Origin of the sequence: Paenibacillus alginolyticus DSM 5050 = NBRC 15375 (assembly GCF_000422905.1) — a bacterium.
Classification (GTDB): Bacteria; Bacillota; Bacilli; order Paenibacillales; family NBRC-103111; genus Paenibacillus_E; species Paenibacillus_E alginolyticus.
In genome coordinates, this window is sequence record NZ_AUGY01000004.1 from 57,672 (window position 1) to 173,014 (window position 115,343).

Genomic DNA, 115,343 nt, shown 5'->3' on the forward strand with positions numbered 1-115,343 from the left:
GAGCTGGAGATTTCGCGGTCGTATGTGTCGCGGATTGAGAAAAGGGCGCTCATGAAGCTTTATCATGAGTTTTATGGGCGAGGAAACGATTAAAGCATTAGATGATGTCTCGTTAGATATTGATCAGGGAGAGTTCGTGGCCATCATGGGGCCGTCAGGTTCCAGCAAATCAACGCTGATGAACATCATCAGGTGTTTGGATGTTGCAGATAAAGGTATCTATGACCTGGATGGTCAAGGAATAAACGTGCTTAAGGATTCTGGCCTTGCTGAGATTCGTAATCAGAAGATTGGTTTTGTTTTTCACATTTTAAAGAGATTAAATGCACAAGGTCGGACAATTGTTTTGATTACGCATGACTTATTGATTGCGCAGCAGGCGAAGCGGATTGTTAGATTTCGGGATGGGCGGTTGAATGAAGTTGGATAGACGGATATAAGACCTGGACTCCTTAATAAGGAGTCCAGGTTTGTTTTATTTTTTTGCGAAGATGAACGTTCGGACACACCATTTTTGGTGATACCATACCATATTTATTTGTCCACGGGTGGAGGACGCAGCCCAAGCGGGGGCTTTGCTATGAGATATGGAACGACACCGCTTGCTTGCGGAATTCGCTAGGTGTGACACCGGAAAACTTCTTAAACATTCTGTTGAACGAATTCATATTTTGATAACCCGCCTTGCGGGCTACATCCTGAATGCGGGAACCCGGTTGGAGCAGCATTTCCTTCGCTTTACGGATCCGCAGATTGTTCAAATAATCGATGAAGTTGATCCCGGTCTTGTCCTTGAAATAAGTGGACAGGTAGCCGCTCGAAATATTAAGCTTATCCGCAACGAGCTCCAGTGTAATATCGCCGCTGTAATTATTTTCTAAATATTCCATCGCGAAAGCGGTAATTGGATCAGATTCTTCCTTCTTCCGTTTGACCAGCTCCAACGCTGAAGTAAGGAACTCGACTAAGTATGAAGCAAGCTGCTCGTAGGTATGGCAGTCGATGATCTGCTCCCGAAGTCGAGCTTGATCCCCCAGATGGGTGTAATCTGCCTGCAATGCGGTCAGCGTTTTGAGCGTTTTATGAATGATTTCATCGGCAAAATGATAGAACTGAAGAGACGTTACCGCTCTCTTGTTCATTTGAGCCAGGAACCTGTTCACGATCTGGAGTGTTTCGGTTTCATTGCCGGCCTGCAGATTGATGGCGAATTCGTGCTCCTGCTGCTGCGTCAGGAACATTGTTACTAGATCTAGTGCCTGATAGCAGTCAATAATTTGCGTTTCGTCGTTCAAACAGCGCCTTTTACTAAGATGGAGCGCTTCGTCATAAGCTTCGGTCATCTGCGCAGCACTAGAGTAGAAGGAGCTGACCGCCATAGTCACATAGACCTCTTCCTTATTTAAATCAAAGATCTGTTTCATTTGGAAGAGCAGGTCTTTTAAGGCCGGATAGTCGGTTTCTTCCATGAAGGCGAAGCTCAGAATCCTGGTCGATTCGATCTGGAAGGTAACCGATTCCGGATATTGTTTCTTGAATTCGAAATCGATCAATTCTTTCTTGTTGTAAGACCAATTTTGCTCGACTCTTGTTTGGTCCTGGCTACGTTTCTTATAGGTCAATTCAAAGATGACGATCACGTACGGCCTGTCGATGAAATCCATCTCGAGGTTGCTGCGGATTTTCTTAACGCTGCTCATGTAGGCAAAGCTTTGCAGCTGTGAATTTTTGCGGCTTAAATCCTCGTGGATAAGCTTGATCTGACTGCCGAGTTGATTGAATTCATTAATGCGGCTTTGAACCGGTATTAACGGGTTGTACTGCTTAAACGAAGCGACCATCCGACGAATCGGTTGATTGAAGCCGAAGCTGAACAACAGTGACGCCATGATACTGATCCCGAGCGTAACAATCAGCAGAGAGATGAGGGATACGTTTAATTTTACCTGGGAGGCAATAAAAGCGTCGGGAATGACGTTCACGTAAATAAGTCCAGAAACAGCACCTTTGCAGTAAAAATAATAATAGTTGTCCTTCTTGGTGTATACCTTCGAATAGTCGTAGGTCGGCGGCGCTCCTAACTTCTCATCGGTTGATGAGGTGAACAACTGCTTACCGTCGGCGTCTAGAATAAAGAAATTATCGTTGATGGACAAATGAAAGGCTCGGAACATTTTCTGCATATCGAGAAAAGCAGCCATATAGAAGTCTTGGGACCAATTGTTTTTTACTAAAACGGGGAAGGCCTGGCCTAAGGAATTGTAATCATTTTTAAAGGGAATGTCGTAAAAATTAGAAGGAGCATAAACGCGGAAATTCGTACTATTTTGGAATTGTGCTTGCCAGAACGCAAGCGGATACTCCTTGCTGGAGTAAAATTTATTGAAGAACGTTCTGTCAGAGGTCATGGAGTTTTTGTCCAGCACAAGCGAAGGTTTTCTGTAATAAAGGATCAGGTTATCCAAATACAGAAGCGAGTTCATCGTAATTTGACGAATGTCCTGCATGGTTTTGGCGGCGATCTCATAATTGATGGTGCTACCATTGAAATACATGAGCTGCACATTCTCATTAAAATATAAATTGAGTAGTTGGTTCTTAATCAGCTCGAATTCCTTTTCGTAGTTATCTGTTGTCGACTTCAAGTTCGAGGTGTTGTAATTGATGATCTCGTCCCGAACTTTATTCTTGGAGAACGTTAAGGAGAAATAATTGAAGGAAACGAGGATGACGACAACGATGAGGAAGCTGGCGAACAGCCTGATAAACAAGGAATTTGCAGTTGCTCGGAGCTTGAGATTCGAGAGCAGCATGGACAAGGCACCTTCCTTTTATGAAGCTGATTACAACATTTACAAATAAATTATAACTGATAACGAGGTGTTTGGGAATCTAACAAATAATTGTGGTCATCTACCACTTTTTCGAATCCTTCACTGTTTTGCAGATTTATGAAATAGGGTGAAGAAGATGAAATAGCGGGGATAGGCAGCCAGCGTACAGCCGTATACAATCAAGGCACAGCACCAACACCTGTGAGAGGGGGAATACGATGCTGCGGGTAGTTATCATTGGGGCAGGGAAAATCGCAGGCAGTCATTTAAAAGCAATTGAGCAGATGAACCGTCTGCGTGCAATCGCCATCGCCGATGTGCAGGAAGCCAGAGCACTTGAAACGGCAAGCCGTTATGGACTTGTTGCATACACCGACTATAGAAAGATGCTCGAGCAAGAGAGAGCGGATATTGCGATTGTTGCACTGCCGCATTTTCTTCATAAGCAGGCTGCGTTCGATTGCGCTGACGTAGGCTGCCATATCTTAATGGAAAAGCCGATGGCGCTTAACGTCGCCGAATGCGACGAAATGATTGCCGCTGCCGAGAGAAACTGTGTTCAACTGATGGTCGGCTTAACCCAACATTATTTTCGTGAGAACAAGATGGCCAAGCAAATCATAGAGCGAGGTGATCTAGGCAAGCTGATCATGATAAACGATACAAGACACCAGCATTATTTTATGGACACCAGACCGGATTGGTTTCTGTCTAAAGAGAAGGCCGGGGGCGGTATCATAACGAATCTAGGCGCGCATTCGGTGGACAAAATCCAGTGGTTACTGGACAGCCGAATTCATACCGTCAGGGCGAAGCTTACTCATTACGCGGACCGTGGGGACGTCGAAGGAAGCGGCTGCATCTACGCGATGACGGATGCTGGAATTCCAGCTACGATCGTGCAATCCGGCTATAAGGGAGTTCCAATAAATGATACCCATCTGATATTTACGGAAGGCATGCTGAAGCTCGTTACCGGCAGGGGCATATGGATTAGTGATAACGGCAGCTATCGTGAGGTGCCGCTACCTGAATCGGCAAACCCTTACATCCTGCAGCTGCAGGAGTTCATCGACGCTATCGACGGGGCTCGGCCGCTGGAATGTTCAGGCGAATATGCCAGAACGGTTAACGAAGTACTGGAAGGCATTTACCGTTCCCATACAACTGGGAAGGAAGAGGTTGTGTAAGCCAATTTTGATACGAGGTGATTGAAATGTCGAAAATCCGATTTGCCATCGTTGGAGCGGGAGTGATCTCGCCTTTTCATGCCAGAGCTATCTCCCATCATCCGGAAGCGGAGCTTGTTGCTATATCTGATGTAGTAACCGATAAGGCACGCTCTATGGCAGACGAGTATGGAATACACAATGTTTATACCCAGTATGAGGAAATGCTCAAGCGGGACGATATTGACGTTGTTTCCGTCTGTGTACCAAGCGGCATGCATGCTGAAGTGGCCCTAGCGGCGGCTCGAGCAGGCAAAAACATCCTCTGTGAGAAGCCTCTGGACATTACCTCTGACAAAATGTCGCAGATGATCGCTGCCGTCCGCGAGAACAACGTAAAGCTCGGCTGCGTCTTTCAGCGGCGCGTGATGCCGTCGGTCATTGCGGCGCGTCAAGCGATTGCAGACGGTAAGCTTGGCAAGCTGGTGCTGGGTGACGCCTATCTGAAATATTATAGAAGCCCGGAATATTACATGAGTGCTGGCTGGCGCGGTACATGGCAATGGGACGGCGGCGGCGCATTGATGAATCAAGGGGTGCACGGCGTTGACGTCATCCAATATTTGATGGGCGGTGTTGATTCCGTATTCGCTTATGCGGCGCCTCTCCTTCGCGATATTGAAGTTGAGGATACAGCAGTAGCGGTCCTGAAGTACAAGAATGGGGCCTTCGGTGTGATCCAGGGTACGACTTCGGTCTATCCGAACCAGGAGACACGCTTTGAACTGCATGGAGCGAAGGGGACGATCATTGTAGCCGACAGCGGCATCAAGCAGTGGAAGATGCTAGACTCCGACGAAGAGGCGCCGCAGGTGGGGGCGCTTTCCACCGTGAGCTCGACGAAGCCCGAGGATATGTTATCGGACGGTCATTATATTTTTGTAGACGATATCTTACATGCAGTGAAGGAAAACAAGGAACCCATGGTGAACGGTGAGGAAGCGAGAAAATCAGTTGATCTGATCTTGGCGATTTACGAATCAGCGAGAACGGGCAAAGAAGTGCACTTGAACTAATGGAAGGAGTGTTCTAGGTGGAACCGTTGTTGAAAATTGGCATGATTGGGCTAGATACTTCGCATGTCTCCGCTTTTGCGAAGCTGCTGAATGATAAGACGCAGGAATACCATGTGCCGGGAGGGCGAATTGTCGTCGCTTACCCTGGGGGCTCGCCGGATTTTGAGTTGAGTTGGTCGCGTCTGCCTGGCTTCCGGAAGGAACTTGAAGACAATTACAGCGTGAGCATCGCCGCCTCCCCGGAGGAGGTAGCTGACCAATGCGATGCAGTGCTGCTGCTGTCCGTGGACGGTCGCGTGCATTTGCAGCAGCTCAGGGCTATCGCTCCTTTCCGTAAACCGGTGTTCGTCGATAAGCCATTTGCGGTGCGTTGGGAGGATGCTCGTGATATGGCCACGCTGGGTAAGGAATACGGCTTCTCAATGATGAGCTGCTCTGCGCTACGGTATTCGGAGGCGCTGACTGAAGCGCTCCAGGATGAGGAGCAAGGCGCCGTGATCGGGGCTGATTATTACGGGCCGCTGGACATCCAGCCGACTCAACCGGGCTTCTTCTGGTATGGCATTCATACTGCAGAAATGCTTTTCCGCACGATGGGCACTGGCTGCCATTACGTGAAAACAACGACGAATGAGGATCACGATCAGGTGGTGGGCGTGTGGGCAGACGGCCGAGTCGGAACGATTCGCGGCAATCGCCGGGGGAATAAGACGTTTGGCGGATTGATACATCGTGAAAAAAATACGCAGTTCGTGAACACGAGCGCTTTCGCCAAGCCTTATTACGCCAGCCTGCTCGAGCGCGTAATGGCAATGTTTGCGAGTGGCAAGCCCGATATTGAAATAGGAGAAACGATAGAAATCATTCGTTTCCTAGAGGCTGCCAATGAGAGCCGTGAGACGGGAATGACGGTGAGGCTATGAGCCGTTTTCGCTTAGGGATTTTGACGGATGAGGTGTCTCAAGATTTGCGGGAAGCAATCGCATTCGCTCAGCAATTTGGGCTTCAGGCTCTGGAGCTTCGATCCGTAGATAACAGGCTGCTGCATCAAATGGAGGAAGAGGCGATCTAAGGCATTCGGTTGATGGTCGATCAGAGCGGGCTATCCATATGCGGCTTGTCAGCGCCGATTTTCAAATGCGAGTTGGACCAGAAGGAAGAGGTGGCAAGCCATATCGCTATCGCGCAGCGGTACATAGCCATTGCACAGCGATTAAACGTATCGCTCATTCGCGGATTCAGTTTCTGGGCAAGAGCTGCGTTCGAGGAGGCGCTGCCGAGGATTGTCTCGCAGATTAAGCGGATAGCTCCCTATTTTGAGCAGGCGGGTATTACGTTTGTGCTGGAGTTCGATCCCAGCGTCTACGCAAGTAACGCCCGCAAGGTCGCACGCATCGTTGATGAGGTCGCCTCACCTTGGGTGAAAGCACTTTACGATCCAGGTAACGATATGTGGAATCCCGACGGCGAGCTTCCATTTCCGGACGGCTATAATTATTTGCAGGGCCGCATTCGTCATATTCATTTGAAAGATGCGGTCAAGACCGATGCTGGAATTGAGGCGGTGGCCATTGGAAGCGGGCGCGTCGACTATAGAGGGCTTTTTCAAAGGCTGTTGGATAATGGATATGATGATTATCTCGTGGTGGAAACCCACTATAGGCTTCACACAGCATTGACCGAGGAACAGTTGAAGCGCCCAATGGGCGCATCGTTCTCGGACGGCGGTAAGGAAGCATCCGAGCAGTGCGTACGCAGTCTAAAGGATTTGCTTCGAGAGCTCGGTGCTTAGCTTAGGAAACTTGAATCGAGGAGGTAGAAGATAATGAAGCTGCAGGATCAGCCGGTTTTATCAAAGGTTGTGAATGATTTGGAAGTTCAAGTTTATTCCAATCGCCAGTCGCTGGGAGCAGCGGCTGCATCGCATACGGCGGCAGCCATCAAGAAGCTGCTTGAAGAACAAGCAGACCTGGTCATGGTGTTCGCAGCGGCTCCTTCACAGAATGAATTTCTAGAAACACTCATTCGTGAGGAAGGGATCGAATGGCAGCACATTACCGCCTTTCATATGGATGAGTACATCGGGCTTCCGCTTGACGCGCCGCAATCGTTCAGCAGCTTTCTGACGGAGCGATTATTCTCCAAAGTGCCGTTCGCCGCCGTGCACAGGATCGACAGCGCCAATGACATTGAAGCGGAATGCGCCAGGTATGAAGCGCTGCTTAAGGCCAAACCAGTCGATATCGTATGCCTCGGCATCGGTGAGAACGGGCATTTCGCATTTAACGATCCTTCTGTCGCCGATTTCAATGACAAGGTTTTGGTCAAGCCAGTGGAGCTCGATGAAGCCTGCCGCAGGCAGCAGGTCAATGACGGCTGCTTCACTGAGCTGAAGAACGTTCCTACCCACGCGCTAACGCTGACGATTCCAGCGCTCACTGCCGGCAAACACCTTTTCTGCATGGTGCCCGGACCGACCAAGCGCGAGGCTGTGCGCAGAACACTGAACGATCCCGTAACGACAGCTTGCCCGGCCTCGATCCTACGTTTTCATCCGTCGTGTACACTATATGTTGATACGGACTCCTATTGGGAGGTGCCAGACGAAAGAGGGGATGAGCATGGAGTCGGTTAACGTTTCCATTGAACCTGAAGTGGAAGTGCCTCTAAGTGTGCCGTCGAACAAGCGGTCTGCCTTCCTCAAGCAGTTGAATCGCAGCAAGTACTTGCTAATCCTATTCCTGCCTTGTTTCATCTATTATGTGCTGTTCAAGTACTTGCCCATGTTCGGCCTGGTCATCTCTTTCAAGGATTACAACCTATTCAAGGGCGTATGGGAAAGTAATTGGGTCGGCCTCAAGTATTACAAGATGTTCTTCGAAAGCCCAGATTTCCTGAAGCTTTTCCGCAATACATTCCTGCTTGGCGTATCCAATCTACTTTTCGGCTTCCCAGTGCCGATCATCCTTGCGCTCTGCCTCAATGAAGTCAAAAACCTGTTCTTTAAACGATTTGTTCAGACCGTTAGCTACCTCCCGCATTTTATCTCCAATGTCGTCGTCATCGGGATGGTTGTCATGTTCTTGTCCCCTACGACAGGTATCGTTGCCCACTTCGTCAAGCTGCTCGGCTGGCAGCCTATCAACCTCCTTGTTCAGCCAGATTGGTTTCGGCCGATTTATGTGCTTGCAGACATCTGGCAGCACGCCGGTTGGGGCTCGATCATCTATCTGGCGGCGCTTACGGGCATCGACCCGCAGCTGTATGAGGCGGCGGCCATTGACGGAGCGAGTCGCTGGAAGCAGCTTTGGAATGTAACGATACCAGGCATTATGCCGGCGATGGTGATCATGCTGATTCTGAGTACCGGTCACATCATCGACATCGGCTTCGAAAAAGTGTTCCTGTTGATGAATCCGGCGACCTATGACACTGGTGATATTTTCAGCACCTTCGTATACCGGATGGGGCTTACGCTCGGCAATTACAGCTACGGCACCGCTGTTGATTTGTTTACCGGTATCATCAGCCTAATCTTCATTTACACAGCAAACTATATCGGACGCAAGGTCAGCGAAACGAGTTTATGGTAAAAAGGAGGATGCCTAGTGAAGCCTAAATGGTCTTTGTCTCGTCTTCTGATCGGCTTATTCCTATTGGCCGTCGCAGTTGCCACGCTTTATCCTTTTCTGTATATGATTTCTGTGTCCCTTAGCAGCGATGTGCATGTGATTAAAAATGAAATCAGTTTGCTGCCTAAAGGCTTGAATTTCAACGCGTATCAGGTGGTATTGCACGATGACCGAATATGGACCTCTTACCGCAATACGATCCTGTATGTCGCTGTAGGGGCGCCTCTTTCCCTGCTCATCACGGCTGCGGGCGCGTATGCGCTATCGAAGAAAGAGATGATGTTTCACAAGCCGTTAACACTGATGATCGTGTTCACGATGTTTTTCAACGGTGGTATGATTCCCACTTTCCTCGTCGTTAAGAGCTTAGGCCTCGTCGACTCATTCTGGTCCATGATCTTGCCCTCAGCTATCAGCACATGGAACCTAATCATCATGCGCACCTTCTTTCTGGGTCTCCCCAAGGAGCTGGAGGAATCCGGCAAGCTGGATGGGTTGACTGAGATCGGTATCTTCACCCGCATCGTACTGCCGCTGTCCACGGCTTCACTTGCCACAATCGGTCTCTTTTATGCGGTAGGCATCTGGAATAACTTCTATTCTGCACTGCTGTATCTTCGCAACGACCAGCTCTATCCGCTGCAGGTAGTACTCCGCAATATTGTCATGGCTTCGCAGATGGTCTTGAATGGCGGAAGCAACGTCGGTGACAACCAGGTGCTCGATGAGCCGCTTAAGTATGCTACGATCATTGTATCCACAGTTCCTATTCTCTTAATTTATCCATTTCTCCAGAAGTATTTTGTCAAGGGAGCTCTTATCGGATCGGTAAAAGGTTAGTCAAATATACCAATGAAAAGGGAGATTGATTGCTATGAGAAAAACCCTGAATTGGGCGCTCACCGCAGCGCTGACTGTAGCTGTTGTTTCGGGCTGCTCCAACCAAACGGGTGGAGCGGTTACACCATCCAAAGACGTTGCCGCTCCTGCCGAAAAGACTACGACCGCACCGCTGAAAGAGAATACGTTCACATTCCTCGATTACTCCAACGCCAGTTGGCCGTATAACAAAGATTGGCCGGTCTGGAAGTACATCAAAGAGAAAACGGGTGTCACCCTGAACGTCTCGTTTCCGCCGGACGCGCTGCTGGACAATGCCTTGAATTTGACCGTTGCTTCGGGGAATATGCCAGATCTGCTGTATACGCAAAGCAAGAAGACGGCAGATAAATTCGGCCAACAGGGTGCTCTAGTCAATATTCTCGATCACATCAACGAAATGCCGAATCTGAAAAAATGGATGGTACAATTCCCGGCCGATACGCAGAACGCAATCTCCGCTGATGGCAAAATGTACGTGTTTCCGAACCACGGTATCGGGGAAACGAACCGCATGAACTGGATGTACCGGGAGGATGTGTTTAAAAAGAACGGGTTAAAAACGCCTGCCAACTGGGATGAGCTGTACACCGTACTTAAGACGTTGAAGCAGGCGTATCCGGACAGCTATCCGATGGCATGGCGACAAGGGCTTCTGTATTTGCGCAACTTTGCACCAGCCTTCAGCACCGGCAGTGACGACAGCGCCAACGACGTCTACTTCGATTCTGACAAGAAGGAATGGCGCTACGGACCCATCGAGGATAACTTTAAGAAGATGATTACGTACTTGAATAAATTTTACAAAGAAGGCTTAATACCGCCAGATTTCCTGACGATCGACACGAAACAATGGCAGGATCTAATGTCTACTGATCGCTCCTTCGTGACAGCGGACTACATCAGCCGGGTTGATTTCTACAACTTGCCAATGCGCAAGCAGAACCCGTCGTACAATTTGCTGTTTATGCCTACTCCGGCAGGCTGGCCGGGAGGTCCGCAGAAGAATGCCTATACCCAGTTCTTGGAAAACGGTCTCATGGTGACGTCGACCTCTAAGAATATTAAAGACATCATGCACTTTATGGATTTCTTTTATACCAAGGAAGGGCTCGATCTTGTCAGCTGGGGCAAGCAAGGCGAAACGTACAGCGAAGAGAACGGCAAAAAGAAATTCATAGGCAACTACGCCGACGTGTCCGATATGCGCAAGAAAACTGGTCTCTCGACGGATGGCACGTACACTTGGTTCGACTATGACGCCCATTTGTCGTTGTCATCTCCAGAGCTGCAGGATGCTTACAAGCAAGCTGTCAACTACGACAGCCAGCAGCAGCCTCGTCCTGCTTTGACTCAACAGGAGCTTGAGGTCATTTCCACGACAGGTCAGACGCTGCTGAAAACCCGCGATCAGGCCTTGGCTAAATTCATTACCGGGCAGCGAGATTTAAACGAATGGAACAGCTACGTTGATGAACTGAAGAAAATTGGCGTCGACAAGGTCGTTAACGTTTACAAAGCAGCGTACGACCGCTCTCAGGTTGCCAAGAAATAAGGGCGAAAGCCGACCCAGCGCTTCCGCGCTGGGTCGGCTTTCGGAGCATAGGAAAGGAGCCGGATTGGCGTGGAAAACGAACAAATATGGGCGGCGAAACCATTCGGGCATTAGATGATATTACGTTAGATATCTCACAAGGCGAATTTGTCGCTATTATGGGGCCGTCTGGCTCTGGTAAGTCCACACTCATGAACATTATTGGGTGTCTGGACGTTTCGGATGAAGGGTTATATGTTCTGGATGGGAAACAGATTGATTCCCTTAAGGATTCACAATTGGCGGAGATTCGGAATCGGTAGATTTACTAAATCGCAGAAAGCATTTCCCTTGCGAGCTATCCGGCGGGCAGCAGCAGCGTGTTGCTATTGCGCGAACACTGGCAGGAGATCCGTCGATTATATTGGCAGATGAGCCGACTGGAGCGCTGGATTCCAAGACCGGTGGAAATTATGGATATTTTCAGGCGGTTGAATGGGCAGGGCAAGACGATTATTGTGATTACGCATGATCGGCAGGTAGCCGAGCAGGCGAAGCGGATTGTACAGTTTTGGGATGGACGACTGAGAGGATAAATGGAAAATGAAGACCGGTATTCCGAAAGGGGTATCGGTTTTTGATTAATTGAATGCAAAGTAGGTGTGGGAGAGGGCGAACTTTGTTACTTTACCTGAGCTAACGAAAACTACGGTGGTCAACATGGTCTTTCATGTGGCAGAAAAACGATTCCCGTAGCGCATTGTCCCAGCAGTTTCCTCGTCTAGGCATGGATTGACCTAGACCCTTTTGCTTTAAAAGTTCTTGATATTTGGGACTCGCGTAATAACTCCCTTGATCCGAATGGATAAATGCATCCTTGTGCAGCTTAAGCCTTCTTTGCTTTACGAGTGCGTCAATTGTGTCAGTTGCAATGTCCAATGTGAGGCGGTTGGACAGGTTATAGGAGAGGATTCCTCCCGTTGAAGCATCTAGAATGGTCGACAAATAAGCCGTCTCGGAGCTGCCATATGGGAGGTAGGTAAGGTTGGTGAGTAAGGCAAGCCCAGGATCACCTTTTCTAAAATCCCGCTCTAAGCTGTTGGGAAGCGTTCGATGTTATTGTGGTTCTCTTTCGTATTATTAGGTTAGCCAGAAATATCTGGTTGGCCTTTTTTTAGGTTCGGTATAAGATGGCGGTAGCCGGGAGAACGAGCAGCTCTTAGGGGGAAAACCCCGTCACAAAAACTGTTCTCCCACTGCCACCCAATAACCATGTTTGAGCTGGTAGAGACCTAGATCTCGTATCACAAGCGAAGCTATGGCACTGGAGCTATCGTGGGAATGCCGGCGAAATTTAAAGGAATGGTGAAATGGAACCTGTTGTAGGATTAGATGTGTCTAAAGGAACAAGCATAACGCAAGCATTCACCGCGCGAAACGAAACGGTTGGAAAATCGAGATGTATCACCCATACAGAGGAAGGATTTGAGGAGTTTGGAGTATGGCTTGGAGATCTACGTCAGAAAACGGGAAGAGAACCGGTGGTGGTACTAGAAGCAACGGGGCATTATCATCGGGGACTCGTAGCGTACATGGAACGAAGTGGGTTCCGCTACATGGTAATTAACCCGCTACAATCTAAACGGGCAAAAGGCATACAATTGCGAAAGGGAAAAACAGATGCCGCTGATGCATGGCACTTAGCAGAGATGTACTACCGTGGCGATGTAAAGCCTCATCGTAAAGGGGACGAACAGCTTCTAGAGCTACAGCATCTCACAAGACAGCACGAGTTTGTAACAGCAATGTACGTGCAGGCTAAGCTGAATATGCGGGCGTTGCTTGACCAAGTGTTTCCTGCCTACGAAGGTGTGTTTTATGATCTGTATTCCCAAACAGCAATGCGCTTTTTGCAGGAATATTTAAGTGGTGTGGTGATCACAGAGGAAATAATTCGGGAAACCGTACAAAGGTCACACGGTCAAATCTGGATCCGGGAGAAGCTGGCACAACTTCAGAGCATTGCCCCAAGCAAAGGACGAAGCCCGGCACAAACGATAGCTTTGCAAAGTATGTTAGGCTTGTTGCTTGCATTCCAAGAGCAACTGGAGCATTTGGAGCAGCAGATTGAGGTAACGGTCGCGGTGATCCCAGAAGTGGCCCTTCTTAAAACGATCCCAGGCGTAGGTGATAAATTGGCTGCCGCACTGGTCGCCGAGATCGGTGATGCTACTCAGTTTGGGCATGCCAAACACCTCGTCGCTTACGCAGGACTCGACCCTAGTGTATTTAGTTCAGGAAAGTTTACGGCTTCAAGCAGTAAGATCACTAAACGGGGTTCTAAGCGTTTAAGGCGTGCGTTATATATAGCAGTGCAATGTGGTTTGCGCAAAGGAAAAAATGAGCGGATCAAGGCCTATTATGACAAGAAAAAGAAAGAGGGCAAGCCATACAAGGTGGCCGGGATCGCTTGCGCCAACAAGCTTCTCCATCACGTCTATGCCATCCTTACCCGAGGCGAGCCCTATCGCACATAACCAAAAAATCCCATAAACGTCCACGCTAATGGAGGTTTATTTGTCATTTCAATAAACATTATAACAAGAATTGTTTTAGGTACCAAGACAGAGATGCTTGACAAACATTAGCTGGTTTTTGTGTTTATGCAAGCTTATTCTCGTACACTCGCCAAAGGCTGGAAATGAGAGTAGACCAATCATCTCGCTCATGGGTTTCGAAAAAGGACCAAGTGTAAAGTTTATTTTCTTCACCTGATATCAATTACTTCAATTTAAACTTAGCTGTTACTTGCAGCAATTGAACTGAAATATGGGATAGTGAAGTGGTGGATGCACTCATTTCTTCCATTGCGGTGAGTTGGTCCATGGAGATGGATGCCACTTGCTGTGTGTTTTCGAATGACTGTCTAGAAAGTTCTGCCATTTCCGTAACCGAAGCGGACACTTCTTCACCGCTGGCATGCATTTGCTCAGAAGCAGCGGCTACCTCTTGAATCTGTTCGGACAAATGTTCTGCCGACAGTACGATCTGTCCGAAGTTGGCCCCTGCTTCTTGTATAGAACGGCTTCCCTCATGGATTTCATTGATGCCTAATGTCATCATGCTTACGGCTTGCTCGGAATCCGATTGAATCGCATGAATCAGTTCGGAAATTTGGGAAGCTGATTGGTTGGATTGTTCCGCTAATTTCTTGACTTCGTTCGCTACAACAGCAAAGCCTCTTCCATATTCGCCGGCCCTAGCAGCCTCAATGGAAGCATTGAGCGCGAGTAGACTGGTTTGAGAGGCGATATCACGAATAATCGTAACAATCCCTCCGATTTCAGTCGATCGTTCGTTTAAACGGTTTAACTGTACAGCGCTTTGTTCAACCGACTTGTTTAAAGCGTTCATTTTATGGATGGCTTGCTGAATCTTAGCGTTACCTTGTTCTGCTTGGCGTGTTGTTTCGACTGCAAGCTCCGATACTTGTCCTGATGTTTCGGCAATACGCTGAATCCCATGGGACATATCCTCCATGGCTCTGCTTGTTTGTTCGGAACTTTGCATTTGATGTTCAGCTCGGGCTGCGACTTCCTGCATAGAGACGGATACTTGATTGGCCGCAAGCGATGTTTCTGCTGATCCTGCGGTCAACTGCTGAGAAGAAACGGCTACCTGTACGGAAGCATCCTGAATATGATTTACGATTTCTCCAAAGTTTCGAATCAAGGTCTGAAGAGAATGGACTAAATCCCCGATTTCATCCCGATTTTTGATGTTCGGCACTTGGATGCTCAAGTCGCCCGCAGCAGCTTGTTCCATGGCTTTGGAAACCAATCGAACCGGTTTGGAAATATGGATGGAAAGAAGGAAGGCAAGGCCCATGGCCACCAATGCTGCAATTAATACGTACACGATAGAAGAAATGACGTTGCTTATATATAGCTTATCAGCTTCATTACTTGCGTTCTGAGCTCCATCATGATTCATTTTCACTAGCTTAACCATATCTTGCTTCATGCTTGTGAATAGTTGTTGAGATTCTTGAATCAGTTTAATAATTGGAGGACCGTCTTTGCCGGCGCCCTTGATGATATCTGCTTTTGTTGCGTACTGTACCATTTGAGTGTGAAGAGAGATATAGTCGCTCCAGGCTGTCTTGACCTTTACTAATAGGTCCAATTCCTCAGGGGAGTTGCTCCTTTTTTCATAGAGCTCGAATTCTTGATCGATTTTTTTAATGGTTTGACTGATTTCTTCGTTGATGAAGTCGGAAGTGGAAGTATCTGCTTCAATCATGTTTTGAAATTCAAGAGCTAATACGTGTTCAGTCAAATAATTGATATGATTGATGATTTCAACGCCGCTCATCCAGTTGCCTGTGATGTTCTTTGTTTTTTGGTTGATGTTTTTTAATCCAGAAGTCGTGAACCAGGCAAGAACACACATCATAATCAGGATAATAGTGAAGCTTGCATACAATTTTCTTCCGACGGTTACAGAAATCGATGGAATCCGTTTCTTCATCGTATAGGTAGCTCCTTTTCTTCTCAGCACGATACACTGTTCACTATATATGAACAATGTTTGCTATGTATGAATTCATTGGGATTTTAGCATTGATTTCCAGAAAATGCAATAAAGAAAAAAGCGGCGTTCCGAAAACTCGGAGCGCCGCTTTTATTAAAAGGAGTATACGAAGAAACGAAAGACTTTATTTTCCTCGATAGCCCAATTGAGCAGAAATTTCTTTGGTGGTGGCCACAGCTTGCTGGATCAATGTATCCAGTACAGGAAGGACGCGGTCGGTCGGTCCGATAATACTGATGGAAGCATTCACCGCTCCGCTTGCTTCAAATATCGGCGCTGCGATGCCGGTTACTCCAACGTTACGCCGGTTAGAGCTGACTTCAAATCCTCGCTGCTGTATGGACTTTAGGAGTTCTTTTATTTCCTCAGGCTCTTTTAAGGAATAGGGCGTGTAGGTTCGTATTTCACCTAACAAAATGTCTTCAATAAATGTATGGTCTTGAAAGGCGAGAATCGCCCTAGAAGCCGATGTTGCATAGAGGGGGAATCGTCGATAGGCTTCAACGTTAAAACGGATGGGGTGCTGAGAGTCTTCTATTTTATCTACATAGATAGCATCCCGCTCATCTCGAACACAGAGACATACAAGTTCTTCGGTTGTCTTAGCAAGCTTTTGCAGAAAGGGTTTGGAGAAGTCCGTCAAATTATGATTTCGGAGAACCTTGTTTCCTAGCTCTAAAAGGGTATATCCTAAGGAGTACTGTTTGTTCGCTGGATTTTGCTTAATAAAACCTTCGCTCTCCAGCGTCATAAGCAGTTTGTGTACGGCGCCTTTAGAAAGCCCGAGCTGTCGACTCAACTCGCTGACGCCCATTTCCTTATGGGAATCCAGGAACGTTTTTAACAGTCTGCTGCTGTTTTTAACGGATGAAAGGTGATTTTCCATTCTAATTTCATGCTCCTTATTGGACGAGGCCAAGTGACAGATTTGGTTGATAGTTTACCATAAACGCGTATTTTTTCCTAGATGTAGTGCAAGAGAGCACGGTGACAGCTAAATTAAATGGACCTAAAATAAATAATTGCATAATTCGACGAAGTCATGGTAAAATTTTTATAATATTCACATATAGTAAACGTTGTTCACGCATAGTGAACGATTTAAACGAAAAAGGGAGGATTTATATGAAAACATGGGGAACAATTCTATCTATTACAGCATTATCGGGTGCTCTGCTTTCAGGATGCGCATCAAGTACCGATAAACCGGCCGGGGGTGCTGCTACGCCTGCGGATAAAGCTCCTGCAAAAACGGCGGCAGTGTTAGTTCCAGAGAAACAACTTGTTGTAGCAGGTAATGGTTCTACGGTAGAACAACTAATGAAGGATGAAATTTTCAAAAAGTTCAATCAAAAATATCCCGACGTGAAACTGACCTATGTTTCTGGGGTTTCTACTGAAATAGTGGCTAAAGTCAAAGCGCAAAAAGCATCACCTCAAATCGACGTCACTGTGATTGAAGGCGGTGAGCAGGAGGGAGGCCGTGTAGAAGGTCTCTGGGAGCCACTATCTGATCAGTCGATACCTAATATGAAAAAAGTCAATGCTGATCTTAAGGTGAAAGATAATAGCGGTGTGGCCGTTAACTATACACCCATGGGGATTTCCTACAATGCTGAGATTGTAAAAGCCAAAGGCTTGCCGATTCCGACGTCGTGGAATGACTTGGCGAAGCCTGAAATGAAGGGCAATCTTACTATAGCTGAGATTTCTAGTAACTTTGGCCGTTCTGCACTCATCATGCTCGCTTACGCAAATGGCGGTTCGGAGAACAGCATGGACCCAGGTTTTGAAAAGTTCAAAACGATGGCAGGCTATATGCCTACTTTTGCGAAAAGCTCCGCTCAACTGCAGCAGGATCTGCAAAATAAGACCGCGGCTTATACCACTTGGACGCAAGCAAGAAGCTTGGTTCAAAAAGATGCTGGACTGAATCTAGAATTCGTAGTTCCAAAGGAAGGCACGAACCTTGTTCCTAACGTTGCAACAATCGTGAAGGGCGCCAAAGATCCTAACGCAGCTCAACTGTTCATCGATTTCCTCTTGTCTGATGAAGTACAAGTCTTATACGGTCAGAAACTCTACTACAATCCTGCCGTGCCGGTTACTCTTCCGAAAGATATTGCCGACAAGTTGAACTTTGATCGCAGCAAGGTTGTGAAACTTGATCTAGAAGCTGTTGGTAAAAACACATCGCAGTGGCTTGACCGTTTCAACAAAGAAGTAGCTCCTAAAGTCGGAAAATAGGTGAGGCTCGTGAAGAACAATATGGATGTAGAACTGATTAACATACAAAAGAAATTTGGTCCGAACATAGTTGTCGACAATTTCAATCTGCAAATCGAGCAAGGAGAGTGCGTCTCCTTCCTCGGCCCTTCTGGGTGCGGCAAGACGACGACGCTCAATATGATTGCCGGCTTTCTGGAGCCTGATCAAGGTGATTTGATCATTAAAGGCAAGCGGATGAATGGTGTGCCTTCCAACAAGCGCGATTTGGGAATGGTTTTTCAAACGTATTCGCTTTTTCCGCACATGACGATATTTGAGAATGTCGCATACGGTCTGAAGCTCCGCAAAGTGTCAAAGGAAGATATCCTGAAGCGGGTCAGCAAGGTGCTCGAGCTTGTGAAACTGCCAAATGTAGCCGACCGCTATCCCAAGCAGTTGTCCGGTGGACAGAGGCAGCGGATTGCGATAGCTAGGGCGCTTGTAACGGAGCCTACTTTATTGCTGCTCGACGAGCCGCTTAGCAATCTGGATGCCAAGCTTCGGGAAGAGCTTCGGGATGAGATGAAACGGCTTCAGCAGGAGATTGGGGTCACAACCATCTTTGTTACTCACGATCAAGAAGAGGCGCTCTATTTATCCAATCGTATTGTCGTTCTTGATCATGGTAAAGTGGAACAAATTGGGAAGCCGTGGGACATCTACAATCGCCCCGCATCGGAGTTCGTGCATACGTTTATCGGGAAATCAAACCGAATGACGGGAATTGTGGCGCAGGTACAAAAGCAAGGCCTTTCGCTTAAGTCTGATGCCGGATTTTCGTTAACAGCCATGCATCGGGATCAGGTTTTCACAGAGGGGGAGCAGGTGTCTATTTATGTTCGCCCTGAGAAAATCAATCTTTGTATTCAGGAACAAGAGGCGATAGGCACCAACGTTGTGAAAGGAGTTGTGAAACTGACTTCTTTCTTGGGGGCCTACACGGAATGTGAAGTTGAAATTGGACATGTCAGCGTGACGGTTCGCATCCAGAGCGCCCAGCAACAGCTTTCACATGGACAGACGGTATTTCTAGAGTGGAAACCAGAGGATGTATTCGTCTTTCCAGGAAAGGGGAACACCCGATGAGCGAGGATCGTAGACGTAAGTTGCGAACCGCCGCTTTCTTGTTGGCGCCTGCGATCGCGGTGCTGCTTGGCGTATTTTTACTGCCGATGTTTTACATTCTGCTAATTAGTTTTCAAAACAGTGACGAGCAATTCTCATTTGAGAATTACTTATTGTTCATCCATGACCCTTATTATGTCCAAATCCTGTGGAGGACGATCAAGTTAAGTCTGCTTACCGTGATCACTTGCTTTGTTTTAGGTTATCCGGTGGCGATGTACATGGCCAAGGCGACAAGCAGAATGCGCGGAATCATTACATTCTTAATTATTGCTCCGCATCTCGTAAGCGTCGTTATTCGAAACTTCGGTTGGGTGATTATGCTCGGGGAAAAGGGGCTTATTAATAATACGTTGCTCAAAATAGGTCTGATCGACAAGCCATTGAAGCTTATGTATAACGAACTTGGTGTCATTATTGGTTTGACAGATTCTTTAATCGTGTACATGATCCTGGCAATCGCGACAAGCTTGTATCAAATTGACGGCTCTTTGTACAAAGCGGCGAATATTCTTGGCGCAAGCAGGATCCGTACTTTCTTCAGTGTGGATGTGCCATTAACGCTCCCAGGTATGCTTGCAGGATCAACGCTCGTGTTCAGCTTATCGATGAGCTCGTTCGTCACGCCAGCCTTAATGGGGGGAACCTCCGTGAAGGTGCTTCCGGTTATTGCCTATGAGAAAATTATGACACAACTGAATTGGCAGTTGGGTGCGGCGATATCGTTTCTATTGCTGATCTCGACAGTCGCTTTGGTGACTTTGTTTACTCGGTTGGTCGAAACCAAACGTTATAAAGAGGTGTTCTCCTCATGACTCGAAAAATTTCGCCACTGGGCATCATTACATTTATCGTTGTGCTGTTTGTGATCTCACCGCTTTTGGTGGTCATTCCGACCTCTTTCACTTCGGTTAAATATCTTTCATTTCCTCCGGTCGGCTTTTCTTTTCAATGGTATACGAAAATATTTGACCGCCCCGAGTTCGTGGATTCGTTCATCTTCAGTCTCGAGCTTGCTGCTCTGACAGCGATCATTTCTACGATAATCGGCACACTGGCGGGACTTGCTTTGCACAAGTACAAATTCCGCGGCAGTGGTTTCATGAACGGGCTGCTGCTGTCGCCTTTGACGGTCCCGGCCCTTATTATTGGGATTGCGATATTGTTGTTTTTCACTCGGATCGGGATTGCCGGCACTTTTCTTGGACTTCTGCTGGCGCATGTTCTGATCTCCATTCCTTATGTGGTGAGACTTGTGCTGACAGGGCTCAGCTCTTTTGATTATACGCTGGAGCGGGCTGCATACATTATGGGGGCCAAACCTTTCCATGTGTTTCGGGACATTACGCTGCCCCTATTGAAACCGGCCATTATGTCGGGCATGATCTTTGCTTTTCTGACTTCGTTCGATAATGTAACCGTGTCACTGTTCATGGTATCCCCATCGACGACGACGCTCCCACTAGCTATTTTTAGTCATATGCAGGAGTCATTAGATCCTTTGGTTGCTTCGATTTCATCGGTCGTTATTTTGTTAAGTCTTGTATTTATCATCATTTTGGAACGCGTATATGGTTTGGACCGCTTGTTCGGATCCAATTCGCAATCCCACTAACTGGAGCCTTACATCATGTCATTATCTATCACAGAACGAATACAATCCTATCTGCCGGAACTGTTGAAGCTGCTTCAGGAAAGCGTGGATATGGACTCACCATCCCGAAGCAAAGAGCAGAACGACTTGATGGCGGACTGGTATGCTCAGCAATTTACGCACATTACCGGTGGAACGGTAGAACGCATTTCACATCCCACTGCAGGAGATCGTCTTCTGTGTCATGTGGGCAGCGGTCCTAAACAAATCTTACTGCTTGGCCACTATGACACGGTTTGGCCGCTTGGCGAAGCCAAACGGCGGCCTTTCCGTATAGAAAACGGCAAGGCTTACGGGCCTGGCGTCTATGATATGAAGGCTGGCTTACTGCAGGCTATGTTTGCAATCAAGGTACTGCAGGATATGGGTCGTTTGCCGGAGGATAAGCAGGTTTGTATGTTGTTTAACAGCGATGAGGAAATCGGCAGTCCAACTTCCAGAGAGCTCATCGAAGACGTCGCTCGGCAATCTGCGGCCGTCTTCGTTCTTGAACCGCCTATGGAGCCGAACGGTGCGCTCAAAACATCCCGTAAAGGAAGCGGACGCTATAAACTGACTGTTAAAGGAATATCCGCCCATGCCGGTGTCAATCCGCAAATGGGAGTTTCCGCCATAGAGGAACTGGCGTTCCAAATTCAACGGCTACATGAATGGACGGACTATTCTCTAGGTACGACCGTCAATGTGGGCCTTGTTCAAGGAGGCATCGGAAGCAATGTTGTGGCGGAGCATGCGGAGGCAGAGATCGATGTTCGCGTTGCAACAATTGAGGAAGCAAGGCGACTTGAAGCTCAATTCGCTGCGCTTAAGGCGAATCATCCGGATGCCGAACTGATGGCTATCGGGTGTATGACCCGACCTCCTATGGAACGGACTGCGTCCATAGCTTCACTATACGAACTTGCCCGTGAACTAGCTTATACCGAATTTGCTATAGCACTCGAAGAAACTGCGACCGGAGGCGTCAGCGACGGTAATTTCACGGCGGCTGCGGGTACGCCGACCCTAGACGGTCTAGGTGCGCGAGGCGATCATGCGCATTCTCCGCTCGAGTACGTTCAAATTGATGAAATCCCATTTCGAACGGCTCTCTTAGCGAGGTTGATTGAGAATTGTTGATGGAGTTGCCATAATTGGAATGAACGCAATTGGCTTCATAAGGGAAGGACCTTATGGAGCCAATTATTTTTCGTTCCTTGTATTTTGGATACAACCCAATCTTGCGATAAGAATCGGGATGATCTTTCCAGAGTAATTGGAATGGTCATCCAGTATGTATAGTCGGGATTACTTTTGGTAAGCTAGAGAACGGAAATATAACGCAACTCGATTTATTTGAGGACGTGACGAAGTTGCGTCAACTCGATCGTATCATGGATAGCATAAAGGACTGTTATGGAAATACGGCAATAACTCGAGCTTCTAGTCTGACGAAAGCCGGTCTAGCAGCAGACAGGGCTGGTAAAATTGGTGGCCAAGCCCTCGGCAAATGCGTAATGCTCGCTGCATGTTCACAATGGGTGAAGTGAAATAGGCATCAATAGTAACAATAGTTTAATTTCGATAGGGCTGCCAAGAGGTAACTCTTTGTTCCGGTAGCGGGCATTTGTAGAATGAATTTACGTTGCTTCGTGTTCACAATCCCAAAAAATTCGATAACACAGTGGAAGATTTGGAGGATTTGATCTCGATCGGCACCATTGGTCTGATCAAAGCAATCGAGTCGTTTTCGCCGAACAAAGGGACCAAGCTCGCGACGTTCGCTGCTCGCTGTATTGAGAACGAGATCCTTATGCATCTGCGTTCATTGAAGAAAATACGCAAGGATGTGTCCTTGCATGATCCCATCGGAACGGACAAAGAGGGGAATGAAATTACTTTGATCGACATCCTCGGCACGGAAGCCGATGACGTCGTGGATAAGGTGCAGCTTAAGATAGAGAAGAGTAAAATATATCGGAACTTGGAAATCTTGGACGATCGCGAGAAGGAAGTTGTCGTTGGCCGGTTTGGTCTGGGACTTGGCGGGGAACCTTCTTAAGGATACTCAACTTGCTGAGATCCGCAATCAGAAGATTGGATTTGTTTTTCAGAGTTTTAACCTACTCCCAAGATTAAGTGCCTATGAGAATGTGGAGTTGCCTTTGATTTATCGGGAGATGGGCAAAAAAGAAAGAGACCCACTTGTTTTACATGCATTGAAAGAGGTGGACTTGCTGGATCGCAAGAAGCATTTTCCATCAGAGTTATCCGGTGGGCAGCAGCAGCGGGTTGCTTTGCTAGAACGTTGGCAGGAGATCCTCCGATAATCTTGGCGGATGAACCTACGGGAGCGTTAGATTTGAAGACAGGTGTGGAGATTTTAAACATTTTAAAGAGATTAAATGCACAAGGTCTGCTGAAGTGTTAAGACATATTCATCAAACCAGAATACAACAACAGAGTGCTGCTTAAGAAAATCAACAGCTATTAACGTAAAGGAGCAAGAATCGGCATCCACCCCTTGAGAGGTAGAACGAAGGAATAAGGGCATAGACCCAGCGTGCCATGGGAGGGTAAACCCCAAGGTTGAATGTGGAGATCCACTGTGCGATCATATCCAATTATCCACAGTTTTGGAATCCAAACTATCCTAAGCTCTGTTCCCGCCTACGTCTTTACAGAAAATGATGTAGAGTCTACATTCTCCACTACTACCAAACAAGGTGTCAAAGTTGTAATACTGAGAATAAGCGAGAAAACGGGAGAAAACATTACTTTATAGTGGGAGTTCCGGTTTGTTTATTTTTTGATTATGAAAAATTTCGAAAATGGGCAGACTTGTGAAAATGCACGTATATAGGAGCTGATTATGTTCGCAAAGGAACGGACGATTTTCCTTGCAGACTGCCAATCGTGCTACGCAAGCGTTGAAAAGGCTACTCATCCTGGTTTAGAAAATCTCTCAGTTGTTGTCGCAGGTGATTCTACACGCGCTCAGGTATTATTTTGGCGGCATGCCCAATCGCTAAAAGCTTTGGAGTTAGTACAGATCAGCGGCTTGGTGAAGCGCTCCAATTGTGTCCAAACGCTATCGTAATGCGTCCACACATGCAACGATATATACTGAATGGTATTTTCACACTTCAGACATACAGGCTGAGGTGAACAATACCGAGTTGAAGACTGCACGGTTCAACACTTTTGTTTTAGGAATTCACAATTTGCGAAAAGGGGTTATCTATCCATTCTCTTTACAAATGAATGGTCAACTAGTGTTTTCTTAGGGACGGTGGTTCGATCCCACTGCATTTGCATCAAATTTACTGCATTTATTCCCATCTCTTCTTCGTTTTGACGAATAAAGCTGAACAAAGGTTCTTCAAATAGATCGTCCGGAGAGTCGAAACAAACTATTTCGTATTTCGTGAGTAATCCTAGTTTAATTAATACTTGTCGTAAATGGATAGCTAATAAATATTCACCTACCACGAACGCTGTGATTTGCGGATTTCTCATAATGAAATGAGATATTATTTCACGGTCTTCCATAATGTTGGAGTCCTTGTTCAATTGATTTGGAAGTGTAGCACTTAAATTTGTAATAAAATATTGCTGATCTATCCCAATCCCTCGGTGCAGTAATGCATCTGTGTACCCATGAATTCTTTCTTCAATTGTAGATGTGTTTTCTGGAGGAGTAGAAACAAAAGCAATATGTTTATGGTGTTTATCTAGTAAATAATCTGTAAGTTCTTGCGCTGCTTTTTTATTGTTTGTACATACCGAACAGGCATTAATTCCCTTTAAATAGCGATCGAGTAGGACAAGCGGGAATTCATTTAAGACAAGCTTCAAAAGCTCTCCATTGTAATGCTCTCCGTGAATGGGATAAACAATTAATCCATCAATCCCCATATTTACAAGTGTACGAATCGCGATTTCCTCTTCTTCCCTTAGATCATGGGTTAGTTTTAAAATCATCCGAATACGAAGCTTAGAGCATTGACGTTCAATCGCGCGTAGCAATTTTGTTCCATAGGATTCTGAGAAATCCGGCAAAATAACCGCAATTAAGCGCCAGTCGTCAGAGGTAGGATTTTCCATATCGACCATATCTTCTGTCACTGCTAAGGAATATAGCTCTGGTAAATTACTACTTACATAGGATCCCCTGCCGCGATGCCGTTCAATTAAACCGTCTTTTGCTAAAATTTCCAAAGATTTTTTAGTTGTTATGCGGCTGACGTGGAATCGATCCGCTAGTTCTAGCTCGGTAGGGATACGATCCCCTTCTTTTAGTACTCCGCTTTTTATTTCATGCAATATATGTTGGTAAATTTTTTCGTAGAGTGGGATTGCCATAATAATCATCCTTCATTTATTTAATGATATACCTAATATACTATTTATTTTTTGTGAATGCAAACCAATTGTGCTATTTATATAGTTATGTCCGACATAACATGTATTTAAATTAATATATTGACATAATATTAATATTAATAATATACTATTTATATGAAATGAGTATAGAAAATGTCATACTAACTAACAACGAGGCGAGTGATTACATGTATTCATCTATTCAAAACAGAATTCACATGATTGAGCAGAAGTTTTTATCGACATCTCCTAAATTAGTCAGTATGTTCAAACAATGTTATCCAAACACACTGGAAACAACAGTTGAGCTTTTGGCAGATGAAACGACGTTTATCATTACGGGTGATATTCCAGCTATGTGGCTCAGAGATTCGTCAGCACAGGTAAGACCCTACATTAGTGGATGTGCGGGGGATAAAGATTTACAGCGTCTGATTCGTGGATTGATCCATCGGCAAGCCAATAACATTTTAATTGATCCTTATGCAAACGCCTTCAATAAAGAAGCTGATGGTTCTGGACATCAATCGGACCTGACGCAAATGGGTCCCTTTATTTGGGAGAGAAAGTTTGAATTAGATTCTCTATGCTACCCAGTCCAGCTTTGTAAGGAATATTGGGATGCTACACAAGACACGGAGCTTTTTAACGATTCTCTGCATCAGGCCTTGCGAATCATTGTGGATACGATGCGAATTGAACAGAATCATGATCATTATTCTTCCTATACATTTGAACGAAGTGAAGAACTTTGTGTACTGCCTTCGGATACGATTCCCAATAGAGGAAAGGGGACTCGAACGAATTATACGGGTATGGTATGGTCGGGTTTTAGACCAAGTGATGATGCTTGCAAGTTCGGTTTCTTAATTCCCTCCAATATGTTTGCAGTAGTCATTCTAGGTCACATTATTGAGTTTGCAGAAAATGCGTTTCAGGATCATGCTCTTGCTGTCACTGCTCATGACCTTAGGGCAGAAATTGAGTTCGGTATTCAAACCTATGGAGTGTACCAACATCTCAAGCATGGCCCAATCTACGCTTATGAAACAGATGGTTTTGGAAATTACAATTTAATGGATGATGCAAATGTCCCAAGCTTACTATCCATCCCCTACTTGGGTTATCGTTCGATGGATGATGCCATTTATCAAAATACACGTGCCTTTGTTCTGAGTAAAGATAATCCCTATTATTATGAAGGCATGTATGCGAAAGGAATCGGTAGCCCTCATACGCCACACGGGTACGTTTGGCATATTGGCTTAATTATGCAAGGGCTTACATCGAGGGATAACAAGGAGCAGGATGCGATTATTCAAATGCTGCTTCATACTAACGCGGAAACAGGATTTATGCATGAAAGCTTTCATCCGGATCGTCCTGAGCAATATACGCGAAGTTGGTTTGCGTGGGCGAATAGCTTATTCGGGGAATTTGTATGGAAATGGGCTGAACAAAGGGACTTGATAAAGGAGGTACATAATTGAACACAATAGTGAAAAAAAGGAAAATAAAAGCCTTGATCATCGGTTATTTATTCATTTTACCTTCTATTATTGGCTTTAGTGTGTTTGTTGCCTATCCATTAATTACCTCATTTTATTATGCTTTAACAGAGTGGGATGGTTTTGGTAAACCGAAATTTGTCGGATTTGAAAATTACAAATATATGTTTACGGTGGATCCTTCTTTCTGGACTTCCATCAAAGTAACTTTTTACTTTGTAATTCTAAGCGTTCCTGCTTCATTAGCACTGGGTCTACTTTTAGCATTGTTATTAAACAAAAATCTTCCGGGTATTAAGTATTTTCGCACTTTTTATTATTTACCCACCGTCTTACCAATAATTGCATCACTTACCCTATGGAAGTTTATTTATCAACCCCAATATGGTCTTGCTAATCAATTTTTAAATTTGCTCGGGCTCCCTCAGGGAACGTGGTTGACGGATGAAAAATCAGCTTTGATTTCAGTTATTATTAATGGCTTATGGCAGGTTGGAGGCACTATGATTATCTTTTTAAGCGGTCTCCAATCTGTCCCACAAGACTTTTATGAAGCTGCACAAGTGGACGGGTCCTCAGAGTGGACCAGTTTTTTAAAGATCACCATCCCGATGATTACTCCCATTCTTTTTCTTCAACTCATCTTAGGCATTATTGGAGCTTTCCAAGGGTTTACTCAGGTTCTCGTATTAACGAATGGAGGACCCAATTTTTCTACAATGCTTCTTAATTTTAAAATATTTCAGGACGCCTTCAATGGCAAGATGTTTGGCTATGCGATTTCTGAAGTAAGTATCCTGTTTGCCATCATCATGATATTTACAGTGGTTACTTATAAATTTTCCAATCGATTTGTATATTACGAAAATGACAATAGGTAAGAGGTGAGGTAGTATGAGAAATTCTGGATTTCAAATGTTTCGATTTATTATTCTATTAGTTGGATCAATCTCGATGTTATATCCCTTATTTTGGATGATCATTATAGCTTTAAAGGGAAACGATGATGTATTCAGTCTTCCACCAGATTGGTATCCTAAAGAATTCAACTGGGAAAACTTCATAATTGGAACTGCACAAATTCATTTTTGGAAAGCGTTTTCAAACTCAATGATAATTGCAGTAATTTGTACAATCGGACAAATCACCAGCTCTATTCTTGTGGGGTATGGTCTGGGTCGTTTGAGATTCCCTGGACGTAAAATGTGGTTTTCTTTATTTATTGGAAGTCTGATGTTACCAGGTTTTATTGGTTTGATACCGCTATTTCACTTATACACATCACTGGGTTGGTATAACACTTGGCTTCCTATTATCGTTCCTGCATATTTTGGAAATGCGTCCTTTACATTTTTGTTTATCCAATTTTCAAGTACCATTCCAAAATCCTTTGATGAAGCCGCGAAAATTGATGGTGCGAATGATCTTCGTCTACTATGGAGTGTTATTGTGCCGATGTCTATGCCAATTATTATTACTATGATGATCTTTTCCTTTCAGGGCTCTTGGAACCAGTATCTTGAACCCGTTATATATTTGGTAGATCAAGCAAAATGGCCATTAGCAGTTTCCATGGCTTCTTACGCATCCACGTGGACAACGCAATGGAATTATTTTATGGCTGCTGATCTTCTTTATATGCTTCCTATGTTGATTATCTTTTTTGTAGGCCAAAAGTATTTCATGCAGGGGCTTGGATCGGTCAATTCCGCCGGTTTGAAATAATCTCGACTCATTGAGAGGGGGGATGAAAACCAATGTGTTTGGGTTGTGATATTTTCTTGAAGTAAGAGTGTTTTTATAAAAATTGGGAGGTAATACAAAAATGAAGAAAATACAGGCAAGTGTAAGTTTATTATCAACAGTCGTTCTGGTAAGTATATTCGCTTTGTCAGCTTGCAGTTCTACAGATAATACGCCAACTTCAAGCGCTTTAGCCTCAGCTAATACTAAAGCTTCTCCTTCGGCTGCTATTAAGGAACCTACAAAAGCGATTGAAGTCACTATCATGACTTGGGAATCACCATCCATGAATGACAAGATTATGGCATCTATGAAAAAATTCGAAGCAGCAAATCCAGGGATAACTGTGAAATTGATCCCAGCGCCATTATCCGATTATGGTCTTAAAATCAATCAAATGATCGCAGCCAATCAGGGTCCCGATATATTCATGACTGGTAATGATATGGTTATTGCAAACGGTGCGGAAGGAAGATTGTATGACTGGAGCGCCAAGGCAGCTGGAGATAAAGAATTCATGGATAGCTTTTATAATGGTGTATTAGACGCTTGGAAACAAGATGGCGGCAAATTATATGGGTTACCGGGTCTATTAAATACGTATGGTTATTTCTATAACAAGAAACTCTTCAAGGATGCGGGATTAACCGAGCCCAAAGCTGGTTGGACTTATGATGAAATGTTTGCAGATGCACTTAAGCTTACTTCTAAAAAGGGAGGCGTGCAGCAATACGGATTGTACGCAACAGTGGATCCGTTCAAATTATCCTTATATTCTGTTTCTGCCGGCGGCGCGCCATTTGCAGATGGAATTGTGAAACCTACGAAGGTCGAAATCAGTCCACAGTTTATTGAAGGTTTAGAGAAATATAAAGTTGCAATCGCTAATGGTTCGATGATCCCGCCAACCTTTGATCAAACCAACGTCATGAGCAATTTTAAAGCAGGTACAGTGGCGATGACTCAACAAGGTCAATGGATTGCGGATGATCTGATCAGAACTGCACCTAATTTAGATTGGGGCTTTGTTCCAGGTCCTGTAGTAAGCTCACAAACGGAAATTTATGATGCAGTAGGGTGGAGTAGCCCATCCAATATTAAAAATCCAGATGCTATCTGGAAAGTACTTAAATATATGGATTCGACGATGTATGCAGAAGTGTTGCCGCAAAATCCCGTTGCACCTGCCGCACAAAAGGATGCAGCAAAAGCTTACTTCGACTTTTTGACTTCTTCAAACCATGCTGATGTTGCCAATGGTGTGAATCACATTCTTCAATCAAAAAATGTTCAACCCGTTCGATTCCTAACCACGTGGGCTGGTAAAGCAAATCCATTTATAGATGCTGCATGGAATAATATTTTGACAGGGAAAGCTCCAGTTAGCAGTCTTAACGATATGGTTGACAAAATTACAAAGGTTATTAAATAGTGTAGGCTAATTTTGATACAAAAGGGAGGTAATGTTTATGGGCTTGCGAACAGGTAAAATAATTAAATTCTTAGCGTTAACTTTGGTGTTTTCCTTAAGTTTTACTTCATTGTCTGCCGTTAGAAGCACAAAAGCATATGCACTTGCTTCGTCAAATGAAGATACTGCCAAGAAAGCAATAAATGCAAAGTCAAATGCAGACACGGCCATAGAGGCATTCAACGCAAAATTTTGGGATAGCAATGCAAAGTATTATTGGACGAACTCTAATCACGGCGGTGAGTATCAAGGCTTTTGGGTCGAGGCTGAACTTTGGGAAATGGTCATGGATGCATATGTTCATACATCCAATGCTGAACTGAAAGCAAAGCTTCGAACTCAGATTGATGATATATTTGATGGTACGGTAGCAAAATACGGAACAGACTGGACTAATAATCATTTTAATGATGACATCATGTGGTGGGCGATGGCAAGCGCAAGGGCATACGAAATCACGAAAGAACAAAGATATTTGGATAAGGCAAAGTATTATTTTGACTTTGTATATAATACGCAGTGGGATGACAGCTTTGCAAATGGAGGTATCTGGTGGATGAATAGCGAGCATACCACCAAGAATGCTTGCATCAATTTTCCGGCAGCTGAAGCAGCCGTTTATCTTTATAACATGACTAAAGATAATCACTATCTGGATGCAACTGCTCGTATATATAGATGGGGTAAAACGATGCTTACAGATGGCAATGGAAAAGTTTTTGACCGTATAGAACTTGAAAAAGGTACTGTCCCGGATGCAACGCATTACAATCAGGGTACTTTCATTGGCGCTGCAGTAGGACTGTACAAAATAACCGGAAATACCGTATATCTTGATGATGCGGTGAAAGCAGCGAAATTTACCCAAACTCATTTGGTAGATGTAAATCATTTGTTGAATTATGAAGGACCAAATGGGGACTTAAAGGGTGGGAAAACAATTTTAGTTCGCAATTTGGCTTATCTTCAAAAGACATTAAACGGCAAGGACGGAAAAACCTACAAGCCGTTTAGCAAAGACTTTAATTACTGGCTTGCTTTCAATACTCAAATGGCCTGGAATCATAGAAATGCAGATCATATTGTGGATGGAAATTGGGCAGGTCAACTGCTTTCCGGAACTTATGAATCCTGGTCATCAGCCGCTGCTGTTGAAGCCTTAGCTGTTTTATCACAGGACGAATCCAAGGATGTTGTTTTAAACTTTGCAGCTAAAAATCCTTTCAATAAAATAGAAGCAGAAAGCTATAATATCGGTACTGGATTTATTATGGAAGGCAGTATAGAAGGAACGCTGCAATTGGGTGGAATTCAGCCTGGACACTATGCAGCATATAAAAATGTAGATTTTGGATCCACTGGTGCAGCAGGGTTTATTGCTAGAGCAGCAAGCGGAACAGGCGGGGGGAACATAGAAGTCAGATTGGATTCATTAAATGGTGCAAAAGTCGGTACCTTAAACGTAACAGGAACGGGCGGTTGGAATAACTATTCAGATGCTGTTACAGTTCTTAAGGATGATCAGGGAAATCCGAGCACTGTTACAGGAATCCATGATCTATATCTCGTCTTCACCAAAACGCAAGATCAATATTTATTTAATTTAAATTGGTTTAAATTCACCACAACGGATCCAACCAAAACAGATGCATATACAAGGCTGAAAGCCGGTAATTATGATAGCAGTTCAGGTCTTAGTAAAAATGCGGACTGGGGATTTGTAGACGGCATTAAAAATAACGCTTACGCATCCTACAAAGGAATTGACTTTGGAACAGGTGCTGCAGGAGTTACTGCTCACGTAACAAGCGGCAATCAAGGCGGCACGATTGAAGTGAAGTTAGACAGTTTGGACGGTCCAACCGCAGGTGTTATTGAAATTCCGGCATTAGGTAGTTGGGATAACTGGGTTGACATTATGGCGACTATAGATGATACCAAAGCAGTAGGTGTTCATGATGTTTATCTGGTGTTTCATGGAACAAATGGAAGTGACTCACCCTGCAATTTGGATTGGTTCTCTTTTACAACAGTAAAGGGCAAAGCAAGAGATGCGTATGGAAAATTAGAGGCTGAAAACTATACCAGTGGTGTAGGCTTCGGTAGCGAAAATGGTGGAGGTCAAACGTACTTAGCTGGAATATACGGTCCCAATAACCCTTATGCGATGTACAACTATATAGACTTTGGAAGTATAAGCCCATCTAAATTCTATGTCAATGCTGCAAGCGACACAAGCGGAGGAACTATAGAGGTAAGATTAGATAGCATGAATGGCCCCGTTGTAGTAACAGATGCCGTGTATGGAACTGGCGGTTGGCAGAATTTCAAGGTGTTCTCGGCGGATGTAACAACTCCTGTAACCGGAAAGCATATCGTATTCATGTTATTTAAAGGAGGAGATTGGCTATATAACTTTGATAAATTCACTTTCGGTGACCCAGCTGTATTTACAGCGCCAACTACACCACCTGTGCCTGTGAAAGACAATGTGCCTCCGGGAGAGGTAGAAAATGTTCTGGTGATTAAAGGAAATGACAAAATGGAATTGTATTGGGATGGTCCATATGATATTGATGGTCAAAAGGTGCAAATCACTCTATTAAACAATGGACAACAGGTTGGAAGCGTAATAGAAGTTAATCGAGGAATACAAACTGCTGTTATATCAGGAATTGAAAAGGATAATAAGCACTATAAAATCTTAATAAAGACAGTAGATACGTCAGGAAATGTATCAAAAGGAATAACTGTAAATAGTAATAAATTCCCTTTTGATAAAAGTGGAAATTCTGAAATAGAGTTGGAAAATTAGGAGATAAGTCGGCAATAAAACCGTTAAAGATAAGCCTAAGCGATTCTGAATACTGCTGCTGAATCGCTAATAAATGACTGGCAGAAAACCAGCTCAAAATAGAATAAATCTTATTATTTAACCTCACAGTTTAAACTGTGAGGTTAAATTCGTCAGACACGATAAGATTGAACCAGAAATAGAAAGTTTGCCATCTACAAGTCGGTAACGACCATCTATATAATGGACAACAAACACATGGCAGAGGTGGGGGATATCTCTCTTAGAGCAAACCGTTCGTCATTCGGCTGTGGAACCACCTTAAGATGCCCTCTGCATGTTGCTTGATCGTCTTGGCCAAATGTAACATGGGCACAAGCTTCGAACGGGTCGCCCAGCCGATCCATTCCCGCAGATAAACATCCGCTAAAATATGCGGAGTCGTCCACAGATCTTGCAGAGCCAGTCTAAGACGGTACGCCCGCCCTGTCTGCAGGTTGCTGTCCCTCAGGCGCAGCAAGGTTTCCTTTTGCTCGGCATTGAGATTGGTTTCGTTCTTTAACCAGATATATTTCGTACGCTTCAGTTCAGGTTCTTGTTTTTGCTCCCCAATTCGCACTACATCCACGCTTCGCCGACTAGCTTCATCACATGGAATTTATCAAACGTAATCTCGTCGTCAGGAAAGTACTTTTCAACACCGCTGATAAAGCAGGCGACATAACGCAGCAAACTTCTTTAATCTGCTTTACAGCGGCGCCTTTTGCGATGATATGCATCTTGAAACGTTCGAGCGTGTCCATCCCTTTGCCTTCGGTGGCAAACAGGACTGTTTTACGATCCACGTCTACGAACAGGGTAATGTAGCGATGTCGGGAGCGGGAGGACTTGTCAGAGAAATAGCACCAAGTTATTTTGCCAATGGAGATTTTACTGGAAGCTTCTTCTATATTGACGTGAATGAAACACCGCTTAAAGTCAAAAATCTATATGCCTCAAAAGCTTATGAGCAGTATGTAAATAAAACAAGAGAATGGTACAAAATAGGCTGCTTGAAGGACAGCTCTTTTTCTTTTTTTTATAACTGCCTCCATTTTGAGCTCATAAAAAGATTATTACTACAGTAAATAGAAATGTGCCCTCATTGTTGGTACCTCTCACTAAAACCTATAATTAACACAGAAGACAAATAGATAGTGTAGGTGAGAGCATATGAAATCCGCTACTCTGAATGAGTCGGTTGTAGAGCGGTCAAGCATCGAATTGAAGAAGAAAGGTTGGAAGAGGTATATCATACAGCACAGGGCTTTTTATATTATGCTGATTCCTGGGCTGCTGTATTTCCTCGTGTTTAAGTATTTGCCTTTAGCGGCGAGCTTCATTGCTTTTCAGGATTACAACATCTTTAAAGGTTTTACAGGTAGTGAATGGGTGGGTTTCAAATGGTTCGAGCAGCTGTTCACGTATGATAAATTCGGACGACTTCTCCGAAATACGCTGTTAATCAGTTTATACCAAATCGTTTTTGCTTTCCCTCTTCCTATCCTTTTGGCAGTCATGTTAAATGAAGTACGCACGATGGCGTTCAAACGAATCACACAAACGGTGCTGTATTTACCTCACTTTTTGTCATGGACCATCGTTTTCGGATTAACGTATATGATGCTTTCCCCGACACAGGGTTTAGTAAACCATATCATTTCCTCGTTTAACGGTGAAACGATCGCGTATCTTCAGAAGCCGGCATACTTCCGTTCTATCATTATCGTATCAGGTATCTGGAAGGAAATGGGCTGGAACGCTATCATTTTCATCGCAGCGCTTGCTGGAATTAACCCGTCGTTATATGAAGCTGCGAAAATGGATGGGGCCAATCGTTGGAAGCAGTTTTTACATATCTCGGTGCCAGGACTGCTACCGGCCATCATGATCCTGTTGATGCTGAAAACCGGACACATCATGGATTCGGGCTTTGAACAAATTTATCAGTTCCTAAATCCGGCTACGTTTGAGACAGGTGATGTGTTGGATACCTACACGTATCGGGCGGGAATCCTGCAAGGTCAATACAGCATTACGACGGCAATCGGATTATTTAAATCCGTCATTGGTTTTCTCTTATTAATCATTGCGAACCGTGTGAGTAAATGGACAACCGGTGAAGGGCTATATTAAAGGGGCGATACGACTATGAAAATCAAACGAACACCGGGTGAAATCGCATTTGATACGGTGAATGCACTACTCTTACTGCTCTTTTGCGCAGCTGTTGCAATCCCGTTAATGAATGTCATTGCGGGCTCACTTAGCTCAAATGAAGCCATTATTCATGCCAAGGTGGCACTTTGGCCAGTAGGCTTTAATCTGCACAACTACGACTTTGTCATCCGCAATGCTGTGTTTTGGAAGTCGTTTGGGGTTACGATTCAAATTGTCGTGATTGGGACAGCGATTAATATGATCCTCACGATCCTCACGTCCTATCCGCTATCCAAAGGATGGCTAGGCGGTCGAAAGGTCATTCTTCTCTTTATCATTTTCACGATGATCTTTCAGGCTCCGATGGTCCCGATGTATATCCTTGTCAAAAGCCTTGGCTTGCTAAATAGTATCTGGTCACTCATTATCCCGGGTGCACTCAGCGCCTTCAATATGATGCTGTGCATCACCTTCATGAGATCCCTTCCGGAAGAGCTATTTGAAGCAGCAAGAGTGGATGGGATGTCTGAATACCGCATCGTTTGGCGCATTGTTGCTCCTTTATCGATGCCGATCAATGTTACGCTCATTTTATTTTATGCTGTGGGGCATTGGAATAACTACCTAGGACCCCTCCTGTATATCACAGATCGCAATCTACAGCCCCTGCAATTGTATCTGTACAAGCTCATTTCGCAATTCGACATGGATTCTGCTGGGGGTCAATCGGTGTTGGAACTCTCAACGTCCATTACGCCTCAAGGGTTGCAAATGGCTACGATTGTGATCGCAACGATCCCGATTATTGTCATTTATCCATTTTTACAAAAGCATTTCATCAAAGGGGCACTCTTGGGTTCGGTTAAGGAATAAGAAAGTTGTTGTCGAATTGGAAACGAGATTCCATTGGGAGGTGGATCAATTTATATCCCAAATTAGACCAGATGATAAGTAAGAAAGAACTATTTTATAATGTAGATAACTAGGGAGGTTTTATTCGATGAAAGTTTCATTTACCAAATTGGTTACGTTAGTATGCGTTGTATGTCTAGCGGGTGCAACAGCAGCCTGCTCCTCAGGTAAGAGCTCCACAACACAAACCTCTACGACGCCTGCTGCTAGTCAAAGCGCGACACCGGCAGCACCGGAGAAGATTAACTTATTCGTCTCGAATAACGCGCAACAGATTCCAGCCGGTAAGTCCATGGATCTGGCGACAGTTAAATATCTCGCACAAAAAACAAATACAGATCTGAATATCACCTTTTTACCTCATGAAAATTACATGGACCAGCTCAAACTGAAGTTTGCTTCTGGGGACATTCCTGACGTTCATATGGTCTGGGGCATTGAGACCTCTGATCTTGTCATCAATGGTTTAGCACTGGATTTGAAGCCGTTAATCGATAAATACGGTCCGAATTTGAAGAAAAACATCCCACAATCAGCATGGGACGCTGTTACTCTTAACGGTAAAATTCTGGCTATTCCACAATTGGCGCAAGGGAATGCACCTGCTGAGCGAGTGATATATGTGCGTAAGGATTGGATGGATAAGCTTGGAATCAAGGAGCCGAAGACGTCTGATGAGTTTTTAGATATGCTGCGTGCTTTCCGGGATAAGGATCCGAACGGGAACGGCAAGAAGGATGAAGTTCCATTTGCTTCCCGCGAGAAATTTGAGTGGGCCGATAATATTTTCGGGATGTATGGGGTCAATCTGGATTCCAACACGCTGTACAATAATGAGGTTATGCCTGGTTATGTGAGTCCGAATATGAAGAAAGCCTTGGGCATGCTCAGAACCATGTACGCCGAGAAGCTGATCGACAATGAATTTCTTACTAATACGCGGGCTATTTGGGATCAAAAAATCAAGTCCGATCTTGTTGGCTCATGGAACCATGTCGTATTTGGGATCTGGGATCCTTGGCAAAAAGAGCTTAGCAAATTGCTCCCTGATAAAAAACCAAACGTAGTCGCAATCACGACACCAAGAGGCGTAGGTTATGATGGTCAATTAGGACGTGTTGAGAGGCCTGTATTAAAAACGTTTGTCGTAAATAAAGACATGAAGCATCCGGAAGCTGTTGTTAAAATGTTCGATTGGCTCGTTTCGGATGAAGGCCAGATGTTTACCGAGCTTGGGATTGAAGGGCAATCCTTCACGAAAGATGGCAGCGCCATTAAGTATAGTGCAGACAAGGACCCTGATGTGAAATGGCGTTCTGCTGTGTTCCAAATGCACGGCTTTAATGAACAAGCACAGAAGGTATTAATCAGTAACGATGAAGCCTACAACAAACTCATTACAACGATTGAAACATCCCGTAAAGAAGGTATTACGAATCCAACCGCAGGGATGCCGCCTTCCGAAACATTGACGAAGAATGCGGATCTTGGCTATAAAGGTTCCTTCCAAGAGGCAGCAGCCAAAATTATTCTGGGCGAAAAACCGCTCGACTACTTTGATGAATACGTAGCTTCCTGGAAAAAGCAAGGTGGAGACAAAGCGATTAAGGAACTAACAGACTGGTACAACGCGAACCGTAAGAAGTAAGTTAGTCGCTAGATTCACGCCCATCTGAAGCAAAGCTTTCTCGCGCTCAGGTGGGCACTCTTTTAGGTTAGTTCGAAGGAAGGATGAGGAAAGTGAAGATGAAAATGGGTAGATTACTCTCTCTCCTGTTGATTGGTGCGTTGCTGATTGTACCGTTCCAATCTCATATCGCTCTAGCGCAAGCGCTGACGGAAGAACAGTTAGGTCAACTGTCTGGCAGTGAAGTGCTCATATCGGATATCAAAAAGCAGGGAGCAGCACTCAATTCAGAGGCGCCGGCTTATGGTACCGTTGAAACGAAAGTGGTTACTGGCCAATCATTTACAGAAGCTTTGCGTTTTGCGACGAATGTAGAGCCATCGGGTACTTATCTTTTGCAATATGTTCTCCCGATTGCGGCACGAATTGAGAAAGATGATGTCATCCTTGCTACCTTCTATGCCAGGACAATTAGCTCGACGGTGGAAACGGCAGAGGGTAAAGCTTCTTTAGTTATGGAAAAAACAGGGACATGGGAAAAGTCGGTTAATGAGACGATAGCGATCCCGTCGGTATGGAAGAAGTTCTTTGTACCAATTAAAGCTGCACTGTTGATGGAAGAGAACACACCGCAAGTTACGTTCCGGCTTGGCTACAAGCCACAGGTTATTGAGATTGCCGATTTAAAAGTCGTTAATTATAAGAAAGCGGTTACAATAGATAATTTACCAAGCACTCCTGTTTACTATGCAGGTATGGAGGAGGATGCGCCTTGGCGAGCGGAAGCCAATCAACGTATTGAGCAAATCCGTAAAGGTGATCTAAAAGTCGAAGTTAAGGATGCGGATGGACATCCGATCCAGGACGCCGATGTGCATGTCAAGATGACGAAGCATGATTTCAAATTTGGTACAGCTGTGAATAGCACAATGATCTTTGGTACCGATCAGAATGCGGCAACTTACCGAACGAAGCTCAAAGAAAATTTCAATTCCGTTGTCATGGAAAATGAAATGAAATGGCCTTGGTGGGAGGCGGATAAAAGTAGAACAGTTAAGTTGTACAACTGGTTAGGCGAAAATAATTTTGACATCCGAGGTCATGCACTGCTCTGGGATGGCTCAACCCGATTGCCGGCAGATATTCCTGATCTCCTGAGCGATAAGACTACATTGGAAAAGAGGATCCAAGATCACTTTCACGAGCTTGCAGGCTTCTTCCGAGGAAGATTGTATAACTGGGACGTGCTGAACGAGCCCGTATTGAACAGCATGATTCGCAGTACCTACGAAGACCAAGGCTCCGTCATGGCGAAGTGGTTCAAGTCAGCCAAAGAAGCTGATCCTTCGGCTAAATTATATGTAAACGAAACGCAGATTCTTGGTGTAGATGCTCCTGTTATCCAGAATTTCTCCAACATATTGCAATCTATGAAAGATCATGGTGCGCCCATTAATGGGATCGGTATCCAGGCGCATTTCGGCAGTACGCCAGTTAGTCCAATGGCCTTCTATGATCAAATTACACATTTTACACAGTATGCCCCAGAAATTGCAATTACTGAGTATGATATGAATACCTCGAGGGAAGATGTGCAAGGGAATTTCACACGAGATATGCTGATGGCTACATTTAGCCATCCGAATGTGAAATCGTTTACGATGTGGGGTTTCTGGGACGGCGCTCACTGGCAGAACAATGCACCTCTGTTCCGTAATGACTGGTCCTTGAAGCCTTCTGGGGAGCAGTGGCACAAGCTGATCTACGAAACATGGTGGACGGATGTTACGGGTAAGACAGATGCATCTGGACAGTACGGCACACGTGGTTTTTATGGTGATTATGATATCACAGTAACTCGGAATGGCAACAGTCAGATGGTGAAGACATCCTTACTACAAGGGAAAGATAATAAAGTTTCTATCGTCTGGGGAGAGCCGTCGCAGGGCGGTGGGAATCCTAGCTTTTTTCCGCTGCCGATTCCAACGCAGACTGCGGACATTACCGCGCCAGTATGGCCATATGGCAGTACCTTTGGAGTTTCAGAGGCCTCGCCTACTTCAGTCACTTTAAACTGGCCTCATGCACAAGATAACCAGAAGGTTGATGGGTATCTCATTTATAAGGACGGCGATCTGCTAACGCAGACAACAGCGAATGTCACGAGCTATGACGTTACGGGATTAATACCAGGTCGATCCTATACACTACATGTTGAGGCTTTGGACCAAGCGGGCAATCGTTCGCTTCCTAGTTCAGACATACAAGCAACGGCAACGTCAGGAACGGACCAGGCTCGTCCTGGTTGGACGAAGGGCTCTTATATTAACGTCGCTGATTTGGGCCAAACGGGAGCCTCACTTTCTTGGCCTTCCGGCGTCGATAATGACGGAGCAGCGGGCTACCGAATTTATGTGAATGGGCAAATTGCTGGTGATACGATTATCCCCAATTTCACGTTGACAGGTTTAATTGAGAATAGTCAGTATACCGTTCGTGTTGAGGCGAAAGATGGAGAGGGGAATTTATCCGCAGGAGGCCCAATTGTTACTTTCAGGACACTTGGTGTGGCAGATACAACGCCTCCAGCTTGGGCATCATCTTCCCTGCTCAATGAGACGGATACGACTGCGAACAGCGTGAAGTTAGATTGGAGCGCTGCACAGGATGCGCATGGAGTGACTGCCTATCGTGTGTTTCAAGGCAATCAGGAGCTGGTGACATTGCCAGCCACAACGAAAGACTTCCTTGTGAATGGATTATCACCAAACACAAGCTTTACCTTTAAGGTTGAAGCTGGAGACGGCAGCAATAATTGGTCACAGTCAGGGCCAACTATAACGTTGAAAACGAACATAGGCCCAGATGCATCAGCACCGCAGTGGCCAGTGGTCAGGATGCTGACGTATAGTGCTTTAACCGATCATTTGGTCACCTTAAATTGGACGCCAGCTAAGGATAACATCGGTGTTTCAGGTTATAGGGTATATCAAAATAATACGGTTATTGCGGATGTGTATGGGGATGTGCAGAGCTATGCGGTAACTAATCTGGCTGCTGGCCAGCCCTATACGTTCCGTGTCGAAGCCCGTGATGCAGCTGGGAATTGGACTTCAAATGGGCCGGTAGTTACTGCAACCACCGTACCTGGAGTCACAAGAACACAGCAAGAACTGTATCCAAGTGATGATGCCTTTATCCAAGCTCCGGCAACACTTGGAGGGGCAGGTACGACGAATAATATCGCTTATCTTAGATACAAGAATGCGGCAGGTGTGACACCGAGTGATACCAACAAAAACACGGGAAATAACAGAAGAGCTTATTTGAAATTTCCTTTAACCACGGTTACGGGGAATGTGTATGATGCGTCTCTAAATCTCTATGTATTTGCCGTTCAAACACCAAATAAAGATATTAATATGGATCTATATCAGACGGGTGATAACTGGTCAGAGTCAGGATCGACATCAGTGAATTGGCTGAACAAACCTGTCGATGGGTCCAAAATAGCCTCTACCATCATAAGAAATGCGGGCTATTGGAAGAAATTCACGGTCACGGATCAGGTCTCAACGGAAGTAAATGGAGACAGAACGATCTCCTTCAAGCTTCAGGACGATGCCTGGCTAGATCAGAATGTCGATATTCATTCGAAAGAGGCTACCGGAGCTAATGTTATTTATAGGCCGTACTTATCTGTCGGGACTGAACAATTGCCAATCGATACTACACCGCCGTCATGGACCAGCAGCACACTGAATATGTCTCATGTACAACCGCAGGCAGTAACCCTAACCTGGTCGAGTGCACAAGATCAGAGGGGAATTAATGGCTATACCGTCTATCAAAATGGAACAGCTATCGCTACAGTAGGTTCCGATGTATACAGCTATGCAGTAACTGACTTAATGCCATTGACAGCCTATACGTTCAAGGTCGAAGCGCGGGATGCAGGCTTGGTATCGTCTACGGGACCAACAGTCAGTTTAACGACACCGAGCGCTGATATCCTTGCACCAACCTGGTCGCCAACTGCCTCATTAACGGCGCAGGATTTATCTCGCTTTGCGGTCACTTTACAGTGGCAAGCGGCAACAGATCAATACGGTGTGGCAGCGTACGATATTTATAATGGGAATACGGTTATGGCTTCCGTGTATGGCAATCTCCTTTCCTATCACGCAACTGGACTTACTGCCGGAACGGAATATGATTACCATGTAACGGCGCGTGATGCAGCCGGTAATCTAACTGCTGGACCTACCCTGCATGTAAAGACACTCGCACCGGATTCAACGAAACCTAACTGGAGCGGGGGAAGCCTACTTACAGCATCTGTAGTCACCTCAACTGGTTACGAATTAAATTGGCCAACCGCCGCAGACGAAACGGGTATTCATCACTATCTCATTAAGCAGGATGATTCAGTAGTTGCTGAGGTTTCTAAGGATGTAAGAAGCTACTATGTGAATGGAATGAACGAGGATACGAGGTATCCACTCCAAGTTGTCGCTGTGGACGATGCGGGTAATCGTTCACAACCCCTTGAGCTTGCTGTGCGCACGCTGAAAGAAGACACCATTACGCCACAATGGCCAACAGGGTCCCGTATCACTGCAACACCTGAGTCAGATCGAGAAATCCTTACTTGGGACGCAGCGCAAGATAATGTGGCGATTAAGCAATATGTCCTCTATCGCGACGGTGTTCAAGCGGCTGTCGTAGATGGAAGCCTCACAAGTTACACCATCTTGGGAACCCCCGGCGCTACTGGAATTTATAAAGTAGAAGCGCAGGATCTTGTGGGCAATGCGACTGTTTTTGGTCCAAGTACAAATGATCCAATAATCCCAGTTCCAAGTGATACAACCCCGCCTGGATGGCCTTCAGGTAGCAAGCTAAACCAAGGCGCAGTCTCAACAACATCGATACAGCTCTCATGGAGCGAAGCGATTGACCGCATGGGTGTGACACAATATAAGCTGCTGAAGAGTGGAATTGTGGTAGCTACAACATCGAGAACATCTTGGTTGGTCAACGGTTTGACCCCGGATACGGCATATGACTTCAAGGTAGAAGCGGCAGATGAGGCAAACAACTGGTCTAACACGGGTCCGAGCATAATGGTCAGAACGTTAACTGCTCCATCACCAGTTGTTGATCCACCTGTAACAACGCTACCTGATCCGAAACAGCCAATCATCGATGTAAACAACGGAGAAGCGCGAATTACGATCCCTTCACAAGGCTTGACGGCTCAAGCTGGCAAAGTAAGTGCAGTACTAGATAAAGCAACACTAGACGCGGCCTTCAAGAAAGTTGAGGGGCAAGCAACAGGAACTCAGAACGTGTCTATTCAGCTGTCCCCTGTTGCGGGTACCCAATCTTATACGCTGCAGATTCCTACGGACTATCTGACAAAGCAAGATGGGCTGCATGGTTTGGAGGTTTCGACGGAATTAGGTGCGTTATTCCTTCCGAGCAACCTATTTGCCAATAACGCAGAGGCTACCGGGCATGCGAACATTAGGGTAAATATCTCGTTAACGGAACTTCCGAAGCAAACGAATGTTGGCGGCAAGACAAAGAGTGTTGTAGATATACATTTCGAAGTAGCTGGACAACCGCTGAAATTTGAGAGCAAGGATATTCACGTTCAAGTTCGTCTTCCTAATGTACTCACAACAGAAGAAAGAAACCATATGGAGTTTCTGAATGTCTGGTACGTGAACGCACAGGGAGAAGCTAAGCTAGTACCAACAGGTCACTATGATCCTTCTTCTGGCGACATGCAATTCCGTACGAACCATTTCAGTACGTATGCTGTTTCTTATGGAAAGCCTACATTCGAGGACTTGACTTCCACGCCGTGGGCACAGAAATCCATCGAAGCACTTGCTTCTAAAGGCATCATACAAGGTGTGAGTGATCGAGCGTTCAACCCGACCGCTACAATCACCCGAGCAGATTTCACGAAATTGCTGGTCGAAACCTTTGGTTTACAAGCGACGGCCGAGACCCATTTCGAAGACGTTCAGAAGGGTGCGTACTATGAACGAGCGGTTGGTATCGCGAATAAACTCGGTATCATCAATGGATTAGACGATCACAACTTTAACCCGCAGGATGCTATCACGCGCCAAGACATGTTCGTAATGATTGCGAGAACTTTGGCTCAAGTGAACAAGCCACTGCCAACGGTGAATAACACAAGTAAAGTACCTTTTGTGGACGGAGCCGATATCGCATCTTATGCGGTCCAGGACATTAACGCCCTCGTCCAAAAAGGTTTGGTAGAAGGCAACGCCGGCAAAGTGAATCCTTTGGGGAATACGACCAGAGCCGAAACTTCCGTTATGTTGTACAGATTATTCCAATATTTGTACCAATAGCCTATATGCTAAGAACCGTGCCTATCCGTAGGCGCGTTTTTTGCCGTATTTTATATAAAAACGTACGATACCTGCAGTGAATCAAACGCTTACCTCATTGATCATGAGCGCAATTAGGTCTATTATTTAAATACTAGACTTTAATTCCGTAGGCTGATTAAATGAAGGATAGACACATCTGCGTTGTTACAGGAGGAAGGACGACTTGTTCAACTATATGGTCAAGAGCGTAAAGCGTTCTCTAAAATGGAAGCTTATATCTATCATCGTGACGATTCTGATTTTTACAGTGTCTACGATTGGTATTTCGAGCTATATCCAGACGAAGAGTTCCGTTCGGAAGGATATTGACCATCTCAGTATGCAGGTATTGAAGCAAGCGAACATGAACCTCAACCGTTATTATTCGGAATACGAGTTGGCCTTTCTTATGCTAAGCAATAGCCTAGAGGTCCGGGATTGGATGCGTGTTTCGTCACCTACCGTTTCCTCTGAGCTCATTCGAAATTACGAAAGAATCAAGGACAATTATTTGAATCGCTTATTTTTGCAATATCCAGAGATATTATCGGCTACTTTGTATAATCCAAGTGGGTATGAGCAGCATTTTGTTAATACATATGCCCTTCCCTTAAACTATTCCATTAAAAATGAACCATACTTCTCGCAAAGCGGAAACTTTGAGAAGATTAAATTTATTACAGGCATTTCAGAAAATTATATGGATGCTGCGAATCAGAAAATAAAGATCCCAGTCCTCACCTTGTTCAAGCAGAGTAATAATGGCTATCTCAAAATCGATATCTCATTGACCCCTTCCCAGAAGGTTATGGATCAAATTAATATAGCTAATTCGGGCGTTGCAGTCGTTATGGACCAGTCAGGTACGGTTATTCACCATTCTCATGCGCAAGAGGTCATGGGTCATATGGATGACCATATTGTACAAGCGGTTAAGGACCAACAGGAGGGTTCAGTTTTCGACAAGACGGGGAAAGAACTGATTATTTTCCAAACGATCCAGATGACCGGCTGGAAGATAGTTGCTATCTTACCGTATCAGGAAATAGCCAAAAGCATTAACTACACCCGTAACATGACGATTATTATTGCGATTTCTGCCTTAATTATTTCGGTTTTGCTCACTTATTTTGCAGCCTCCTCCATCACGGGGCGAATTCTAGGCTTGCGTAAAATGATGAAAGCAATGCAGCTGACGAGTTCCTTCCATTTGCGGGCCGAGGTGGAGGGGATTGATGAAGTAGCTGATTTAAGCATCTCTTTTAATAATTTGCTCGGTCATTTGGAGCAATCCATCCATGATCACGCGGAGACGCGGGTTCTACAGCATCGCGCTGTGATATCTGCGCTTCAATCGCAAATTAACTCGCATTTTTTATATAACACGCTCGAAACGATTAACTCTATGGCTGTCATTTCCAAGCAATCGCATATTGGTCATGTCGCAGTCAACCTATCTAATATGCTACGGTACACGTCGGATTTCAAAAATATGCAGGTCATCCTGAAAGAAGAGATCAAGCACTTGGAAAATTATTTGACGATCATGAAAGTCAGATTCAAAGATGAAGTTACTTATAGCATTGAGGTGCCCGAGGAGCTTTTACATGCGGTATGCACGAAAGCTCTCTTGCAGCCCTTGGTGGAAAACAGCATTAAACATGGCAGGGAAACGACAGGGGAATCCGTACATATTCGCGTAAGCGGGGAAGTTGTGGAAGGAGATAAGCTTCTCCTGACGGTTACGGATAATGGACCTGGCTTCACAGCGGAAACGCTTGTCAGATTAACGCAGGAGCAAGCGGACTCGCATGCCCATCAGTATCGGCACAATCAAGTTGGGTTGTCCAATCTGATCTACCGTTTGCATATGTTTTATTCGGGGGAAGCTAAGATCACCTTCTTTAATGATCCCGTTTCAGGTGGAGCAGTTGTTGAAGTCTTTTTACCATTACAAGATAGTTTGGATAAATAGAAAGGGGATCGCAGACAGATGAATAGACTTATGATCGTAGATGATGAGGATTTAATTCGAGAGAGTCTTGCTATTCAAGTATCTGAAATGGATGCGATCACGGTATCGGCGACTCTTCCCAATGGTCGGAAAGCGCTGGATTGGCTCAAGGATCATTATGCGGATATTTGCATGACAGATGTTCGGATGCCCCTGGTTGACGGCTTGCAATTAATGAAAGAGATCAATGAGCTCTATCCGTGGATGATCTGTATTGTGATTTCAAGCTATGATGATTTTCATTATGCCAAAAAAAGTATAGAACTGGGTGCCATTGATTATGTGCTGAAGCCGATGGATAGCACTCTTCTTCAGGAGGCTGTGCAAAAGGCTTGCAGCAGAATTCGCAGTTCTCGCCGCAATGAGGCTAATCAGCTTTTGCTGCACAAGCTGCCCGTGTATAAGCCAATGCTGGACCGCTGGTTGGAGATGGTATTGTCCGTTTATTTGCATGGTCAGCCGCTGTTAATCGTAGATACACTAGCGATGCTGGAAATGTGGGTTGCCGGTCGCTATGAAATTCTAAACGAGCTGTCTATGGCGTGGACTTCGCTTGTCATCGAAGAGCTAAAGAAGCAGGACATCCACGTGAACTACGAGGAAGGTGAGGACTTCGAGCTTGGCGAGCATAGTCTGAAGTACTCCGATGTACGGCAGTATTTCCGTTTATGTGCGGTAAGGCGGCTGGAGCAGGCAGCGAATATCCTGATGGATCGCGCACGAAAGGCGAAGAACCTTCAGAAGGAGAGCGTTGTCGACCAAGTCAAACGGTATATCGAGGTGCATTACGCGGAGAGCTGGGGGCTGCAGGAGTTAGCGGACCACGTAGCGATGAGCCGTTCGTATTTAGCGAAGCTTTTTAAAGAGCAGGCAGGGATGACGATCTGGACGTATTGCGTCAACGTTAGAATGCGAAAAGCAAGGGACTTACTGCTCACTTCTTCTTTGAAAAGCTACGAAATTGCCCTTCAGGTCGGGTATGAGAACAGCATTCATTTCTCGCGTATTTTCAAACAGTATCATGGCTTGAACCCTATGGAGTATAAGGATCGGTTTGGAGGTAATTAAGGCACGGTGGGGGCATTTTCGTCGCATTCGTGCAGTAAATAACCTTTTTACCTCAGTGTTTTGGAAGCGTTTTCGGTCTATCTTAGAGGGAGGTCAGAACAGGCCAATTTGAGAAAAAGAGGTGCATGCAGGATGATTTCACAAAGAAGGAAGGTTTATGGTGTAATTGGATTGGCAATTTCAATGTTGGTGAGCGTAGCTCCCCCGGCTTTGGCAGCAAGCACGGTGACTCTGTACAAGGACACGACGTATCAGACGATTTGGGGATTCGGGGCGGCAGCCAATCACCCGGTGAATGAGTTGAAAACGAATTTCAACGCCGCCACACAAGGACAAATTCTCGATACACTGTTCCGAACGGATGCCTCGAATGCGGGTTTATCAATCGTCAGGATGGAGATTAACCCGTATACGGCTGCGCAGGATGCTGTGCAAACGACTTTCATGCCTTCCTCTGGTGTTGTGGATTGGAACACGGATCTGCATCAACGATGGTTCGCCCAAGAGGCGGAGAATCGCGGAATGAACCAGTTCTATGCGGTGCCTTGGAGTCCTCCTGGCTGGATGAAAACGAATGGTTCTCCCAACAATGGGGGGCATTTGAGCACCTCGCAATACGACAATTTCGCCAATTACATGAAAACGTATGTAGATCATTATCGAAATGTGTTCGGATTTAATATCAAATGGGTTAGTGTGCAAAATGAACCGGATTTATCTACGCCTTATGCGTCCGCGCAATATACGACTAGTGAATTGGATCAAGTCTCGGCGAAGGTGGCTGATGCCGTTCACAGCTTGAATCAGGGCGTGTTGGTTGGGGCGCCAGAGGGCTCCAATCGAACAGCTTCGAACAACTACATGGTCAATTTTAGTACAACGACCCGGGATAAACTGGATTTTGTCTCGGTGCATGATTACAGCACGTATACAGATGTGAACCATTTCGGAAAGCCGCTGATCGCTACGGAGGTTAGTGATTTCCAGAATGCTAACGATCCATCTATCACGGATGGATTGAAATGGGCGAATATGATAGCTGCCGATTTGAAGCGCGGCGAGAGGGGCTGGCTCTACTGGTGGGCTGTGAATCCTGCTTCGAGTGGTACAGGAGAGGGACTCATCAATTTAGGAGCTAATAATACGTATACCGTAAATAAAAGGCTTTACGTTATGGGTCAATTCAGCCGTTACTTGCGGCCGGATGATATCCGCATCCTCGCAGCTACAAACGATAGCAACCTCGTTGCCATCGGAGGGAAGAATGGCACAGGCAGAGCATCCGTCGTGATAATAAACAATAGCTCCTCAGCGATCACAACAACCATCAGCGGCCTGACCATGGCTAATGTGTCCGCAAGACGAACAAGCGCGACTGAGGAACTGACCAAGTTAACGGACGTCCCTGTAACTAGTGGTGCAATCACCGTCACACTGCCTGGCAATTCTGTGACGAGCTATGTGGAGTATTAAGGGCGCAGCATTGTTTATTGGCTGCTAGTTTGGGGCATCTTTCTACTAGAATGGTAGACTTTAGTGAAGAAATGGTGTGAGACGATGGCCTTTGCGGAGGCGATCATTAACAGCTACAGCATTCATGAGATGTGTGACGATGTGCAACTTATACTTTAGGTAATGGCGTCTATCCCTAACAAGGATAGGCGTTTTCTTTTAGGGTTATGGTGCAAGAATTAAATAAAAAGATACTACCCGACATATTGTAAATTGGCTATACCACTAACCTAAATAATTTGTTGATCCATTCAACAGCAGTAAGGACAGACGAAGTTTCGACCTACCCTTTTTTTATCATATGCATAGCTTCGATTCCCTTTAACGTCTGATCTGCAGTTTGGAACGTTTTGAACCCAAGCATCTGTTTTGTAATTTGCTTTATAAATCTATGATCTTGCTCCACGATATTGTTCAGATACTTAGTCTGTCTAATCAAGGTTTCTTTTGGCATGGATTTCTCGCTCATTAATTCTTGTATGACTGGTGGGTACGCTGGGTTTTTATCCAAAGTGATAACACGTGGGTTTTGATTATGTGGGGAGGACCAAGCCTTTTAAAAAAAGCGCTTGGCTGCCGCCACATCTCGATTTTCAGATAACATAAAATCAATTGTTTTCCCCATAGAATCAACAGCCCTATATAAATACTTCCATTGACCTTTGACTTTGATGTACGTTTCGTCCGTTCTCCTTGAATCGTTTGTAGGTTTCAAATAGGGGCGGATTCGTTTATCAATTTCTGGTCCGAACTCATGGACCCATCTCATAATAGTCGTATGAGAAATCTTTAATCCTCGCTCACCCATCATTTCTACGATATCTCTATAGCTTAAACTATATTTCAAATACCATCCCACGGTTAGTAAAATAATTGTTGATTCATAATGCTTCCAATTAAATAAATCTAATTGCGTTTCCAAAGTAAGTTTCTCCATCCCATGACTTCAATTTCAGTTACGTTATCACGAATTAAAGCTTTGCACCACAACCCTATTTTAACTACCCACCCCTGGTATGTCCGACTTGCCACTATCTATGTTTAACTTAAACCCTGACCACACAATTATACTTTTTTTGCTGTATGGGATAGGAGAGATTCACTTGAATGTAGCCCAGCCGATTCGTGACAAAACAAGATTGAATAAATCAAAGAACATCTACGCCACCAGTCCGTTCGTGACGAATTTCTTTTCACACTAGGCATTAACAGGGGGTTACGAATTTCCGATCTATTACCTCTAGGTGTCATAGATTTTAAGGATAGGACTCATATCACGATCAAAGAGAAGTGTTTTAAGATCAACAGCAACCTTCGTATCATTATTGATGAATAATATCAAGTGTATGGAGGAAGATGACTGTTTGCTTCTAAAAAACAGGTTTACCAACGAGCAGATGTATGTTGGAATTTCAAAGTATGTGGTAAAGTAGAAGATTATCTCAAACAACTTTCATGCGCAAGGATGTATCCTTGCATGATCCCATCGGAACGGACAAAGAGGGGAATGAAATTACGCTCATCGACATTCTCGGTACGGAAGCGGATGACGTAGTGGATAAGGTGCAGCTCAAGATAGAGAAGAGCAAAATCTATCGTAACTTAGAGATTTTGGATGATCGCGAGAAGGAAGTCGTCGTCGGGCGGTTTGGGTTGGAGTTAGGCGGGGAAGAGCGGACGCAGCGGGAGATTGCGAAGGAGCTAGGCATTAGCCGCTCCTATGTGTCGCGGATTGAGAAGCGGGCGCTGATGAAGCTGTATCATGAATTTTATAAGGCGAAGCGGTAAGATTACGAATCGTATACTTCATTTATTTGGACTTAGTGCAAGTAATGGAGGTGAAGGTTATGACGTTAATCCATATCGAGAATGCCAGTAAATACTATACGATGGGCGAGGAAACAATTAAAGCGTTAGATAATGTCTCTTTAGATATTGATCATGGTGAGTTCGTGGCAATCATGGGACCGTCAGGTTCCGGCAAATCCACGCTGATGAACATTATCGGGTGTTTGGATATAGTAGATAAAGGTATTTATGACCTAGATGGTCAAGCAATAAACGTGCTTAAGGATTCTGGGCTCGCTGAGATTCGCAACCAGAAGATTGGCTTTGTTTTTCAAAGCTTCAACTTGCTGCCGAGATTAAGTGCCTATGAGAATGTGGAGTTGCCTTTGATCTATCGGGGGATGAGCAAAAAGGAAAGAGAGCCGCTCATTTTGCATGCACTAGATTCGGTGGACTTGCTGGATCGTAAGAAGCATTTTCCATCAGAGTTATCTGGCGGGCAGCAGCAACGTGTTGCTATTGCTCGAACGTTGGCAGGAGATCCAGCCATCATTTTGGCGGATGAACACCTACGGGAGCGTTAGATTCGAAGACTGGTGTGGAGATTTTAAACATTTTAAAGAGATTAAATGATTACACATGACTTATTGATTGCGCAGCAGGCGAAGCGGATTGTGCGGTTTCGGGATGGGCGGTTGAATGAAGTTGTTTAGTGTTTATAAGACCGGGACTCCGAGTTTGGGGGTGCCGGTTTATTTTGTTTGTATGCTGAGCCAAATGAATATAAAATTTATGTCAACCGGTTGACATAAGGTGTGGAAACCGGTTAACATAAATTTGATAGCGCATTCAAAACAGACTTGTAAGGGGGAAAAGGGTTTGAAAAAGATGAAAAGTATCACCACTACGGGAATTTGTTCGATTGTATTGCTTTCCTCATTGGTGGCATGTTCCCAAAACAATGCCCCAAGCTCCTCGCCAGGAGCCACCCAACAAGCAAAGGGAGTCAAGCTTACTTTCTTTAATACTTCAGCTGAAGTAAATAACGTGTTCGAGAATCTTTTTAAAACTTATCACGAGCAGAATCCTAACGTAACCATTGAATTGATTCCGACCCCAATCGGAGGAGCGCAGTTAGAGAAATTTCAATCCCTGTTGGCATCCGGCAATCCGGCCACAATAGCCAATCTTGACCCGGGAACGATTCTCCAATATAAAGATAAGTTCATGGACTTAGAGACGGAGAAGGCGAAGTATGAAAAACTAACGAAGCCTGGGGCGGTTGACGGCGCTTTGCTGGACGGAAAATTCCTTGGCATTCCATGGACTGCTCAAGGCTATGGCTTGTTATATAACAAACGGGTAGTTGAGGAATCGATCGGGGGGGCTTTCGATCCGGCTTCCATCAAAACCCGTAACGATTTGGAAGCATTGTTCAAAAAAATCGAAGCTGCCGGCAAGGCGCCTGTGATGATTCACGGGGCGGATTGGTCCTTAGGCGCGCACTATCTGGGATTGACCTATTCTTTGCAATCGCCAAAAGTGGAAGAGAACCGCAAGTTTGTAGAGGATTTGAAAAATGGCAAGGCGAATTTGGCTGACAATCAGCCATTCAACGGTCTGATGGATACATTTGACTTATTGAAGAAATACAATGCCAGAAAAAGTGATCCTCTTGTCGCAGATTACAATAAAGACAGCACTGATTTCGCAAAAGGCAATGCGGCATTCTATTTTATGGGAGACTGGACTTGGTCTGTCATTGGCACGCTTGAAGGAAGGGATAAAGAATTTGGAATCATTCCGGTACCGATTAGCAACAATCCGGCTGATTACGGCAATGCTCAAGTAGCCTACACGGAACCGAAGTTGTTCGCTATCGATAAATCCGGATCTACTCCGGAGCAGCAGGCAGCGGCTAGAGCATTCGTCGAATGGATGGTTACAAGCGAGCAGGGGCAAAGTGCGATTGTGACCAAAATGGGCCTCTCCTTGCCTTATAAGGATGTAAAGGCAAAAGGCACAAATGTGATTTCCGATGCCATTGCGAAATATGTCGATCAAGGGAAGTTCCTTAATATCGGAGTCATTAATTATTTCCCGCAAGACTATTGGTCCAAGACAGGAGCTTCCATGCAAAAATATATGGTAGGAAAAACTGACCGAAAGGCTTTCACGACAGAGGTTCAGGATTATTGGAAATCGAATGCCGGGAAATAGGGATTAAGGTTAAAAACTGGTTGTAAAGGGTGCGGTACTATGAGGAGTAAGATTTATTTAAGAAATACGGGAACTTTTCTTCTTTTTGGGGCTCCTTCCGTACTGGCATTTGCTGCTGTTGTTTTGATTCCGTTCCTGGTTGGGTTATATTTGACGTTTACGAATTGGGATGTTCGAACGGCCGACATATCATTTGTCGGCTTATCAAATTATACCAAAGTATTCCATGATAAAGTTTTTTTTACCCAATTGTGGTTTACCGTTAAATATGTATTTTTTACGGTACTGATCTCCAATGCGATGGCTTTCTTTATAGCACTGGCGTTGACCAGCGGGGTTAAAGGAGAGAAATGGCTTCGAACGGGCTTTTTCACTCCAAACTTAATCGGCGGAATCGTGTTAGGGTATTTGTGGCAGACGCTATTCTCGCAGATCATGCCCTATATAGGGAATAAATACGGCTGGGCATTGTTTAAATCGTCGTGGTTAACGGATACGGATACCGCATTTTGGGCACTCGTCATCGCAACAGCTTGGCAATTAGTCGGCTATCTCATGATCATTTATATTGCCGGATTCTCAGGTGTTCCTAATGATGTGTTGGAAGCTGCGAGCATAGACGGGGCGAACGGTTATGCAAGACTTCGCAGAATCATATTGCCGCTTTCGATCCCAGCTATCGTCATCTGTATTTTTATTTCCATCTCTCGCTCATTTTTAACTTACGATATCAACCTTGCCCTAACGAAAGGCGGACCTTTTCATTCCACCGAATTAGCTTCCTATCATATCGTTCAAAAAGCTTTCTTGTCCAATCAATATGGAGTCGGACAGGCGGAAGCAGTTGTCTTATTTGCTGTCGTAGCCTTGGTTGCGCTTACTCAATCTTACTTACTTAAAAAATTGGAGGTCGAATCGTGATGGCTTTTCGACAGTCCATATCAAGAATCAAAGCCGTAATTCTGTATGTAATTTTATTTGTATTCTTAATTCCTTTTTTGCTGGTCGTCATGAACTCTTTCAAAAAAACGCAGCAATTCACCGAAAATCCATTAGCTATTCCCAGCAGTGTTCATTTCGAGAACTACACCGCTGCATTTACCAACATGAAATTCATGCAAGGACTTTCCAACTCTTTGTTGATTACAGTTGCTGCAGTTTTCATTATTGTTATTTTCTCGTCAATGACCGGGTATTTGTTTGTTCGATATAAATGGAAGCTGAATACTGTGCTATTTTTCATGATGCTTGGCTCCATGGCGCTTCCGTTCCAGGTCATCATGATTCCTTTGGTCATGCTGTACGGAAAGCTGGATCTGCTAAATATGAAGAGTACGTTGCTGTTTTTATATTTGGGGTTTGGCGTTCCCTTCGGCGTGTTTACTTTCCATGGGTTTATCAAAGGGATTCCTTACGAATTGGAAGAATCGGCTTTTATAGAGGGCAGCTCGAGGCTGCGAACTTTTTTCCAGATTGTACTGCCCCTATTGAAACCGGTTTTCGTAACGCTCATCGTATTGGATGTACTCTGGATCTGGAATGATTATTTATTGCCCAGTTTGGTCTTACTGTCGCCGGAACAAAGGACATTGCCTCTTTCTACGTTTACTTTCTTCTCATCTTACTCTGTTGATTACGCACCCTTGATGGCAGGATTAATCATGACGGTTATTCCTGTGTTAGTTTTATATCTTTTTGTTCAAAACCAAATCATCAAAGGGATAACGGAAGGAGCCTTGAAATAGAGGTCCTGTAATATGGAACGGAGTTCGGCTGAAAAAATTGCAAATTAAGCGTATAATGGCTTTAAAAAAGTCAGGTGGTCAAACCATGCCTAAAATTGATGATGTAGCAGAAAAAGCCGGGGTTTCTGTTACTACGGTGTCCCGCGTGCTCAATAACCGGGGATATATCAGCCAGACGACACGGGATAAGGTATATCAGGTTATGAAGGAGCTAAATTATCATCCCAATGAAATGGCTCGTTCTTTGTTCAGAAAAAAATCGAATATGATCGGCCTCATTATTCCTACAGTTTCTCATCCTTTTTTTAGTGAATTAGCTCACTATCTTGAATATTATGCTGACCAAAGCGGGTATAAAATTCTATTGTGCAATTCGAATCGAGATGTAACGAAAGAACGCAAATACATCGACATGCTGAAAAAGAATCAAGTGGACGCCATCATTATGGGCAGCATGGTTTTGGATGTCGAACATTATCGGAATCTGAACCTTCCTATTGTAGCTTTCGATCGAGTCGTAGATGATACGATTCCTGTTGTTAATTCCGATAATCTGATGGGCGGCAAACTTGCAGCGCTGTTACTTGTGGGCAAAGGTTGTCGAAAGCTGGCATATATTCAAGGTGGAGTTGGCGGGCCGCATCATCATGGTCTGCTTGCTGGAGGAAGGTTACAAGGGTTTGCTGAGGAACTGCAACATGCAGGGGTTGAATATGTTCACTTGAATTTAGAGGTACACGATCTAGATACTGGGGCAAGTGAGGATACAATTGTTCGTTTCCTTCTGGAGTATCCGGAAGTAGACGGCGTTTTTGCCAGCAGCGATGTGATCGCAACTATGGTTATGCAAGCCTGTTATCAATTAAACAAGAGAATTCCGGAAGACATGAAAATCATCGGTTATGATGATGTGAAGATCGCATCTTTAGTGGTGCCGCGTCTTACAACCATTAGGCAGCCTATTCAAAAGATGAGCGAGTTAACGATCGAATTAATTGCAAAACAAATTGAAGGGGAGGAGGTTCCGATGGTCAATTCTTTACCGGTTACATTAATTGAACGAAGTACTACGTAAGAATAGTGGAGGCTTGTAGAATGGACTTTAAGAACAGAGTGTTACCGGAAATTAGGGAATCTTTGACGTCCCTCCCGCTTTTTCGGCTTCCAGATGATTTGGCAATTGTAAGGCAAAGCCCTTTACCTCAAGCGTTGAAGTCTGAAATTGTTCGAATCATCGATCGTAAAATTACCGGTGCGGGCAATCAAGAGATGCTGATCAAAATATTCGAACCGGTTCAGAGGGATGAGACGAACCTGCCTGTTTTACTTTGGATTCATGGCGGAGGATATGTGTTAGGCCACCCTAACGGTGAACAAAGTCTCTGTGAAAGTTTTGTTAAGGCTGCCGACTGTATTGTCATTTCCCCCGATTACCGGCTTGCCCCTGAACACCCGTTTCCGGCGGCAATTGAAGACTGCTACGCTGCTTTGAAGTGGATAATTAGTGCCGCGGAGGAATGGAATATCGATTTGTCGAGGATTGCGATTGGGGGAGGAAGCGCGGGCGGAGGGTTGACCGCAGCATTGGCGCTGATGGCTCGCGATAAGGGAGGACCTCCTATCTGTTTCCAAATGCCGTTATACCCGATGATCGACGATCGTAATGTTACGCCTTCTAGCCATGAAATTACGGATCCTGCCGTTTGGAACAGGGCCAACAATCTGGCGGCTTGGAAGATGTACCTTGGCGAACATGCCGATGGCGACATTTCTCCGTATGCGGCGCCAATTAGAGCGAAGGACCTGACCGGTCTTCCTCCCACATATACATGTGTAGGCCAGCTTGACCCGTTCCGCGACGAGACAATTGAGTATGTTGCACGGCTTGCCCAAGCCGGCGTCGACGTGGAATTTCATTTATATCCCGGATGTTATCATGCCTTCGAACACGTTGTACCCGAAGCGGAAGTCAGCCAACGTACCCGGAACGGCTATGCGAATGCTTTGGCAAGAGCTTTTCAGCGTTGATTTTTATTTGAAATTGTGTCAACCGGTTAGTATGCTTTCGAAGGTATTTATTAAAGCTGTATCATGATTTTTATAGGTTTTATCGGTGAAGGGAGGCTTATGCCTCTTTTCATTTATTTTCGCATTATGTTTTGAAACATCATATAATGGAATCGAAAAATGTTCTTTTAATGAGGAAGGGTGACATGTTTAAGAGTACAAAGCCGGTTTCGTTCGTTTACAAATTTTCACTTCAAATTACATTGATATTGGCCATACTTGTCGCGGTTCTGATCATCAGCAATGTATATTCCTTCAATGTGGTCGAAACGAATATCGTGAATAACTCCAAATACACCATGGGGATTCACATTACGAATATCCAAAATCGTTTAAACAGCGTCTCCAAAGATCTAAACGAAGTATTTGAAAATCATATCGACGATGTCGTTGTGTATCCGAAAAAAGATGAGAGCAACAAATACTTCGATGCCTTGCGATTAAAAAATGCATTGCTCTCGAAAGTGTCAAATAACGAAAGCATAGATGCGTTATTTATTTTGGAGCCCAGTGAACATCTCTTTTTGATTCAGTTCGGCAAAAACATACTTTCTAATGAAAATCAAACATTATCCGATTATTTAAAGAGTGAACAATTCGCGGGGAATACGATGATCGGAAGAGAATGGTCCTCGATTCAAGTGAATGGAATAAGTTATGAAATAAAAAGCTTCAAGGTGTCGGACATCATGATTGGCGCAGCTGTAAAAGCAGACACCTTGATGAATGTTGTGAAAAAAACGTCGGATTCCCAAAACCATTATGGTTTGACCGATAAAAACGGAAAGTTGCTTTCTGCGACCGATCCATTCCTTAATCATTTGAGCCCGCTGCCGGATACCGGTAAAACTTCGTACAAGCTCGATGATGGCAAATATTTTATCATTTCAGAGGACATTCCGGAGATCGGGAAAATTTCGAATCTAATTGAACGGAAGAGCGTTTTATCGGGTTTGGATTTTATCCAGTGGGTGATTATTTCTCTTGGAGTCGTTTCTTTAGTTATCGTGCCTGCTGTATTAACTTCGCTGTCACGCGAAATGATTAAGCCTGTTCTTGAACTTGTCAAAGCGACGAAAGAGCTGGAGAAGGGAAACTGGGACTACCAACTGCCGCTGCATAAAGCGTCCATCGAGTTCGCCAAGCTCTTTCATTCATTTACGTCGATGACGAAAGAAATCAAACAGTTAAAGATCTATTCCTATGAAGAGAAGCTGGAACGAAACAAAGCCGAGCTCAAGTATCTTCAAATGCAAATAAAGCCCCATTTTTTCCTGAATGCCATTACGACAGTCTCGAGCCTTACGTATCAAAATAAAAACGAAGAAATCAGGAAACTGATCAACTACTTGTCGGAGCATCTCAGATATATGTTCAAGGGAGGCTTGGTAAACGTAACGGTAAGGGAAGAAATCGATCACGTGATCAATTACATTCACATGCAAGAGATCAAATTCCCCAATCACATTTTCCATATGATCGATATCGAACCCAATTTGGAACAGCATATACTGCCGCAATTTCTGATACAAACCTTTATTGAAAATATTTTTAAGCATGCGTTAGTTTACGGAGATATTTTGTCGATATTTATTAAAGTGGAAACGTATTCTTATCATCACGAGGACTTTATTAAAATTACCTTAGAAGATAATGGGGAAGGGTTTCCTGATGAAATCATAGAAGAAGTGAATGCCGCCGGTACACGTGTCAATGAAACAGGGCAAAGAATCGGCATTTCCAATATCAAAAAAACGCTGAGTCTACTTTATAAAAGGGATAATTTGTTGAATATTTCCAAAAATGAACCGTCCGGGGCAAGGGTGGAAATTTTGATTCCTATTCAGACATCCATGGATCAGACTTAGGAGGGAACGTATTGAAGTGTCTCATGATTGATGATGATATTCCTACTATTGAGGTCATGCGTGACTTCATCAACTGGAGTTCATTGGGGATTGGATCCGTAATAACGGCGTATAATATTGCGGATGCCAAACTTCTTATTGAAGAAGGTAAACCGGATATCATCATTTGTGATATCGAAATGCCCAAGGGTTCTGGATTGGACATGATCAAATGGGTGCGGGATAACCATCATGACTGTGCATTTATTTTCTTTACTTGTCATGAAAATTTTGAATTCGCGTCGACGGCGATTTCTTACAATACGGACGCTTACTTAATCAAGCCTTTTGACAAAAGTAAGGTCGAAGCGGCTCTCGCCAAAACTGTAAATACGCTGAGGGTGAAAAATCGGCTGCAAGCATACAGCCAATTCGGTGCCAGTTGGTTAAAAAATAAATCGTTTGTCGAGCAAAGCTTTTGGAGGGATATTTTATTTGCTCAGATTTCCCCTCGTTTAGACTTGATTCATGGGGAAATTCGAAAGAGAGACTTACCTCTGGAGTTGGAACATGGTTACTTTCTAGTGCTAACGAGCATCGGCAAATCGGATATTGAGGATAACTGGAATGAAAGCACCTTCATCTATGCATTCTCCAACCTGACTTCAGAAACGATGCTGGACAATCTGCATCTCAGTCATGTTATCAATTATCAGCAAGACGATCGTTACTATATGGCGACGATCATCAGTGGAAGTAGTCCGCTGGAAGAGATTACAACGAGATGCCGTCAGCAAATCCGTTATTGCCGGGAGTATTTTCAGTGTACTGCGACCTGTTATATAAGCAAGAAAGTACCGATTGACGTATTGCATGCAACGAAAACTATCTTGGAGGTCATGGACAGGAATAACATTATTTATAAAGGTAATGTTCATTACCAGGAAGACCACTTTGATTATGAAACGAATGATTCCTATACGCTTGATGTGAACGGATTCGAGTCATTGTTTATCGAAGGCGAAAAAGTACAAATCGTGAACAAGCTAAAAAAAGATCTCGAATCGCTCACCAAAAGCAATAAACTTGACGCAGGCATCATGCATTCCATCAAACAGGACTTTATGCAGCTTGTTTATTCGATACTGTACAAAAATAAAATACATGCACATAAGTTGTTTTCCGATAACTTCTCCGGAATCTTGTTGCAGAAATCCGAACATAGTGTCATGGACATGATGAAATGGGCTGCTTTCGTAACCAATAGAACAATCGATTATTTAAGAGAAGTGAAGCAGTCCGAAAGTGTTGTGGAGAAGGTGAAAACGTTTATCCACAGTCATTACCATCAGGAACTGAGTCGCGAGGATGTTGCGGCCAGCGTCTATTTGTCACCCGATTATATGGCGAAAATGTTTAAAAACAAGACAGGATTATCGATGAAGGATTACCTGAATGAGTATCGTATTCTTATTGCAAAAGAACGGCTCATTCAAGGAAACGAGAGCATCGGAACGATTGCCGTCGAGATTGGTTTTGACAGCATCTCTTATTTCTCAACGGTTTTCAAAAAAATAACGGGTGAGACTCCGAATGCATTTAGAGCCAAACATAAACAATAATGCAAAGAAGGCCGAAAGGGCCTTTTTCTTTTTCCGACATCACTGATTTTCACAAAAAAAGCGCTGATTTTTTAAAGATAAATATATCGATAAGGATTAAACTGAAATTGTATTCAGAAACAGAAACTACTTCAGGAGGCTTCAAGATATGAATAGGACAAGGGGTATTTTAGCATCAGTCATGTCTGTAGCATTGTTCGGCACTGTCCTGACAGCTTGCTCGACCGGGACTGATAAATCGGCCGAATCAACCGGTTCTAAGTCGGACGGGACCAGCAGCAAGATGGAAAAGGTTGTCATCGCCTTGCCATCATTCAATAAAATTCCCGATGATATGAGCAGCATAAATGAAGCGATCAACAAAATTACAACAAAGAAGATTAATGTGCAAGTAGACTTTAAAGTGTATGGACCTGCAGACTACGCGCAAAAAGTAAATTTGGCGCTACAAAGCGGCGAGCAACTGGATTTATTCACCAGCCCAGGTCAATTCCCGAGTTATGCTGCTAAAAAACAGCTGTATCCGCTGGAGGATTTAATCAGTAAATACGGTCAGGAAACAAAAGCGATTCTGGATAAAGACTTCGGTGAGGGCCTGCTGAAAGCGACAACGATGAACGGGCATATTTATGGCATCCCCGCCAATAAAGGAATGTCGGTTCCGCTAAACTTCGTATATAACGCCGATATGTTGAAAGATTCTGGTTTTAGTGCAGACGATGTTAAGTCAGTCAATGATTTACCGAAAATATTCGATGCTGTAAAGAAAAAGTACCCGGATGTGGTGCCTTTTGCGCCGATTAATGTCAATCCAAGCGATACGAATCTGGTTAGACTGTTAAGAGGAACAAGCGACATAGATCTGTTAACCGATGAGTCAGGGGTCGGTGTCGTTGTCGGAAATAATAATAAGGTAGTCAATCTTTATGAGACGGATGTTTTCAAAAATGGCGTTAACATGATGAGAGATTGGTACAATAAAGGCTATTTGCAAAAAGATGCGGCTACAACGTCAACCAATTATGCCGATTTAGTTTCGTCGGGGCGCGGATTCTCCACGCTAGGCGGTTATAGCGGTTTGGAAGCCGGCAAAGCAGTAAGCGCACAGACCGGTAAGAATATCGCCATGAAACGAATTGCTCCGTTCTATTTTGATACACAAGCTGTGGATTTCGTTGTGTGGATGATGTCGAGTACAACCAAAGTACCTGATGCTGGCATGAAAGTTTTGAACTTGACTTATACGGATAAAGATCTGTTAAATACGATGCTCTATGGAGTCGAAGGTCGGGACTATGTCAAAGTGGACGATCATCACGTTAAATATCCGGATGGTAAGGATGCTGCAAGCGTACCGTATACTGCGCAGCTATCCTCCGGTATTCTCGGCTCCGAGTCGCTTCAATATCTGCTCGAAGGCGCGGATTGGAAGGATACCGAATTTAAACTGAAAGAGAACAAAGAAACGAAGAGGTCGCCATACTTTGGATTCATCTTCGACCAATCTTCCGTAAAAACGGAGTTAAGCGCAGTAAACAATGTGGTTAATCAATACATTCCTGGTTTGATCACTGGTGTATTGGATCCGGAAACAACCATTCCTAAATTTGTAAAAGCATTGAATGATGCAGGGGCGCAAACCATCATTCAGAAAAAGCAGGAGCAACTGGACAAATGGATTGCTGAGCAAAAAAATAAAAAATGGTGAGGAATGGAGCCGGAAACTGCTCCATTCTGTCTTCCTTAAGGGGGGAGTGGCATGGAGAATCCAATAAAAACATACAGGAAAAAAGTTAGCAATACGTTGCCGCTTTTACTAATTGCGGCTCCCGGTTTACTATATTTGTTGATCAATAATTACATTCCGATGTTCGGGGTATTTATCGCCTTTAAAGATGTTGATTTTGCCAAAGGCATATTCCGAAGCGACTGGGTCGGGTTGAAAAACTTCGAGTTTTTATTCCGGACTTCCGATGCGTGGATTATGACAAGAAATACGATTCTATACAATGTCGCATTTATCATTCTCGGCACTATTGTTTCTATATTCATCGCGATTCTGATGGCAGAGCTGTTGAATAAGTTTTACTCGAAGTATTTCCAGTCAGGGTTAGTTCTTCCGAATCTGGTATCGATGGTCGTCGTATCTTTTCTCGTATTTGCTTACTTGAATGCCGATAGCGGGTTTATCAACCATTCGATTCTGGAGCCGCTTGGCATACCGGCTATTAATTGGTATTCGGAGCCTAAATACTGGCCCTTCATTCTTGTTATCATACAGCTTTGGAAGACGGCGGGATACGGCTCCATCGTATACTTCGGATTTATTGCGGGAATCGATAAGAGCATTTATGAAGCCGCCAAAATTGACGGCGTAGGCAAACTTAGACAAATTTTTATGATTACCTTGCCTTTGCTGACGCCAACTATTATCTTACTAGGTTTAATGTCTGTAGGAAGAATATTCAATTCCGATTTCGGACTCTTTTATCAAGTACCTTTGAATGCGGGTGCTTTATACAGCACGACACAAACCATTGATACTTATGTATATCGTGCTCTCATGCAGGTTAATGATATTGGCATGTCGGCGGCGGCTGGTCTGTATCAGTCATTGGTAGGCCTTATTCTTGTCATTGCAGCCAATGGTATTGTAAGGAAAGTAAATTCCGACAATGCACTGTTTTAGGGGGGATCCATCATGAGTTTACAATCAAGAGGAGAACGGGCATTTACGATATTCTCTGCAGCAGCAATGACCTTGGTGACCGTTTTTGCTTTTTTACCTTTTATATTGATGCTGCTAGCATCGTTTACCGATGAAAAGACGCTAATAAGAGGCGGATATAGCTATTTCCCAAATAAAATGAGCATCGATGCCTACGTATACTTGTTCAGTAATATGTCGACCTTTGTGAGAGCATACGGAGTCTCGATTTTTGTGACTGTTGTCGGCACCGTCATCAGCCTTGCCATTACGGCCATGCTTGCCTATCCAATGTCGCGGAGAGATTTCAAGTATCATAATGTCCTTGCATTTCTCGTATTTTTCACCATGTTATTTAACGGAGGCATCGTTCCTTCCTACATGATGTGGACCAAAGTGTTTGCGATTAAGGATACGTTAGCCGCATTGATCGTGCCGAATTTGCTCATGAATGGATTCAATGTTCTGCTGGTAAGGAATTTCTATAAGCATAATGTGCCTGCCGCGCTTATCGAATCGGCTCAAATTGACGGAGCTAGCGAAATAAGAACGTTCTACAGCATTATGCTGCCGCTTTCGGTTCCGGTTATGGCAACGGTCGGTTTGTTTACGGGACTTGCCTACTGGAACGATTGGATTAATGCCTTATACTTCGTCACGAAGCCTCAATATTACGGTATTCAGAATTTATTGATCCGTCTGATGAATAATATTCAATTTTTAAAATCGAGCCAGGCAAGCAGCTTGCTGGGAGCCGGTGCAGCCGAGCTTCCGACCACAGCGGTGCGGATGGCTATGGGGATTATCGGGATCGTGCCAATCTTGATCGTACTTCCTTTTCTGCAGAAATATCTCACGAAGGGCGTCGTTGTCGGTGCAGTAAAAGGTTAATCACTTTATGAAACGAAGGAGGGGTATGGCATGAATGTTCAACAGGTCATTGATGCGGTGATTTCGGATTCTTGCGGCACTTTCAGGCTGGAAAAAACAGGAGATGTACTCGTGTCCGGCAATCCGTATACAGAGGTAACCGGTATTGTAACGACGTTTATGGCAACTATCGATGTGATTCATCAGGCTATCGCTTGCGGTGCCAATATGATTATCACGCACGAGCCTACCTATTATACGGGGATAGACGAAACGGACTGGCTTCAGGACGATCCTGTATATATAGTAAAACGAAAATTATTAGAACATCACCGGATTGCTGTCTGGCGCTATCATGATTACATGCATATGGCCAAGACTGACCGAATATACGATGGACTGCTTAAGGAGATCGGATGGGAAGACAAATTGCTGGAAAAGCATCCGCCTCACACCTACCAAATTGATGAGGTCACTTTGAAAGAATTGGCCGGCTTTTTTAAAGACAAATTGGGAATGAATGTCCTGCAGATCGTAGGCGATCCCGAGATGAAGTGTTCCAGAGTTGGAATTTTGGTAGGCGGAGGCAGTTTAGGTCTTGGCAGAGAGCAAATGCCGATAGAACTGATGCGCAATAAGGACCTGGATGTCATCGTATGCGGTGAAATCGTAGAATGGACGCTTTGCGCTTATGTCAACGATGCACGTATGCTCGGGCTTCGTAAAGCTATGATCGTCGTAGGTCATGAGCGGAGCGAGGAATGGGGAATGAAGTTTATGGCCGAATGGCTGAAGCCGTTGGTCCATGGACTCCCGGTTACTTTTGTCGATGCGAAGGAGCCGTTTCTTTATTTGTAAGACGAGGGCATAGTCCTGAAATGAGAGAAAAGGTGAATGGATACCATGGCGACACTGCAGGTTAATTTTTACTCAAAGGCTCTACGGAGAGAAGTCACGTTCAATGCACTTGTTCCGTTGGATGATTTTGAATTTCCAGGGATGCCGAAGGCGGAGAAGAAGCCGCTTAAAGCGATCTATTTGTTGAACGGATACTCAGGCAGCCATTCGGATTGGATCAGCTTCTCGAGAATTCGGGAGTTATCCGACAAACATCGTATTGCGGTTTTTATGCCGGCCGGAGAGAACCACTTTTATGTGGATGATGTTGATAAAGGGTCATTATACGGAGAATACGTTGGAAAAGAATTGGTTGAGTTTACACGGAAAATGTTCCCGTTATCCGATCAAAGAGAAGATACCTTTATCGGCGGTTTATCCATGGGCGGGTATGGAGCCATTCGGAACGGCTTCAAATATGCAGAGCATTTTAGCCGGATTATCGCTTTGTCTTCGGCCATTATTACCTATAAGATTGCTAACGCAAGTAGCGATTATACGGACTGCATAGCGGACTATAAATATTTTACGAGAGTATTCGGCGACTTGGATCAGCTTCAAGGAAGCGATAAAGACCCGGAGGCTCTGGTCCTGGGCTTGAAAGAGAAGAAGTCGGCAATTCCGGCGACCTACATGGCTTGCGGTACCGAAGATTTCTTGTTGGACGTCAATCAAAGATTCCACGATTTCTTAGTTTCGGAACAGGTTGAGCATAGATATGTGGAAAGCCAGGGGGGACATACCTGGGATTTTTGGAATGAATACATTGAAAAAGCTTTATTGTGGGCGATTCAATAAAGAATCAGGAGATGGCAAACGTGTTTGAATTCGAGGCTAACATACCGTTAAGCGATAAGAAGCACGATGTTTTGACTGTTGGCGAGCTTCTGATCGATATGATGACAACGGAATATGACGGTAGCGATAAATGTGATACGTACCAAAAGTTGTTTGGGGGTTCTCCTTCCAATATTGCATTAAATGTAAAAAAATTAGGGATCACCCCTCTTGTAGCTTCTGCAGTCGGAGATGACGGGTTGGGCAGATTTCTCGTCGATCAACTACAGCAAGCGGGTATCGCTACGGATCTCATTCAGCGTGTCGATGATTCAACGAGTATGGTTGTCGTCACCAAGAGTGTAGCTACGCCGATTCCGATATTTTATCGGGGGGCGGATTATCAACTAGCTTATACATCCGGGCTGGAGGAAGCCATAATCAACTCCAAAATCGTTCATTTCTCCTGTTGGCCTATATCGAGGGTTCCGTCCCGCGATACGATCGAAAGTGTGATGGATACGGTTAGAAAGCACGGAGGTTTGATCGGTTTCGACCCGAACTATCATCCGATGATATGGCAAAAGGGCGAGAATGGGATTGACTATGTAAAATCTATCTTCGGTAAAGTGGATATTGTCAAGCCTTCAGAGGATGATGCGGAGAGATTGTTTGGGAAAGCCGAACCTGAGCGTTATCTCGATTATTTCTTAGAACTGGGTGCAAAGCTGGTTATTTTGACATTAGGGAAGGATGGCGCCCTCGTTTCAAATGGAAAAGAGACGCTTGCATTCAACTCTCAAGCTACTCAGGTTGTTGATACTACGGGAGCCGGAGATGCATTTTGGTCAGGATTTTATGCGGCAATCGTCAAAGGGTATCCGTTGAAACAAGCTCTTTCCTTGGGATTTGCCGTCAGTGCCTATAAATTAAAGTACACCGGAGCCATCGTGGAATTACCGCATCTGGAGTTTATCAAAGAAAAATATGGACTATAGGGGATTATTTTATGCCAGTAAAAAATCAAGTGCAGCTGATCACATATCCCGATTCCTTGGGAGGTGATTTGAAGGCATTGAAACAGGTGCTTTTTCAACATTTTTCCGATGTGTTTAAGGGCGGCGTTCATATATTGCCTCCTTTTCCCTCTTCAGGAGATAGAGGTTTTGCTCCACTCACCTACCTGGAAATTGAGCCGAGCTTCGGTACATGGGACGATATTAGAGCCATTGGAGAACGGTTCGATATATTAGTCGATGTGATGGTTAACCATATTTCAAGGCAGTCCGAATATTTCCGGGATTTCCTCAGAAAGGGGCGTCAATCGGAATATGCCGACTTCTTTCTAACCTTGGATAAAATATGGGAGGATGGCAAGCCGGTTCAAGAAGATATTGACAACATGCTTCTGCGCAGACCGGTTCCTTATTCTACTTTTACCATTGAAGAAACCGGTGAGGAAGAGAAGGTGTGGACGACATTCGGCAAGCAGGATCCATCCGAACAGATTGATCTGGATATCCGGTCATATGGTGTAAAGCAGTTGCTGGTCGATATTTTCAATAATTTCAAGCAGCAGAATGTCAAGATCGTTCGCTTGGATGCAGTCGGATACATGATAAAGAAGCTGGGAACAAGCTGTTTTTTTGTCGAGCCGGACATCTACGAATTTCTTGATTGGATGATGGCAGTTGCGAAAGCGCTGGACATTGAATTGCTGCCTGAGGTTCACGCTCATTACACCATTCAGTACAAGCTTGCTGAACATGGCTGCTGGATTTACGATTTTATACTGCCATATACGGTACTCGATACTTTGGTACATAAATCTAACGAGCGTCTCTATCAGTATTTGAAGACTCGTCCTGATAAACAGTTTACTATGCTTGACTGTCACGATGGTATACCTGTAAAACCGGACATGGACGATTTGATTAATACGAAAGAAGCAAGAAAATTGGTGGATCTATGCTTGGAAAGAGGATCAAATCTTAGTCTTATTGTATCCGATCAGCATAAGGCTGAAGATGGTTTCGATGTTCATCAAATCAGATGTTCTTTTTACTCCGTTCTCGGATGTGACGACGATGCCTATTTAGCGGCAAGAGCTATCCAATTCTTTGTGCCGGGAATACCTCAGGTCTACTATGTCGGGCTGCTGGCTGGAGAAAACGATCTTGAGAGCGTAATGAGGACCGGTGAAGGAAGAGAAATCAACCGGCATAACTTCAGCCTTGATGAAATTGAACAGTCGTTGGAGAAGGAAGTTGTCCAAAGATTGATTACGCTCATTCGATTCAGAAATGATTATGACGCTTTTGGCGGTGAGTTTGTTGTTATTCCTTCGGCGCAAGACGAAGTTCGGTTGGCTTGGCGCATGGACGATAAGGAGTGCCGGCTTTTTATTGATCTGCAAACTTGCAAGACAATGATTGAATACATCGGCGAGAACGGTGAATTAACTCTATATGCCGTATAATTCAAGGTAGAAGCGGAGGCGCATACTAAACAGGTATACGCCTCTTTTCTCTGAAATGCAGATTTACAGGATGAAGTAAGCTGGGGCTAGATCAGGTTATCCAGTTCGAGAACAGCCCTCCGCTTTCCCGGCGGTTATAAGCAAGATTGGCAGGAAAACGGATTTTGGTGCAACTATTAAAACAGATCAAAGATATTGCCCTTTCTTTATCTGTCGAAATTTGGCCCGCATGTTGAATAAAGGGTAATGTGATAACCATCGATTATTATACAAAAAGATCGATAAATGGTATTGTTCTTCTTTTATTTCTACTGTCATACACATCTAGCGCGTAGTTATAAGTGTTCTTCTAATAAGAGGAATGCTTTTTTCGATTATATAGTAGTCTCTATTTGAGAGGGGATGCATAACAAGTGGAACTCATCAGTGTTATGTTGGTTGACGATGAGCCGATGGCCTTGGAAAATGTCGCTGATATCATAGATTGGCACGAACACGGCTTTGAAGTTGTCATACAAACGACGGATCCTCGGAAAGCATGGGAATGGTTTGAAAAGAAAAGACCGAAAATCGTAATCTCTGATATTTCCATGCCTCATATAGACGGTTTGGAGCTCAGCAAGCGCATTTTGGAAACAGAGCCGGGAACACGCATAGTCTTCTTAACGGCTTATCGTGATTTCGATTACGTAAGACAAGCCTTAGAATTAAAAGCAGCTCACAATGTATTAAAGCATGAGATCAGTCAAAATCGGCTTTTGAACCAATTGCTCGCGATCAAGCAATCTTTGACCGATGAACAAGCCATCTGGAAAAACGTTAAGAAGCAGTTGTTGTTAGATGTACTTCATGGAAAATGGCTCGCGGAGCCTCACGATTCGAATTCTCCAGCTGCCCGTGAAGTAAACCAAGTCCTACAGGGAAGTTCTGCCTTATTTTATTTTGAAGTGGGGCCGACCTATCTCTTGAATGGGGGAAAACGCTGCGGGCAGATCCAGCAGCCTGAGCAGGTTTGGCAACTTGTGACTTCCATGATGCAAGATGAGGGGGAGTCCCGCTGGTTTGAGGCAGTTGAAGATGGGAATGAAGGGTATGCAGCATCCATCTTAGAAAAACATTCAAAAAAGAAATGAATAAGACGTTATCCGACTTTATCACGGAATTCAGAATTGAAAAGGCTAAGGAGCTTTTGAAGAAGGATGAGTTGAAAATTTACGAAATATCCACTTTAGTCGGATACCAAACGAGCCAATATTTCAGCCAAGTGTTTAAAAAAATGACCGGCACTTATCCGAGTGAATACAAAGACCGAGTTGGAGGGTAAGCATGAACCGCAGCATCAAGAACAAAATACTGGGAAGCGTAGTTCTGATCGTCATCGTATCGTTAACGCTTAGCAGTTTGTTGGCGTATTGGCGTTTTTTTTTCATACTGGAAAATCAAACGATTCACGATAACGATATCTATTTACAGCAGACCGTGAATCAAATGAATCAATTGGTAGACGATATAGAAAAATATGCCGGGAATATTGTGAATGACGAACTCTTGCAAACATTCTCAAATAAGCTGAATCACAACCTCAAATCCATGTTCTTGCCAAACTATGAGATCCGCAACGTTTTCCAATGCCATCGGCTCATCGTCATGAAAGCGGTGACCCTAGCTCACTCATTACTGATATTCGTACACCGATGTATCCGGCACTATCGTGGGTGGAGGAAGAGATGGCAAATACCGGTGACTTGCGCCCCATGGTTATGTGCGAGTATGCTTACGCGAAGAGCAACAGCACAGGGAATTTCTATAAGTTCTGGGATATGGTAGATCGCTATCCCCGGTTCTAAGGCGGCTTTGTAATTACTCCAAATGTTTACCAGTATGCTTTTTTCATAAAACCTTTGTGAGCATTTAGACGAAATAGAACCCCATTCTTTTTTAGTATGAGAGTGGGGTTTTGTGCTGTAATAAGCTTGCTTTCAGATCTCGATGGGTCGATGGTTCGCTTCGAAATCATACCTATCCTTCCCCTTCCATTATCCGCGAATCTTGGGGCATGAACTGTCAGGTGTAATTGAACATATCGGCAATAACGTTGAAGGGCTTGCCGTCGGAGAACGTTATCCCGTATCTTTCTGTATTTATGGGGGGATAGATCTTTAATCTATTTATTTTGTAATCGCATACAAGGTCTCATAATAAAGGTGTAAGAGAAAATCAAATCTATAAGGAGAAGCAAAAATGGGGGGAGGTCACGAAAAAGAAGTTGTGGGTATCCATGCCGCTTACATTAACCGCAATGAAAAGTAAATGAACAACCATAATAAATAAAATAGAGGAGCGCAAGTATGCACAATTTACCGAAACCTCATCACCCGCTTGTCACCCATATCTTCACTGCCGATCCTTCGGCGCACGTATTTGAGGGGAAAATTTTCATCTACCCGTCACACGATCTCGATCATGACGGCGCTGATAATGACAATGGGGATCAATATGCAATGGAAGACTATCATGTTCTATCCATGGATGGCTTCGAGTCCCCCGTTATCGATCATGGTCAAGTCCTTCATCTGAAAGATATTCCCTGGGCTTCCAAACAACTCTGGGCTCCTGATGCTGCTTTTAAGGCCGGAACCTATTTCTTGTATTTTCCTGCCCGGGATCATGATGGGATTTTTCGAATCGGTGTGGCGACCAGCACGTCGCCTGCCGGTCCTTTTCTTCCTCAACCGTCTTATATCGAGGGAAGCTTCAGTATCGACCCAGCCGTGCTTGTTGATGACGACAATCGGGCTTACATATATTTCGGCGGTCTTTGGGGCGGCCAATTGGAAAAATGGCAGACCAGTACTTTCGAGCCGGAAGCGGTGGGGCCGGCGGTGGAGGCGCCTGCTATAGGTCCTCGGGTCGCTCTGCTGAGCGAGGACATGCTGTCATTTCAAACCGCTCCGCTAGAAATTTCGATCGTTGACGAAAACGGCAGCCCGATTCTCGCTGGAGACGAGGATAGGCGCTATTTTGAAGGACCGTGGGTACACAAATATAACGGCTGGTACTACTTGTCCTACTCCACGGGCACCACCCATAAATTGGTATACGCCGTCAGCCGGAATCCGTTGGGACCGTATACCTTCAAGGGCACGATCTTAACTCCGGTTATCGGCTGGACAACTCATCACTCCATTATCCAGTGCGAAGACAAATGGTACTTATTTTACCACGATAGTTCTTTGTCCGAAGGCGTTAACCACAAGCGTTGCGTCAAATATACGGAGTTACACTATAACGAAGATGGAACGATTCGGACGATTGATCCTTATTAATGAAAAAAAATTTGGCCTTGGCCCTTAAAAACTGCGGGCGGGACATCCTGTTCTCCGCCTGCAATTGGGGCTTCGATGATTTTTCTCCTGCCATCATTGTGATTCACCGAGCTATATGAGAATAGATCAATAATCGATGAGAATAGGTCATTGTTTTGAAAAAATTGATATCTTATAATAGCTTTAATGAAACGGAATGAAAACGCTATCAACACAAGGTGCGTCCTCAAATTCATCGATGACCTTTTGCGCTGGAGTAGAGTGAAATTGCCATTTCGGCACTCCATATTTTTTTTGGATATCGTTATTTGTCAATAAATACGTTGAATATAAAATAGGGGGTCTGACATGGTACGAATAGAAAAATACAGCAGCAAGAAAAGCATCTCAATTATAAAATTCCTCTTTATTATGCCTTTTATGGTTTTGCTTGGTGTCTTTGCATATTACCCGCTATATGGTTGGGTTTATGCATTCTTTGACTATACGCCGCCGATTCCGCTGTCCCAATCGCCGTTTGTTGGTTTGAAGTGGTTTCATACCTTGGTCGAAAACCAAGTAAAGATCGATCAAACGCTTCAAATACTCAAGAACACGTTTGGGATGAGTGGCTTGAATTTGTTATTCTCCTGGCTTCCAATGATTTTTGCCATATTCCTGACAGAGATCAAATCCGTACGTTTCCGGAGGTTTATACAGACGGTAACAACCTTACCGAACTTCATCAGCTGGGTATTGGTCTATTCACTGGCATTTTCAATGTTCTCTAGTGAAGGTATAGTCAACGGCCTTTTGAAACAACTTGGATTTATCGATTCCCCGGTATTACTTCTTCAAAACTCCGATCATGTTTGGATTATGATGTGGATATGGACGACCTGGAAAACATTAGGTTGGTCAGCCATATTGTATATCGCGGCGATTATGAGTATAGATGATTCTCTATATGAAGCGGCCTATGTAGACGGCGCGACAAGAATGCGGGTGATCTGGCATGTAGTATTGCCGAGTATGGTGCCGACCTATTTTGTTTTGTTGATGCTGCAAATTGCGAGTTTTCTGAATAATGGCTTGGAGCAATATTTCGTATTTCAAAATGCATTTAACAAGGATTCCATACAGGTTTTAGACTTATATGTTTACAACCTGGCAATGGGGGGCGGCAGCTATTCCGTGTCTGTCGCGATCAGTATGCTAAAGACCTTGATTAGTGTTGTACTTCTCTTTTCTGTGAACGGACTATCGAAAAGACTAAGGGGAGAGAGTATTGTATGAGTGATACAGCAGCAGGGCTGGCGCCGAATGATAAAGTGCCCGGCAGCCATCTCACCAGAAAAATTAAAGTCCAAGTCAGCCCAACAGACAAAATGAGTACTGTATTAATATATGTGTTGTTTTCCCTGTATGTGCTTATATGTGTATATCCATTTTACTCCATCATTATTAATACCATAAGCGCAAACGATATCAGTGCCAAAGGTGATGTTATCTTTTACCCGATAAATATCCAATTTCATAACTATGTCGATGCGTTTAAAATACCGGGGTTGTGGGATGCAGCCGTTGTATCTGTAGGAAGGACCGTGATTGGAACTACTTTGACGGTAGGGGCTTCCGCCTTTCTGGGATTCATGTTTACCCAGGAGGATATGTGGAGGAGAAAATTATGGTATCGCTTTACGGTTTTAACCATGTTTTTTAATGCCGGGGTTATTCCGTGGTATTTGACAATGAGGTCTTTGCATCTGACAAACAATTTTTTGGCCTATATTCTGCCGACAATCGTAGCTCCGTTTTTCATCATTCTTGTAAAGACTTTCGTGGAATCAACGCCGAAGGAATTGCAACATGCGGCAAGTATCGACGGGGCCGGGACCATGACCCTTTTTTTCAAAATCATGTTGCCCATCTGTAAGCCCATATTGGCTACAGTTGCCATATTCGCTGCAGTGGATCAGTGGAATTCCTTCCAGGACACGTTGTTGTTGGTCACGGAGAGCAAGCTCTATAGCTTACAGTTTATTCTATATAACTATATTAATCAGGCAAGTTCCATATCCAGCATGGTAAACCTGCAGAATGCCGGTTCGACAGCGATATCAAGTCTAGCAACAAAGCAAACCACTACTTCAATTCGAATGACGGTGACCATTATTGTTGTAGCGCCCATTTTGTTGGTTTATCCGATTTTCCAAAGGTTTTTTGTAAAGGGGATTATGATCGGTGCAGTGAAAGGATAACTTGCACCGGTTTAATAAATTGAAAGAATATGGGGGTTGAGTATGAGTAAATCTAGTAAAGCAGTAAAAAAATCGATGTTGTTATTGTTTGCTAGCCTCTTCATGGTTTCGGTAGCATTGACCGGCTGTGGAGACGAATCTAACAATAAGGCTGCATCAACGGAACCAAGTAAGTCACCAGACTCCGGTACTGAAGCTACATCCAAGGCTAGTACAGCACTAGATCACAGTAAATCGCTGACCATTACCGTTTTTGACAATGCAGCAAATTATCAAGGAGAGCAGAAAGGGTGGTATGGAAAGCTTATTAAGGATAAGTTCAATATCACATTGAACATTCTTGCTCCGCAGGTTGCTGGCGATCAGCTATACAAGACAAGATCGGCAGCAGGAAATTTGGGCGATCTCCTGATCGTCAATAACAATCAGTTGGAAGAATTAATTCCAGCCGGTCTGATTATGGACCTCACGGGTAAGATCAAAAATACCCAGAACCTGTCCAAATATGTGGACAATCATTTCAAACCTTTCAATGCAGCATTTCAAAAAGTAAATCCGGATGGCAAGATTTATGCTTTGCCGACTTTTGAGGCAGATACTTCACCAACGACATACTCGGAACAAATCCCTTACTCAAGCCCAATAATGCCTTGGGATTACTTCAAGGGAGTTGGGGCTCCCAAGCTGAACAATCTGGATGATCTTTTGAATGTACTGAAACAAATGCATGAGAAATATCCCAAGACTCCGGACGGTAAACCGATCGCTCCGATCACCTTGTGGAAGGATTGGGACAGCAGAGGCACTATGGAAAATGCACGCTGGTTGAGCAATTGGTACGGTTATGAGCAGCCAGAAGGAACCACGACCATCCAGTTGAATGCAAAAGGCGACATCGTTCCACTCATCGATGACAACAGTATGTACAAGAAAATTTTGCAATTCTATTTTAAAGCAAATCAGATGGGTTTGGTTGACCCTGACTCGCCAACCCAGGATTGGAACAAAGTATCGGAAAAGCTGACCAACAAGCAGGTACTCCTCTTGTGGTACTCATGGGAAACAGGTTTCTACAATACAATTGAAAGAGGTAAAAAGGGTGACGGGAATGTTGCTGTTCCGATCGCTGACACGCACATCATTCAGGCAAGCGATGCATATTACGGCAATGGAAGAGTATTTGCTATCGGTTCCAAAGCCAATGATCCCGATCGGATCATGGAATTCATGGATTGGCTGGCTTCTCCTGAAGGCCTGCGCTACTATGTGAATGGATTTGAAGGCTTCAACTACGAAAAGACGGCAGACGGCAAGTTTAAGCTAACCGAAGTGGGTCAAACCGCATTCCAGAAAAATACACCTGTTCCGGAAGAGTACGGAGGCGGCGGATACCAGGACGGACAAAGCAAGCTCAACACGATGATCATAAGCGATTTTGCCAAAGATCCAAAGACAGGGGAGTTCTATAACAGCAATTACTGGGCCTCAACAATTGAAGCGAACAAGACAGCGCTAACGACGGATTGGCAGAACACCTATAATGCAGAAAACGCAACAGATTACTACCTGAAACATAAGATGATCGATATCGTCCCCAATATCAATACAAGTTTAGGAAGCGATTCATCAGATATTAAAAACAAACGCAGCCAGATTTCTGACTATGTAAAGAACACATCCTGGAAAATGGTATTTGCAAAAAATCAAGCAGAGTTCGACAAGCTTTGGGAAATGATGAAGAAAGATGTGATAGGCCTCGGTTGGAATGATGTCTTTGCCTCGGATACGGAAAGAGCGCAAAAGATTATTAAAATGCGTGCCGATGCACTAGCTAAAAAGTAAAAATTATAATTTTATAATGAATGAGGGATATGTATGATCTTATATATCCCTCATTCATTTTCTGATTCTACATTTCGATGAACATCTAGTTTTCGATCTAGACAAGAGTGCCAAACGAGCCGTCGTTCCTTTGCTTCGTTGACTGTTCTCAAACAGCAATATATGCTAATAATTAATTGATGTTTTGTCATTTTTTTGATACTGGAGGATCATGATGACCAACATTTTCTATGTTGAGTATGATGCCGTGCACGCAAGCAATTTTGTGTTCGACATCCCTGAGGGCCATAACTGTTGGCTGCTCGTCGTGACCCATACACCTGCCCTGTTCTGGGTCAATGAAGAATTGAAGGAGTACCCAGCACACAGTGGAGTTTTATACCATCCCCATCAAAAAATTTATTACCGGGCCTGCGCGGAACAATATAAGAACGACTGGATTCGTTTCGAAACCAACGAATCGTACGTAACGGAAACCTCGCTTCCATTCGGAGTGCCATTTTCATTGAATGACCCTGAATACTGCCACAAAATATTCCAACTCCTTGTCAGCGAACACTCTTTTCAAAAAGATTATAAAGAATCATCCATTGACTGCTTACTGAGAACCCTGTTTAACAAGCTGCTGGAATCTTACTTTCAAGAAGTAATTACGCCCAAATACTACAACTTGTTATCGCTTCGGACCGCCATTTACAGTAATCCTAGCCAGGACTGGGCGGTTCCGAGAATGGCCGACTCTATCCGCATCAGTCCTGGGTATTTGCAGACAATTTACAAGAAGACTTTCGGGATTTCTTGTATGGATGACGTGATTACAAGCCGCATCCGCCAAGCCAAGGAATATTTGTTGCACGGCTCTCTATCCATCGCGGAGGTTGCTTTACGCTGCGGGTATAACAACGTGGAGCACTTCTGCCGTCAATTCAAGAAGATTACGGGCTATACACCAGGAAAGTTTCACAAGCAGATGGAAGGCGCGTCTGTTGAGAGGGCCGCCAAATCGTAACTTACACAACAAAACAGGAGACTCTTCGTCAAACGTCCTACGTGGTTGCATGAACCATTGAATCCCGAAACGGTGATCCCTGGACGAAGTCAGCATGGGGATCCATCCATGATGAAACTTCCTCCATCGCTAGGACCTCTGCATGTGTGCGGCTTCGAATCGAAGTCTCCGCAACATATCGTACCTGCGGCATTTGATTGGTTCGAATACAAGCCTGCTGATTATAAATAGAATACGATTGTAAAGTGAGGGAGCAATCATCATGAGTGAAGCACGTTTAGAGTACAAAGAAAGACTATTTTTTCGCTCCCCAGCCAAGCATTGGGACGAAGCATTTCCGATTGGCAACGGACGGTTGGGAGCTATGATTTTCGGAGGGCCATGCTCCGAACGATTGCAGCTTAATGAAGATTCCTTATGGTATGGAGGGCCGAGGGATCGGCATAACCCGGATGCTTTGGTACATCTTCCGGAAATTCGCCGCCTCATTTTTGAAGGGAAGCTCAAAGAAGCCGAGTCCCTCGCTTCGCTTGCCTTAACTGCGATCCCTGAAACCCAGCGTCATTATGTGCCGCTCGGCGATCTGTTTCTTCATTTCCAAACATTAGACGATAACCAAGTCATCGATTATGAACGGGAGCTCGATTTATCAGAAGCAGTGGTCAGTATTTCCTTTAAGGCGGGTAAGGTTCATTATCGTCGCAAGATCTTTGCGAGCTATCCGGACGGCGCGATTGTGATTCGATTGACGGCTGATACGCCCGGCCAAATTTCCTTTACGGCAAGAATGGGAAGGGAAAGGTTCCGATACGTAGACCATATCCGCACAGAAGAAGGTAATTCGATCATGATGAGCGGCAATAGTGGCGGAGGTGTTAACTATTGCGGTGTGTTGATGTGCAAACCAGAGGGAGGCCAAATGCGTACGATTGGGGAGCACTTGGTCGTGACCAATGCCGATGCCGTCACATTGGTCATTTCCGCCGCCACGGATTTTCGAGAGTCCGATCCTGAATCCGCATCGTTTGCAAATGCCAAGCGTGCTGTTTCACGGACGTATATCGATTTATTAACAGCCCACATTGAAGATTATTGTAAACTGTTTGAGCGGACGTCGTTAAGGCTTGATGCTGCATTCAAAGCTGTGGAACAAGACACCTCGAAACGATTGGAACGGATGAAAGCTGGAGCTGAAGACCCCGAACTTCTAGCTTTATATTTTCAGTATGGCCGTTATCTGCTTATTGCTTCAAGCAGACCAGGATCTTTACCTGCGAATTTGCAAGGGATTTGGAATAAGGATTTGTTGCCGGCCTGGGACAGCAAATTTACCATTAACATTAATGCGCAAATGAACTATTGGCCGGCTGAGATCTGCAATTTATCCGAATGCCATGAGCCTCTCTTTGAATTGATCGAACGGATGATTCCAAACGGTCGCCGAACCGCTCAAGTCATGTATGGGTGCGGTGGCAGTGCTGCCCATCATAATACTGATATTTGGGCGGATACCGCACCGCAGGATCTTTATCTACCCTCGACATATTGGCCCCTTGGTCTTGCATGGTTATGTCTGCATCTTTGGGAACATTATCAATTCGAACGGAATGAGACATTTCTGAAACGTGCTTACCCGATGATGAAAGAAGCAGCTGCTTTTCTTGTTGATTATATGGTCGAACTTCCGAGTGGAGTGCTTGTCACTTGCCCCTCTGTCTCACCTGAAAACACATATAGATTGCCGAATGGGGAAACGGGCGTGCTTTGCTATGGGCCATCCATGGATAGCCAGATTGCTCGCGAATTGTTTCTCGCATGTCTAGCGGCAGGTGAACAGTTAGAGACGGATATGGACTTCTTGACAACGCTTAAACTTACATTGGATAAGCTGCCACAGCCCCAGATTGGGCGTCAGGGACAAATACAGGAGTGGATTGAAGATTATGAGGAAGTGGAGCCAGGACATCGTCATATCTCACACTTGTTCGCTTTGCACCCGGGAACACAGATCACTCCAGAGAAGACACCAAGTCTAAGTGCTGCTGCTCGCCGGACACTTGAGAGACGACTTGCAAACGGAGGCGGACATACAGGTTGGAGTCGCGCATGGATTGTGAATTTTTGGGCTCGGCTGGGAGATGCGGAAGAAGCATACGAAAATGTAACTGCCCTTTTGACGCACTCCACATTGCCCAACCTTCTTGATAACCATCCGCCGTTTCAGATAGACGGCAATTTTGGCGGGACTGCGGGTATCGCGGAAATGCTGCTGCAAAGCCATGCTGATGCCATTCATTTGTTACCAGCTCTCCCTAATGCATGGTCCAATGGTGAAGTAACGGGGCTTCGCGCACGCGGTGCGGTAACGGTAGATATAGCATGGAAGGACGGTCAATTACAGCATGCTGATCTGAAGCCAGATTATAAAGGGGTGTATCGTATTCGTTGCAATCTGCCCATCCAATTATGGATTGAAGGGGAGATTTATGAGTCAACGCAACTCGACGCATCAACCTATTCGTTTGAGGCGGAGGCAGGGACTGCGGTTCATGTACTTGCTAAGGCCGAATCCAAGCCCGCGAATTGAGATTTATGAATGAAGTAAGGTTGACCGACAAATACTTTGCTTTCCGCAGAGAACTACCTGTGAAGAAACATATAAGATAGCAGCCGAAAATTTCTACCATTCTTACTGGGTTGGGGTAGCTATATTGCACAAGGAGAAGAACATCAGAAAGCCGTATGCGGGAAAACCGCTCGTGCGGTTTGATGAGGGGGGACAGGGGGACCTGCCCTCCACTCTTCAAACAGCGATAGTCTAGGACTTTATTTTCTCGTCCATGGCTGTCGCTGTTTCTTTTATTGGAGTCAGTCTAAATCTTATTTTATTGAAGGTTACCGATTTTGTAATTCTAATGTGTGTCTAGAATGTGGGTGCATAGACCAGGTTCCTGATTTCATTGTGTATGAATGTACATGGGGAGATGAGGACGGCGAGGAACCGAAGTTCTTTTGCCCAGAATGTAATGGAACGGTTGTAGGGAAATGCTCAATCATTGTCTTTCTTGACGAATGATTTAAATAGGCTCAAAATGTGTGGAGGCGGATCCTTGTTTAGGTGCAGAAGGACAACCTTGCTTGAAGTAAACAGCCAGTAGATGGGTTGACTTATTTAGTCGAACATTAGATTTACATGACTGTAATTCGTAGGGGTAAGACCTATATTCTGTGAATTGTAAGCGTATTCTTGAGAGGTATAATAAATAGTGTAAGTAAATAAGGGTTTGGCCTATAGGATCATGAATCTTCATGGAGACAATAAGGGAGGACTAGAAAATGGTTAAACAAGTAAAACGGCACACTTTAGCAGCATTGGTACCCGTTCTGGCACTAGGACTGACACTATCAGCCTGCAGCAACTCGAAGGATGATGATGCTGCGAATAGCACCGCATCACCTAGCGGTAGTCAGACAAGTCCGGCAGCAACGAAAAACGACACGATCAAGCCAGTTACATTATCTGTGTTCATTGGTGGCCCTGGTCAACAGCCGACTCCTGACAACAAGATCTACAAGATGATTAAAGATAAAACTGGCGTTAGCCTAAAAATGGAGTTTCTTGTCGGTGACCTGCAGCAGAAGATGGGCGTTATGATTGCCGGCGGTGATTATGCGGATATTATGTCCGGGGATGATAAACTAATTGCGGCCGGTGCTTTTATTCCCCTCGAGGACCTGATTGACAAGTACGCACCGAATTTGAAGAAGCACTATGCCTCCGTGTTGAATCAGGCCAAGGATCCTGCAAGCGGTCACCTTTATGCTCTGCCAGCTTACGGCGTGTTCAGTGGTCAAGTTAACGATACTGCGTATGGAGGACCAGGCTTTTACCTGCAAAAGGATGTCCTGAAGGAAATGGGTTATCCAACTCCTAAAACGTTGGACGATTATTTCGATATCATTGCAAAATACAAAGCGAAACATCCAGATATGATCGGATTCGAGACGTTGAGCTTCGACTGGAGAAACTTCCCGCTGCTTAATCCGCCAGAGCATTTAGCTGGTTACCCAAATGACGGTGGTGTTATCGTCGATAACGGGAAAGCGCAAATTTTTGCGGACAAGGATATTGCCAAGACCTATTACAAGAAGCTGAATGAGATCAATGCGCAAGGCTTGATGGATAGGGAAGCACTGGTACAGAACTACGATCAGTACTTAGCTAAAATTGCCAGTGGCCGCGTCATTGGGATGTTCGACCAGCAATGGAACTTTAACGATGGAGAAAATTCTTTGAGATCACAAGGTAAATTCGGCAGCACATACGTAGGGTTCCCGCTCTTATATCCAGGCGCCACAGAGCACTACCGTGACCGTCCAGTTTTGAACATCAACCGCGGATTCGGGATTTCGACGAAAGCCAAGGATCCGGTTCAAATCATCAAATTCCTTGACACACTAATGACCGAAGATTGGCAGAAGACACTCCAATGGGGTATTCAAGGCGAGGATTATGAGGTGAAGGATGGCAAGTTCTACCGTACGCCTGAACAGCGTGCGAAAGCAGACGATAATACATGGAAGCTAGCGAATAAAGCGGAAGCGTTCTTGGGTGGCCTGCCTAAGATGCAAGGGTCGTATAGTGACGGAAATGCAACAGATCCGGGATCACAGCCACAGGAATTCTTCGACAGCTTGAAGCCGCAGGATCAGGAAGTGCTGAAGGCATACAACCATAAGACATGGGCAGAGTTCTTCAAATCACCTGTGGAAAATTTCATATACTACCCAGCATGGAGCATTGATCTGGTGGATGGTTCACCAGCCAAAGTGGCCAATACGAAGCTGAACGACCTTGCCATAAAATATTTGCCGAAAGCTATTATGGCCAAACCGGATGACTTTGAAGGTGTATGGAAGGAATATGTGGATCAGATTTCCAAAAGCAATTTCAAAGCCTACGAAGATCGTATCAATGAACAAATTAACTGGCGTATTCAGAATTGGAGCAGCAAATAAGAAAATAGAACATGTAGTAGAGTGGGGGAGACTCAGGGTCTTCTCCGCTTTACTTCCTAGGAGGGAATGTCGATGGCCGAGACCATACTGTCCAAAAGACCAACGAAAAAGCAAAAAATTGATCCGGAAATCGGCGTCGGTTTAAGTTGGAAGACGCTCAAAAATCAGAAGCAGTTAATGCTGATGTCGTTTCCCATCGTGATTTATATTCTGATTTTCAATTATGTACCGATTTGGGGCTGGTTGATGGCGTTCCAGAATTATCGTCCGGCTTTGAAATTTTCCAAACAGCAGTGGGTGGGGTTGAAGCAGTTTAAATTTCTCTTTCAAGATGATACGTTCTTGACCGTGCTTCGCAACACGCTTGCTATGAGTATGATCAATTTGGTTCTTAGCTTTGCAACAGCCATTATTTTAGCTCTATTACTGAATGAAATTAAAGTTCGTTTCTGGAAACGGTCCATCCAAACGATTTCTTATCTGCCTCATTTTCTGTCATGGATCATTGCTGCGGGTATTGTATCGACTTCGCTATCCGTCGACGATGGTATCATTAATCAGTTGTTGATGAAGCTGCACCTCATTAATGAACCTGTGATGTGGCTTAGTCAGGGTAAATATTTTTGGGGGATTGTGGGCTTGTCTAATGTGTGGAAAGAGGTGGGATGGAATACCATCATTTACCTTGCAGCTATCACCTCGATTGATCCGTCGCTGTATGAGTCCGCTGGGATCGACGGTGCAAACCGTTACCAGAAGATCCTTTACGTCACACTGCCTGGGATCAAGTCGACATTTATCATTCTATTAATCATGAACATCGGACATATTCTGGATGCAGGCTTTGAAATTCAGTACCTGCTCGGCAATGGATTGGTCGTCGACTGGTCGCAAACGATTGATATTTTCGTTCTAAAGTACGGGATTGCTCAAGGCAACTATTCGCTGGCCACTGCGGCAGGTATTTTCAAAACAGTTGTAAGCATAATCCTTATTCTAATTGCAAATTCTACCGCCAAGCGCCTTGGTGAAGAGCGGTTGATATAAAGGAGAGATGACGATGGGAACAACGACTGCGCGCAGAATTCGGATGGAGCCGATTCTGTTCCATACGATTAACGGCATCTTCATGCTCGTTCTTGCTATAGTAACATTATATCCGTTCCTTCATACACTAACGATTTCATTCAATGAGGGCAATGATGCGCTTCGGGGAGGCATCTATATATGGCCTCGTTCATGGTCATTGCAAAATTATAAGGCGATTTTCCTTTCCGGTACGATTTACCATGCAGCGTGGATTTCAGTCGCTCGTACGATTACAATGACGGTGATAGGTGTATTCCTTACCACCATGTTAGCGTATACACTAGCACAGCCCCACTATATTTTTCGTAAAATCATCGGTTTAATTTTTGTGTTGACGATGTATTTTAATGCAGGACTTATTCCTAACTACTTTCTGATCAAAAGCCTGGGGCTTCTGAATAACTTCTGGGTGTATGTGCTCCCAGGAATGGTGAATGCTTTTAATCTCATTGTCATTCGGACGTATATTCGAACGCTTCCATCAGGCTTGGTTGAGTCTGCGAAAATGGACGGAGCCGGTGATTTCACCATATTTATACGCATCATATTCCCGCTGTGTACGCCTGTACTAGCGACCATCGCCTTGTTTATTGCAGTTGGCTCTTGGAATTCCTGGTTCGATACGTTCCTGTATGCTTCGTCTGATTTGAAGCTGAGTACACTTCAGTACGAAATGATGAAGCTGCTTGGATCAACGATGAGCAGCAACAACGATCCCGGTCTGATGGCAGGGGCAAACACAAATCAAACGAAGGCCATGGTTACGCCTTCTTCCATACGTTCGGCGATCACGATTGTGGCGGCGGTTCCGATTCTATTCGTGTATCCTTTCCTGCAAAAGTATTTTATCGTCGGCATGAACCTTGGAAGCGTCAAAGAGTAAGAAGTAATAAACCATGATGATAATCATTTCCCGTTTCAGCTCGGAGCTGGGACGGTTTTTGCTTTATTTAGGTCGAACCTTTCCTTTATAATAGACATATCTATTCCCTGAAATGAGGTGTTTCCCATGTTAAGGGTCATGTTTGCTGATGACGAGCCCTACATGCTAGAGGGATTGCGGTCAATGATGGATTGGAATAGGCTAGGCTTTGAAATATGCGGGGAAGCGTCGGATGGCGAAGACGCATTAGCCATGATGGCATCGACCCTGCCTCATTTGGTGCTGACGGATGTTCGAATGCCTGTCATAGATGGTTTGGAATTGATTGAACAAGCTTCCTGCCTATATCCTGAAATGAAATTTATTATTTTGAGCGGATACGCGGATTTCGAATATGCCAAAAGAGCTATGCGACATGGTGTGGCCAATTATTTGATGAAGCCTTTAATTGAAGCAGAGCTTATAGCTGCGGTTGAAGCGGTCGCGAATACGATCCAGGAGCGTGAAGCTCACAGCCAGTACGAAAGCGCTGCCTTGGGTTGCTTACGTTTGGAAACGATTTCAAGGTTATTGCAGGGAGAAATCAGGCAGAAATGGATTGAGCAAGCGAATGCCTTGTTAGATCTTCATGAATGTTCAAGCTTCCGCTGCATCTTACTTGAACCTGACGTTCAGGCTCATGTCCAATCGGACCTGATACAGGTTATTGTGGATAGGATCAAGCTTCCTCAAGCGACTTTACTTCCATTTGGGGTAGGCAAAGAACGACATGGATTCTTGTTGGTCTCGGGGCCAGGGGAGCGCGATCTTTCTTCCGAAATGATTACAGAGCTAATTGCCAGTGTACGAAATAACTGGGGCAGAGCGCTCTCGTTTTCGGTAAGCGGCGAACACAAGGGACTGCATGCGTTAAAAGAAGCATTCCGTGAGGGACTTTTGGCCGAAATGTGCAAGTTCCCTTCTGGAACTGAAGGGGTTTACATCTATCAAGGAGAGTGGTCAGCGGAGACGCTGCCTGCCTTTGTTGGAATGACGGAATCCATCCTAGCTGCCGTCGGGAGTGGGTGTCCAGAAACGGTGCGAGCCCACGTGAACTACTTATTCATCGCTCTTTCGAGGCAGTCCGTCTCCGGATCTTGGCTGAGCGCTTATTTAGGCAACATTAAGCTCGAAATTCTTAAGGTTGTTACCCAATCCGGAGGTGAGCATGTGTGGGCCCCGGATTGGTTCACTTCATACGTGCCAACGGATCTTGGCCTCTTGGAACGCAAGGTCATGCGGGAATTCCTGCAAGCTGCAGAGTGGATTGGCCAGAAGAAAGGCATAGGGCAAGATGCGGTCATATCCGCAGCGGAAGACTACGTCAAATCGCATTTCAGCGAAAAGCTGCAACTCCAGCATGTCGCAGAGCATTTTCGGCTGAATCCGGCCTACTTTGGCCAAAGGTTCAAGAAACAAGTTGGCCTCACCTTCAATGAATATTTACATGTCGTACGAATTGACGAGGCCAAAAAATTACTTCGTCGTGAAGAACTGAAAATATCCGATGTCGCTAATCGTGTCGGCTACTCAGATTCTGAACAGTTCGTAACCAAGTTCAAGGCACTTACCGGCCTGTTACCCTCTGCCTACAAAAAGAGATGACCTACAACTGACAAGGAGATCGCATATGAGCCGGAGATGGAAGCTGTTAAGTATAGTTAATGATATTCCGCTGAAGTTCAAGTTTCTGATCATTTACTTGATGTGTGTGCTGCTTCCCATTTTGTGTATAAACGGTTTATTTTACATGCAGGATAGCAAAAACACGGAACGTAGAGAGATGGACAACTTACGAATTTCCCTGAATCGGGTCGGAAGTGAAATCATGCAAATGGTGAACGAAGGTGTCGTGATTGGCAACGCCGTAGCCGCTGACCGTGTCTTTAATGAAATGCTTGAATATACGTACTCGGATAATGTCGCCTATTACGAAGAATACGATCGTTACCTCCGAGATAAATTGGGTCAGTATCCGAATATTTACCCATATATATCTTGGATTGGCGTGTATACCTCTAACCCAACGCTATCCAATGGTGGAAGTTACTTTGTGCTTAAGCCCAGTGATCTGCAGAGTAAATGGTACCAGAAGATGAACGAAAAGAAAGATAAGGTGACAGTGACCGCTTATTTGGATACGAATCCCATGAATCCCGAGGAGAAATTGGTATATGTCAGCATTAGTCGGAAGCTGGACAATTTCCCTGACCTTATGGCATTCTCCAAATATCTGCGCATCGATATTCGGATGGATAAGCTGCTGGAGCTGTTTGATAAAGAACACGATTACTTGCAAATCAAGCTCGTGGATGAGGAAAATCAGCTTGTTCTGGAATCAGCAGGTACGTTTAAAGGTGTTGACCCTCTGTTGCAGATCCTGCCTGTATCTGGCGATAATCAGCTGGCAGGCTTACCTGGGAATAGCTTTGTCAGTCCTCTCAGTACCGCCAGTTACGTGCTTAACTGGCGGCTGATCGGGATTCCGGAGGGAAGTCGAATCGCGGAGGAGAGGAAAGGGGTTATCCACTTTTTTATATGGCTGACACTCATCTCTACGATTATTCCGACGATATTGATTTATATCATCATGCATTCCTTTAATTTCCGGGTAAGAAAGCTCTCCAAACATATGCAATTGGTGAAAAACGAGAGGTTTGAACCCATCACGATGTATGAAGGGAAAGATGAGATCGGCAATCTTCTTCGCAGCTTTAATTTGATGACAGAGAAAATACGCAATTTAATCAATGACGTGTACAAGCTCGAGATTCAAAAAAAAGATTTGGAGCTCGAACGCGTTCAGGCAGAGCTGAATTATTTGCAAAGTCAGGTAGATCCTCATTTCCTGTTCAATACGTTAAACGCGATTCTCGTAGTCTGTAAGAAATGTCGCTATGAGCATGTGACGGAAATCATACAAAACTTGTCCCAAATTCTGAGAAGGCTGCTAAGCTGGAAAGAGGACTTGGTAACCGTAGAAGAAGAGTTAAGCTTTACCGAAATGTACCTCCAGATCGAGAAATTCCGATTCCAAGATCGGTTTCACTATGAATTGTCCGTTGACGAATCTGTTCTAGCGTATCGGATCCCAAAGATGAGTATTCAATCGCTCGTAGAGAACTCTTGCAAGCATGGTCTTCAATCGGTTAAAGGGAATCGCAGGATTCGAATATCTGTAGAGCGAGCAGGAATGAACTTGCTCATGAAGGTCGAAGATAACGGAATTGGTATGGACAGTGCGAAGCTGGATGAGATTGTTCAGAGTCTATTTAAGGGAGAAGACAACGGCAAGAACATCGGACTTCGCAATGTGTACCGCCGCTTAAATCTGTTTTACGCAGAACGTTCTCTGTTTCATATTGAAAGTATCCCCTTCGAGAAGACAAGCGTTACAATACAAATCCCTCTGAGTTTAATCAAGAACCAGGAGGAGGCCCGTGGACATGTATAAGGTTATTTTTGCTGATGACGAGCCTTTCGCCTTGGAAGGAATAAGGCTTATGGTCGAGTGGGAAGAGCTTGGCTTTGAAATCGTGGGTATGTTCGAGAACGGCGAAGAAGCATTGGCCTGCATTGAAGCCTGCAAGCCCGATCTCGTGGTGACGGATATTAGGATGCCGGTGATCGACGGATTAGAATTGATTGAAAGGGTGCAAAAGGCAGGCAGTGATCCGGTATTCATTATTTTAAGCGGCTACAACGATTTCGAGTACGCTCGATCTGCCTTGAGGTATGGGGTTAAGCATTATTTGCTTAAACCAGCTTTAGATAGGGAATGGGATGCTATCATCCAACTTGTTATTCAGGAGCTGCAGCACCGAGAACAGCAAAAGGTACGAAATGACCTTGTTGCTAATCGTCTTGTACCGACTATGCTTGCTCAGATACTTCGGGGAGAAATTTCGGCAACGGACGAGAACGTAGGTGAGATACTGAATCCTTTGGTACTAGGAGATCAGGGCTGGAGGTATATCCATTTCGAATGGTTGAGCGGCACAGAGCAGGAACTGGATGCGAGGTACTTACAGTCGCAGAAAGTCTATCCCATTGATTTATTTGGGAATCAGGAGGGGCTTGTCATGCCGTCTGTCCCTGATATCAAGGAGTGGGCTCAACATGTATATGAAGATCTTCGTCAGCGGGGTATCGAATGTTGTCTTTCGATAGGACCACGGGTTGACTCCCTCCGTCATATTGCAGATTCGTATGCAGGTGCTCTAGAGGCATCAGTGCATCATTTCTTTCATGTATCAGGTGGTCCACTCGATTACGAAACGATTCATCACAGGCAAATTAGCTATGATCTCAATGCGGTATCTATCGTAGACGACATTCACATTGCGATCGAGGCGCTTCAGGAGAAACGGGTTTGCGAGCTGATTAAACAAATGTTTGTGATGCTGTCTGCTAACAAAACGGCTCGGGAAGTCGTCCATTTGTTGGTCATCCGCATTGTTCTGAAGAGCGCTGCCGTCATTCGGGAGATGGGCATCGATTCAGAGGCTCTGCCTCGTGTTCGCGATTTTTTGAGAAGGGAGCATCGTTCCTTAAAAGAAGTGGAGGAATCCCTGCAGGTATATATGCAGCAGTATTTGAGCCAGTTGAAGCAGCATAAAGACAAATTCTCGGGCCATCCCCTTCGGGTTATTGAGCGTTATATCCAAGAACATTATCGGGAAACGCTAACGATTAAAGATATCGGAGAACGGTTCTTTATGAATCCGGTTTACTTAGGCCAAGCGTTCATGAAGAGGTGCGGCGTAGGCATAATTGAGTATATTCATGACCTGCGCATTCATGAGGCGAAGCGAATGCTCTGTGAATCGGATGAAACGATTCGCGTGATCGCGGAGCAGATCGGATACGCTAACTATCATCATTTCCTCAAAGAGTTTGAAAAACGTGTGTCCGACAAGCCCGCCGTGTATAGACAATTAAGCAAAGCCTAAAAGAATAGGGAGTGAATCCTACATTCTGTGCCGCTTCTACGAAGGACGTGTATTTCTTTTCTAAGAGATACACGTCTATTTGCGTAGATAAGAAAGTATAAGTTTTATTACACTTCGCTTCATCAGTCTTGACAAACACGCTCGTCCTAGAAGGACGACGGAGTCGTTTATCCTTGTCAGCTTCTTCAATTCGCCTAATGATGAAAGTCGATTAGGGGACACATAAAGACTGCTTCGAGCAGCGTGTCGGAGAGGGGAAACCGTTCGTCTCGTCTCGACGGGGTCCGCCTATGCGGAATCGCTCGTCCGCTGCGACCAATTGATGTAGTGACTCATTTAGGCATCAAAAATTGCAGTCGCTCTGCACGAAAGGGTGGTTTTCCGCTGCCACAGGGGCAGCAGGGAAAAACGTCGTGCGATACGAACTTCAACGAAGCGCAAAATAGCTTTTGTAGAATGGCTGCATGTATACATCCTTTTTACCTCTTATTTAGCTCGTTAAATAAAATGCCTGCAAAAATACACTTTTTCGCAGCTACTTCTCAGGTACAAGCAGAAATGCTGCAATAATACTGTATATTTGCAGGAATTCCTCCCTAATCGTCGGATTCGATTGAAAACTCTGCACTTATGCAGGCTTTTTCAGTAGATAAGCGTATAAGGTTTATTACACTTCGCGTCATCAGTCTTGACAAACGCGCTCGTCCTAGAAGGACGACGGAGTTGGTTATCCTTGTATGAGTGTGACTGGAAACATCGCATCCAATTTTTAATGCTTTTTAAGAATAGGGGGGAGAGACCTTTAATCTGTGAATGGTAAGTGTATTCAGATTCTATATCATATAACATAGATGGCCTGTTTAAACAGGATATGATGAGGAGGCTTGCCAATCCATGAACAACAAGGTACCGAACTTGCACGATGCTTTTAACGGAATATTCAGAATCGGGGCGGCCGTTAGCACGAAGACCATCCGATCCGAGGGGGATTTCATCGCCCGTCATTATAACAGCATTACCGCGGAGAACCAGATGAAGTTCGAGGAGATCCATCCTGAGGAAGGGCGGTATGCGTTTGAGGCGGCGGATGAAATAATGGATTTCGCTATGCGGAACGGGATTGCCGTCCGGGGGCATACGATGGTCTGGCATAATCAAACCTCCGATTGGGTGTTTGAAAGCCCTTCCGGCGGTCCAGCCAGCAGAGAACTGGTTCTCTTACGGATGCAGGAGCATATCCGTACGGTAGCCAGTCGTTACAAGGGGAGGGTTTATGCGTGGGACGTGGTCAATGAGGCGATCGAAGATAAGGCGGAACTGGTGATGCGAAGTACCAAATGGTTGGAGATTCTCGGTGAGGATTATATCCGCTATGCCTTCGAGGCAGCACATGAAGCCGATCCGAATGCGCTTCTCTTCTATAACGACTACAACGAGACAGAGCCGGTCAAGCGGGAGAAGATTTATAATCTCGTCCGTTCCTTGAAGGAGAAGGGGGTTCCGATCCACGGAATCGGCATGCAGGGACATTGGAACATCCATGGTCCTTCCTTGGATGAAATCCGGCAAGCGATCGAGCTTTACGCATCCCTCGATCTGGAGCTTCACATCACTGAGTTGGATCTTTCCATGTTCCACTTTGACGATAGACGGACCGATCTGACGGTGCCCACCGAGCAAATGGTGGAGCTGCAGCAGCAGCGGTACGAGGAAATCTTCGGACTTTTTAAGGAATATCGGGATGTCATTACGTCGGTAACGTTCTGGGGAGCGGCTGACAACTATACCTGGTTGGACAACTTCCCAGTTCGGGGCCGAAAGAATTGGCCGTTTCTGTTCGATGGGAAATTTCAACCTAAACAAGCATTCTGGCGTGTAATCGGATAAGCCATTTTGGATCTGGAGCGTCATCGCCGCTCCGGGGGCCAAGGCTAGGGCTAAGAGCTTGTGACGGTCAGTCGGCTGTCGGAATTAGGCAAGTCAGAGCAGTAAGTCATCGACAAAGGGGTCGTCCCGTAGGTCAATTTATGACCTTTTGGGACGATTTCTTTTTATTAGTAAGAGGACTAATTTTTAATACATTCTACGCCATAATTGAGGGGGGATTATTCTTTATTTTGAGTATGTGAAGCCAATTACCTAAGTTGTAAAATGAAATTGGAATAGATTGTAAGCGATTTCAAGAAAGAGGAGGATGCTTGTGAGAAAGAAAATGAATGTATGGGTGGCAATCGTGCTGCTGTTTGGGATGATCGCTCCCCAGCTGTTAGCGCCTTTGGAGGCAGCAGCCAACGGATCGGTGGTTTTGTCCCAAAGCTTTGAAGATGGCCAAACAGGCGGCTGGGCAAAGGTGCCTTGGATGGGGGACGGAAACGTTGCCATAACGTCTGCAACATATTCCGAAGGATCCAAGTCCTTGGCGATGACGAACCGTGCTGCAAGTAACAGCAGCCCGTTCTTGGATTTGACTTCGTTGACGAAACCTGACCATACGTACGATTTATCGCTGAAGCTTAAACTCGGAGCAGGAACCGACACCTTTCATATCGCTTCTAATGTCGCCGCCGCCTCGCTGACTAACCAATATCCTTGGTTGGTAGGGGATAAATCGGTTAAATCCACAGAATGGACCACCTTTGAATTGAAGGGGTACCAGCTCCCGAGCGATACCACGGGGTTCAAAATATGGGTTGAGTCGAATAATTCCACCACGACGGAGGATCTCTATATCGATGAAGTGTCGCTAACGGACGTCACGTCGATTGATCAACCGGGGATCCAATCTACTTTTGAAAACGGGCAGGGGGAATGGGTACGTAGGAACGGATCCGGCAATATCGGCATCTCGTCGGTTGACAATCACACCGTCGGCGGCTCCACGAGCTTGCTGACCATGGTAACAGAGCAATATGACAGACCTTTGCTTAACGTCCTGGGGGATATGTCTGTGGGCAACAAATACAATTTGTCCGCATGGGTAAAAATGGCTTCGGGGCAGTCCCCCACTGTATTGCGGCTCTCTGTACAAAGCGGTGACAGTTCTTATGCCAATGTTTCATCTAACGTGACGGTGACATCTGATCAATGGGTACAGTTGACCGGCACGTTCACATTAACAAGCACCCCGACTGTTTTGAATGCATACGTGGAAGTAGCCGACAAGTATAGCGATGCAAGATCCTTCTATATGGACGATTTCGATTTGTCCAATGTGGGCCGAGTAGCCGGACCACTGCCAATTCAAACGGATATGGATCATTTGAAGGACGTCTATGCAGACAACTTCAAGATCGGTGCTGCGGTGACTGGCGACCAGCTTACTTCCGATGTTCACACACTTCTGGACTATCACTACAGTTCCATCGTCGCCGAGAACGCCACAAAGCCGGGCTCTCTGGAACCGACAGAAGGGCAATGGAACTGGACGGAAGCAGACAAGACTGCACAGTATGCCAAGGATCACAATATGAATTTCCGGTTGCATACTCTTGTTTGGCATTCACAGGCTGCGGAATGGATGTTTAAGGACGCCCAGGGCCAGCCGCTTGCAGCAACACCGGAGAATAAACAGCTGGTGCTGGACCGTCTCACGACTCATATCCAAACTGTTGCGCGTCACTTCACTGTCATGGATGTACCGATCAATGCCATCGACGTCGTCAACGAAGTCATCGACCCAGGACAGCGGGACGGCATGCGGAAGAGCGAGTGGTACAATCTGACTGGCCTGGACTTTATCCGAACAGCTTTCACAGTTGCTCGGCAAGAGTTCCCGAACTCTAAGCTGTATATTAACGATTATGGTACGCAGGATCCGGTCAAACGCGATTTCTTGTTTAATTTGGTAACGAAGCTGAGAAAAGAGGGAATTCCGATTGACGGTGTAGGCCATCAAACGCACATCAGCATCGGCGGCCCCTCTATCGAACAAATCTCCGATTCTATCCGGAAATTCGGAGAAGCCGGCTTCGACAATCAGATCACAGAGCTTGATGTTTCTGTTTATACGGATAGCTCCACAACCAGCTTTGACGAGAACATGCTTATTAAACAAGGGTACCGCTACAAACAACTGTTCCAAGAGCTGGTTCGACTGGACAACGAGGGCAAACATGCCGACCCGAACACTCCAGCATATAATCCTGACGGATGGATCAGCAATGTGACTCTATGGGGGATTACAGACGATCATACCTGGCTGGACAACTTCAATAATATCATCCGTAAAGATGCCCCACTTCCGTTTGACGTGAAGCATCAAGCGAAATACGCGTATTGGGGAATGATCGAAGCAGTAAAGACGGTAACGCCTACTCATCTTCCCATCACTCCAGAAACAGCACTCACAGCTCAAGGCACACCTGTAAACGCTTCAGATTCGGTTTGGAATACGATTCCGGCAATCAAGACCCAACAAGCAGGTACGCTGCAGGTTCAAGTGAAAACGTTGTGGGACGACCATAACCTATATGCCCGTGTAGCGGTCAAAGACAGTACCAAAACCGTAACGGATAAAATCGATCTCTTCGTAGATAACAGTGGAATCCAGAAGTATACATTCGCACGAAATGATGCTCATATTACGGAAACCACCGACGGTTATGTACTGCAAGCATCGATCCCACTGGCAGGCACCTTAGGCAAGCAAGTGAAGTTTGACGTAAGAGTGACCGACATGGGAACTAATGACGGTACGGAGCATGGCAGCAACGGCGTCATCGTTTCCTGGAGCGATCCAAGGAACGTCCGAGACAGCGATACAGCAGGTTACGGGGTCTTGACTTATATCGATACTACCAAGGCGGGAAAAGCTGTTTACGGAACCCCCATCATCGACGGTGAATTGGACAGCACGTGGGCGAACGCACCGGTTTATTCCACCGATGTCATGGTAGAACAACATAACAACGCAGTGGCCAAAGCTCAAATCCGTACGATGTGGGATGAACATAACCTTTATGTTTATGCCGTCGTGCAAGATAGCAAATTGAACGATGCTAACGCGAACCCATGGGAGCAGGATTCGATTGAAATCTTCGTTGACCAAAACAACGGAAAGACGGATAGCTACCAAATCGACGACGGCCAATACCGAATCAACTTCAAGAACGTGAAGACCGTTGGCGGTCATGCAACCCAAGACAACTATACATCGGCCACCAAACTCATTGATGGAAGCTACGCTGTAGAAACGGTAATCGCGCTGGATACAATCACTCCTACTGCAGGAACCATGATCGGATTCGACCTCCAAGTCAATAATGCTCAGGACAGTGGAAGCCGGGAAAGCGTATTTTCATGGAACGACCCGACAGGTCAATCCTATCAGAACACCTCGAGATTCGGCGTTCTGACGCTTGAGCCGAAGCCTACACAGTCCCAGATCGGTTATACCTCGACCCCCACATCGGACGGATCCACTAAAGTGGACGACCAAAAGGGCGGCAAGGTGGAACAAAATGGGGTGACCATTGATTTGCCGGCCGGAGCCATTGGCAAAGACATTGTCGTAGTCGTCAAAAAACTGAGCGATCCCTCAAAGCTGAATACCGATCCGAATTTGAAGCTGGCCGGGGATGTGTACGAGATTACCAAGGACGTGGAAGGACCGTTCCAAAAACCAGTCACTATTACCCTTCCGTTTAATACTAGCTTGTTGGATGTTAAGCATGAGGTGGCACTGTACTGGTACAATGAAGAAATCGGTAAGTGGATCAAGCTGGACGACATTAAGGTCGACCGGGAGAAAGGCACCGTTTCCGGCAGTGTGACGCACTTCACCAAGTTTGCGGTATTGGCGGCAGAAAAGTCAGCACCTGTCGAGGTTCCGGCCTTAGCTGATATTAAAGGACACTGGGCGGAAGCAGGCATCCAATCCCTTGTGAAGGCCGGTGTGATCGACGGTTACCAAGACGGTTCATTCCGACCTGAAGCAGCCGTAACAAGAGCCGAGTTCTTATCTATGATCGTCAAAGCTTTCCACCTGACGGCAACTGGAAGCGCCGGTTTTGCCGATACCGGCAGCCATTGGGAGAAGGAAGCCATTACAATCACATCCACACTGGGGATCGTGGATGGCTATGAGGACGGAACTTTCGGCCCGGATGACAACATCACCCGGGAACAAATGGCCGTAATCCTTGCACGTGCTGCTCATTTGGCACCTGCCAACAGTGGACTGGAATATAAGGACAGCGGCGACGTCTCCGTCTGGGCCCAAGGACTGCTTGCGGCTTTGACAGCCAAGGGTGATCTGAACGGCTACGAAGACGGTACGCTAAAGCCGAAAGCTTTCAGCACCCGCGCAGAAGCGGCGGTTATCATCATTAGAATTTTGGATGCTCAACAGGTGCAATAAAGCCAGCAAGGAATAGAAGGAAGGCTGTCCGCACGTGGATTTCATGTGCGGCAGCTTTGTTTTGGGGTGGAAAAAATATATATCCGAAGGGACAATAATGAACCATGAAAAGCATGAATGTGACGTCAGTGCCTGCCGAGTATCTTAGGTCAGTTTAATGAAGAGCTTCAAGGTACGGTTCAGGAGGTTTCCTATAAGGTAGGCAACTATATTCATTTTTCTCGACAGCTTGTAACGGATCGGAACATCGAGATCAGTGAAGCAGGAAGAGAAACCGTTGCGGGAGATGCCATATTGAAGAAATGCAACGTCTACTTGCCTGCGGGTTATGACCCAAACGACACTACTGTTAGATATAATGTATTGTATTTGCTTCATGGAGTAGGTGGGGATCAATATGAATGGTTAAGTAGTAACGGTAAGGTTGACGGACGATTTATCATTTGCAATATATTTGACAATCTTATTGTAAACGGCGATATCGATCCGCTGATCGTCGTATTTCCCAACGGAAGAAGCGCGTACGACTGGACGGACAGCTCCTTCAATTCCGAAGGAACCAATATGCTGGGATTCTATTACTTCGATTATGAGTTGAGATACGATCTGATTCCATTTATAGAATCAAACTACAAAACCTACGCAGATATAACAGTCACTTCACATGAGGGAATCATATATAACCGCACGCGCAGAGCGATCGCCGGGCTTTCGATGGGGGGGAATGCAAGCCTTGAATCTGATCCTCGGCGGTTACCGACATGATTCGACGCGAATCACCGACACAGAGAGTCCCTGGAACAATGGGTTGGATAAGACTGTGCTCGCGCCAGGCATGATAGATTTGTTCGCTTATATCGGAGCTTTTTCAAACGCTCCTACATCGAGTGATGGCATAACTCTTGGAGTCAGTCTCACATCATGCGTCCATAATCTTCATTTGCTATATACCACCTGCGGCGATTCAGACGGAGTAGCAAATAGCAGCTATGCCAAATCGGTTGAGGGGCTAACGGACACTGCGGGAGATTCTGTAAGTGATTATTACCAGGTCCTTCTAAACAACGGTGTTCATGATTTCAATGTATGGAACAACGGTGCATATAATTTTATCCGGTTATCTTTTGGGAAATGTGAAGAGCAAGAAAAGCCATATGTTGTCAGGTTGACACTCCATTCGTTTTAACTGAACATATACTGGGAGGTCTAGATCTGGGGCTGTGCCGTTCCCCTAAGCAGAACTTATAGGTAGGCGTGGAATCCTTCAAAGGCGGATGACGGCCATCGCCGCTTCGAGGGACGACTGCAACTAGGCGCTTCATTTGCAAGGAATAGAAGGAAGGCTGCCGCATGTGGATTCCATGTGCGGCAGCTTTGTTTTGGGGCTTCCGGAGTGGGAGTGGGTTAACCATGTGGCGCAAAATTTAGCCATCTTTATACTCAAAGGAACCAGATGCTGTTCCGGGTCTCTGCTGGCACTAATGCAACGTAGATTTTTTTGTGTTAGGATAAAAATATCTAATTTTGACATGAAATTTCGATGAATCCACCGGGTGGGATGCTTTCGAAAGTTTTTTTATAATTATATAACCCCATAGCAGAAGCATGAAATAATATTTTTCACATAATTGAAAACGTTGTCAAAAAAGGGAGCGAGGTGCTTATGAAGTGGATAGACAAAACGAACAACATTCGCTTGAAAAGGAAGTTGATTATTTCATTCATTCTTGTCGTCTTTATTCCGGTCGGAATCGTGGGCGCTTTGCTGACCCAATCGCTCCGCCAGACGGCACTTAACGATGCTGTCCAGCAAACCTCGAACGACGTGGAGAAGGTGAAGACTCGCATCGGCGAAATATTGAAGTTGTCGATCGAGATTTCTAACAAGTTGGCGACGGACCCGCGATTGGAAGCTCTCGTCAATAAGCGTTACGAATCGAACTATTCTGTTGTAGAGGCCTATAGACAATATCAGGAGTTCGAGCAATAACTGCGGCTTTATAAAGAAATCGCCAACATCCGGTTGTACGTGGATAATCCGACGCTGCTGAATAACTGGGACTATTTACAGCCAGAGCCGTCGATTGCGAATTCGGAATGGTACAAGGCAACGATAAATAACTCGAATCAAATCGGCTGGTATTACATCGGAGACGAAACGAAAGGCGATATTGCTTACCTGAGCCTGGTGCGCCGTGTCTATTTTTCGAATTACCGAACGACCGGCGTGTGCTCGTCATCGATATCAGCCAAACGGAGCTGAACGGAATTCTGAGACAGGAGCATTTCGATACAATGGTCATCGACGGGAACGGATATATCGATGCGTCCAAAAACACGGACCTTGTGGGCAAGCATATTCGCGACTTTCACATCCCCCAGGAAATGCCTTAACGCAGAAGTTCGCCGACGTGACCAATAAGTACAAGGACGGGCAAATTTAACTGGCTGTATACGCCGGAGGGGATCATGGAATCCAATTACGGACCGAAGGGCTTGATTTGGGATATCAAGGATGGAAAGCCGACCCTGACCGATTTCGGATACAAAGCGATCGTGAACTCCGTCAATATGCCAGATGAATACGGCGGCGGGTTGTACAAGAACGGAATTAACCAAATCAACAACTCGACGATCTCCAAGTCTATGAACAATCCGGAAACTGGGGAACCGTATGATTACACGATGTGGACCTCGTATTTGAATCATAATCCGGATCCGGTCACGAAGAGTTGGCGGGACGCTATGGGTGCACTGACGGTGAAAGATTATGTCATCAAGCACAACGCTGTTGCCGTGGCACCAGCGTACAACAGCAGCGAAGCGGCGGTGGATCAACCGGCCGACATCAAGCAGAAGGACAGCGAAGTGGGCAAAGTCGTCAGGGAATACTCCTGGAAGTTGATGTTCGCGAAGGATGATAACGAGTTTAACAGCGTGCGGCGTTGAAAAAGTAATCAACAAAGATGGAATGCGACTATTCTATCAAATGTTCCATCGAAATTACTTGAAACGATTAAGTTTCGTGAAATCAAAATTCCGTGAGCATTACTGGCTCACGGAATTTTTACGATCAGCCTGCTGTTTTATCATTACTTCCGGAATGAAAATAGCTCATAAATAGGGGGAGTTTCTCCTTGCCTCCCGTTTCCTCCAGACTCCGCATCACGACGGACGCCCTTGCTCTGGGCTAATAGTAGGCGATCTCCAGCCCCCGTTCGGTACTTTCGCCCTAGAAATGATCCCCACATCTGACGGAGCAGAACTCATTCAATGGACTGATACTGGCAGCAACAGTCAACAATGGAAAATCGTTAGCGAAATAACGGGTATTATAAGCTGGTTAATCATAATAGCGGCACAACATACAGGAAGAAAGTTAGCAATACGTTGCCGCTTTTACTAATTGCGGCTCCCGGTTTACTATCAAAGGCATATTCCGAAGCGATTGGGTCGGGTTGAAAAACTTCGAGTTTTTATTCCGGACTTCCGATGCGAGAAGAGCTGTTGAATAAGTTTTACTCGAAGTATTTCCAGTCAAGGTTAGTTCTTCCGAACCTCCTACATTATGAGCTACTTCGTACGGACCTACTCGATTTAGATCATATCGGTGTAATTGATTTTCCAATGGACGTTCTTGATAAATGCTTCCAGTCCTTGCGCATCTTTCGCTTTGAAGTATTGGATAATTTGTCTGTGCTCCTCATTCATTTGTGCAAGCACACCAAATAATTTTTGTTTGTCCTCACTTAAGTAAATTTGCCTGATGAAGCTGGTCTGCAAGGATTTGAGCAAATCGATCAGTGTGCTGTTGTTGCATTTTAGCAAGTACACGTTATGAAAATCGTTTTGATAGAGCTGGTAGTCGGTATAATTTTGCTCTTGTATGGAAATGTCGATTTTATCAGCCAGCCGTGTCATCTCCGCGATGTCTTCAATTGAAACTAAGGGCACAGATAAATTGGCAGCCAAAGCATCAAGCGCACCGACGATTTGAAAGACGTCGAGTTTCATTTTGGTATCTAATTCTTTCACAATAAACCCTCTGCGCGGAATGTTTTCCAGCAGATTTTCGGAGGCTAGTTGGATCAAGGCTTCTCGGACAGGTGTCCGACTTACGCCAAGTTTTTGGCAAATGGAGGCTTCATTCAATTTCTGATTGGGAAGCAGAGAGCCGTTTTGAATCTTCTCAGCTATATAGTTGTACACATGATCTTTTAAGGACTGGTATTTGTTAATGGTCATTTTCGTTGACTCCCTCATCACGCATATAAAATACAATATACGGTATATTTCCAATATATGATTCATAGTAACATTGTAAAATGCTTTATTCAAGATAACCGACTACTATATTGAAAGCGCTTCACAAAAAGTATTGATTTTTAAAATGAGCCGTGATATGATCTAAACACAACGAATACAATATATTGTATACAAAAATAGGATTCCTAAGTCAAGAAACAAGGGGGTATTCGTTAATCATGGACGATTTTCGCCAATATTTGTATACAATATACAAAATATAAAATATTTAAATGGATAAGTGAGGGTGAACGAAATGCAGGAGAAAATCGATATGAAAGCACGAATCGGTACGAAAGCTGTGTGGGCGGGAGAAAAAGATTATCGAGTGTTCGGCGGGACACAGGTTCCCGTGGTGATGAGCGTTGCTTACGATTATAACGATGTAGATGAATGGTACGATGTAGCGATGGGCCTCAAACCGGGCTATACCTACAATCGGATGTCGAACCCTACGGTTCGGTCATTGGAAGAGAAGGTTAGGTTGTTAGAAGGGGCTGAAGCGGCTATCGCTTTTTCTTCCGGAATGGCAGCGATCAGCAGCACCCTGTATACGTTCCTGAGACCAGGGGATCGGGTTGTATCGGTCAAAGATACGTATGGCGGTACGAATAAAATTTTCACAGAGTTTCTGCCAAACATGAATATCGATGTTACGCTTTGCAACACGGGTGATCATGAGGAAATTGAGGCTGAAATCGCCAAGGGCTGTAAAGTTCTTTACTTGGAATCACCAACGAATCCGACATTGAAGATTACAGATATACAGCGTCTGGCCAAGGCGGCCAAAGCCGTTGGAGCTCTCGTTTTAATTGATAATACGTTTGCTACGCCGATCAATCAAAATCCGCTGCGTCTGGGTGTCGATATTGTGATCCACAGTGCGACGAAATTTTTAAGCGGCCATGCTGATGTGCTGGGCGGTGTTGTATGCGGCTCCTCGGAACTGATGGACAAAGTGTACCATTATCGCGAGATTAATGGCGCAACGCTTGATCCTCTGGCAGCGTACTTGATTATCCGTGGCATGAAAACACTCCATCTTCGTGTTTGTCAGCAGGCGCAAAGTGCTATGGCGATAGCGAAATATTTGCAAAAGCAGCCCTTAGTTGAAGTCGTAAATTACCCAGGGCTTGAAACACATCCTAATCATGATATCGCGAAGCGGCAAATGAGCGGATTCGGCGGCATTTTAAGCGTCGTGCTAAAAGGCGGGATGGAAGCGATCAAGCTTCTGCTCCCTAAACTGCAATATGCGAACAGAGCTGGGAATCTTGGAGCTGTTGAAACGATTTATGGACCTGCAAGAACGACAAGTCATGTTGAGTGCACGTTGGAAGAGCGCCAAGCGCTTGGTATTTCCGAAGGGCTGCTGCGCATCTCGGTAGGAATCGAAGACACGGATGATTTGATTGCTGATTTGGCGCAGGCTATCGCCTATGTGGAAACGCAAATGCCTGTAAGCCTCACTAATAACTAAAGGAGAGACAACGATATGGAACTTAAAATAGCGCTGCTTGGATTTGGAGTCGTCGGGCAAGGTCTGACGGAAATTTTGGAAGAGAAGAGTAAATCTTTGGCAGGGGATACAGGCTTTCAAGCTAAAATTGTGGCGATTTCGGATATGATGAAAGGCTCTATCTACAATCCTGACGGTTTGAATGCAGCGGAAGCTCTTCGGGCTGTTAAAGAAACGGGGAAGCTGGATGCTTATCCCGATGAGCCAGGTCTAATCAGGGGTTGGGATAGCTTTAAGACGATACAAGAAACGAATGCGGATACGATTGTTGAGCTTACATTCACTGATGTACGCACAGGCCAGCCAGCAATTGATCATTGTCGTGCTGCATTTGAATGTAAGAAGCATGTCGTAATGAGCAATAAAGGCCCCGTCGCTTTGGCCTATCAGGAGCTGTCTGAACTGGCGCGCAAAAACGGTGTTCGTTGGGGCTATGAAGGTACCGTCATGAGCGGAACGCCGGCGCTTAGAATGCCGATTACTTCTCTGGCGGGCAATCGCATTGATGAGATTAAGGGGATTTTGAACGGGACGACGAACTACATGCTCACCCAAATGGAAGCGGGTATGAGCTATGATGAGGCTTTGGCGGAGGCACAGGCGCTCGGTTATGCCGAGGCCGACCCGACAAGTGATGTAGAGGGCTACGATGCACAGTATAAAATCACTATTTTGAGCAATATCGTTATGAATATGCCGCTCAAGAGGGAGGATGTCGTCTGCGAAGGGATCAGCAAGCTGACCCAAGCGGATATTCAAAAGGCAAAATCAGAAGGGAAACGATGGAAGCTAATCGCCAAATGCTACCGGGAAGGCGACCGTCTTTTGGCAAAAGTGGGTCCTGAAGCGATTCCGCTTACCGATCCGCTCGCCGATGTCGGTGGAGCTCTGAATGCGATCACTTATTATTGTGATCTGGCAGGTCCAATCACACTGATGGGAGCCGGAGCCGGTCGTAAGGAAACAGGCTTCTCGATTCTGATTGATTTGATTAATATTCACCGCAGTCAGTTGTAGTCCAGACGATCAAACGAACTAATCAAACCTAGGGAGAGGTGTAAAATATGATTATGGAAACGATGATAAAGAATAACAAGATGTTTTTAGCTGGGCAATGGGTACTTCGGGAGAACACAATGGAGGTTTGCGATCCTCAGGATAACCGGTTGATCGCGACAGTGCCTGCTGCTTCCATAGTGGATATGGCGTTCGCTATCGAAGAGGCTCAAGAAGGGTTTCGTATTTGCTCCGAGCTGCCGACACATGAACGCATTGCTATCCTCCAAAGGGCTGCCGACTGGGTAGACGGGCATAAGGAGGCGTACGCTCTCACGATTGCCTCCGAAGGAAGCAAGACGATCAAGGAAGCACGGAAAGAAGTAAGAAGGTGCGTTGAAACTTTGCGGATCAGTGCGGAGGAAGCAAGACGCTTAAATGGAGAGACAATTCCTTTTGATCAAATGCCCGGAAGTGAGAATCGGTTCGGCTACTATTACCGTTCCCCGATCGGTATTATTGGCGCCATTACGCCGTTTAATGATCCTTTGAATCTCGTTGCCCATAAAGTGGGCCCAGCCATCGCTGCGGGCAATGCGATTATCGTGAAGCCAGCGCCAGCCACGCCATTAAGCGCACTTATGTTGGCGGAAGCGTTCGACAAGGCGGGTCTGCCAGCTAAAGTCTTGTCTGTGATCACAGGCAATGCAAGTGAAATCGGCGATGTGCTGGTGACGCACCCGTATGTAAGAATGATCTCTTTCACAGGTGGACTGAAGACAGGCAAAGCAATTATGCAAAAGGCAGGCCTGAAAAAAATGGGCATGGAGCTCGGCTCCAACTCGCCGGTTATCATTTTGAACGATGCTGACATAAATGATGCTGTAGAATCCAACGTTTCCGGAGCTTTCTGGGCCGCTGGGCAAAACTGTCTAGGCGTACAGCGCATTTATGTGCAAGAGGATGTTTATGAAGCGTTCGTAGCTCAATTCGTTGAGAAAACGAAGCAATATCGCGTTGGCAGCAAATTATCAGAAGATACAGATATGGGCCCGATGATCAACGAAAGAGAAGCCAAGCGTGTGGAAAGCTGGGTGAATGAAGCGGTAGACCGCGGAGGGAAGCTGCTTTGCGGAGGGAAGCGGGACGGCGCTTTCTACGAGCCGACGGTTATGACAGACGTTCCGAAGGACTGCCGCTTGGTGAAGGAAGAGGTATTTGGTCCGGTCGTCACCATCTTTCGCGTAGCTGATCTGGATGAGGCGATTCTCGAAGCAAACAGTGTTGACTTTGGTCTGCAAGCGGGCATATTCAGCCGGGATATTGAAAAAGTATTCCATGCCGTGCGCAAGCTGGATGTCGGAGGCGTGATGGTGAATGACAGCTCGGATTACAGAATCGACGCGATGCCGTTTGGCGGAGTGAAAGGCTCGGGAATCGGCAGAGAAGGCGTGAAATTCGCCCTTCAGGAAATGACGGAGCCGAAAGTTGTTTGCATCAGGATGTCCCGCTAATAAATGGGCCAGACCCATTGGCTCTAGGAGAGAACAACTATGTCGAATCGCATTGAGAAAGATTTCTTAGGTGAGAAAACGGTTCCCGATTGGGCATACTTCGGTATACAATCGATTCGAGCTACTGAAAATTTCCCTGTAACCGGAACCCCGGTCAGCAAGCACCTTATCCTGGCGTTGGCCCAAATCAAGAAAGCAGCTGCTTTAGCTAATATGGAGACGGACATGCTGCCGCAAAGAATTGGCGCTGTTATTGTACAAGCGGCCGAGGAAATCTGTGCAGGAAATTTGTTAGAACATTTTATCGTGGATGCGATTCAAGGTGGAGCAGGAACATCGATCAATATGAACATGAATGAGGTGTTGGCGAATCGCGCGCTTGAGCTGCTGGGTAAAAAAAAGGGCGATTACTTTCATTGTTCTCCTAATAATCATGTGAATATGTCCCAATCCACGAATGATACCGTTCCTACAGCCATTCGGATTGCTTCGTACCTTCTCTCCAAGGAATTAGTAGGTATCGTCGATGCGTTGGAAAAAGGACTTTATCGAAAAGCAGAGCAATTTGATGGGATTATCAAAATGGGGCGTACGCATTTACAAGATGCTGTCCCCATTCGTTTGGGGCAAGAATTTGGCGCTTATGCACGTGTCATTGGAAGGGACAAAGCGAGGATAATGGCTGCTGCCGATGGATTGCTAACGATTAATTTAGGAGCTACCGCCATCGGTACTGGACTTAACGCCAACCCTAAGTATATTGAGCTGGCGTCAAGGTATTTGGCCGAGCTGACAGGAATTCCCTTAACTCACGCCGATGATTTTGTAGATGCCACACAGAATACGGATGCCTACACAGCGCTGTCCTCTTCACTTAAAATCATGTCCGTAAATTTATCGAAAATTTGTAATGATATCCGTTTCATGGCCTCAGGACCAAGGGCGGGGCTAAGCGAAATTCATCTCCCGCCAAGACAGCCAGGGTCATCGATCATGCCGGGTAAGGTCAATCCGGTAATGCCCGAAATGATGAATCAAATTGCTTTTCAAGTGATGGGCAATGACCATACGATTTGCTTGGCGGCGGAAGCTGGTCAGCTTGAGCTTAATGTCATGGGGCCCGTCATGGCTGCTAATTTGTTGCAATCCCTGCTAATCTTAAATAACGGATTGACCGTCTTCTTACGCTTCGCGGTGGATGGCATTCAGGCTAATGAGGAAGGATGCAAAGCTCATGTGGACAAAAGCTTTGGCATCATAACCGCGCTAAATCCTCACCTGGGTTATGAAACCGCTAGCCGAATCGTTAAAGAAGCGCTTCAATCTGGACAGACGATTAAGGAAATCTGTTTGGAACGCCAGCTAATGACTGTTGAAGAGCTGGAAGAGATATTAAATCCTTATGAAATGACAACGCCTGGTATTGCTGGGTTTCAATACCTTGAAAACTTGGATAAGGGAGCGAATCGACATGAGCAGCATTAGCGAAAGCGAACAAAATAGTTTGAAGCGTACGATGAAAAGCAGGCACTTATTTATGATTTCTCTTGGGGGCGTTATTGGAACAGGGCTTTTCTTAAGTACAGGTTATATCTTGAACCAAGCGGGACCTGGAGGGGCTATCCTCGCTTATTTGTTTGGCGGACTCATTATGTATCTGGTCATGCTTTGTCTTGGAGAATTAAGCGTGGCTATGCCAATAACAGGCTCTTTCCCCGTATATGCTGCCAAATTTATAGGACCTGCAACCGGGTTTACGATTGGCTGGCTGTACTGGCTCACGTGGGTAGTCACGGTAGGCTCCGAGTTTACAGCGGCCGGCCTGCTGATGCAGCGATGGTTTCCTCATATATCCGTATGGATATTCAGCGCAATATTTGCCGCCATACTGTTTATATTAAATGCAGTTACAGCCAAGTTTTTTGCTGAATCAGAGTTTTGGATTTCCGGCTTCAAGGTCATCGTCATTATTATGTTTATTGTGTTGGGTGGAGCAGCAATGTTCGGGTTCATCCCTATGGAAGGCCAATCGGCCCCGCTGCTGAGCAATCTTATTAATAAAGGCGGACTATTTCCAAACGGTTTTCTTCCTGTGTTGTTCGTGATGATTTCGGTTAACTTTGCATTCTCAGGAACTGAATTGATCGGCGTTACTGCTGGTGAGACGGAAGATCCGGACAAAAGCATTCCGCGATCCATTCGGACGGTGGTGTGGCGCACACTGGTATTTTTTATCGGTGCAATCATCGTGCTCGCCGGTCTTATTCCCTGGCAGGAAGCCGGAGTTATTGAGAGTCCCTTCGTTCTCGTGTTTGACAAGATCGGGATTCCTTATGCCGCTGATATTATGAATTTTGTTATTCTAACGGCACTCTTGTCGGTAGGAAATTCGGGACTGTACGCTTCAACGCGCATGCTGTGGGCACTCTCCCAGGAAAAAATGGTCAGCCCATGGTTAGGAAAAATAACTTCGCGCGGTGTTCCGATGAATGCGCTTATTGTCAGTATGTTGGTTGCTTGCTTATCTTTACTCTCCAGCGTCATTGCTGCTGATACCGTTTATGTGGTGCTGATTGCTATTTCAGGCTTCGCCGTTGTCGCCGTGTGGATGGGCATTGTCGCTTCCCAATTCATGTTCCGCAGGCAATTTCTGAAAGAGGGTGGAAACCTTAAAGATCTGAAATACCGCACTCCGTTATATCCGGTTGTACCGATCGTTGCTTTCTTATTGTGCCTGGGCTCTTGCGTCGGTTTGTACTTTGACCCTGCCCAACGAATCGCTTTATATTGTGGAATTCCATTTGTGGCGCTTTGCTACTTGATTTATTATTTGAAAAATAGAACCGTGAAAGCGGAGCAGGGTGATTTAAGATGACTGGAGCTGCAAGCGGAAGTACAAGCATTGTGATACGTCTTGAAATTGTCAAGGAACTGGTAAGCTTCGGCCAGATTGCCACTGCTATTGGCGATGCCGGAGGAGATGTTGTTGCCATTGATGTAGCGCAGTCAAGTAAAGCGAGGACAATTCGAGATATTACGGTTCAAATAAATGATCACCAGCAATCCGATCTTATTGTAAACGCTGTCAGTGAATTGCCAGGCATCCAAGTGATACATGTATCTGATCAAACATTTCTAGTTCACTTAGGCGGTAAGATTGAAACCGTGCCGAAGATTCCGATCAAGAACCGGGATGATCTGTCTCGGGTTTATACACCGGGAGTGGCCCGAGTCTGTATGGCTATTCATGAAGATCCCAAAAAAGCGTATTCGCTCACAATCAAGCGGAACACGGTAGCTGTTGTTTCGGATGGTTCCGCTGTACTCGGACTCGGCAACATTGGTCCTGAAGCTGCGATGCCGGTGATGGAAGGGAAAGCCATGCTTTTTAAGCAAATGGCTGATGTTGATGCGTTCCCGATATGCCTGCGAACGCAGGATACGGAGGAAATTATCCGTATCGTCAAAGCGCTTGCTCCGACTTTCGGCGGCATTAATCTGGAGGATATATCTTCCCCGCGCTGCTTTGAAATCGAGCAGAGGCTGGTCGAGGAACTTGATATTCCTGTCTTTCACGATGACCAGCACGGTACGGCTGTCGTTCTGCTGGCAGGTTTACTGAACGCCGTCAAGGTCGTGAAGAAGGAGCTAAGCCGCTGCAAGGTAGTCGTATGCGGTATTGGCGCAGCTGGGATCGCTTGCACCAAAATGCTGCTGGCCTCAGGCGTCGTGAACATAATTGGCGTGGATCGTGAAGGCGCCATTGTGCGGGGGGAGACGTATAACAATCCGGCCTGGCAGTGGTATGCCGATCACACGAATCCTGAAAGACAGAGCGGAACCTTGAGCGAAGTCATCAGCGGAGCCGATGTTTTTATTGGCCTTTCCGGACCTAAAGTGCTCAGCGTTGAAGATGTGAAAAAGATGGCGCAGGATCCCATCGTATTCGCTATGGCGAATCCGACACCGGAAATCGCACCAGAGGAAGCCGAGTCGTATGTCCGCGTTATGGCGACAGGCAGGTCGGACTACCCGAACCAGATCAATAATGTGCTTTGCTTCCCAGGCTTGTTCCGCGGTGTGCTGGACTGCCGGGCATCGAGAATTACCGAGGAAATGAAGCTGGTAGCGGCAAAGGCTATTGCCTCGGTCGTCAGCGAAGAGGAACTTAACGAATACTACATTATACCGAGTGTTTTTAATCAAATGGTCGTTGAGAAGGTGCGCGAAGCCGTTATTTCTGCTGCGTATCAATCTGGAGTGGCAAGACGGAATAAGGGATGGGAACCCGCGAAAGAAGCCGCTGTTCTGTCATCCAGCGGAGGGCTTGCATGAATGAGCATTTGAAAAATGGAGCCGCCATATTCGCTGGTTCAGCAATCATGGGCTTTGGTATCAACTATTTCAATACGGCTAATGGGCTGGCTGAAGGGGGCATTACGGGAGTCAGCTTATTGCTGAAATATATGTTCGGTTGGGAAACGGGAATTACGAATTTTTTGCTGAACCTTCCGCTTTTTTTCATAGGCTGGAAAGTGTTGGGTCGAAGATCATTCGCATATACCATCTTTGCAACACTGATGTTTTCGCTCTTTGTCTACGTATTCAGAAACATTCATTTTGTAATGAATGATCTCCTTTTAGCTTCCTTATACGCAGGCGTTACTTTGGGGGTAGGCCTAGGCATCGTCTTTCGCTTTGGGGGGACAAGTGGTGGTACAGATATTCTCGCTCAGATGCTGAAAAAATATTTGGGCTGGCCCATCGGGAGAAGTGTGTTTATCTTTGACAGCTTTACGATTATCCTCTCTCTCATCTACTTGGATAGAGAGCGATGTACACGATCGTGGCTGTCTTCGTAGGCTCCAGAGTGATCGATTACGTGCTGGAAGGAACGGGAAAAGGTAAAGCGGCCATCATCGTGAGCCAGCATGCGGAAGAAATATCAAACCGGATCCATGCCGAGATGGAAAGAGGCACTACTTTTTTCTACGGAAAGGGCGGTTACAGCAACACGGATAGAAAAATCATTTACTGTGTAGTTAGCCGTTCGGAAGTGGGCAGGCTGAAAAAGCTGGTGCATGCCATAGACCGGCTAGCTTTTGTTACGGTGAATGATGTATTTGAAGTGTTTGGAGAAGGCTTCAATAGGATGCAGGAAAAGGCATGAACATGAAGATTGCTTCTTTGAGAAAAAATGAAAAGAGGAGGCAGGCAAGGTTAATTGACTATTTTTTACCAACCTTATGGTCGGACAACTCTTGCTGTTTATCATGAATCCAATAGAAAACATTCTTAAAGATTTTTCTGTCATGATTTTGGATGGCGCATTATCAACTGAGATGGAACGCCGTGGCTGTGATATTAACGACTCACTTTGGTCTGCAAAAATGCTGATGGAAAACCCTGAAATCATTGGTCAGGTACATATAGATTACTTTGCTGCCGGGGCTGACTGTGCAATTACTTCAAGTTACCAGGCAACTGTTGAAGGTTTTGTCCGACGAGGTTTAAGCGAAACCGAAGCGCTTAGGCTTATTAAGATATCAGTGGAAATTGCGGTAAAAGCAAGGGATAATTTTTGGGATAACTTGGTGGAAAAAACAAAAAGACCACGACCGATAGTAGCCGCTTCCGTTGGTCCATACGGTGCTTATCTGGCAGATGGGTCTGAGTACCGTGGAGACTACAAACTAACTGAAAACGAGCTTATAGAATTTCATCGACCACGTGTTAAGGCTCTGATAGACGCCGGCGCAGATATACTTGCTTGTGAAACCATACCATGCCTGATGGAAGCTAGAGGAATAGTCCGATTGCTGAAGGAATTTCCTGGAGTTTACGGATGGATTAGTTTCAGTGCAAAAAACGACCTACAAATAAGTAATGGGGATCTTATTGCCGATTGTGCTGATTGGCTGAACGGTCATGATCAAGTGGCGGCAGTTGGCGTAAATTGCACACCTCCACAATATATTCCTTCTCTGATTAGTGAAATCCGAAGAAAAACAGATAAACCTATTGTTGTTTATCCAAATTCCGGTGAGCAGTATGAGGCAAGTACACGCAGTTGGAAGGGCGCTTCAACTAACGAAAGTTTTGGCTGCGGCGCCCGAAGTTGGTACGAACTTGGTGCCAGGTTGATAGGCGGTTGTTGTCGTACTACTCCTGAAGATATCAAATCCGTAGAAGCTTGGGTTAGAAACATATAAAATTGTTTTGATGAAATAGCGATATTTTCGCCGTCATACAATTCATCCCATCATTAGTATAAACAAGAAAGTGAAGAGATCACCTTAGTTGAAATCCCCGATAAGAGAGGCGAGGATATCAATTAAGGTGATTTTTACGTTGCTTCGTATTCACAACCTCAAAAAATTCGACAATACAGGGGAAGATTTGGAGGATTTAATCTCCATCGTGACGATTGGATTGATTAAAGCCATCGAGTCATTCTCGCCGAACAAAGGAACGAAGCTCGCGACGTTTGCGGCTCGCTGCATCGAGAACGAGATCCTTATGCATCTTCGATCGCTGAAGAAAACGCGCAAGGATGTGTCCCTGCATGATCCCATCGGAACGGACAAAGAGGGGAATGAAATAACGCTGAGGCTTCAAACCGATTATCTTGACATGCTATTTTGCATGACATTGAGTTTGTGCCCTTCGCTGAAGTGTCGGAAGGAGCTTTTTATGCTCGGGAGAGTTTGAAGCGCTCCAGCAAAAATTAGGTTCTACGAAGTTTACGGTTTACCATTGTCCGTTTTCGAGAAAACGATTAATTACTTTCATAGTCGGAACGCGACCAGTGAAGATTTTCATATATTTCGACCGAATCGTCTTACGTCAAAGTTGACCTTGCGATATGCACGGTTTCCTCAGTACTACCAATGGATGCGAAAAGCCTGCTGTTCTTATAAGCAGGCTCTTCTTAATAAGCTTCGGTGAGTAATATTACAATAATTTGCTCTTGAGATACTTTCACATTTCTATGTCATGTTGTCTATTTTGAAGCTAATTTCTTTAACTACTTTTCTTCGATATAGGCCTGGGGTAACGCCAGTAAACTTCTTAAATAACTTATGAAAATAAGGTAAGCTCTCATAACCGCAATTGTGGGCGATCGTATCAATACCTAAGTCAGTAGTTAGGAGCAGCTCCTTTGCAGTTGAAATCCGCTTGGCATTCACATAGTCGGTGATGTTCATCCCGGTTAGTTGTTTAAACACCCTGGATAAATGAGCGGCTGAGACTGAAGTGTGCTTAGCCAAATACGAAAGTCCAGCGATTTGCTCAGTGTGAAACTGATCCAAGTGTTGCAGGATGTTTAGTAACCAGGAGGGGCCGACATTGGACGCTGCCAGTTGATGATGGGATTCTTTTAATATCAACCGATTAATGCTGATCAGAAGGCTATTTAACTGCAGTTGAATTGCGTATCTAAAACCAGCTTCGTGTTGTTCTAATTCTTCATGCATTTGTTTGAGTTTTTCTTCGAGATGAGGGCGCATGGCTGGTGGGACAACAAGCTTATAGCTCTTATATTTCCGGGCTCGGTCAAAAGCTTGCATATTCGTAAACGAATCACCAGCTGAATAGTGTCCGATCAGTTGCGGATCAAAAAAGACAGCAGTGGCAGTAATTGGAGATTCAGAATCTGGCAATGCCTGATGAATGGTATTGCCAGGAATGATGAAGAGATCTCCTTCATTCATCTCATAGAGCATTTGGTTTAAGAAAAACGTACCTTTTCCACTATAAACATAAACTAATTCAAAGCGATCATGAAGATGCTCTGGTAGTTCACGATTTGGTGTCTTTTTGTCCTTAAATACGATGTCAAATGGCAAGAGGTGGTCGTTAATAAAGTTTTTTATTAGCGGTTTTTGCATTTTCCTAACCTCCCCAAATCATCTCACTTCATTATTTCTCTTATGTATAGAATATCAAAATAGAGTATGTTATTGCAAAGGTAAAGAATTATCAAATGCCATAATCCTGTTACAATAATATGTGTGCACACCAAAATCAGGGAGGCTATGCTTACTAAAAAATTGATGCCACTTATTGCCTGAATGCACATCAACTGGGTGAGAATATTGTTGTTTTAACAGCACTAACCTTGGATTTTTCGAAAAATCTCATCAAAGGAGCCAGTCATCGATGGATGTCGTTTACCAATTTGAAGAAGTAGCGAGACTTCCCTTGCCCGGGGATAACTGCGCCGTTGCGATTCAGCAACTGAACGCCGGTACCGTCATTCAGTATGAAGACCAAATCCTCACCTTGGATTACACGGTTATGGAAGGCCATCGATTTGCGGTGAAAGCGATTGCTTCTGGCGAAGATTTGCTTTCGTGGCATCTGCCTTTCGGCGTGGCGCTTAAGCCGATTCAGCCCGGCAACTATGTGATCAACGAAACAGTACGTGGAGCGCTCAGTGTGCGCCAGTTGACATTCGCAGTGCCGGCGGAGCCCAATTTCGCGGATCAAGTTTCTCCTTATATCCTTGACGAGGAGAACTTTCGGCCGGCTCAGGCATCGCCAGTTTATGAGGATACGCGCACATTCATGGGATACCGCCGCCATGAAGATCGCGGGGTTGGCACCCGGAACTACATCGTACTGCTCGGCACCACCTCGCATACGGGGAGCTACGTGAATGAGCTTGCCTCTCGTCTGCAAAGTGAATGGAAGAACGATTCGAATATAGACGGGTTCGTTCCCGTCGCTCATACGGAGGGCGGCACAGAGAAGCCGAATAATGTGGACTTGCTGCTGCGGACGCTCTCAGGTTTCATGGTCAACCCGAACGTCGGAGCGGTATTGGTTGTCGATTATGGCAATGAATCGGTCACGAACAAGATGGTAGAGGCTTATGCACGCGAGCATAACTATCCGATCGATGAAGTGCTGCATAAGTTCGTGTCGCTTACAGGCAGCTTTGAAGAGGAACTGGTTAAAGGTGAAGCGATAGTGCGGGAATGGCTGTCAACGGTTAACACGATGCAGCGGACGCCTGAATCCATCCGCCACTTGCGAATCGGCTTGCAGTGCGGCGGTTCGGACGCATTTTCCGGCGTATCCGCGAATCCGCTGCTCGGTTGGGTTTCAGAACAATTGGTGCGTTACGGCGGTGCGGCTAGTCTAGCCGAAACGGATGAATTGATTGGCGCGGAGCCCTATGTTCTGTCAAAAGTACGTAACGTGGAAACCGCGCGCAAATTTCTGGAACTTGTGAACCGATTTAAGGAGCGCACTTCCTGGCACGGCACAAGTGCGGAAGGTAACCCGTCAGGCGGCAACATGTACCGCGGTCTGTACAACATCTATCTGAAATCTATAGGCGCCGCTATGAAGAAAGATCCGACAACGCGAATCGATTACGCAACGGAGTACGGAGAGCTCATGAAGGATGGCGGCTACTATTTCATGGACAGCCCTGGCAATGATCTGGAGAGCATCGCCGGACAGGTAGCCGCCGGTTGTAACATGATTTTCTTTACAACGGGAAATGGTTCGATTACCAACTTTCCGTATGTGCCTACGGTCAAGGTGGTCACGACAACTCGCCGCTTCCAATTGCTGTCGAACGATATGGATGTGAACGCGGGGCAGTATCTGGAAGGCAAGTCGATGGATGAGCTGGGCCAAGAGGTATTTGAGTTGGCGCTCCAAATTGCTTCTGGTCAGCGAAGCGTCGGCGAGAAAGCGGGTCATGCCCAAGTACAAATTTGGCGTAACTGGCAGCAGAACGATGCAAGTCGGCTGGAGTCGCTGCTTCATACTCCTGTACCGACAGGAGCTCCGATAGAAATTGAAGATAAGGCCGTCACGATAGCTAACTCGGTTCAATTTTCCTTTACTCGGCATCGCGATCGGCAGTCCAGTGACAATATCGGCTTAATTGTGCCGACAAGTCTTTGCGCCGGACAGGTAGCGGGCATGATTACACGGCGCCTGAACGAGCAACGAGCAGGGCAGCCTGAGCTCTCTCGCTTTGTCACACTGGCGCACACGGAAGGCTGCGGCACCTCGGGGGGGCCAGCCGAATCACTGTTTGCCCGCACGATGATTGGCTATATTACGCATCCGATGGTGAAGCATTGTTTGCTGCTGGAGCATGGCTGTGAGAAAACGCATAACGACTACATGCGCCATCAGATGGATGTGATGGGTGTCGATGCGAGCCGTCTTGGTTATGCCAGCATCCAGCTCGACGGCGGAATTGCCAAGGTGAGTGAAAAGGTTGAGGCCTGGTTCGCCGATCGATTGGTTGCGGCCGATCCTGCGGAGAAGGTGACGGTCGGTCTGGAAGGGCTGCGCATCGGGATCGTAAGCGTTGGTGCCATTAACAAAGATGCCGGCGAGCAGCTGGGGCTACTAACCAAGATGATTGTCGGGGCCGGAGGCTTGGTCGTCGTTCCTGAGAACAGCGGATTACTTGCCGAGAATGCGTTCCGTCAGCATCTATTTAGCACGTCTCAAGTTCGGCCGTCTATTGCCTATGGAGAACACGTCCGCCGAAACGGTTTCCACATTATGGAGACTCCAACAACGCATGGGGTGGAGACGATCACAGGACTCGCCGCCACAGGTGTGGAATTAATAATCGCGCTGATCGGTGATCGTCCGATGCAGACGCATCCTTTCGTCCCAATGCTGCAAGTGACGCCGGAACAGGCCGTGCTGCATAAACATAAGCAAGATGTCGATTTGGTACTCGAGGGCAACCCGGGCATATGGGTGAATCATATTCTTGAGCGAAGCAAAGAAATTTTGGAACATTCTTATGTACCGCGTCTCTATCAGAAAGGAAATATCGATTTTCAAATGACACGAGGCTTTTTGGGTGTGTCGTTATAATGCAGACAATATCAGAAAGCGAGGAACACTCCATGACGAACGCATTATTATCCCAACGGCTGCTTGGCAGTACTGGCCTACTCATATCACCGCTATGTATTGGAGCCGCTCCGCTCGGGGATATGCCGGAGACCTTTCAATATAGCACGTCGGAAGAACAGGCATTGGTAACGTTGCGCACCGCCTTCGAAAGCCCAATCAACTTTCTGGATACGGCTGCGGCATACGGCGAAGGCGAGAGCGAACGGCGAATCGGTAAGGCCATTCATGCGAATGGTGGTCTTCCCGCAGGTTACGTGTTGGCAACCAAAGCCGATCGCGACTTTATGACCGGAGACTTCAGCGGCGAACAGATCAAACGTTCCATCGAAGGAAGCCTCGAACGCTTAGGACTTGATCGTCTGCAATACGTTTACATCCACGATCCTGAACATACCACCTTCGAAAATGTGATGGGATCCGGCGGACCGTTAGAAGTACTGCAAAAGTTTCAAAAGCAGGGAGTCATCGATCACATCGGCATATCCGGCGGACCGATCGATATGCTCATTCGTTATGTCGAAACGGGAGAATTCAGTGCGGTTGAAACTCATAATCGATATACGCTGCTCAATCGGGCTGCCGAACCTTTGCTTGATGTCGCGAGTCGTATGGGCGTGGCGGTTATTAACGCCGCTCCTTATGGCAGTGGCATATTGGCCAAAGGTCCGGAAGCATACGCACGTTATGCCTATAGCGAAGCTCCGCCACTCGTATTGGAGAGAGCGCGTATGTTCGCCAAGGTTTGCCTGGAATTCGATGTTCCGCTTGCCGCCGCAGCACTTCAATTTTCGCTTCGCGACCCGCGGATCGCTAGTACGGTCGTCGGCATGAGTAAACCGGAACGGGTAGCCCAGACGTTGGAGCTCGCGAATTACCCGATTGCCCCTGAGCTATGGCCGGCGCTTGATGCCTTTGGCTATGATACGGAAGATCCCGAAGAGAATCGATTTGCTTAGTGGGTGGGGGTAGATCATGGTCATCGAGATCGATTCGTGACCGAGCTGCCTTGGTGATTCATTAACTTGGAACAATAATCTCGTCCCTAAGAGAATGTCTTTGGGGCGGGATTTTTTAGTTGCTATAAAAAGATGATTTACACTGGAATTAACTTGGACGCAGTCGTAACCGGACAGTCCACAAAAAACCAATAATGCAAGAGCTTTTGCTTACCCGATTAATTCCCTGCCAGTTATCATTCGAAGCTGAGGATAAGTATAGTGGCATAGTTAAATCACAATTTCTGGGTATTTGCTATCCATCTTAAATTCTTGCATCACAAGTGCGAAAGAATAAGCCTTTCAAAGTACAGTGCTTTATGTTAGTATCAACATGTCTGACAACCTGATATCTAATTTTTTAGAAGGGGTGCATTTTATGAAAATATCGTTATTCATTACCTGCTTAAGTGACGCTTTATACCCGAAAGTCGGAGAGGCGATATCTCGAATTTTGAGCGATCACGGCATTTTGCTGCATTTCCCGACCATTCAAACTTGCTGCGGGCAGCCTGCTTACAACAGCGGCTACTGGGAGGAAGCAAGGGCAACGGCGAAAACAATTCTTGCTGCTTTTGAAGATAGCGACTTCGTCATCTCGGCCTCAGGATCTTGTACGTATATGATTCATCACTATGCGAATCTCTTCAAGGATGATCCAGAAATGCAGGACAGAGCCTTGCAATTACAGAACAAAACATATGAGTTCACGCAGTTTCTCGTAGGTGTACTTGGTATAACTGATCTTGGAGCGAGGTTTCCGCATAAAGTTACGTATCATCCCTCCTGCCACGGCAGCAGGCTTCTTGGTGTGAAGGAAGAACCGCTGGCTTTGCTGCGGCAGGTAAAGGAGTTAGAGCTGGTGCCTCTTCCTTTTGCAGAGGATTGCTGTGGATTTGGAGGAACTTTTGCTGTGAAAATGTCGGATATATCCGGG

General features: G+C 45.3%; 84 protein-coding genes and 12 pseudogenes (2 of these 96 cut by a window edge). 87 read left to right on the forward strand and 9 right to left on the reverse strand.

The features are described from left to right. Positions 1 to 93: pseudogene (locus G519_RS49845) on the forward strand (sigma factor-like helix-turn-helix DNA-binding protein) (its annotated part extends 77 nt beyond the left edge of the window); the annotation flags it as partial. Further along, a complete protein-coding gene (locus G519_RS41415) occupies positions 65 to 430 on the forward strand; it encodes an ATP-binding cassette domain-containing protein (RefSeq protein ID WP_029193291.1) in 366 nt (121 codons plus the stop codon). The pseudogene G519_RS49845 and the gene G519_RS41415, both read left to right, overlap by 29 nt. Before the next feature lie 148 nt (positions 431 to 578). On the opposite strand, the gene G519_RS0102275 is transcribed toward G519_RS41415, so the two are convergent. Continuing rightward, the gene (locus tag G519_RS0102275; RefSeq protein WP_029193292.1) at positions 579 to 2,813 is read right to left on the reverse strand and encodes a helix-turn-helix domain-containing protein; all 2,235 of its coding nucleotides are present in this window, start codon (positions 2,811 to 2,813) and stop codon (positions 579 to 581) included. Positions 2,814 to 3,052: 239 nt separating this feature from the next. Here G519_RS0102275 and G519_RS0102280 point away from each other — a divergent pair, with 239 nt between their 5' ends. The 10 genes and pseudogenes from G519_RS0102280 (at position 3,053) to G519_RS41420 (ending at position 11,720) form a co-directional block, all read left to right on the forward strand. Beyond that, a complete protein-coding gene (locus tag G519_RS0102280) occupies positions 3,053 to 4,024 on the forward strand; it encodes a Gfo/Idh/MocA family protein (RefSeq protein WP_029193293.1) in 972 nt (323 codons plus the stop codon). Between the two features lie 26 nt (positions 4,025 to 4,050). Next, positions 4,051 to 5,079, forward strand: a complete 1,029-nt coding sequence (locus G519_RS0102285) for a Gfo/Idh/MocA family protein (RefSeq protein ID WP_036631853.1) — start codon at positions 4,051 to 4,053, stop codon at positions 5,077 to 5,079. 17 nt (positions 5,080 to 5,096) lie between these two features. Next, positions 5,097 to 6,002 (forward strand): Gfo/Idh/MocA family oxidoreductase, encoded by a 906-nt coding sequence (locus G519_RS0102290; protein WP_029193295.1) that lies wholly within the window; start codon positions 5,097 to 5,099, stop codon positions 6,000 to 6,002. Beyond that, a complete protein-coding gene (locus tag G519_RS49850) occupies positions 5,999 to 6,151 on the forward strand; it encodes a hypothetical protein (RefSeq protein ID WP_154669528.1) in 153 nt (50 codons plus the stop codon). The genes G519_RS0102290 and G519_RS49850 overlap by 4 nt, the downstream gene beginning before the upstream one ends. 12 nt (positions 6,152 to 6,163) lie before the next feature. Next, a complete protein-coding gene (locus G519_RS0102300) occupies positions 6,164 to 6,871 on the forward strand; it encodes a sugar phosphate isomerase/epimerase family protein (protein ID WP_029193296.1) in 708 nt (235 codons plus the stop codon). 33 nt (positions 6,872 to 6,904) lie between these two features. Beyond that, the gene (locus G519_RS0102305; protein WP_029193297.1) at positions 6,905 to 7,714 is read left to right on the forward strand and encodes a glucosamine-6-phosphate deaminase; all 810 of its coding nucleotides are present in this window, start codon (positions 6,905 to 6,907) and stop codon (positions 7,712 to 7,714) included. Continuing rightward, positions 7,701 to 8,672, forward strand: coding sequence for an ABC transporter permease (locus G519_RS0102310; protein ID WP_084159980.1), 972 nt, complete (start codon positions 7,701 to 7,703; stop codon positions 8,670 to 8,672). Before G519_RS0102305 ends, G519_RS0102310 begins: the two co-directional genes overlap by 14 nt. Before the next feature lie 15 nt (positions 8,673 to 8,687). Continuing rightward, positions 8,688 to 9,551 carry a carbohydrate ABC transporter permease gene (locus G519_RS0102315; protein ID WP_029193299.1) on the forward strand — a complete coding sequence of 288 codons (864 nt, stop codon included), beginning with the start codon at positions 8,688 to 8,690 and terminating at the stop codon, positions 9,549 to 9,551. A gap of 34 nt (positions 9,552 to 9,585) precedes the next feature. Next, on the forward strand, positions 9,586 to 11,145 hold the full coding sequence (locus tag G519_RS0102320; RefSeq protein WP_029193300.1) for an extracellular solute-binding protein: 1,560 nt from the start codon (positions 9,586 to 9,588) through the stop codon (positions 11,143 to 11,145). An 86-nt stretch (positions 11,146 to 11,231) separates the two neighbouring features. Further along, positions 11,232 to 11,720 (forward strand): annotated as a pseudogene (locus G519_RS41420) (ABC transporter ATP-binding protein). A gap of 100 nt (positions 11,721 to 11,820) precedes the next feature. Here the strand turns inward: G519_RS41420 and G519_RS48650 are convergent. After that, a pseudogene (locus tag G519_RS48650) lies at positions 11,821 to 12,162 on the reverse strand (DDE-type integrase/transposase/recombinase); the annotation flags it as partial. 332 nt (positions 12,163 to 12,494) lie between these two features. On the opposite strand from G519_RS48650, the gene G519_RS0102340 reads away from it, so the two are divergent. Further along, positions 12,495 to 13,661, forward strand: coding sequence for an IS110 family RNA-guided transposase (locus G519_RS0102340; RefSeq protein WP_029193303.1), 1,167 nt, complete (start codon positions 12,495 to 12,497; stop codon positions 13,659 to 13,661). 244 nt (positions 13,662 to 13,905) lie between these two features. Here G519_RS0102340 and G519_RS0102345 read toward each other — a convergent pair whose 3' ends face one another. Both G519_RS0102345 and G519_RS0102350 read right to left on the reverse strand, forming a co-directional pair. Further along, positions 13,906 to 15,654 (reverse strand): methyl-accepting chemotaxis protein, encoded by a 1,749-nt coding sequence (locus G519_RS0102345; RefSeq protein ID WP_029193304.1) that lies wholly within the window; start codon positions 15,652 to 15,654, stop codon positions 13,906 to 13,908. Positions 15,655 to 15,841: 187 nt separating this feature from the next. Beyond that, positions 15,842 to 16,603: an IclR family transcriptional regulator gene (locus G519_RS0102350; RefSeq protein ID WP_029193305.1), complete on the reverse strand. Its 762-nt coding sequence runs from the start codon at positions 16,601 to 16,603 to the stop codon at positions 15,842 to 15,844. Between the two features lie 239 nt (positions 16,604 to 16,842). Here G519_RS0102350 and G519_RS0102355 point away from each other — a divergent pair, with 239 nt between their 5' ends. From G519_RS0102355 to G519_RS0102390, 8 genes and pseudogenes are all read left to right on the forward strand, one after another. Then, positions 16,843 to 17,964, forward strand: a complete 1,122-nt coding sequence (locus G519_RS0102355; protein ID WP_029193306.1) for an ABC transporter substrate-binding protein — start codon at positions 16,843 to 16,845, stop codon at positions 17,962 to 17,964. 9 nt (positions 17,965 to 17,973) lie between these two features. Further along, complete coding sequence (locus G519_RS0102360) at positions 17,974 to 19,071, forward strand: ABC transporter ATP-binding protein (protein ID WP_029193307.1); 1,098 nt, start codon at positions 17,974 to 17,976, stop codon at positions 19,069 to 19,071. Then, positions 19,068 to 19,925, forward strand: coding sequence for an ABC transporter permease (locus G519_RS0102365; protein WP_051253012.1), 858 nt, complete (start codon positions 19,068 to 19,070; stop codon positions 19,923 to 19,925). The genes G519_RS0102360 and G519_RS0102365 overlap by 4 nt, the downstream gene beginning before the upstream one ends. Then, the gene (locus G519_RS0102370; protein WP_029193309.1) at positions 19,922 to 20,725 is read left to right on the forward strand and encodes an ABC transporter permease; all 804 of its coding nucleotides are present in this window, start codon (positions 19,922 to 19,924) and stop codon (positions 20,723 to 20,725) included. The genes G519_RS0102365 and G519_RS0102370 overlap by 4 nt, the downstream gene beginning before the upstream one ends. Positions 20,726 to 20,740: 15 nt before the next feature. Next, entirely contained in the window at positions 20,741 to 21,883 is a 1,143-nt protein-coding gene (locus G519_RS0102375) for a M20 family metallopeptidase (RefSeq protein WP_036631855.1), read from the forward strand. 508 nt (positions 21,884 to 22,391) lie between these two features. Then, positions 22,392 to 22,796, forward strand: a pseudogene (locus G519_RS41430) (sigma-70 family RNA polymerase sigma factor); the annotation flags it as partial. 4 nt (positions 22,797 to 22,800) lie between these two features. Beyond that, positions 22,801 to 23,159 (forward strand): annotated as a pseudogene (locus G519_RS48655) (ABC transporter ATP-binding protein); the annotation flags it as partial. Positions 23,160 to 23,615: 456 nt separating this feature from the next. After that, positions 23,616 to 23,869 (forward strand): annotated as a pseudogene (locus G519_RS0102390) (Y-family DNA polymerase); the annotation flags it as partial. A gap of 111 nt (positions 23,870 to 23,980) precedes the next feature. Here G519_RS0102390 and G519_RS0102395 read toward each other — a convergent pair. Continuing rightward, positions 23,981 to 25,108 carry a GntR family transcriptional regulator gene (locus G519_RS0102395; protein WP_029193312.1) on the reverse strand — a complete coding sequence of 376 codons (1,128 nt, stop codon included), beginning with the start codon at positions 25,106 to 25,108 and terminating at the stop codon, positions 23,981 to 23,983. A gap of 209 nt (positions 25,109 to 25,317) precedes the next feature. Between G519_RS0102395 and G519_RS0102400 the strand changes: the two genes are divergently transcribed. The 5 genes from G519_RS0102400 (at position 25,318) to G519_RS41445 (ending at position 32,666) form a co-directional block, all read left to right on the forward strand. Then, a complete protein-coding gene (locus G519_RS0102400) occupies positions 25,318 to 26,619 on the forward strand; it encodes a glycoside hydrolase family 125 protein (RefSeq protein WP_029193313.1) in 1,302 nt (433 codons plus the stop codon). Then, positions 26,616 to 27,518: a carbohydrate ABC transporter permease gene (locus G519_RS0102405; RefSeq protein ID WP_029193314.1), complete on the forward strand. Its 903-nt coding sequence runs from the start codon at positions 26,616 to 26,618 to the stop codon at positions 27,516 to 27,518. The genes G519_RS0102400 and G519_RS0102405 overlap by 4 nt, the downstream gene beginning before the upstream one ends. Positions 27,519 to 27,531: 13 nt before the next feature. After that, positions 27,532 to 28,362 carry a carbohydrate ABC transporter permease gene (locus G519_RS41440; RefSeq protein ID WP_064743387.1) on the forward strand — a complete coding sequence of 277 codons (831 nt, stop codon included), beginning with the start codon at positions 27,532 to 27,534 and terminating at the stop codon, positions 28,360 to 28,362. Between the two features lie 100 nt (positions 28,363 to 28,462). Beyond that, positions 28,463 to 29,812: an ABC transporter substrate-binding protein gene (locus tag G519_RS0102415; RefSeq protein ID WP_051253013.1), complete on the forward strand. Its 1,350-nt coding sequence runs from the start codon at positions 28,463 to 28,465 to the stop codon at positions 29,810 to 29,812. A gap of 37 nt (positions 29,813 to 29,849) precedes the next feature. Further along, positions 29,850 to 32,666, forward strand: a complete 2,817-nt coding sequence (locus G519_RS41445) for a carbohydrate-binding protein (RefSeq protein ID WP_051253014.1) — start codon at positions 29,850 to 29,852, stop codon at positions 32,664 to 32,666. Positions 32,667 to 32,928: 262 nt separating this feature from the next. Here G519_RS41445 and G519_RS53425 read toward each other — a convergent pair. Continuing rightward, positions 32,929 to 33,490: pseudogene (locus G519_RS53425) on the reverse strand (transposase). Positions 33,491 to 33,514: 24 nt separating this feature from the next. Here G519_RS53425 and G519_RS49855 point away from each other — a divergent pair. The 8 genes from G519_RS49855 (at position 33,515) to G519_RS0102475 (ending at position 48,354) form a co-directional block, all read left to right on the forward strand. Next, positions 33,515 to 33,772, forward strand: coding sequence for a hypothetical protein (locus G519_RS49855; RefSeq protein WP_029193317.1), 258 nt, complete (start codon positions 33,515 to 33,517; stop codon positions 33,770 to 33,772). Between the two features lie 85 nt (positions 33,773 to 33,857). Further along, positions 33,858 to 34,820, forward strand: coding sequence for an ABC transporter permease (locus tag G519_RS0102440; protein ID WP_029193318.1), 963 nt, complete (start codon positions 33,858 to 33,860; stop codon positions 34,818 to 34,820). Between the two features lie 15 nt (positions 34,821 to 34,835). Then, positions 34,836 to 35,717 carry a carbohydrate ABC transporter permease gene (locus G519_RS0102445; RefSeq protein WP_029193319.1) on the forward strand — a complete coding sequence of 294 codons (882 nt, stop codon included), beginning with the start codon at positions 34,836 to 34,838 and terminating at the stop codon, positions 35,715 to 35,717. A 127-nt stretch (positions 35,718 to 35,844) separates the two neighbouring features. Continuing rightward, entirely contained in the window at positions 35,845 to 37,404 is a 1,560-nt protein-coding gene (locus G519_RS0102450) for an extracellular solute-binding protein (protein WP_029193320.1), read from the forward strand. 98 nt (positions 37,405 to 37,502) lie between these two features. Continuing rightward, entirely contained in the window at positions 37,503 to 43,778 is a 6,276-nt protein-coding gene (locus G519_RS0102460; RefSeq protein WP_051253015.1) for a fibronectin type III domain-containing protein, read from the forward strand. A gap of 205 nt (positions 43,779 to 43,983) precedes the next feature. Next, on the forward strand, positions 43,984 to 45,774 hold the full coding sequence (locus tag G519_RS0102465; protein WP_029193322.1) for a sensor histidine kinase: 1,791 nt from the start codon (positions 43,984 to 43,986) through the stop codon (positions 45,772 to 45,774). A gap of 18 nt (positions 45,775 to 45,792) precedes the next feature. Then, positions 45,793 to 46,881, forward strand: coding sequence for a response regulator transcription factor (locus G519_RS0102470; protein ID WP_029193323.1), 1,089 nt, complete (start codon positions 45,793 to 45,795; stop codon positions 46,879 to 46,881). A gap of 132 nt (positions 46,882 to 47,013) precedes the next feature. Beyond that, positions 47,014 to 48,354 carry a glycoside hydrolase gene (locus tag G519_RS0102475; RefSeq protein WP_036631857.1) on the forward strand — a complete coding sequence of 447 codons (1,341 nt, stop codon included), beginning with the start codon at positions 47,014 to 47,016 and terminating at the stop codon, positions 48,352 to 48,354. 256 nt (positions 48,355 to 48,610) lie between these two features. On the opposite strand, the pseudogene G519_RS41455 reads toward G519_RS0102475, so the two are convergent. Next, positions 48,611 to 49,330, reverse strand: a pseudogene (locus tag G519_RS41455) (IS6 family transposase). Positions 49,331 to 49,851: 521 nt separating this feature from the next. Between G519_RS41455 and G519_RS41460 the strand changes: the two are divergent. The 40 genes and pseudogenes from G519_RS41460 to G519_RS0102685 all read left to right on the forward strand — a co-directional run. Next, positions 49,852 to 50,181, forward strand: a pseudogene (locus G519_RS41460) (sigma-70 family RNA polymerase sigma factor); the annotation flags it as partial. 59 nt (positions 50,182 to 50,240) lie between these two features. After that, positions 50,241 to 50,894, forward strand: a pseudogene (locus G519_RS41465) (ABC transporter ATP-binding protein). A 175-nt stretch (positions 50,895 to 51,069) separates the two neighbouring features. Then, positions 51,070 to 52,401 (forward strand): ABC transporter substrate-binding protein, encoded by a 1,332-nt coding sequence (locus G519_RS0102495; protein WP_029193325.1) that lies wholly within the window; start codon positions 51,070 to 51,072, stop codon positions 52,399 to 52,401. A 39-nt stretch (positions 52,402 to 52,440) separates the two neighbouring features. Continuing rightward, on the forward strand, positions 52,441 to 53,322 hold the full coding sequence (locus tag G519_RS0102500; RefSeq protein ID WP_029193326.1) for a carbohydrate ABC transporter permease: 882 nt from the start codon (positions 52,441 to 52,443) through the stop codon (positions 53,320 to 53,322). Further along, positions 53,322 to 54,146, forward strand: a complete 825-nt coding sequence (locus G519_RS0102505; protein WP_029193327.1) for a carbohydrate ABC transporter permease — start codon at positions 53,322 to 53,324, stop codon at positions 54,144 to 54,146. The genes G519_RS0102500 and G519_RS0102505 overlap by 1 nt, the downstream gene beginning before the upstream one ends. An 85-nt stretch (positions 54,147 to 54,231) precedes the next feature. Then, positions 54,232 to 55,221: a LacI family DNA-binding transcriptional regulator gene (locus G519_RS0102510; RefSeq protein ID WP_029193328.1), complete on the forward strand. Its 990-nt coding sequence runs from the start codon at positions 54,232 to 54,234 to the stop codon at positions 55,219 to 55,221. Between the two features lie 20 nt (positions 55,222 to 55,241). Further along, positions 55,242 to 56,174 carry an alpha/beta hydrolase gene (locus G519_RS0102515; RefSeq protein ID WP_029193329.1) on the forward strand — a complete coding sequence of 311 codons (933 nt, stop codon included), beginning with the start codon at positions 55,242 to 55,244 and terminating at the stop codon, positions 56,172 to 56,174. A 185-nt stretch (positions 56,175 to 56,359) separates the two neighbouring features. After that, positions 56,360 to 58,081, forward strand: a complete 1,722-nt coding sequence (locus tag G519_RS0102520; protein ID WP_051253017.1) for a sensor histidine kinase — start codon at positions 56,360 to 56,362, stop codon at positions 58,079 to 58,081. 11 nt (positions 58,082 to 58,092) lie between these two features. Next, positions 58,093 to 59,682, forward strand: a complete 1,590-nt coding sequence (locus G519_RS0102525; protein ID WP_029193331.1) for a response regulator transcription factor — start codon at positions 58,093 to 58,095, stop codon at positions 59,680 to 59,682. Positions 59,683 to 59,830: 148 nt separating this feature from the next. Beyond that, a complete protein-coding gene (locus G519_RS0102530) occupies positions 59,831 to 61,390 on the forward strand; it encodes an ABC transporter substrate-binding protein (RefSeq protein WP_029193332.1) in 1,560 nt (519 codons plus the stop codon). Between the two features lie 51 nt (positions 61,391 to 61,441). Continuing rightward, a complete protein-coding gene (locus G519_RS0102535; RefSeq protein ID WP_036631859.1) occupies positions 61,442 to 62,371 on the forward strand; it encodes an ABC transporter permease in 930 nt (309 codons plus the stop codon). Between the two features lie 12 nt (positions 62,372 to 62,383). Further along, positions 62,384 to 63,280 (forward strand): carbohydrate ABC transporter permease, encoded by an 897-nt coding sequence (locus G519_RS0102540; protein WP_029193334.1) that lies wholly within the window; start codon positions 62,384 to 62,386, stop codon positions 63,278 to 63,280. A gap of 30 nt (positions 63,281 to 63,310) precedes the next feature. Next, entirely contained in the window at positions 63,311 to 64,117 is an 807-nt protein-coding gene (locus G519_RS0102545; protein WP_029193335.1) for a Nif3-like dinuclear metal center hexameric protein, read from the forward strand. 45 nt (positions 64,118 to 64,162) lie between these two features. After that, positions 64,163 to 64,954: an alpha/beta hydrolase gene (locus G519_RS0102550; RefSeq protein ID WP_029193336.1), complete on the forward strand. Its 792-nt coding sequence runs from the start codon at positions 64,163 to 64,165 to the stop codon at positions 64,952 to 64,954. A gap of 20 nt (positions 64,955 to 64,974) precedes the next feature. After that, positions 64,975 to 65,931 (forward strand): carbohydrate kinase family protein, encoded by a 957-nt coding sequence (locus G519_RS0102555; RefSeq protein WP_029193337.1) that lies wholly within the window; start codon positions 64,975 to 64,977, stop codon positions 65,929 to 65,931. An 11-nt stretch (positions 65,932 to 65,942) separates the two neighbouring features. Further along, positions 65,943 to 67,412: a sucrose phosphorylase gene (gtfA, locus tag G519_RS0102560; protein WP_029193338.1), complete on the forward strand. Its 1,470-nt coding sequence runs from the start codon at positions 65,943 to 65,945 to the stop codon at positions 67,410 to 67,412. A gap of 413 nt (positions 67,413 to 67,825) precedes the next feature. Continuing rightward, entirely contained in the window at positions 67,826 to 68,545 is a 720-nt protein-coding gene (locus G519_RS0102565) for a response regulator (protein ID WP_029193339.1), read from the forward strand. After that, positions 68,542 to 68,736, forward strand: a complete 195-nt coding sequence (locus G519_RS53430) for a helix-turn-helix domain-containing protein (protein WP_029193340.1) — start codon at positions 68,542 to 68,544, stop codon at positions 68,734 to 68,736. Before G519_RS0102565 ends, G519_RS53430 begins: the two co-directional genes overlap by 4 nt. 403 nt (positions 68,737 to 69,139) lie before the next feature. Continuing rightward, positions 69,140 to 69,259: a glycoside hydrolase family 2 TIM barrel-domain containing protein gene (locus G519_RS53435; protein ID WP_409371979.1), complete on the forward strand. Its 120-nt coding sequence runs from the start codon at positions 69,140 to 69,142 to the stop codon at positions 69,257 to 69,259. 142 nt (positions 69,260 to 69,401) lie between these two features. Next, positions 69,402 to 69,575, forward strand: coding sequence for an alcohol dehydrogenase catalytic domain-containing protein (locus G519_RS51895; protein WP_084159987.1), 174 nt, complete (start codon positions 69,402 to 69,404; stop codon positions 69,573 to 69,575). Positions 69,576 to 69,760: 185 nt separating this feature from the next. Next, the gene (locus G519_RS0102585) at positions 69,761 to 70,738 is read left to right on the forward strand and encodes a glycoside hydrolase family 43 protein (protein WP_029193342.1); all 978 of its coding nucleotides are present in this window, start codon (positions 69,761 to 69,763) and stop codon (positions 70,736 to 70,738) included. Positions 70,739 to 71,086: 348 nt separating this feature from the next. After that, entirely contained in the window at positions 71,087 to 72,013 is a 927-nt protein-coding gene (locus G519_RS0102595) for an ABC transporter permease subunit (protein WP_244279984.1), read from the forward strand. Continuing rightward, positions 72,010 to 72,978: a carbohydrate ABC transporter permease gene (locus G519_RS0102600; protein ID WP_084159988.1), complete on the forward strand. Its 969-nt coding sequence runs from the start codon at positions 72,010 to 72,012 to the stop codon at positions 72,976 to 72,978. The genes G519_RS0102595 and G519_RS0102600 overlap by 4 nt, the downstream gene beginning before the upstream one ends. A gap of 42 nt (positions 72,979 to 73,020) precedes the next feature. Further along, positions 73,021 to 74,820 carry a type 2 periplasmic-binding domain-containing protein gene (locus tag G519_RS0102605; protein ID WP_036631863.1) on the forward strand — a complete coding sequence of 600 codons (1,800 nt, stop codon included), beginning with the start codon at positions 73,021 to 73,023 and terminating at the stop codon, positions 74,818 to 74,820. 211 nt (positions 74,821 to 75,031) lie between these two features. Continuing rightward, positions 75,032 to 75,829: a helix-turn-helix transcriptional regulator gene (locus G519_RS0102610; RefSeq protein ID WP_244279985.1), complete on the forward strand. Its 798-nt coding sequence runs from the start codon at positions 75,032 to 75,034 to the stop codon at positions 75,827 to 75,829. 108 nt (positions 75,830 to 75,937) lie between these two features. Further along, positions 75,938 to 76,060: a hypothetical protein gene (locus G519_RS52850; RefSeq protein WP_268633493.1), complete on the forward strand. Its 123-nt coding sequence runs from the start codon at positions 75,938 to 75,940 to the stop codon at positions 76,058 to 76,060. A 31-nt stretch (positions 76,061 to 76,091) separates the two neighbouring features. Beyond that, positions 76,092 to 78,416 carry a glycoside hydrolase family 95 protein gene (locus tag G519_RS0102620; RefSeq protein WP_029193349.1) on the forward strand — a complete coding sequence of 775 codons (2,325 nt, stop codon included), beginning with the start codon at positions 76,092 to 76,094 and terminating at the stop codon, positions 78,414 to 78,416. A gap of 749 nt (positions 78,417 to 79,165) precedes the next feature. Further along, positions 79,166 to 80,848: an ABC transporter substrate-binding protein gene (locus G519_RS0102625; protein ID WP_029193350.1), complete on the forward strand. Its 1,683-nt coding sequence runs from the start codon at positions 79,166 to 79,168 to the stop codon at positions 80,846 to 80,848. Positions 80,849 to 80,920: 72 nt separating this feature from the next. Then, positions 80,921 to 81,895 carry an ABC transporter permease gene (locus G519_RS0102630; RefSeq protein WP_029193351.1) on the forward strand — a complete coding sequence of 325 codons (975 nt, stop codon included), beginning with the start codon at positions 80,921 to 80,923 and terminating at the stop codon, positions 81,893 to 81,895. A 13-nt stretch (positions 81,896 to 81,908) separates the two neighbouring features. Beyond that, positions 81,909 to 82,820 (forward strand): carbohydrate ABC transporter permease, encoded by a 912-nt coding sequence (locus G519_RS0102635; RefSeq protein WP_029193352.1) that lies wholly within the window; start codon positions 81,909 to 81,911, stop codon positions 82,818 to 82,820. Between the two features lie 126 nt (positions 82,821 to 82,946). Continuing rightward, complete coding sequence (locus G519_RS0102640) at positions 82,947 to 84,464, forward strand: response regulator transcription factor (RefSeq protein WP_029193353.1); 1,518 nt, start codon at positions 82,947 to 82,949, stop codon at positions 84,462 to 84,464. 25 nt (positions 84,465 to 84,489) lie between these two features. After that, positions 84,490 to 86,313: a sensor histidine kinase gene (locus G519_RS0102645; RefSeq protein ID WP_029193354.1), complete on the forward strand. Its 1,824-nt coding sequence runs from the start codon at positions 84,490 to 84,492 to the stop codon at positions 86,311 to 86,313. Beyond that, on the forward strand, positions 86,306 to 87,811 hold the full coding sequence (locus G519_RS0102650; protein WP_029193355.1) for a response regulator transcription factor: 1,506 nt from the start codon (positions 86,306 to 86,308) through the stop codon (positions 87,809 to 87,811). Before G519_RS0102645 ends, G519_RS0102650 begins: the two co-directional genes overlap by 8 nt. 894 nt (positions 87,812 to 88,705) lie before the next feature. Continuing rightward, entirely contained in the window at positions 88,706 to 89,698 is a 993-nt protein-coding gene (locus G519_RS0102655) for an endo-1,4-beta-xylanase (protein ID WP_029193356.1), read from the forward strand. A 313-nt stretch (positions 89,699 to 90,011) separates the two neighbouring features. After that, positions 90,012 to 94,169 (forward strand): endo-1,4-beta-xylanase, encoded by a 4,158-nt coding sequence (locus tag G519_RS41470; RefSeq protein ID WP_051253019.1) that lies wholly within the window; start codon positions 90,012 to 90,014, stop codon positions 94,167 to 94,169. 294 nt (positions 94,170 to 94,463) lie between these two features. Beyond that, positions 94,464 to 94,934, forward strand: coding sequence for an alpha/beta hydrolase (locus G519_RS51900; protein ID WP_244279986.1), 471 nt, complete (start codon positions 94,464 to 94,466; stop codon positions 94,932 to 94,934). Beyond that, positions 94,903 to 95,355 carry a hypothetical protein gene (locus G519_RS51905; protein ID WP_036631865.1) on the forward strand — a complete coding sequence of 151 codons (453 nt, stop codon included), beginning with the start codon at positions 94,903 to 94,905 and terminating at the stop codon, positions 95,353 to 95,355. Before G519_RS51900 ends, G519_RS51905 begins: the two co-directional genes overlap by 32 nt. A gap of 477 nt (positions 95,356 to 95,832) precedes the next feature. Next, a complete protein-coding gene (locus G519_RS47165) occupies positions 95,833 to 96,159 on the forward strand; it encodes a hypothetical protein (RefSeq protein WP_029193357.1) in 327 nt (108 codons plus the stop codon). 39 nt (positions 96,160 to 96,198) lie between these two features. After that, complete coding sequence (locus G519_RS47170; protein ID WP_127527669.1) at positions 96,199 to 96,432, forward strand: hypothetical protein; 234 nt, start codon at positions 96,199 to 96,201, stop codon at positions 96,430 to 96,432. Between the two features lie 206 nt (positions 96,433 to 96,638). After that, positions 96,639 to 97,118, forward strand: coding sequence for a hypothetical protein (locus G519_RS0102685; protein ID WP_029193359.1), 480 nt, complete (start codon positions 96,639 to 96,641; stop codon positions 97,116 to 97,118). A gap of 648 nt (positions 97,119 to 97,766) precedes the next feature. Here the strand turns inward: G519_RS0102685 and G519_RS0102690 are convergent. Beyond that, entirely contained in the window at positions 97,767 to 98,414 is a 648-nt protein-coding gene (locus tag G519_RS0102690) for a GntR family transcriptional regulator (RefSeq protein ID WP_036631869.1), read from the reverse strand. 334 nt (positions 98,415 to 98,748) lie between these two features. Here G519_RS0102690 and G519_RS0102695 point away from each other — a divergent pair, with 334 nt between their 5' ends. From G519_RS0102695 to G519_RS41500, 10 genes and pseudogenes are all read left to right on the forward strand, one after another. Further along, the gene (locus G519_RS0102695; RefSeq protein WP_127527668.1) at positions 98,749 to 99,954 is read left to right on the forward strand and encodes a cystathionine gamma-synthase family protein; all 1,206 of its coding nucleotides are present in this window, start codon (positions 98,749 to 98,751) and stop codon (positions 99,952 to 99,954) included. A gap of 15 nt (positions 99,955 to 99,969) precedes the next feature. Then, a complete protein-coding gene (locus tag G519_RS0102700) occupies positions 99,970 to 101,010 on the forward strand; it encodes a homoserine dehydrogenase (RefSeq protein WP_029193362.1) in 1,041 nt (346 codons plus the stop codon). Between the two features lie 47 nt (positions 101,011 to 101,057). Beyond that, complete coding sequence (locus G519_RS0102705) at positions 101,058 to 102,503, forward strand: aldehyde dehydrogenase family protein (RefSeq protein WP_029193363.1); 1,446 nt, start codon at positions 101,058 to 101,060, stop codon at positions 102,501 to 102,503. Positions 102,504 to 102,542: 39 nt separating this feature from the next. After that, positions 102,543 to 103,988, forward strand: coding sequence for an aspartate ammonia-lyase (locus G519_RS0102710; RefSeq protein WP_029193364.1), 1,446 nt, complete (start codon positions 102,543 to 102,545; stop codon positions 103,986 to 103,988). Continuing rightward, positions 103,975 to 105,378: an amino acid permease gene (locus G519_RS0102715; RefSeq protein WP_029193365.1), complete on the forward strand. Its 1,404-nt coding sequence runs from the start codon at positions 103,975 to 103,977 to the stop codon at positions 105,376 to 105,378. Before G519_RS0102710 ends, G519_RS0102715 begins: the two co-directional genes overlap by 14 nt. After that, positions 105,375 to 106,838 carry an NAD-dependent malic enzyme gene (locus G519_RS41490; protein ID WP_051253020.1) on the forward strand — a complete coding sequence of 488 codons (1,464 nt, stop codon included), beginning with the start codon at positions 105,375 to 105,377 and terminating at the stop codon, positions 106,836 to 106,838. Before G519_RS0102715 ends, G519_RS41490 begins: the two co-directional genes overlap by 4 nt. Positions 106,839 to 106,885: 47 nt before the next feature. Further along, a pseudogene (locus G519_RS53225) lies at positions 106,886 to 107,400 on the forward strand (YitT family protein); the annotation flags it as partial. Between the two features lie 69 nt (positions 107,401 to 107,469). Beyond that, on the forward strand, positions 107,470 to 107,673 hold the full coding sequence (locus tag G519_RS53230; protein WP_322786711.1) for a YitT family protein: 204 nt from the start codon (positions 107,470 to 107,472) through the stop codon (positions 107,671 to 107,673). A gap of 103 nt (positions 107,674 to 107,776) precedes the next feature. After that, the gene (gene mmuM / locus G519_RS0102730; protein WP_029193366.1) at positions 107,777 to 108,715 is read left to right on the forward strand and encodes a homocysteine S-methyltransferase; all 939 of its coding nucleotides are present in this window, start codon (positions 107,777 to 107,779) and stop codon (positions 108,713 to 108,715) included. A gap of 151 nt (positions 108,716 to 108,866) precedes the next feature. Beyond that, a pseudogene (locus G519_RS41500) lies at positions 108,867 to 109,112 on the forward strand (sigma factor); the annotation flags it as partial. Positions 109,113 to 109,492: 380 nt separating this feature from the next. Here G519_RS41500 and G519_RS0102740 read toward each other — a convergent pair. Continuing rightward, positions 109,493 to 110,395 carry an AraC family transcriptional regulator gene (locus G519_RS0102740; protein ID WP_036631870.1) on the reverse strand — a complete coding sequence of 301 codons (903 nt, stop codon included), beginning with the start codon at positions 110,393 to 110,395 and terminating at the stop codon, positions 109,493 to 109,495. Positions 110,396 to 110,666: 271 nt separating this feature from the next. Here G519_RS0102740 and G519_RS0102745 point away from each other — a divergent pair, with 271 nt between their 5' ends. The 3 genes from G519_RS0102745 to G519_RS0102755 form a co-directional block, all read left to right on the forward strand. Beyond that, positions 110,667 to 113,369, forward strand: a complete 2,703-nt coding sequence (locus tag G519_RS0102745; protein WP_029193368.1) for a UxaA family hydrolase — start codon at positions 110,667 to 110,669, stop codon at positions 113,367 to 113,369. Between the two features lie 32 nt (positions 113,370 to 113,401). Further along, positions 113,402 to 114,367, forward strand: a complete 966-nt coding sequence (locus G519_RS0102750; protein ID WP_029193369.1) for an aldo/keto reductase — start codon at positions 113,402 to 113,404, stop codon at positions 114,365 to 114,367. Positions 114,368 to 114,785: 418 nt separating this feature from the next. After that, a protein-coding gene (locus G519_RS0102755; RefSeq protein WP_029193370.1) for a (Fe-S)-binding protein crosses the window boundary here: on the forward strand, positions 114,786 to 115,343 show its 5' portion. The gene runs 171 nt beyond the window's last position; 558 of the gene's 729 nt are visible here — the first part of the coding sequence; it begins with the start codon at positions 114,786 to 114,788; its stop codon lies beyond the right edge, outside the window.

What these genes read in the sequence shown, in the direction of transcription:
- G519_RS0102340 (WP_029193303.1), top strand. Translation starts at nt 12,495, where the DNA reads ATGGAACCTGTTGTAGGATTAGATGTGTCTAAAGGAACAAGCATAACG.
- G519_RS0102535 (WP_036631859.1), top strand. Translation starts at nt 61,442, where the DNA reads ATGGAGAATCCAATAAAAACATACAGGAAAAAAGTTAGCAATACGTTG.
- G519_RS0102395 (WP_029193312.1), bottom strand. Translation starts at nt 25,108, where the DNA reads ATGGCAATCCCACTCTACGAAAAAATTTACCAACATATATTGCATGAA.
- G519_RS49855 (WP_029193317.1), top strand. Translation starts at nt 33,515, where the DNA reads ATGTCGGGAGCGGGAGGACTTGTCAGAGAAATAGCACCAAGTTATTTT.
- G519_RS0102350 (WP_029193305.1), bottom strand. Translation starts at nt 16,603, where the DNA reads ATGGAAAATCACCTTTCATCCGTTAAAAACAGCAGCAGACTGTTAAAA.
- G519_RS0102690 (WP_036631869.1), bottom strand. Translation starts at nt 98,414, where the DNA reads ATGACCATTAACAAATACCAGTCCTTAAAAGATCATGTGTACAACTAT.
- G519_RS0102695 (WP_127527668.1), top strand. Translation starts at nt 98,749, where the DNA reads ATGAAAGCACGAATCGGTACGAAAGCTGTGTGGGCGGGAGAAAAAGAT.
- G519_RS0102505 (WP_029193327.1), top strand. Translation starts at nt 53,322, where the DNA reads ATGGCTTTTCGACAGTCCATATCAAGAATCAAAGCCGTAATTCTGTAT.
- G519_RS0102540 (WP_029193334.1), top strand. Translation starts at nt 62,384, where the DNA reads ATGAGTTTACAATCAAGAGGAGAACGGGCATTTACGATATTCTCTGCA.
- G519_RS0102545 (WP_029193335.1), top strand. Translation starts at nt 63,311, where the DNA reads ATGAATGTTCAACAGGTCATTGATGCGGTGATTTCGGATTCTTGCGGC.
- G519_RS0102280 (WP_029193293.1), top strand. Translation starts at nt 3,053, where the DNA reads ATGCTGCGGGTAGTTATCATTGGGGCAGGGAAAATCGCAGGCAGTCAT.
- G519_RS0102320 (WP_029193300.1), top strand. Translation starts at nt 9,586, where the DNA reads ATGAGAAAAACCCTGAATTGGGCGCTCACCGCAGCGCTGACTGTAGCT.
- G519_RS0102700 (WP_029193362.1), top strand. Translation starts at nt 99,970, where the DNA reads ATGGAACTTAAAATAGCGCTGCTTGGATTTGGAGTCGTCGGGCAAGGT.
- G519_RS0102620 (WP_029193349.1), top strand. Translation starts at nt 76,092, where the DNA reads ATGAGTGAAGCACGTTTAGAGTACAAAGAAAGACTATTTTTTCGCTCC.
- G519_RS41445 (WP_051253014.1), top strand. Translation starts at nt 29,850, where the DNA reads ATGGGCTTGCGAACAGGTAAAATAATTAAATTCTTAGCGTTAACTTTG.
- G519_RS0102445 (WP_029193319.1), top strand. Translation starts at nt 34,836, where the DNA reads ATGAAAATCAAACGAACACCGGGTGAAATCGCATTTGATACGGTGAAT.
- G519_RS0102750 (WP_029193369.1), top strand. Translation starts at nt 113,402, where the DNA reads ATGACGAACGCATTATTATCCCAACGGCTGCTTGGCAGTACTGGCCTA.
- G519_RS0102470 (WP_029193323.1), top strand. Translation starts at nt 45,793, where the DNA reads ATGAATAGACTTATGATCGTAGATGATGAGGATTTAATTCGAGAGAGT.
- G519_RS0102705 (WP_029193363.1), top strand. Translation starts at nt 101,058, where the DNA reads ATGATTATGGAAACGATGATAAAGAATAACAAGATGTTTTTAGCTGGG.
- G519_RS0102375 (WP_036631855.1), top strand. Translation starts at nt 20,741, where the DNA reads ATGTCATTATCTATCACAGAACGAATACAATCCTATCTGCCGGAACTG.
- G519_RS41490 (WP_051253020.1), top strand. Translation starts at nt 105,375, where the DNA reads ATGACTGGAGCTGCAAGCGGAAGTACAAGCATTGTGATACGTCTTGAA.
- G519_RS0102285 (WP_036631853.1), top strand. Translation starts at nt 4,051, where the DNA reads ATGTCGAAAATCCGATTTGCCATCGTTGGAGCGGGAGTGATCTCGCCT.
- G519_RS0102635 (WP_029193352.1), top strand. Translation starts at nt 81,909, where the DNA reads ATGGGAACAACGACTGCGCGCAGAATTCGGATGGAGCCGATTCTGTTC.
- G519_RS0102365 (WP_051253012.1), top strand. Translation starts at nt 19,068, where the DNA reads ATGAGCGAGGATCGTAGACGTAAGTTGCGAACCGCCGCTTTCTTGTTG.
- G519_RS51895 (WP_084159987.1), top strand. Translation starts at nt 69,402, where the DNA reads ATGGGTCGATGGTTCGCTTCGAAATCATACCTATCCTTCCCCTTCCAT.
- G519_RS0102495 (WP_029193325.1), top strand. Translation starts at nt 51,070, where the DNA reads ATGAAAAGTATCACCACTACGGGAATTTGTTCGATTGTATTGCTTTCC.
- G519_RS0102655 (WP_029193356.1), top strand. Translation starts at nt 88,706, where the DNA reads ATGAACAACAAGGTACCGAACTTGCACGATGCTTTTAACGGAATATTC.
- G519_RS0102440 (WP_029193318.1), top strand. Translation starts at nt 33,858, where the DNA reads ATGAAATCCGCTACTCTGAATGAGTCGGTTGTAGAGCGGTCAAGCATC.
- G519_RS0102715 (WP_029193365.1), top strand. Translation starts at nt 103,975, where the DNA reads ATGAGCAGCATTAGCGAAAGCGAACAAAATAGTTTGAAGCGTACGATG.
- G519_RS53430 (WP_029193340.1), top strand. Translation starts at nt 68,542, where the DNA reads ATGAATAAGACGTTATCCGACTTTATCACGGAATTCAGAATTGAAAAG.
- G519_RS0102500 (WP_029193326.1), top strand. Translation starts at nt 52,441, where the DNA reads ATGAGGAGTAAGATTTATTTAAGAAATACGGGAACTTTTCTTCTTTTT.
- G519_RS0102710 (WP_029193364.1), top strand. Translation starts at nt 102,543, where the DNA reads ATGTCGAATCGCATTGAGAAAGATTTCTTAGGTGAGAAAACGGTTCCC.
- G519_RS0102600 (WP_084159988.1), top strand. Translation starts at nt 72,010, where the DNA reads ATGAGTGATACAGCAGCAGGGCTGGCGCCGAATGATAAAGTGCCCGGC.
- G519_RS0102550 (WP_029193336.1), top strand. Translation starts at nt 64,163, where the DNA reads ATGGCGACACTGCAGGTTAATTTTTACTCAAAGGCTCTACGGAGAGAA.
- G519_RS0102475 (WP_036631857.1), top strand. Translation starts at nt 47,014, where the DNA reads ATGATTTCACAAAGAAGGAAGGTTTATGGTGTAATTGGATTGGCAATT.
- G519_RS0102530 (WP_029193332.1), top strand. Translation starts at nt 59,831, where the DNA reads ATGAATAGGACAAGGGGTATTTTAGCATCAGTCATGTCTGTAGCATTG.
- G519_RS41415 (WP_029193291.1), top strand. Translation starts at nt 65, where the DNA reads ATGAGTTTTATGGGCGAGGAAACGATTAAAGCATTAGATGATGTCTCG.
- G519_RS0102625 (WP_029193350.1), top strand. Translation starts at nt 79,166, where the DNA reads ATGGTTAAACAAGTAAAACGGCACACTTTAGCAGCATTGGTACCCGTT.
- G519_RS0102355 (WP_029193306.1), top strand. Translation starts at nt 16,843, where the DNA reads ATGAAAACATGGGGAACAATTCTATCTATTACAGCATTATCGGGTGCT.
- G519_RS0102645 (WP_029193354.1), top strand. Translation starts at nt 84,490, where the DNA reads ATGAGCCGGAGATGGAAGCTGTTAAGTATAGTTAATGATATTCCGCTG.
- G519_RS41440 (WP_064743387.1), top strand. Translation starts at nt 27,532, where the DNA reads ATGAGAAATTCTGGATTTCAAATGTTTCGATTTATTATTCTATTAGTT.
- G519_RS0102310 (WP_084159980.1), top strand. Translation starts at nt 7,701, where the DNA reads ATGGAGTCGGTTAACGTTTCCATTGAACCTGAAGTGGAAGTGCCTCTA.
- G519_RS0102650 (WP_029193355.1), top strand. Translation starts at nt 86,306, where the DNA reads ATGTATAAGGTTATTTTTGCTGATGACGAGCCTTTCGCCTTGGAAGGA.
- G519_RS0102610 (WP_244279985.1), top strand. Translation starts at nt 75,032, where the DNA reads ATGATGACCAACATTTTCTATGTTGAGTATGATGCCGTGCACGCAAGC.
- G519_RS0102640 (WP_029193353.1), top strand. Translation starts at nt 82,947, where the DNA reads ATGTTAAGGGTCATGTTTGCTGATGACGAGCCCTACATGCTAGAGGGA.
- G519_RS0102740 (WP_036631870.1), bottom strand. Translation starts at nt 110,395, where the DNA reads ATGCAAAAACCGCTAATAAAAAACTTTATTAACGACCACCTCTTGCCA.
- G519_RS0102370 (WP_029193309.1), top strand. Translation starts at nt 19,922, where the DNA reads ATGACTCGAAAAATTTCGCCACTGGGCATCATTACATTTATCGTTGTG.
- G519_RS53230 (WP_322786711.1), top strand. Translation starts at nt 107,470, where the DNA reads ATGGAAAGAGGCACTACTTTTTTCTACGGAAAGGGCGGTTACAGCAAC.
- G519_RS0102595 (WP_244279984.1), top strand. Translation starts at nt 71,087, where the DNA reads ATGGTACGAATAGAAAAATACAGCAGCAAGAAAAGCATCTCAATTATA.
- G519_RS49850 (WP_154669528.1), top strand. Translation starts at nt 5,999, where the DNA reads ATGAGCCGTTTTCGCTTAGGGATTTTGACGGATGAGGTGTCTCAAGAT.
- G519_RS0102415 (WP_051253013.1), top strand. Translation starts at nt 28,463, where the DNA reads ATGAAGAAAATACAGGCAAGTGTAAGTTTATTATCAACAGTCGTTCTG.
- G519_RS53435 (WP_409371979.1), top strand. Translation starts at nt 69,140, where the DNA reads ATGGCAAATACCGGTGACTTGCGCCCCATGGTTATGTGCGAGTATGCT.
- mmuM (WP_029193366.1), top strand. Translation starts at nt 107,777, where the DNA reads ATGAATCCAATAGAAAACATTCTTAAAGATTTTTCTGTCATGATTTTG.
- G519_RS0102450 (WP_029193320.1), top strand. Translation starts at nt 35,845, where the DNA reads ATGAAAGTTTCATTTACCAAATTGGTTACGTTAGTATGCGTTGTATGT.
- G519_RS0102630 (WP_029193351.1), top strand. Translation starts at nt 80,921, where the DNA reads ATGGCCGAGACCATACTGTCCAAAAGACCAACGAAAAAGCAAAAAATT.
- G519_RS52850 (WP_268633493.1), top strand. Translation starts at nt 75,938, where the DNA reads ATGATGAAACTTCCTCCATCGCTAGGACCTCTGCATGTGTGCGGCTTC.
- G519_RS0102400 (WP_029193313.1), top strand. Translation starts at nt 25,318, where the DNA reads ATGTATTCATCTATTCAAAACAGAATTCACATGATTGAGCAGAAGTTT.
- G519_RS0102510 (WP_029193328.1), top strand. Translation starts at nt 54,232, where the DNA reads ATGCCTAAAATTGATGATGTAGCAGAAAAAGCCGGGGTTTCTGTTACT.
- G519_RS0102515 (WP_029193329.1), top strand. Translation starts at nt 55,242, where the DNA reads ATGGACTTTAAGAACAGAGTGTTACCGGAAATTAGGGAATCTTTGACG.
- G519_RS0102585 (WP_029193342.1), top strand. Translation starts at nt 69,761, where the DNA reads ATGCACAATTTACCGAAACCTCATCACCCGCTTGTCACCCATATCTTC.
- G519_RS0102345 (WP_029193304.1), bottom strand. Translation starts at nt 15,654, where the DNA reads ATGAAGAAACGGATTCCATCGATTTCTGTAACCGTCGGAAGAAAATTG.
- G519_RS0102520 (WP_051253017.1), top strand. Translation starts at nt 56,360, where the DNA reads ATGTTTAAGAGTACAAAGCCGGTTTCGTTCGTTTACAAATTTTCACTT.
- G519_RS0102745 (WP_029193368.1), top strand. Translation starts at nt 110,667, where the DNA reads ATGGATGTCGTTTACCAATTTGAAGAAGTAGCGAGACTTCCCTTGCCC.
- G519_RS0102300 (WP_029193296.1), top strand. Translation starts at nt 6,164, where the DNA reads ATGGTCGATCAGAGCGGGCTATCCATATGCGGCTTGTCAGCGCCGATT.
- G519_RS0102305 (WP_029193297.1), top strand. Translation starts at nt 6,905, where the DNA reads ATGAAGCTGCAGGATCAGCCGGTTTTATCAAAGGTTGTGAATGATTTG.
- gtfA (WP_029193338.1), top strand. Translation starts at nt 65,943, where the DNA reads ATGCCAGTAAAAAATCAAGTGCAGCTGATCACATATCCCGATTCCTTG.
- G519_RS47165 (WP_029193357.1), top strand. Translation starts at nt 95,833, where the DNA reads ATGAAGTGGATAGACAAAACGAACAACATTCGCTTGAAAAGGAAGTTG.
- G519_RS0102605 (WP_036631863.1), top strand. Translation starts at nt 73,021, where the DNA reads ATGAGTAAATCTAGTAAAGCAGTAAAAAAATCGATGTTGTTATTGTTT.
- G519_RS0102685 (WP_029193359.1), top strand. Translation starts at nt 96,639, where the DNA reads ATGGAATCCAATTACGGACCGAAGGGCTTGATTTGGGATATCAAGGAT.
- G519_RS0102460 (WP_051253015.1), top strand. Translation starts at nt 37,503, where the DNA reads ATGAAAATGGGTAGATTACTCTCTCTCCTGTTGATTGGTGCGTTGCTG.
- G519_RS0102275 (WP_029193292.1), bottom strand. Translation starts at nt 2,813, where the DNA reads ATGCTGCTCTCGAATCTCAAGCTCCGAGCAACTGCAAATTCCTTGTTT.